The sequence below is a fragment of the Streptomyces sp. NBC_00637 genome (genome assembly GCF_045161545.1).
GTDB lineage: Bacteria > Actinomycetota > Actinomycetes > Streptomycetales > Streptomycetaceae > Streptomyces.
The window spans coordinates 1,313,884-1,428,461 of the sequence record NZ_CP109046.1 but is presented as its reverse complement, the minus strand read 5'-3'; the positions used below and the strand labels follow the sequence as shown (position 1 = coordinate 1,428,461).

Genomic DNA, 114,578 nt, shown 5'->3' with positions numbered 1-114,578 from the left:
ACGACATCGAGGCCCTGCGTGAGCATCTCGGCCTCGGCCGTATCGATCTGCTCGCGCACTCCGGCGGAGCCAACCTGGCGGTCCTCTACGCCGCCCGCCACCCCGACCGCGTCGGCCGCCTCCTGCTGATCACCCCCAGCGTCTACGCCCTCGGCCTCGAGATCACCGCGGAGGACCGTCTGGGCACGGCCCGCCTGCGTCGGGGCGAACCATGGTTCGCCCCCGCGTACGCGGCCCTGGAAGCGGTTACCGCCGGGCGGGCCACGGCCGACTCGTGGAGCGCCGTCGCCCCCTTCTGGCACGCTCGCTGGGACGAGGCGGCCCGCGCCTTCGACGAGGCCGGCGAGCGGGCGAAGAACCACGAGGCGGCGGCCGTGTACACCGCCGAGGGCGCCTTCGCCCCGGCTGCCACCCGCGAGGCACTGGCCACCTTCGCGTCCCCTGTCCTGCTCCTGGCGGGGGAGTGGGACCTCGCGGCTCCGCCACCCGTGATGAGGGAGTTCGCGGAACTGTTCCCGGAAACGGACCTCATCGTGCAGCCGGGTGCGGGGCACTTTCCCTGGCGGGACGATGCCGCACGCTTCGTGGCCACCGTGAAGGCGTTCACGGACGGCGCCGCCGGTCCTGCGTGATCCGAGTGGGGCGCTGACGCGGGGCCGGCCCTCGGCGGGCCGACCCGTGCACGGCATCCGGTCGGCCCGCCTGTCGGGGATCAGCAGTCCCGCAGTTCCGCCGACTGGTTCAGTACCTGGGCCCGGGTCGAGGTGAACCGCGCGTAGGTGGACCCGTCGCGGGCGCCCGGGCGGAAGGCCGCCACCCGGTGGCAGTTCTGGAAGGCCAGGGTCACGCCGAAGTGGCGCTCCAGGCTGCCGCGGATGGCGTCGCTGGCGAGGGCACGCAGGAGCTGGCCGCGTTCCCGCTCGGACGGGGGAGGGGTCTGGTTGTCGGTGAACTCGCCGACTCCGGCGTGCAGTTCGGTGGCGAGGCCGGCGATGAGGTCGTAGGCGTAGGGGAGGGAGACGCGGACCGTGTCCACGAAGTCCTCCTCGCGGATGGCGCCGGCTTCGGCCTCGGAGAGGAGCTTGGGGGAGACGTCGAGAGACATGGGTGTCCTGTTCTGGTGGAGGGGTGGGGGAGGGGCCGCGCCCGCCTCGACGCGCGCGGGGTCTTCTCAGGTCAGTGAAGTGAGGCCGGGCCCGGGACGAACTCCGGGTCCACCTGGGCGGCCAGGTTCTGACCGGTCGCCGCGTCCGCCCAGGCGCGGGCGTTGCGGAGGTGGAACTCCACGGCGTGGCGGTGGAGGAGGGGCCAGTTCTTCTCGCGGGAGTCGACTCTCTCGCGCAGGAGGGCGAGTGCGTGGCGGTTGGTGTCCTCCAACTCGCCCTGGGGATCGCCCCGTTCGGCCGAGCGGACCCAGGGGGAGTGGACGAGGTGGGTGAGGAGGTCGTCACCCACCTCCTCCTTCAGGAAGAGCAGGTCGTCCTCGCCGGTCACCTTGTTGCCGACCACGGCGAGGGGGATGCCGAACTCGCGGGCGTGGTCGCGGTACTGGCGGTAGACGGAGACGCCCTTGCGGGTGGGTTCGGCCACCAGGAACGTCATGTCGAAGCGGGTGAAGAGGCCGGAGGCGAAGGCGTCGGCGCCGGCCGTCATGTCCATCACCAGGTACTCGCCGGGACCGTCCACCAGATGGCTCAGGTAGAGCTCCACCGCGCCCAGTTTGGAGTGGTAGCAGGCCACACCCAGGTCGCTCTCGTCGAACTCGCCCGTCACCATCAACGGCACGCCACCGACCTCCTGGACGTGCCGCGCGTGCAGTGCGTCGTCGCCGAGCAGACGCAGCAGCCGTGAGCCGCGGCCCGGCGGGGTCGTCTTGACCATCACCTCACGGGAGGCGATCCGCGCGTTGGTGCCGCGCAGCAGGTCCTTGATGTCGCCCAGATGCGCGGCCAGGGGCGGCGCCGCGAAGGGAGCCGTGCGGGCCGCGGGGTCGAGAGCCTCCGCCAGATGCTGGTTGATGTCGCCGTCCACGGCCAGCACCGGTGCCCCGGATCGCGCCAACTGCCGGGCGAACAGGGCCGAGAGGGTCGTCTTGCCGCTGCCGCCCTTCCCCACGAACGCGACGCGCATCACAGCACCCCCTTGTTGAAAATGAATGTCATGTGGCTAGATTTAGGGGCGCGTGACGATCTCTGTCAAATCCGGGAGTGGCGGTTAAGTGATCAACCTTCTTTGCTTATTGCCTATGATGCGCAAGTGCGTCACTACTGCATCAGGCCCGCGGGCCCCGAGGACCTCGACGGCGCCCGAGCCGTCATGCTCGACACCGTCTACCGCGATTTCGGTACCGGCTACGTGCCCCGCTGGCACGGCGACATCATCGACCCGGTCGCCGCCTACCTCGTCCCGGCCCGGCACGTCCTGCTGGTCGCGCTCGACGGCGAGGACGGCGAGGTCGTCGCGACGGCGGCGCTCGACTCCCGGGGTCCCGTGCACCCGCCGAACCCGCGCGAAGTCGCCGAGCGCTACCCCTCCGGCGCGACCGCGCAGTTGCGCCGTGTCTACGTCCGCCGGGAGCACCGGCGGCGCGGCCTCGCCCGGCGGCTGGTCGCCGGACTCCTCGCCTTCGCGGCCGCGGACGGCGGCTACCGGTCCGTCTATCTGCACACGGATCCGGCGGTCGAAGGAGCCGAGGGGTTCTGGCGCTCGCTCGGCACCGTGGTGCACGACGAGCGGGAAGGCGTGACCGGCGGTCAGAGCATCGTGCACTTCGACGTCCCGCTCGATGCCCCCCTCGGCGCTCTTCCCCCCGCCTCTCCCTTCCCCTTCGCCCCTCCGGCTCCTTCCATCCCCGCCGTGCCCTTCACCCCCTCCGCACCCGTCACCCCCGTCACCCCCTTCGCCCCTTCCGCTTCTCCTGCCCCGCCCTCCTCTCGCCCTCGTCCCTCAGGCCGGTAACCCCATGCGCTTTCCCCGCCGTTCCCGCCGTCCCCGCGGCCCCCGTCCGCCCCGGCTGCTCGCCGCGGCTCTCCTCACCCCGCTGCTCGCCGGCTGCTTCGCCTCCTCAGGTGGTGACGGCGCCGCGGCCTCCGGCGCCGAAGACGGCTCCCGGCTGCGTGTCGCCCTCGCCTTCCCGCCCGCCGAGAACCTGTCCCCTTATGGCGCCGACGCGACGATCCTCAGTCGCCTCGGCGTCACCGAGGGGCTGACCGGCCTCGACGCCAACGGCGCCGCCGTCCCCGCGCTCGCCACCTCCTGGCGCCGCGAGGACGACCGCACCTGGCTGTTCACCCTGCGCGAGGCCGCCTTCCAGGACGGTACGGTCGTCACTCCCGCCGCCGTCGCCGCCTCCCTCGCGCACGCCACCGAGGCGGAGCCGGCCCCGGCCGCGCTGTCCGGCGTCACCCTCACGGCGAAGGCGGAGGGCAGTACCGGCGTACGCGTCACCACCGCCGCCCCCGACCCGGTCCTGCCCCTGCGCCTGTCCAGTCCCGCTCTCGCCGTCCTCGCTCCGAAGGCCTACGGCGAGAAGGGCGCGGTCGACCCGGTCGGCACCGCCACCGGACCCTTCGAACTCACCGAGGTCACCGGCGCCACCGCCGCCGACCTCGACCGCTTCGACGAGTACTGGGGCGGCCGGGCCCAGGCCTCCGGTCTCCAGGTGCGCTTCATCGCCGACGGCACCGCCCGCGCCAACGCCCTGCGCACCGGACAGGTCGACCTCGCCGAGGCGATACCCGTCGCCCAGGCCCCCACCCTCGACGCGGACACCCGCCGCGAGACCGCCACGACCCGCACCACCAGCCTGCTTCTCAACGCGAAGTCGGGCGTTTTCAGGGACCCGACGATGCGGGCCGCCGCGCGGGCGGCCGTCGACACCTCCGCCCTCGCCAAGGGCGTCTACGAGGGTCACGCGGACGCCGGCGCCGGCATCTACGGCCCCGCCGTCACCTGGGCCGAGGGCAAACGTGTCCAGCCTGCCGGACGGGTGCCGGCCGGCAGGCCCGGCGGCGCCTCGCTCACCCTCGCCACCTACGACAACCGACCCGAACTCCCGGAAACGGCGCAGGTGTTGAAGCAGCAGTTGGAGAACGCCGGCTTCAAGGTGAGGCTGGAGGTGCGGGAGTATTCGAGGCTGGAGAGCGACGCGCTCGCGGGGAGGTTCGACGCCTTCGTCGGTGCCCGCAACAGCCTCCTCGACACCGGCGACCCCGTCTCGCTCCTGGCCGCCGACTTCACCTGCGACGGCGGCTACAACCTCGCCCTGCTCTGCGACAAGGGCGTCGACCGGGCGGTCGCCAAGGCGCAGACGGTGGCCGACACCGACCAGCGGCAGGACGCCGTCATGGCCGCCGAGGCCGCGATCCTCGGCACGGACGCCGTCATCCCGCTCGTCCACCAGCGCGTCGTCACCGGTGTGGGCGCCGAGGTCGGCGGTGTGCTCCTCGACCCGTACGAGCGCACGCTCGTCGGCACCGGCACCCGGCGCTGACGGGCGTGCGGAACAGGCTGGGCGCGCTGCTGTGGCGTGCCGTGCTGGCCGTGCTGCTGGTGTGCGGCATCGGGCTGCTGCCCTGGCTGTCGCACACCGACCCGGCGCTGACCGTGCTCAAGGCGCGGTCCGCCGACCGGGACGCGACCCCCGAGGTGCTCGCCGAAGTCCGCGCCCAACTCGGTCTACAGGAAGGCCCGTTGCCGCTGCTCGGACAGTGGCTCGCGGAGTTGTCGCGCGGCGACGCCGGGCAGTCGTGGATCTCCGGTTCCGATGTCCTGCCCGGCGTTCTCGAGGCACTCGGCGCGTCGCTGCTGCTGATGGTGGCGGCGCTGACGGTCGCCCTGGTCACCGCCGCCGGTGTGTGCGCCCGCACCCTGCACCTCGGTGCGCGGCGGTGCCTGGAGGGGCGGCCCGCCGGGGGCTCCGGGTCCGCCGTGCTCGCCGCGCTGCCCGAGTTCCTGACCGCTTCGGTGCTCGCCACCGTCGTCGGTGTGCAGTGGGGATGGCTTCCCGCCCTCGGCTGGTACGGCCCGCAGTGGACCGTGCTGCCCGCGCTCGCCCTGGGCCTGCCCGCCGGTGCGGTGCTCGGGCGGCTCCTCGACGACCAGTTGCCGGCCGCCTTCGCCGAACCCTGGGCGCTGGCCGCCGCCGCGCGCGGACTTCCCGGCCGGAGCATCGCCCGTAAGGCGCTGCGCCGCTGTGTGCCCGGACTGCTGCCCAACCTCGGGCTGTTCGTCGTGGGCCTGACCGGCGGGTCCGTCGCCGTGGAGCAGATCTTCGACATCCCCGGGCTCGGCCGGACCACCCTGCAGGCCGCGATCGCGCAGGACCTGCCCGTCCTCCAGGCCGGCACCCTCGTCCTCGTCGCCCTCGCGGCCCTCACCACCGGCGGCGCCAAGCTCGCCGCCCGGCTGCTCATCGGTCCCGCGTTGCGCGACGGTGCTTTGCATACACTCCACCGGCCACCGCCACCGGTCCGCAGGATCCTGCCTATTGCATACGGTCTCCTGTTGTCCGTCGTCATCTCCCTCGGGCTGCCCCGCGATCCGCTCGCCCTCGACACCACGGACCGCCTTCGACCCCCCTCCGCCGCCCATCCGTTCGGCACCGACGCGCTCGGCCGCGACGTCCTCGCCCGGGTCGCGCACGGCGCCCTCGACACCCTGCTCCTCGCGCTCGCCATCAGCGCGATCGCCCTGACGGCCGGAGTGGTGCTCGGGCTCCTGCCCCGGGTGTCCGGGCCGCTCGTCGACACCGTGAACGCCGTACCGCCGGTGCTCGCCGCGCTTCTCGTCGCCGCCGTCTGGGGAAGCGGGCCCACGACGCCCGTTCTCGCCGTGGCGGTCGTGGCCTGGGCGCCGCTCGCCGCGCACACCTCCGCGCTGCTGCGGCAGGAACGGGCCACCCTCCACCTGACCGCCACCCGCTCCCTCGGTGCGGGGCCCGGCCGGCTGCTGAGGAGCGAGCTCCTGCCCGCCGTCCTCCCGCCCGTGGCCCGGCACGCCCTGCTGCGCCTGCCCGGCGTCGCCCTCGCCCTGGCCTCCCTCGGCTTCCTGGGTCTGGGCGCCCAGCCGCCGTCCCCCGAGTGGGGTCTGCTCCTCGCCGAGAACCAGCCCTACGCCGAACGCGCTCCCTGGGCCGTTCTCGCCCCCGCCACCGTCCTCGCCCTCCTCGGCGCGCTGGCGGTGACCGCGGCCGGCGGGCTGCGGCGGCCGCGGCCGCGACACGCGCGTACGGCAGTCCGGACCGCCGACGAACAGCCGTCCCCGTTGACGGAGTTGGTGGGCACCGGATGACGGCGATGCACCTCATCCCGCGCCGCGACGCGGCGGGGACACCACCTCTCTCCCCTCTGCTGCGCTTGCTGATCGCCACGCAACTCGCCTTCAACATCGGCTTTTTCGCCGTCCTGCCCTTCCTCGCCGGGCATCTGGGCGAGGCGGTCGGCATGGCGGGCTGGCTGGTCGGATTCGTGCTGGGGCTGCGGACCTTCAGCCAGCAGGGGCTGTTCGTGGTCGGCGGAGCGCTCGCCGACCGGTACGGCGTCCGGCCCGTCGTGCTCGCCGGGTGCGCGCTGCGCATCGCCGGGTTCGGCTGGCTCGGGTACGCCGAACAGACCTGGACCGTCGTCGGGGCGGTGCTGCTGATCGGGTTCGCGGCCGCGCTGTTCTCACCCGCCGTCGAGTCCGAGGTGGTGCGGCAGGCCGTCGTGCACGAGGAGTCGGGCGGTGGGCCGCGCACCCGGGTGCTCGCGCTGTTCACCGTCTCCGGGCAGGCCGGGGCGTTCGCCGGACCGCTGCTCGGGGCGCTGCTCCTCGCCGTCGACTTCCGCGCGGTGTGCCTGGCCGGAGCCGGCGTCTTCGTCCTCGTCCTGGCGGCTCACGCCCGGCTGCTGCCGCAGCACCTCCCCGGCCGCTCCCGGGTGCACCTGCGCGGCGGTGTCGGCCCGTTGCTCCGCAACCGCCGCTTCCTCGCTCTGTGCTGCGCGTACGGCACCTATCTCCTCGCCTACAACCAGCTCTACCTCGCCCTGCCCGCCGAGGTGGAGCGCGCGGCCGCCTCGCAGACGCCGCTGGCCTGGCTGTTCGCGCTGTCGTCGCTGCTCGTGGTGACCGCCCAGTTGGCGGTCACCCGGTGGGCGGGGGAGCGGCTCGACCCGCGCCGCTGCATGGCGGCCGGGCTCGCGCTGATCGCCGCGGGATTCGCCGTCGTGGCCGCAGCCCGGCCGGCGGGCCGGACCGGGGCGGCCGGGCTGCTGCCCGTCGTCGTGTTCGTCCTGCTGCTCACGCTCGGTCAGATGCTCGTCGTCCCCGCCGCCCGCGCCTGGGTGCCCGACCTCGCCGAGAAGGGCCGGCTGGGCCTGTACACCGGGGCACTGTCCTCGGTGTCCGGGCTGATCGTGCTGCTCGGCAGCGCGGCCACCGGCACCCTCCTGGACGCCGGGCTGCCACCGGCCGTTCCCTGGCTTCTGCTGGCCGCCGTACCGGCGGCGGCCGTGGCCCTCCTTCCCGGAGGGCGTGAACGCGGGCTTCCCCGCAGCGCATGACCACGGGCTGCCCCGCAAGACATGAACGCGGGAGCGGCCGCCGACGTATCAGTCGGGCGTGGGAGGATCCCTCACCATGACCGCGTCCCCGGCCGTCCGGAGTCTGCGCGCCGCGGTGTTCGCCGCGGTGTGCGTGCTGCTGGCCGCCGCCGGGCACGGGCTCGCGACGGGTGACACACCGCCGCCGTGGACGGACGCCGCAGGATTCCTGGCCGTCTTCGCCGCCGGGTGGCTGCTCGGCGCCCGGGAACGCGCGCTGCCGGGGATCGGCGCGGCCATGCTGGCCACCCAGGCCGGCCTGCACATCGCCTTCGACGCGGCCCGCGCCGGCCCGGCCGCGCGGACCATGCCCACGATGCCGATGGCGTCCCCGCACGCAATGCAGGCGCACGCAATGCAGGCACACGCGATGCAGGCGCACGCCCTGCACGCGCACGCTGTTCACCTGCACGCCCACACCGTCACGGCCCTGACCCCGCACACGACGGCGGCCCATGTTCTCGCCGCGCTGGTCGCCTCCTGGTGGCTGCGGCGCGGAGAGGCCGCCCTGTGGTCGCTGCTGCGCTGGGCGGTCGCGTTCCTGCCGGGCCTCGCGGCCTGGTGGCGGGGGACTCCCGTCCCGCTGCCCGTGCCGTCGGTCCGCCCCGCCGTCCCTGCTCCGGTCCCGCCCCGGCAGTTGATGCTGCGTCACGCGGTGAGCCGCCGCGGACCGCCTACCCCGCTCCCGTACGCGATCTGACCCCGAGCCGGCCCGTGCCGGACCCCCATCCTCATCTGTACGGAGAGCACTCACTCATGTCCACGACACACCCCGTCCTGCGCCGCGCCGGTCTCGGCACCGTGCTCGCCGCCGCCGCGGTCCTCGCCGCCGCCGGCGTCGCCTCCGCGCACGTCACCGTGCACCCCGAGAGCTACGCCAAGGGAGCCACCGACGGCGTCCTCAATTTCCGGGTCCCCAACGAGGAGGACGCCGCGAGCACCACCAAAGTCCAGGTCTTCCTGCCCACCGACCATCCCGTGCTCGGCGTGCTGGTGCACCCGCAGGACGGCTGGACCGCGAAAGTGACCACCACGAAGCTCCGGACACCGGTCAAGACCGACGACGGCACGATCACCGAGGCCGTCTCGGAGATCACCTGGACCGGCGGGAAGATCGGCGCGGGCCAGTACGAGGACTTCGACGTCGCCTTCGGTCAACTCCCCGACGACACCGGTCAGCTGGCCTTCAAGACCCTCCAGACCTACTCCGACGGCACGACCGTCCGCTGGATCGAGGAGGCCGTCGCGGGCGCGGACGAACCGGAGAACCCGGCGCCGGTGCTGAAGCTGACGGCGGCAGCGGCGGACGACGGCGACAGCGCCGCAGGCGCCGGCTCGAAGAGCGCGGACGGCACGGAACAGACCACCGTCACCGCCACCGCCACCGACGACTCCACGGCCCGGGGACTGGGCATCGTGGGCCTGGTCGTCGGGGTGCTGGGTCTCGCTGCGGCGGCCTTCGCCGTCGTACGGACGCGGTCGGCACGGCCGTAAGCACCCGGAAGGCCCATGGGGCAGGGCCCGTACCGTGGCACCCGGTCCGGGCCCTGCCCCATGGGAGAGGTGCGTTACACGAGTTCCAGGACCTGCGGCGCCGGAGCCTGCGTCGCGATCCGGGAGGTCCTCCACAGCCACAGCACGTCCCGGCCGAAGGACCACACGAGTGAGCCGAGTGCCAGGGTGACGACGGCGAAGTTGGCCGCGTACGGCAGCAGGTTCGCGCCCGCCAGCAGCAGCAGGACACCCTGGAGCGCGGCGACCGTCTTGCGGGCGGTGCTCGGCGGGAGCGGGGCGTTCAGCCAGGGGGCGACGCGGGCCGCCGCGACGAACACGTAGCGCATGCCGCCGATCAGCAGGACCCACGGGCCCAGCGCCATCGAGACGTACACGCTGAGGACCAGGATCAGGAACGCGTCGACCTCCATGTCGAAGCGCGCGCCCAGCGCCGTCGAGGTGCCGGTACGGCGGGCGACCTTGCCGTCGACGCCGTCGAGGATCAGCGCCACGGCCGTCAGGCCGACCAGCAGCGTCACCGGCGGCGTGCTCTCGAAGGAGTCCGCCACCAGCGCGGTCACCCCGCCGACCAGGGTCGCCCGGCCGAGCGTCACCCGGTTGGCCGGGCCGAACGAGCGCAGGCTGGAGCGGTGCAGCGCCCGGGAGAGCACCCCCCAGGTGGCGATGGCGAAGACGAGACCGGTCACCCAGCCCGCCGGCCCCAGGCCGATCGCCGAGCCGAGCAGAGCCAGCAACAGGATCTGAACGCCCGCTCCCACAGCGGTCTCCTGCTGGACCAGCCTTGCGTCGTAAGTGTTGTTCAGGGCCACCGCACATTCCTCCGGCCAGATGACAAAGATGATCAGTGCCGCGTACTGTGCGCGGACTGTGCACACCTCGGTACGTGGGCCGGTTGCCGATCGTTCAGGAGGATGCCGATGTCTGTCACCGCTCGCGCGTTCTGGGTCAGCTCTCCGGGTGAGGGGGAGATCCGCGAGGTGGTCGTTCCCGACCCGGCCGAGGACGAGGTGCTGGTGCGCTCGTTGTGGTCCGGCGTCAGCCGGGGCACGGAGACCCTCGTCTTCGGCGGCCGGGTGCCCGAGAGCCAGCACGCGGCGATGCGGTCGCCGTTCCAGGAGGGCGACTTCCCGGCTCCCGTGAAGTACGGCTACCTCAACGTCGGGGTGGTGGAGAAGGGTCCGGCGGCGCTGGTCGGGCGCACGGTCTTCTGCCTCTACCCGCACCAGACGCGGTACGTCGTCCCGGCGGCGGCGGTGACGGTCGTACCTGACTCGGTGCCCGCGCCGCGGGCCGTCCTCGCCGGCACGGTCGAGACGGCCGTCAACGCGCTGTGGGACGCGGCGCCGCTGGTCGGCGACCGGATCGCCGTGGTCGGCGGTGGCATGGTCGGCTGCTCGGTGGCCGCGCTGCTGGCCCGTTTCCCCGGGGTCCGGGTGCAGCTGGTGGACGCCGACCCGGCCCGCGCGAAGGTGGCCGAGGCCCTCGGTGTCGACTTCGCCCTTCCCGAGGACGCCCGTGACGGCCTCGACCTGGTCGTGCACGCCAGCGCCACCGAACAGGGCCTCACGCGTTCCCTGGAGCTGCTGTCCGCCGAGGGCACCGTCCTCGAACTGAGCTGGTACGGCGACCGGAAGGTCTCCCTCCCGCTCGGCGAGGACTTCCACTCGCGGCGGCTGGTCATCCGCAGCAGCCAGGTCGGCACCGTCTCGCCGGCCCGTCGCTCCAGCCGCTCGTACGCCGACCGGCTCGCGCTCGCCCTGGAGCTGCTGGCCGACCCGGCGCTCGACGCCCTCGTCACCGGAGACAGCGCTTTCGAGGAGCTGCCGGAGGTCATGCCGAAGCTCGCGAAGGGCGAGATTCCGGCCCTGTGTCACCGCATCGGGTACGAACAAGAGCGCCTGACCTGAGAAAAGAGTGAGATCGGGCTGAACAGGGGGAAGCGAAGAGCCGTACTACACGGCATCCCCCGGCGGCCAACTGCCGGGGGAGCAGAGGCGCCGCACCTGGAGGGTCGTCCGTTGTTCAGTGTCACCGTCCGCGATCACATCATGATCGCCCACAGCTTCCGCGGCGAGGTCTTCGGACCCGCGCAGCGTCTGCACGGAGCGACGTTCCTCGTGGACGCCACTTTCCGCCGCGAGCAGCTGGACGACGACAACATCGTCGTCGACATCGGGTTGGCCACGCAGGAGCTCGGCGCGGTGGTCAGCGAGCTGAACTACCGCAACCTCGACAACGAGCCCGAATTCGCCGGGGTCAACACCTCGACCGAGTTCCTGGCCAAGGTCGTCGCGGACCGGCTCGCGGAGCGGATCCACAAGGGCGCGCTCGGGGAGGGCGCCCGGGGCATCGCCGCCATCGCGGTCAGCCTGCACGAGTCGCACATCGCCTGGGCGAGTTACGAGCGTGCGCTGTGACCGACGTGACCCTGGAGAAGGCCGCGGTGCAGCAGGCCCCGCTCGCCTACGTGCCCGCACAGGCCCCGCTTCCCAAGATCGGCGGGATCATCCCCATGTCCCTGCGTTCGGTGCAGTTCGTGATGCCGGGTGGTGTCGACGACCTGGCGAACCCCAGCGGCGGCAACGCCTACGACCGGCGTCTGTGCCTGGATCTGCCCGGCTTCGGATGGCGGGTGCACCAGCACCGGGTGGGCGGATCCTGGCCACGCCCGGACGCGGCCGCCCGCGCTGATCTGGCGCGGACGCTGCGGGAGTTCCCCGACGGCACGGTCGTCCTCCTCGACGGCCTCGTGGCCTGCGGGGTGCCGGAGATCATCGTCCCCGAGGCGGAGCGGCTGCGGCTCGCCGTCCTCGTCCACCTTCCGCTGGGCGACGAGCGGGGCCTCGCGCCCGAGGCGGCGGCCGAGCTCGACGCCAAGGAGCGGGACGTGCTGCGGGCCGTCCCCGCGGTGATCGCCACCAGCGACTGGGCGGTCCGCCGTCTCGTCTCCCACCACGGACTCGCCCCCGACCGGGTCCATGTCGCCGCCCCCGGCGCCGACATCGCCCCCCTCGCCTCCGGCACCGACGGCGTGTCGCGCCTGCTGTGCGTGGCCGCCGTCACCCCGCGCAAGGGCCAGCACCGGCTGGTGGAGGCCCTGGCCGCGGCGAGGGACCTCCCGTGGAGCTGTGTGTGCGTGGGCGGCCTCCAGCAGGACCCGGAGTACGTCGCCCGGCTGCGCGCACTGATCGCCGGGTACGGGCTGCAGGACCGGCTGGAACTGGCGGGCCCGAAGGCCGGCGCCGAGCTCGACGCCGCCTACGCCTCCGCCGACCTGATGGTCCTCACCTCCTACGCGGAGACGTACGGCATGGCCGTCACCGAGGCGCTCGCCCGCGGCATCCCCGTCCTCGCGACGGACGTCGGCGGGCTGCCGGAGGCGGTCGGCCGTGCCCCCGACGGCGGCGTCCCCGGCATCCTCGTCCCGCCGGAGGACCCGGCCGCCCTCGCGGTCGAGCTGCGGGGTTGGTTCGGCGAGGCCGACGTACGACGTCGCCTCAAGGCCGCCGCACGCGGCCGCCGCGCGGCGCTGAACGGCTGGGCGACGACCGCCCAGAGCCTGGCCGGTGTCCTCGGCCGGCTTTCCAGCGAACCCCGGAGGGCGGCATGAGGAAGACGACGGCGACCCCGGCCGACGTGGCACGACGTGTGGGCGGCATCCCGGCGCAGCCGGTCCGGATGGAGGCTGGTTCCGTGGTGGAGTCCCTGATCCCCGACGTCGGCTCCGCGGCACGCGCGGTGGCACCGGCCGCGCAGTCCGTGTCGCAGCCGTCGGCTTCCGCGGGCGCGCCGGAGGGCGCGGGTTCCGGCGGCGACGACGCGATGTCCGGCGTGATCGCCGGCGCCGGGCCGGTGAACGCGGCCGGCGAGCGGCCCACCGTGCGGCTGCGGGACATCGGGCCGGACGAGCAGCCCCGCTACGCCCCCGAGTGGCTGGAGTTGCGCGAGCCCGCCGACGCCGCCGCCCGGTCGATGGAGCTGCTGGACCCGCTGCGGATCCGGCTCGCCAACCTGCCCGGACGCGGCGGGCTTGCCATCCACGACCTGGGGTGCGGCACCGGTTCGATGGGCCGCTGGCTGGCCCCCCGGCTGGACGGCGCCCAGCACTGGATCCTGCACGACCGTGACCCCTACCTCCTGCACTTCGCGGCCGTCGCCTCCCCGCGGGCGGCCGCCGACGGCAGCCGGGTCACCGTCGAGACCCGGCGCGGCGACGTCGCCCGGCTCACCCCGGACGCCCTGCTCGGCGCCTCGCTGGTCACCGCGTCCGCGCTGCTGGACGTCCTCACCCGCGAAGAGGTCGAGACGCTCGCCGCGGCCTGTGCGGGCGCCGGCTGCCCGGCGCTGCTGACCCTCTCGGTCGCCGGACGCGTCGAACTCAGCGCGCCGGACCCGCTGGACGACGAGATCGCCGCCGCCTTCAACGACCACCAGCGGCGCGGCGGCCTCCTCGGCCCCGACTCGGTGGCCGTGGCCTGCGAGGCGTTCGCCGCCCACGGCGCGACCGTCAAGGTGCACCCGAGCGCGTGGCGGCTCGGCCCCGAGAACATGGGCCTGACCGCCCAGTGGCTGCGCGGCTGGGTCGGCGCGGCCGTGGAGGAGCGCCCCGCACTGGCCGAGCGCGCCGAGGCCTACCTGGCCGCCCGGCTGGCGGCCTGCGCCGCGGGCGAACTCCAGGTCACCGTGCACCACAGCGACCTGCTGGCACTGGCCCGGCCGACGGGCGGAGGCCGATGAGCGCGGAGACGGTGAGCCCCCGGGTGACGGCCGCGCCGTCCGCCGGGTGGACCGAGGGAGCCAGGGTGGTCGCCCGCCGCCCCCCGCGCAGCCCCTCGGCGGCCCGCACCGGCGCCGCGGTGTCCGGGGCCCGGATCGGTGTCATCGTGACCGAGCCGCGGGCGAAGAGGCCCTCCCGGCTGCGCGCGCTGCTCGGCAGCCGTGCCCTGCGCACGCACGTCGGCACGGTCGCCGGAGTCGTCATCCTGAGTGTGCTGCTGTGGCGGCTGGGCACCGGCGTCTTCATGGACGGACTGCGCCGGATCGACGTGCCCACGCTGCTGGTGGGGCTCGGCATCGGCGCCGTCACCACGGTGTTCAGCGCCTGGCGGTGGGCGCTGGTGGCCCGCGGGCTGCGGATCCGGCTGCCGCTCGGCCCGGCCGTCGCCGACTACTACCGGGCCCTGTTCCTCAACGCGGCCCTGCCCGGCGGCGTCCTCGGCGACGTGCACCGTGCGGTACGGCACGGCCAGAGCGCCGGTGACGTCGGACGCGGCGTGCGGGCCGTGGTCCTGGAGCGCACCGCGGGACAGCTCGTGCTGGCCGTCGCAGGCGTAACGGTCCTGCTGACCCTGCCCTCCCCGGTCATGCAGGACGTACGGCACATCGCCCCGCTGGTCCTCCTGGCCGGCGTGGGCGCGCTCGCCGTCGTCCTCGCCGTCCGGATGAACTCCTCGGCACCTCGGCGTGGCGGCCGGCTGCGGGCGGGGCTGGCCGAGGCGCGCGAGGGACTGCTGTCGCGGCGCAACGGGCCCGGCGTCGCCGTGTCCTCGGCGGTCGTCCTGGCCGGGCATCTCGGGATGTTCGTCGTGGCCGCGCGGGTCGCCGGCTCCGACGCCTCCGTCCTGGAGCTGCTGCCCATCGCCGTCCTCGCCCTGCTCGCCATGGGCCTGCCGCTGAACGTCGGCGGCTGGGGCCCGCGCGAGGGAGTCACCGCCTGGGCGTTCGGCGCCGCCGGGCTCGGCGCGAGCACCGGTCTCGCGGTGGCCGTCGTGTACGGCGTGCTCAGCTTCGTCGCGGCGCTGCCGGGTGCGGTCGTGCTGGTCGCCCGCTGGTACGCGGGGCTGCGGGCCGGGACCGCCGAAGAGACGGGACCCCGGCCCGGCGAGCGGCGTCACGACGACGCCGAGGCACCCGTTCCGTCATCCTCACCGGCGTCGGACGCATCCGTCGCGGCCGTACGGGTTTCGGTTCCCGAAGCCGTCGGAGTTCCCGCGGTCAGCAAGGAGAAATACGCGCCGAAGGAATCCGTGAGGCTCGCCAGGAGTTCCTTTCCCTTTTCCGCGGACCCCAGGGAAGGACGGCCGATGACGCCCGAATCGGTATAGGCGGACATTCCCAGCGTGAGCAGATGACGGCGGTCGTCCGCGACGAAATCGGCCGACTCGTAACCGGGCCGGACGAGTTCGGGGTGGGCGTGCAGCAGGATCGAGGTCTCGATCTCCCCGGCGTGCATGTCGGTGAGCAGCGAGGTCGACACCCCGGACCGCCCCAGCGCCGCCTCCCAGTCCTCCGGGGCCGGGAAGAGCGCCATCCGCTCACCCGCGGCGGACGACTCCTGGACGACGTTGCCCAGGACGTAGTTCCCGCCGTGTCCGTTGACCAGCACCAAGGCCTCGACGCCCGAGCGGCGCAGCGACGCCGCTATGTCCCGTACCACCGCGTGAAGGGTCACGGAGGAGATGCTGACGGTTCCCGGCCAGGCCGCGTGCTCGTGCGAGCAGGCGATGGTCACCGGCGGGAGGAGGTGCACCGGGTACGCCCCGGCGATCTCCCCGGCGATGGCACAGGCGACCAGTGTGTCGGTGGCCAACGGCAGGTACGGTCCGTGCTGTTCAAAACTTCCGACCGGCAGGACCGCCACCTGCGTCGGGACGCCGGCGCCCCGGGTCCGTACGTCTTCGGTGGTGTCCGCCGGTACCAGTCCGTACGCCGCCGACCGTATTTCCGAACCACTCATTTCTTCCCGGCCCTTCGTCTCTGCTTAGGAACCAGATCATGACAGAAAAAATTGGCGTACTCGGCACGAAGACCCCGCAGCGCACCGGTGTGGAACGCGTGGTGAATGCACCCCTGCCCACCGTGTACGGGAAATTCCAGGCCGTCGGTTACATGGACCACGACCGCGGGGACGAGCAAGTCGCCCTGGTCTACGGCGAGATCGGCACCGAGGACGTACTGACCCGGCTGCACTCGGAGTGCCTGACCGGCGACGCCTTCGGCTCCCAGCACTGCGAGTGCGGCGACCAGCTGGCGTCCGCGCTGCGGGCGGTCGTCGCCGAGGGCCGCGGCATCGTCGTCTATCTGCGCGGGCACGAGGGCCGGGGCATAGGGCTGCTCGGCAAGCTGCGGGCGATGGCGTTGCAGGCGGAGGGCCTGGACACCGTCGAGGCGAACGTCGCGCTCGGCTTCCCGGTCGACGCCCGCGACTACAAGGTGGCCGCCGACATCCTGCGCGACCTGGGCGTCGACTCCGTCCGCCTGATGTCGAACAACCCGCGCAAGCGCGAGGCGCTGGTCGACAACGGCATCCGGGTCGCCGAGGAGGTCCCGCTGCTGATCGAGCCGTGCGAGAACAACATCACCTACCTGCGCACCAAGCGGGAGCGCCTGGACCACCGGCTGCCCCACCTGGACGCCGTGGCCCACTGGTCCTGAGCGCGCTTGGGACGGCCGCCCCGACGGGTAGGGATCACGGCGGCCATGGCCGTACGACAGCCCCGGTCCCGGCGTACGGGCCGGTGCCGCCGTGACAAGGAGCCGCAGGGTGAACACACATGCCTCGGTGGTCGTCATCGGCGGCGGGGTGATGGGCACGAGCATCGCCTACCACCTCGCCGCCGCCGGCGTCCGTGACGTCCTGCTGGTGGAGCGCGACGAACTCGGCGCGGGCTCGACCTCGAAAGCCGCCGGCGGGGTGCGCGCCCAGTTCTCCGACGAGCTGAACATCCAGCTCGGGGCGCGCAGCCTGGAGTCCTTCGGCCGGTTCGAGGAGGAGACGGGATACGACATCGGGCTGCGCCGCGTCGGCTACCTCTTCCTGCTGACCACGCCCGAGGAGGTCGCCTCCTTCGAGGCGGGGGTGCGGCTGCAGAACGCGCTCGGGGTGCCCAGCCGCATGATCGACCCGGCCGAGGCGCGGCGCCTCTCCCCGCTGATCCGCACCGACGGGTTACGCGCGGCCGCGTTCTCGCCCGACGACGGACACTGCACCCCGGAGGCCGTCGTCCACGGGTACGCGGCCGCCGCCCGCCGGTACGGGGCACGCATCCTGCGGCACACCGCGGTCACCGGCATCGAACGCCGGGGCGCCACGATCACCGCCGTGCGGACCACCCTCGGCCGCGTCACCACCGACACGGTGGTCTGCGCGGCCGGCGCCTGGTCCGGGGCGGTCGGCGCGATGGCCGGTGTGGAGCTGCCGGTGCGGCCGCTGCGCCGCCAGATCGCCGTCACCGAACCGGTCCCCGGTCTGCCGCCGGACCTCCCCATGACCATCGACTTCACCAGCAGCCTCTACTTCCACGGCGAGGGCCCCGGTCTGCTGGTGGGCATGTCCGACCCCGACGAACGGCCGGGTTTCGCCACCGACAGCCACGACCGGTGGATCCCCCGCCTCACCGCGGCCATGGAGCAGCGCGCCCCCGCTCTCCTCGACCTGCGCCGCACCGGTGGCTGGGCGGGGCTGTACGAGGTCACCCCGGACCACAACGCGCTGATCGGCGAGGCGTCTTCGGTATCCCGTTTTCTGTATGCGACCGGCTTCTCCGGTCACGGCTTCCTCCAGGGGCCCGCCGTCGGCGAGGTCGTCCGCGACCTGATTCTCGGCCGCGTACCCTTCGTGGACGTCACCCCCCTGAGCGCCGACCGTTTCGCGGCCGACGCCCCGCGTCCGGAGGCCAACCGCGTATGACCGAACCGCACCTGTGGCTGCGGCACGAGACCCGCACCACCGAACGGCGCACCCCGGTCGTCCCCGACGACGCCCGCCGCCTCGTCGAGGCCGGCGTGGAACTGACCGTCGAGGACTCCCCGCAGCGCGTCTTCCCGACCCGGGAGTACGAGGCCGTCGGCGCCCGGATCGTGCCCGCGGGCTCCTGGGAGTCCGCGCCGCCCGAGGCGGTCGTGCTCGGTCTGAAGGAACTCCCGGACCAGCCCGCCGAACTGGTCCACCGTCACATCTTCTTCGGGCACGCCTACAAGCGACAGCCGGGCGCCGCAGCCCTGTTGCGCCGGTTCGCCGCCGGGGGAGGGGCGCTCCTGGATCTGGAGTACCTGGTCGACGACGACGGTCGCCGTCTCGCCGCCTTCGGCTTCTGGGCGGGCTACCTGGGCGCGGCCCTGGCCGTCCTCCAGCACCAGGGCCGGCTCACCTCCCCTCTGCGCCCCACCGACAAGGACGAGTTGGACGGGAGGCTGCGCCCGGCACCCGGTGACGAGGAGTTCACCGCTCTCGTCGTCGGCGCCCTGGGCCGCAGCGGCCGGGGTGCGCGGGCCGCGTTCGCCACCGCCGGAGCCGACCCCACCTGCTGGGACGTGGCGGAGACCGGCGATCTGGACCGGGCCGCCCTGCTGGCCCACGACGTGCTGGTCAACTGCGTCCTCGCCACGACCCCCGTGCCGCCGTTCGTCCGCGAGGAGGACCTCGACCGACCGGGCCGCCGGCTGCGCACCCTCTCCGACGTCACCTGCGACGTGGGCTCGCCCCTGAACGTCCTGCCGGTGTACGACCGCACCACCGAGTGGACGGACCCCGTGCGCCGGCTGCGCAAGGAGCCCCCGCTCGACCTGATCGCCATCGACAACCTGCCGTCCCTGCTGCCGCGCGAGTCCAGTGTCGACTTCTCGGCGGACCTGACACCCCACCTGCTGGACTTCGGCGCGGACGCGGACGCGGACGTGGGCGTGGGTGTGGGCGTCGGCGGACCGTGGGGCCGCTGTCTGGAGCGCTTCCGCCGAGCCTCCCGCGAACTCGGCGTGACAGAAGCGGAGTCCGGCCGTGCCTGACCTCGTTCCGGCGACCGGCACCGTCCACTGGGTCGGCGCCGGTCTCTCCACGGGCAGCGGCCTGGCCGCCCTCTGCGCGCACACCGACGGCGTACGGCTGTGGCACCGCACGGCGGAGCGGGCGGCCGAGGCGCTCGACCGGCTGGGGCTGACCGGCCGCGCCGAACCGCTCGCCCACACCCTCGACGCGCTCACGGCCCGGCTGGCCCCCGGGGACGTCGTGGTGTCCATGCTTCCCGCGTCCGATCACGCGGCGTTGCTGGCGGCCTGCGTGACCCGGCGGGCCCACTTCGCGTGCTCCAGCTATGTCTCCGACGCGGTGCTGGAGCAGGTGCCCGCGGCCACCGGGGCCGGGCTCGTCGTGCTCACCGAGGCCGGTCTCGACCCGGGTGTCGACCACCTCTTCGCGCACAGCCTGGTGGCTCGCGCCCGGCAGGCGGTCGGCGACGACACGGCCGCCTCGTACCGACTCACCTCGTACTGCGGAGGCATCCCGGCCGTCCCCGACGACTTCAGGTACCGCTTCAGCTGGGCTCCACTCGGCGTCCTCAACGCCCTGCGCTCACCGGCGCGTTACATCGAGGACGGCACCGAGACCGTGGTCGGCCGGCCCTGGGAGGCCACGCGGGAGCACCTCGTCGACGGCGAGGCCTTCGAGGTCTATCCCAACCGCGACAGCGTGCCGTTCATCGGGCAGTACGGGCTGCCGCGGGCGTGGAAGCCGCTGACCTTCGTGCGCGGAACCCTGCGTCCGGACGGCTGGCTGCGCGCCTGGGACGCGGTGTTCGACGAGTTGAAGGCGGGCGACGACGCCAGGATCGCCGCGCTGGCCCAGGAGTTGGCGGCCGCACACCCCACCACGGAAACCGACCGCGACCGCGTGGTCCTCGCCGTGTCGCTGGAGGTGCACGTGCCTGGGGACAGGGAGGGGGACGGGGGCGGGAACGCTACGGGCGACGCGGACGGCCGGGCCGAAGGCGCCGCCGACGGCGCCGCGTGGTCCGGGAGTTACGTCCTGGACCTGGAGGGCGACGAGGAGGAGAGCGCGATGGCGCGCTGTGTCTCCAGGCCGCTGGCTCTGGGTGTCCGGCACATCCTGGACGGCGCCCTGCCACCCGGGCTGAGCCGGGCGGCCGAGACGGCGCCGCGCTCCGAGGCATGGCTTGCCGAACTCGGCGACCAGGGAATCGAGTTCACCTTGCGGGTCGAGGACTGACCACGGGCCGGTGGGTGATCGCCTCGTGGACCAGCCGCTTGAGCTCGGGGTAGAGCTTCAGGGACCTCTTCGGCCGCAGCTGGGTCAGGAACTGGACGGTCAGATCGTGGCTCGGGTCGACCCAGAACGTCGTCGTGGCGACACCGCTCCAGCCGTACGTGCCGAGCCCCGAGGGGGCCTGGGTGCGGCCGGGGTCGGTCACCACCGAGACCCCGAGACCGAAGCCGACGCCGTCGTTGCCGGGCTCGTCGTGGGCGGGCCGGCTGCCGAAGGTACGCAGGTCGGCGCCGCCGGGGAGATGGTTGCGGGTCATCAGGTCGACCGTCTCGGCCCGGAGCAGGCGTACGCCGTCGAGCTCCCCGCGCCGGCGCAGCAGCTCGCTGAAACGGTGGATGTCGTACGCGGTCGCCACCATGCCGCCGCTGCCCGACAGGAACCGGGGGCGGCCGAACAGCGGCAGGCCCGGGATCCGCTCGATACCGCCGCCCTCGGCGTCGCCGTACAGCTCGGCCAGCCGGCCGGCCTGCTCGTCCGTGACCTGGAAGCCGGCGTCCGGCATGCCCAGCGGGCGGAAGATCCGCTCGTCGACGAACTCGTCCAGCGGACGGCCGGAGACGACCTCGATGATCCGCCCGAGGACGTTGGTGGCCACCGAGTAGTTCCACTGCGTGCCCGGCTCGAACTGGAGCGGCAGCCGCGCGTACGCCTCCACCGTCGCGGCCAGGTCGGAGCCCGGCAGCACCGCCGACTCCAGACCGGCCTCGCGGTACAGGGCGTCGACCGGGTGGCAGTGGTAGAAGGCGAAGGTCAGGCCCGCGGTGTGGGTCATCAGATGTCTCACGAGCAGGGGCTGCCCGACCGGGCGGGTGGTGAGGCCGGCGCCCGAGCCGCCCGCGTACACCCGCTGGTCGGCGAAGGCCGGAAGGTGGTCGGCGACCGGGTCGTCGAGGCTCAGCCGGCCCTCCTCGACCAGTATCAGCGCGGCGACCGAGGTGACCGGCTTGGTCATCGAGTAGATCCGGTAGAGGGTGTCGGCCTCGACGGGCAGTCCGGCGGCGATGTCGCGGTGGCCGTGCGTCGTGAGGTGGGCGACCCGGCCGCCACGGGAGACGGCCAGGAGGAACCCGGGCAGGCGCCCCTCGTCGACGAAGTGGGCGACGTGCTGGTCGAGACGGTCCAGGGCCTTCGCGTCCAGTCCGACCTCGCTCGGATCGACCTCTTGCCGCAGCAGTGCCATCGTTCTCCTCCGGTGCGCTCGTTCAAGGTGCGGTCCCGGCCTACCCCGCCCGGACGCCCTCAGACCTCATGGTCGCGCAGGGAATGCGTGTGCGGACCCCTTTCGACGCCGTGACCTGTGTGCGTTGCGTCGCTCCCGCCTGCCGGGGTGCCTGTCGTGAGGGCATCCGGGACGGGACGCGGAACACCTGGCAGCGCCCGGCAGACCGGCAGCGCCGCCGCGGCCACGAGCGCCAACACGACCAGGGGCGAGCGCGCCGCGCCGAGGTCCATCAGCACGGTCGCCGAAGCCACGCCCAGCACCGGCCCGACGTTCATCGCGGTCTGCTGCAACCCGCCGGCCACCCCGGCCGACTCCGCGGGGGCCTGCCGTACGACGACATGGGTCGCCGCGACCATCACGGCGCCGAAGCCCGCGCCCACCAGCGCGAACCCGGCACAGAGACCGGCCGGCGCCGAAGCACGGGCGAGGACGAGGAGACCGGCGGCGAGGACGGCCATGGCGCCGGCGACCGTGACGCGGGCGCCGGACCGGCGCAGCAGGACCGCGGAGGCGGGAGCGGCGGCCACCAGCAGCGCGGCCAGCGGGAGGCTCAGCAGCGCGCTGCGCAGTGGGGTCAGCCCCAGGTCGTCCTGGAGGACGTAGACGCAGGTCAGCAGTCCGCCGTTGAGGGCCGCGGACGCGATGACGAGCACGCCGAGCGCGCCGCCCACCGCCCGGGAACCCACGACCTCCGGCGGCAGCAGCGGGGAACTCGTCCGGCGCTCGTGCCGTACGAAGGCGGCGCCGGCGAGGAGGGCGACCGGCGCCGACCAGGTCACGCCGGGGAGGGTGACCAGGGTGTGCACGAGGCAGGCCAGGGCGACGGCGAGCAGCAGGGCACCCGGCAGGTCGAGCGGGACGCCGGCGGCCGGGCGGGTACGGGGAGGATCCCGACGGTCCCGGGCGGTGACGGCGAGCAGGCCGAACACCACCGTCGGCACGATGTTGAGCAGGAACACGGCCCGCCAGCCGAACTCGGTGGCCAGCGCACCGCCCACCACCGGCCCGGCCGCCGCGGCCACCCCGATGGACGCGGTGCGCACGGCGATCGGCGTGCGCAGCCGCTCGGGCGGATACGCGGCCCGCAGCATCCCCAGCGTGGCCGGTTGCAGCAGCGCTCCGAACACCCCCTGCACGACCCGCAGCGCGATCACCCAGCCGACGTCGGGCGCCAGCGCGATGCCCGCCGACGCGGCGCCGAAGCCGAGCATGCCCAGGGCGAAGGTGCGCCGGTGTCCGTAGCGGTCCCCGAGCCGCCCGGCGAACACCAACAGGCCCGCCACCGCGACGAGATACCCGGTGCTGGTCCACTGGACCTGGGTGAAGGAGGCGCCCAGGTCGCGGCGCATGCTGGGCTGCGCGACGGTGAGCACGGTGCCGTCCAGGGCGACCACCATGGCACCGGCCACGCTGCCGGCCAGCGTGAGGGGCAGGGTGCGGGAGCGGCTCACCGACCGTTCTCCGGACCGAGATGCGCGTCCAGGGCGGTCCGCAGAAGGGGTACGAAGTCGTCGGTCCCCGTGGCGAGTTGGAGACTTCCCCAGCTCCAGAGCTGGGCGATGCCGTGCAGGTTCGCCCACAACGCGCCCGCGACAGAGCGGGCGTCGCTGCCGGGCCGGACCCGGCCGACCAGTTCCACCAGCACGCCGAACAGGGGAAGACTGGTGTCCCGCAACCGCAAGTGGCCGCTCTCCAGCAGATCGTGACGGAACATCAGTTCGTACATCCCCGGGTTGTCCGACGCGAACTCCAGGTAGGTGCGCGCCAGTCGGTTCAGCTGCTCACGGGGGCTCGCGGTGCCGAAGCCGGGGGTCGTCGTGACCCGGGCGCCCAATTGGGCGAAGCCGCGGTGGGCGATGGCCGACAGCAGCTCCAGATGGGTGGGGAAGTGGCGGCGGGGCGCACCGTGCGAGACGCCGGCCCGGCGCGCGATCTCCCGCAGGGTGAGCGCGCCGGCGCCCTCCCGGGAGACCAGGTCCACGCCGACGTCGACGAGCCGGGTCCGCAGATCGGGGTCCGGCTTCCCTGGATCCGGCTTCCCTGGATCCGGTTTCTCGGGGTGTGCCTTCTCGAAGTCGCTCATAGACACTGTCTACCAGGAGGGGGTAGACAGTGTCTACTGATGCACGGGCCCGGGCGAGGTGAGGTGAGGCCGGGCGAGACGGCGGACGGGTCGAGGAAGGCCGGCGGGTCGAGGCAGAGGGGAGTACGGCACACGGGGGGGGGCGGGGAATGCGGGCCGGGGCGGTGCCCGTTGTGTCGACATGACCCAGGACACGACGCAGAACGCGCTGCTCGCCCTGCTTTCCGACGACCGTGGAGGGGTGCTGGTCACCCTCAAGCGCGACGGTCGCCCCCAGTTGTCGAACGTCAGCCATCGCTACTACCCGGACGAGGGGGTCATCCGGATCTCCGTCACGGACGACCGCGCCAAGACCCGCAACCTGCGGCGCGACCCCCGGGCGTCGTACCACGTCACCGCCTCCGACCGGCGTGCCTACACGGTCGCCGAGGGCACCGCCGAGCTCTCGCCGGTCGCGAAGGACCCCTATGACGCCACCGTCGAGGAACTCGTCCGTCTCTACCGCGACCTGATGGGCGAGCATCCCGACTGGGACGACTACCGCGCCGCCATGGTCCGCGACCGCCGCCTGGTGCTGCGTCTGCGCGTCGAGCGGGCGTACGGCATTCCCCAGGGCGCCGACGCCGGTTAGCGGACAGTCCCGCGGGTGTCCGGCGAGGCTCGGCCGCCGGCCCGGGCGCCTCCGGCGCGGGCGTCGCCGTCGCTGCGGGCTTCCAGCGCGCGCAGGACGGCGATCATGTCCGCGCCCGCGTGACCCAGGGCCACGGTCTCCTCGAACAGGGCGTGGCAGGTGTCGAGGAGCGGGGAGGCGAGGCCCGAGGCCCGTGCGGCGTCGGCGATCAGGCGGTTGTTCTCCAGGACGTCCAGCGCGGCGGCCTGCACCGCGAAGTCGGCCGTCAGCAGCTTGGGCGCCTTCATCCGCGAGACCCCGCTCGCCAGCGGGCCGGCGGCCACGACGTCCAGGAACAGCCGCCGGTCCAGCCCCTGCCGCTCCGCGAAGTGGAACGCCTCGGTGAGACCGGTCACCTGCGTGATCAGGAACAGGTTCACCGCGAGCTTCATCAGCAGCGCGCCGGGCGCCGGGCCGCAGCGGAACGTCTCGTGACACATCGGGGCGAGCAACGGCCGGACGACGTCCATGGCCTCCTCCTCGCCCGCCAGCATCGCCACCAGCCGCCCCTGCTCGGCCGGGACCCGCGAGCCGGAGACGGGCGCCTCGACGTACCGGCCGCCCGCCGCGCGTACGTCGGCCTCCAGCGCGCGCGAGTACTCCGGTGAGGTCGTGCCCATGGTGACGACCACGTGCCCGGACACCCGCGCGCCGAAGTCCGGGGTGCCGCGGCCGAGGACGGCGTCGACGGCGGACCCGTCGGCCAGCATGAGGACGACCACGTCGGTGCGCGCGAACACGTCGGCGGGATCCGTCGCGACCTCGGCGCCGGCCGCGCGCAGGGTTTCGGCGGGGCCCGCCGTACGGTTCCACACCACCAGGGGCGTCCCCGCGCGGGCCAGCCGCAGGGCCATGGGGCGGCCCATCACACCCAGACCGATGAATCCGACGCTTCCGACCTGCATGGCGGCCGCCTTTCCCGGTGCTATGACAGCGGTCATAGTCAGGCATCGTAGCGAGCGCTATGACCGTTGTCATAGAATCCGGGTGGTGTCACAGCCAGGAGGAGGAAGACCATGCCGTTGCCCGAACGCGGACCCCGTGAGCGGATGGTCTTCAGCGCCGCCCAGCTCATCCGCCGCGACGGAGTCGGCGCGACCGGCATGCGGGAGGTCGCCGTCCACGCGGGGGCGCCCCGGGGCTCGCTCCAGCACTACTTCCCCGGCGGCAAGCAGCAGCTCGTGGACGAGGCCGTGGGCTGGGCCGGCCGCTACGCCGGCAAGCGCGTCACCCGTTTCCTCGATGAGCTCGCGAAGACCGGTGAGCCCACCCCCGCCGGGCTCTTCGCCGCGATGGTGCGCCAGTGGACGGACGAGTACACGGCGTCCGGCTTCGCCGCCGGCTGCCCCGTCGCCGCCGCGACCGTCGACTGCGCGGCCTCCGGCGACGCCACCCGGGCGGCCGCGGCGGCCGCGTTCGCCACCTGGACCGGTCCGGTCGCCGGGGCTCTGTCCGGCATGGGCGTACCGGCGGCCCGGGCCGGTTCACTCGCCACCCTCATGATCAGCGCCCTGGAGGGGGCGATCCTGATCGCCCGAGCGGAACAGGACGTACGGGCGCTGACGACCGTCGCGACGGAGCTGGCTCCTTTGCTGGACGCGGCCGTCGAGCAGGGCGTTTCCCGGCCGTGAGCGTCGCCCAGCCCCCTGCGCAGGCATGACCGGGCCCCCGGCGCCGAAGGGCGTCCGGGGGCCCGGGTCCGCGGGCTCGGGAGTCGTGGAAACGTCAGGCGGTAACCGTTTCCGGCTGGGAGTCCTCGGCCTCGACGCCCAGGAGAGCGTCGATGTTGCCGACCCCTACGGCCTGCTGCGCAGCCGCGCCGTCACCAACGCCGACGGCAGCGTCCGCCTTCCGCTCACCGTCGGCGCGGCACCCGGCGACGACACCGCGCACGCCCGGCACATCGCGCTGGCCACCCACGACGTGGTCACCGCGGCCCGCCGGTTCGCCGAGGCCGGCGGTCGCCTGCTGCCGATCCCGGCGAACTACTACGACGACCTCGCGGCCCGCTTCGCGTTCGCCGACGGCGAGCTGGAGACCTACCGCGACCTCGGCATCCTCTACGACCGGGACGCGCAGGGCGTCTTCCGGCACTGCTACACGCAGACCGTCGGCGGGTCTTCCTCGAGCTCGTCCAGCGCGACGGCGGCTACCAGGGGTACGGCGCCCCCAACGCCCCGGTGCGGCTGGCCGCCCAGCGCGCCGTGCGCTGACCTACTGCCGGCTGACCGTCCTGGTCACACCGGCGACGACCGTCGTCGCGAGGATCCAGCCGGTCACGATGAGGACGTACGAGAGCGTCTGGTACCAGCCGGCCGGAGCGAACGCGCTCTCCTGGCCGAAAGAGATCACGGGCAGCAGCAGGTCGAGGGTGTAGAACACCGGGTTGAACCCGGGGGCCTCGCCCGCCTTGAGCGGGGGCGGGTGGTGCCCGGCGTACGCGAGGGAGCCGGCGGCCAGCAGGGAGAGCAGCCAGACGGCCGCGCGCAGCGGGCGGAACCCGTAGCCGACGGCCGCGTCCTGGAGGTGGCCCCACACCCGGCCGTACCAGGGCAGGGTGCCGCGATGCCGGCGCTGCTCGGCCAACTGCACGACCCGGGCCGCCCCGTCGTCGCCGATGCGGCGGTAGGCGGCCGTCAACTGCTCGTAGGCGTGGGGGTCGAACGCGCCGTCGTCGCGCTCCAGCATCGGCAGCCGCCGCTCGGCGGGCTCGTGCGGGGTGAGGAAGGTGTAGGTGAGATCCAGCAGCCGCACCTGGTCGGGCAGCATCTCGGGTGCCAGCTGGAGCTGGCCCACCTCGGCCCGCCGCAGATTGAGCCGGCCCTCGATCGGGGCGCCCTCGCGCAGCCAGATCTCCCCTATGACGCAGCTGCTGGCCCGCAGCGCGGTGCCGCCCGGGTTGGACAGGGAGGTGCGCAGCAGATCCACCCGTCCCGGGATGCGGGAGCCGCGCAGATCGATCCGGCCCCGGGCGCGCATCCGGCGGCCCAGCAGGTTGGCGCCGACGTCGAGGGCCTCCGCGCTGAGCACTTGGGCGCCGGGGTTGTCCAGTTCGGCGTCCTCCAGGTCGATGGAGCCGGTGACGGAGGCGCCGTCGAGCCGGATCATGCCCTGGGTGCGCAGTCCGCGGGCGCAGAGGTCGTTGTCGAGGGAGAGCTGGTTGAGCTGGAGGACGGGCTCCGTGCGGTCCGCCGCGGTGACCACCGCCCCGTCGAGGTACAACGCGCCGGAGATCTGCGCCCGGCTGAGGTGTACCGGGCCGCCGATGCGGCAGCGGGTCAGCCGTAGCCCGCCGTCGATACGGATGTGCGACGCGTCCAGACCGGGCAGTTCGGAGTCGCGCAGGCTGACGTAGGTGAGCTGGGCGCCGACCAGGCGCGGTGCCTCGTCGAACCGGCAGTGATTCAGGCGGAACATGCTGTCGACGACCGCGTGCCGCAGGTCGAGGAGGCCGGTGACGCGTGCGCCGGCGACCTTGAGGGCGGCTATCTCGCCGGGTTCGCGGGGGCCGTTGAGGAGGAGCGCGCGCAACACGACGGCCCGCACGGTCCGTTCGGGACCCCAGTCGGGCGACGCGGCCTCGTCGGGGGCCTCACGGAAGTCCACGGCCGTCCCCGTGGCGAAGGCCCGCCAGAGTCGCTGTTCGGCCGGTGTCAGATCGTTGATCTCCATCAGCCGCGACTCTGGCGGGCCTTGCCGAGCGGTGTCAACCGGCTATGCCCGTACGTTCCATTCGGCGATCACGGGCCGCCCGTGCTCCGTCGACAGACGGCTCAGCGTGGCGGTCGCCAGCTGGAACAACCGCCCCTCGACGGGCGGCAGTCCGAGCCGACGGGCCGTCAGCACCCGCAGGAAATGCGAGTGGGCGACGAGCACGACGTCGCCGTCGTCGCGTGCGAGCGCCGTTTGCACCCGGGCCAGCACCCGGTCGGCGCGCCGGCCGATCTCCTCGGGCGACTCGCCGGGGTGACCGTCCGGTCCGGGCGGCACGCCGTCGGTCCACAGGTCCCAGGTGGGACGGGTGCGGTGTATCTCGTCGGTGGTGACGCCCTCGTAGCCCCCGTAGTCCCATTCGTGCAGGTCGGGTTCGGACCGGGCGCCGGTGAGGCCGGCGAGTTCGGCGGTGCGGGTCGCGCGGTGCAGCGGGCTGGTCAGGGCGAGCGAGACGGGCCGGCCGGAGAGGAGCGGAGCGAGCGACTTGGCCTGTTCCTCACCGTGCCCGGTGAGGGGCAGGTCGGTGAAACTGGTGTGCTGTCCCGACACGCTCCACTCCGTCTCCCCGTGGCGGACCAGCAGTAGATCCCCCACGGCCGGACCTACTTCTTCGCCGACTCGACGGCGTGGCCGCCGAACTGGTTGCGCAGCGCCGCGATCATCTTCATCTGCGGCGAGTCCTCCTGGCGGGAGGCGAACCGCGCGAAGAGGGACGCCGTGATGGCGGGCAGCGGCACGGCGTTGTCGATGGCGGCCTCGACCGTCCAGCGGCCCTCGCCCGAGTCCTCCGCGTAGCCGCGCAGCTTGTCGAGGTGCACGTCCTCGTCGAGGGCGTTGACGGCCAGGTCGAGCAGCCAGGACCGGATGACGGTCCCCTCCTGCCAGGACCGGAAGACCTCGCGCACGTTCTCCACGGAGTCCACCTTCTCGAGCAGCTCCCAGCCCTCGGCGTACGCCTGCATCATGGCGTACTCGATGCCGTTGTGGACCATCTTCGAGAAGTGCCCGGCGCCCACCTTGCCCGCGTGGACGTAGCCGTACGGGCCCTCCGGCTTGAGCGCGTCGAAGATCGGCTGCACCTTGGCGACATGCTCGGCTTCGCCGCCGACCATCAGGGCGTAGCCGTTCTGCAGGCCCCAGACACCGCCGGACACCCCTGCGTCGACGAAGCCGATGCCCTTGGCGCCGAGCTCCTCGGCGTGCTTCTCGTCGTCCGTCCAGCGGGAGTTGCCGCCGTCGACGACGGTGTCGCCGGACTGGAGCAGGCCGCCGAGCTCGTCGACGACGGACTGGGTGGCCGCGCCGGCCGGCACCATCACCCAGACGATGCGCGGCGCTTGCAGCTTGTCGACGAGTTCGGCGAGGTCGCTGACGTCGGAGACCTCGGGGTTGCGGTCGTAGCCGATGACGGTGTGGCCGGCGCGGCGGATGCGCTCGCGCATGTTGCCGCCCATCTTGCCGAGACCGATCAGGCCAAGCTGGGTCGAAGTCATGTCAGTTCACTACTTCCTGAGTTCGCGGTAGGCGGCGACGAGAGCGGCGGTGGAGGGATCGAGTCCGGGCACCTCGGCACCCTCGGTGAGAGCGGGTTCGACGCGCTTGGCGAGCACCTTGCCGAGCTCCACGCCCCACTGGTCGAAGGAGTCGATGTCCCAGATCGCGCCCTGCACGAACACCTTGTGCTCGTAGAGGGCGATGAGCTGACCCAGCACCGACGGGGTCAGCTCGGGGCTGAGGATCGTGGTGGTGGGGTGGTTGCCCTGGAAGGTGCGGTGCGCGACCTGTTCCTCGGGCACACCCTCCGCCCGGACCTCGTCGGCGGTCTTGCCGAAGGCGAGCGCCTGTCCCTGCGCGAACAGGTTGGCCATCAACAGGTCGTGCTGCGCCTTGAGTTCGCCGCTCAGTTCGTCGACCGGACGGGCGAAGCCGATCAGGTCGGCCGGGATCAGCTTCGTGCCCTGGTGGATCAACTGGTAGTAGGCGTGCTGTCCGTTGGTGCCCGGGGTGCCCCACACCACCGGCCCGGTCTGCCACCGCACGGGCCGGCCCTCGCGGTCCACCGACTTGCCGTTGGACTCCATGTCGAGCTGCTGGAGGTAGGCGGTGAACTTCGAGAGGTAGTGGCTGTAGGGGAGTACGGCGTGCGACTGCGCGTCGAAGAAGTTCCCGTACCAGACGCCCAACAGGCCGAGGATCAGCGGGGCGTTGGCTTCGGCGGGCGCGGTGCGGAAATGGTCGTCGACGATCCTGAACCCGTCGAGCAGCTCCCGGAACCGCTCCGGGCCGATGGCGAGCATCAGTGACAGGCCGATGGCCGAGTCGAAGGAGTAGCGGCCGCCCACCCAGTCCCAGAACTCGAACATGTTGGCCGTGTCGATGCCGAAGCCGGAGACCTTCTCGGCGTTCGTGGACAGGGCGACGAAGTGCTGGGCGACGGCCTTCTCCTCGCCGTCCAGCCCCGCCAGCAGCCAGGAACGGGCCGAGGTGGCGTTGGTGATCGTCTCGATCGTGGTGAAGGTCTTGGACGCGACGATGAACAGCGTCTCGGCGGGGTCCAGGCCGTGGAGCGCTTCGTGGAGATCGGCGCCGTCGACGTTGGAGACGAACCGGAAGGTCAGCGAGCGGTCCGTGAAGGCCCGCAGTGCCTCGTACGCCATCGCGGGGCCCAGGTCGGAGCCGCCGATGCCGATGTTGACGACATTGCGGATACGGCGGCCCGTGTGGCCGGTCCACTCACCGGAGCGCACCCGCTCGGCGAAGCCGCTCATCCGGCCCAGCACGGCGTGGACCCGGGGGACGACGTTCTCCCCGTCCACCTCGACGACGGCGTCCGCCGGGGCGCGCAGGGCGGTGTGCAGGACCGCGCGGTCCTCGGTGATGTTGATCCGGTCGCCGCGGAACATGGCGTCGCGCAGCCCGGACACATCGGTGGCGGCGGCGAGTTCGCGCAGCAGGGCGAGGGTCTCGTCGGTGACCAGGTTCTTGGAGTAGTCGATGCGCAGATCGCCGACGCGCACCACGTACCGCTCCGCGCGCTCCGGGTCCGCCGCGAACAGGTCCCGCAGGTGGGGCTGCCAGTGGGCGCGGTGGTCCGTCAGCGCGGCCCACTCGGGCCGCTGGTCGAGCCGGGGGGTGTCAGACATGGGAAGGGGTCTCCTTGGTGCCCTCGCCCCGCAGGGCGACGGCGTACATCTCGTCCGCGTCGAGGCGCCTGAGCTCCTCGGCGATGAGTTCGGAGGTGGCGCGGACCTTCAGCGCGAGGGTGCGCGAGGGCTGGCCGGGCAGGGTCAGGGTGGCGAGCGGGCCCTCGGGGCGGTCGATGACGATCTCGCCGCTCGCGGTGCCGAGGCGGACGGCCGTGACGACCGGTCCCGCGGTGACGACCCGGTCGACCGTCACGTCGAGCCGGGCCTCCAGCCAGCGCGCGAGCAGTTCGGCGCTGGGGTTGTCGGCCTCGCTCTCGACGGCGGCCGAGGTGATCGGCACCTGGGCTTGGTCGAGGGCCGCCGCGAGCATCGAGCGCCACGGGGTGAGCCGGGTCCAGGCCAGGTCGGTGTCGCCGGGCGCGTACGACTTCACGCGCGCCGCCAGGGCCGTCAGCGGCCGCTCGACGGCGTACATGTCGGTGATCCTGCGCTGCGCGAGGGCGCCCAGCGGGTCCTTGGCCGGGTTGACCGGCGCGTCCACCGGCCACCACACGACGACCGGGGCGTCCGGCAGCAGCAGCGGCAGGACGACGGAGTCGGCGTGGTCGGACACCTCCCCGTAGGTGCGCAGGATGACCGTCTCGCCGGTGCCCGCGTCGGCGCCCACCCGGACCTCGGCGTCGAGGCGGGCGGTGGTGCGGTCGCGCGGGCTGCGGGCGTGCCGCTTGATGACGACCAGGGTGCGCGAGGGGTGCTCGTGCGAGGCCTCCTCGGCCGCCTTGATCGAGTCGTAGGCGTTCTCCTCGTCCGTGACGATGACCATCGTCAGGACCATGCCCACGGCCGGTGTGCCGATGGCGCGGCGGCCCCGCACCAACGCTTTGTTGATCTTGCTTGCCGTGGTGTCGGTCAGGTCGATCTTCATGGCCTGCGCCAGCTCCGTCCGTCTCGTGCGAGCATCTCGTCGGCTTCCTCGGGTCCCCAGCTGCCCGAGGCGTACTGCGCCGGCTTGCCGTGCCGTGCCCAGTACTCCTCGATCGGGTCGAGGATCTTCCAGGACTCTTCCACTTCCTGGTGGCGGGGGAACAGGTTGGCGTCGCCGAGCAGCACGTCCAGGATGAGGCGCTCGTACGCCTCCGGGCTGGACTCCGTGAAGGACTCGCCGTAGGCGAAGTCCATGGTGACGTCCCGGATCTCCATCGAAGTGCCCGGCACCTTGGAGCCGAACCGCACCGTGATGCCCTCGTCCGGCTGGACGCGGATGACGATCGCGTTCTGGCCGAGCTCCTCGGTGGCCGTGGAGTCGAAGGGGGAGTGCGGCGCGCGCTGGAAGACGACCGCGATCTCGGTGACCCGGCGGCCGAGGCGCTTGCCGGTGCGCAGGTAGAACGGCACGCCCGCCCAGCGGCGGTTGTCGACGTTCAGCTTCACGGCGGCGTAGGTGTCCGTCGTGGAGGCCGGGTCGATGCCGTCCTCCTCCAGATAGCCGCTCACCCTCGCGCCGCCCTGCCAGGCGGCCGCGTACTGCCCCCGCACGGTGTGCTTGCCCAGCTCCTCGGGCACCTTCACCGCCCTGAGCACCTTGAGCTTCTCGGTGAGCAGCGCGTCGGCGTCGAAGGCGGCCGGCTCCTCCATGGCGGTGAGGGCCATGAGCTGGAGCAGGTGGTTCTGGATGACGTCACGGGCGGCTCCGATGCCGTCGTAGTAGCCGGCCCGGCCGCCGATGCCGATGTCCTCGGCCATGGTGATCTGCACGTGGTCCACGTACGACCGGTTCCAGATCGGCTCGAACATGGTGTTGGCGAAGCGCAGCGCCAGGATGTTCTGGACGGTCTCCTTGCCCAGGTAGTGGTCGATGCGGAACACCTGGTCCGGCTCGAACACGTCGTGCACGACGGCGTTCAGCTCCTGCGCGCTGGCCAGGTCGTGCCCGAAGGGCTTCTCGATGACGGCGCGCCGCCAGGACCCCTCCGGCCCCTTCGCCAGCCGGTGCTTCTTGAGCTGCTCGACCACCTTGGGGAAGAACTTCGGCGGTACGGAGAGATAGAAGGCGAAGTTGCCGCCGGTGCCGCGGGAGGAGTCCAGCTCCTCGACGGCGTCGCGCAGCTGCTTGAACGCCGTGTCGTCGTCGAAGTCGCCGGGGACGAACCGCATGCCCTCGGCGAGCTGCTGCCAGACCTCCTCGCGGAACGGCGTCCGCGAGTGCTCGCGCACGGCGTCGTGGACGACCTGCGCGAAGTCCTGGTCCTCCCAGTCGCGGCGGGCGAAACCGACGAGCGAGAAGCCCGGCGGGAGCAGACCGCGGTTGGCGAGGTCGTAGACCGCCGGCATCAGCTTCTTGCGGGACAGGTCGCCGGTCACGCCGAAGATGACGAGGCCGGACGGGCCGGCGATACGGGGCAGGCGCCGGTCGCGTGGGTCCCGCAGGGGGTTCTCCCAGGCCGCGCCCACACTGCTGGTACTCATTCCGCGTCAACTCCCTTGCTCATCAGCGACTTCGTGACCGCGTCCAGAAGGTCCTGCCACGCCACCGCGAACTTGGCGACGCCCTCGTCCTCCAACCGGGTGACGACCTCGTCGTAGGAGATGCCGAGGGCCTCGACGGCGGCGAGGTCGGCACGCGCCCGGGCGTAGCCGCCGGTGACCGTGTCACCGGTGATGTCACCGTGGTCGGCGGTGGCGTCCAGCGTGGCCTCGGGCATGGTGTTGACCGTGCCCGGGGCGACCAGATCGTCCACGTACAGCGTGTCCTTGTACGCAGGATCCTTCACCCCGGTGGATGCCCACAGCGGACGCTGCCTGTTGGCCCCCGCCCCGGCGAGCGCGTTCCAGCGGTCGCCGGCGAAGGCCTTCTCGCAGGCCTCGTACGCCAGCCGCGCGTTGGCGAGCGCCGCCCTTCCCTTCAGTCCGAGGGCCTCGTCGGTGCCGAGCGCGGTCAGCCGCTTGTCGATCTCGGAGTCGACCCGGGAGACGAAGAAGGAGGCCACCGAGTGGATCGTGGAGAGGTCCAGGCCCTTGGCGGCGGCCTTCTCCAGGCCCGCCAGATACGCGTCGACGACCTCGCGGTAGCGCTCCAGCGAGAAGATCAGCGTGACGTTGACGCTGATGCCCAGGCCGACGACCTCGGTGATCGCCGGGAGGCCGGCCCGGGTGGCCGGGATCTTGATCATGACGTTGGGGCGGTCGACGAGCCAGGCGAGCTGCTTGGCCTCGGCGACGGTGGCGGCGGTGTGATGGGCCAGACGGGGGTCGACCTCGATGGAGACCCGGCCGTCGCGACCGTCCGTAGCCGTGTATACGGTATGCAGGATATCGGCCGCGGCCCGCACATCGGCCGTCGTCATCATCCGTACGGCCTCGTCGACCGTCACACCCCGCACCGCCAGGTCGGCGAGCTGGTCCTCGTAGCCTTCGCCGGAACCGATCGCGGCCTGGAAGATGGACGGGTTGGTGGTGACGCCGACGACGTTTTTCGTCGCGACGAGTTCGGCGAGGTTGCCGGAGGCGATCCGCTTGCGCGACAGGTCGTCCAGCCAGATGGAGACGCCCTCGTTCGACAGGCGGTCCAGTGCTCCCGCGGTGGCGGTTGCTTCGGTCACTTCGATCATCTTCTTTCTGGCGGTCGGATCAACCACGCGCGGCTGCGGAGTCATCCTGTGCGTGCAGGACCGCCCTGGCCACGGCGGCGACGTTCTCGGCGGTGAAGCCGTACTCGGCGAACAGGGTCGACGCGTCGGCGGAGGCGCCGAAGTGCTCGAGGGAGACGATGCGTCCGGCGTCCCCCACGAACCGGTGCCAGGTCAGGCCGATGCCCGCCTCGACCGCGACGCGGGCCTTCACCGACGGCGGCAGGACACGGTCGCGGTACTCCCGCGGCTGCTCCTCGAACCACTCCACGGACGGCATAGACACCACCCGGACACCGATTCCCTCGGCCTCCAGCGTCTCGCGCGCGGCGACGGCCAACTGCACCTCGGAGCCGGTCGCGACGAGGACGACCTCGGGGGTCGCGGTCGTGGACTCCAGCAGGACGTAACCGCCCTTCGCCGCGTCCGGGTTCGGCGCGTACGTCGGCACTCCCTGACGGGTGAGGGCCAGACCGTGCGGGGCCGGCCGGGTGGCGTGCCGCTTCAGGATCTCGGCCCAGGCGATGGCCGTCTCGTTGGCGTCGGCCGGGCGGACGACGTTCAGGCCCGGGATGGCGCGCAGCGAGGCCAGGTGCTCGACCGGCTGGTGGGTGGGGCCGTCCTCGCCGAGACCGACGGAGTCGTGCGTCCACACGTACGTCACCGGCAGCTGCATCAGCGCCGACATCCGGACGGCGTTGCGCATGTAGTCGGAGAACACCAGGAAGGTGCCGCCGTAGATGCGGGTGTTGCCGTGCAGCGCGATGCCGTTCATCTCCGCGGCCATCGAGAACTCGCGGATGCCGAAGTGCACCGTGCGGCCGTACGGGCTCGCCTCGGGCAGCGGGTTGCCCTCGGGGAGGAAGGAGGAGGCCTTGTCGATGGTGGTGTTGTTGGAACCGGCCAGGTCGGCGGAGCCGCCCCACAGCTCGGGCAGGACCGCCCCGAGCGACTGGAGCACCTTGCCGGAGGCGGCGCGGGTGGCGACCGGCTTGCCGGGCTCGAACACCGGCAGCGCGTCCTCCCAGCCCTCGGGCAACTGACCTGCGACGACCCGGTCGAACAACTGGGCGCGCGCGGGGTCGGCGCCGCGCCACTTCTCCAGCTGCTTGTCCCAGGCCGCGTGCGCCTCGGCGCCCCGGTCCAGGGCGGCACGGGTGTGCGCGAGGACCTCGTCGGAGACCTCGAAGCTCTGCTCCGGGTCGAAGCCGAGCAGGCGCTTGGTGGCGGCGATCTCCTCGGCGCCGAGGGCCGAGCCGTGGGCGGCCTCGGTGTTCCGGGCGTTCGGAGCGGGCCAGGCGATGATCGTGCGCAGCGAGATGATCGAGGGGCGCCCGGTCTCGGCCTGTGCCGCCGTCAGGGCGGCGTACAGGGCGGGGACGTCGACGTCGCCGTCCTCGGTGGGCTCGACGCGCTGCGTGTGCCAGCCGTAGGCCTCGTACCGCTTGAGCACGTCCTCGGAGAAGGCGGTGGCGGTGTCACCCTCGATGGAGATGTGGTTGTCGTCGTAGACGAAGACCAGGTTGCCGAGCTTCTGGTGGCCGGCGAGGGAGGAGGCCTCGGCGGAGACGCCCTCCTCCAGGTCGCCATCGGAGACGATGCCCCAGATGGTGTGGTCGAACGGCGACTCGCCCCGCGGGGCGTCCGGGTCGAACAGGCCGCGCTCGTAGCGGGCGGCCATCGCCATGCCGACGGCGTTGGCGACGCCCTGGCCGAGCGGTCCCGTGGTGGTCTCGACACCGGCGGTGTGCCCGTACTCGGGATGGCCGGGCGTCTTCGAGTCGTGCGTACGGAAGCGCTTGAGGTCCGCCAGCTCCAGCTCGTATCCGGAGAGGAAGAGCTGGGTGTAGAGGGTCAGCGAGGTGTGTCCGGGGGACAGCACGAAGCGGTCGCGGCCCGTCCACTCCGGGTCCGCCGGGTCGTGTCGCATCACCTTCTGAAAGATCGTGTACGCGACGGGGGCCAGGCTCATGGCCGTTCCGGGGTGGCCGTTGCCGACCTGCTGCACGGCATCGGCCGCCAACAGGCGTGCGGTGTCGACGGCACGCCGGTCCAGTTCGGTCCACTCGAAGGTGTTCGGTGTCTGCGTGCTCATCTTCAAGAAATCCTCGATAGGAGCGGTTCGGCTGCTCTGTTGTGTTCAAACCTAAAAGTCTGACTTTTACGAAGGAAGGTCTCCCTGTGTCAGCCTGTGGTGAAAGTGGGACACCCGTCGGCGACACATGAGCGCCACAGAGCGGCAACTGGGCGGTACGAGAAGGACATGGTGGACACAAGTACCCAAGACGGCGCCGGTGAGGGCATCAGCACCTTTCCCTTTCCCGTCGAACTCAGCGTCGGCGGCGTCGGCATGCAGGTGGGCCCCATGGGCACCGGCCGCACCTGGCACACCGACGCACCGCTTGACCGTGTGCATCGCATCGACTTCCACGTGGTGATGCTCTTCGACGACGGGCCCGTCCGCCACATGATCGACTTCGCCGAGCACGAGGCGAGGGCGGGCGACGTGCTGTGGATCCGCCCGGGCCAGGTCCACCGCTTCTCGAAGTCGAGCGGGTACCGCGGAACGGTCCTGACCATGCAGCCCGGTTTTCTGCCCCGCGCCACCGTCGAGTCCACGGGGCTCTACCGCTACGACCTGCCGCCGCTGCTGCGCCCGGACGAGCCCCAGCTCGCGGGCCTGCGCGCGGCACTGACGTATCTGCGGGGGGAGTACGACGACGGAGGGCCCGGCGGCACGCTGCCCCTCAGCCTGCACACGGCGGTGCTGCAACACGCCCTCACCGCGTTCCTGCTGCGGCTGGCGCATCTCGCGGCGAGCAGCGCGGAGGCGGCGCGCGGCCGGGCCGACACCACGTTCACCCTCTTCCGGGACGCCGTGGAACGGGACTTCGCCACCAACCACAGCGTCAGCGCCTACGCCGACGCCCTCGGTTACTCCCGCCGTACCCTCGTGCGCGCGGTCCGCGCCGCCACCGGCGAGACACCCAAGGGCTTCATCGACAAGCGGGTCGTCCTGGAGGCGAAGCGGCTCCTGGCGCACACGGAACTGCCGATCGGCCGGGTCGGTGCGGCGGTGGGCTTCCCCGACCCGGCGAACTTCTCCAAGTTCTTCCAACTGCACACGGGAAACACCCCGGTGGCCTTTCGTGCGGAGCTGCGCTGAGGCGACCGGGGTGATTCCCGAACGGGACTGTCGTGCCTGGGCGGCGCCGGGAGCCGCCCTGTGGGTGAAGGCCGGCCGTCCGGCGCCGCGCGGTCGTCGGTCAGTGGCCGAAGGTGAACCAGTTGACGTTCACGAAGTCCGCCGGCTGACCGCTGGTGAAGGTCAGATAGACGTCGTGGGTGCCGGTCACGGAGCTGATGTTCGCCGGGACCGTCCGCCACGACTGCCAGCCACCGGTGTTGGCCACCGCGAAGCTGCCCACGGGGGTGGCGGTACGGCTGTCCAGGCGCACCTCGACCAGCCCGCTGACCCCACCGGCCGCGCCGCTGGCGACCCGTGCGCTGAACTGCTTCGCCGCCGAGGACCCGAAGGTGACGCCCTTGTACACCGCGTAATCGCCGTTGGCGAGGGAGCCGATGTCCTGGCCGCCGCCCGTGTCGGTGGTGGTCTCGCTCACCGTGCCGGACTGGCTGTCGTACGACTCTGCCTGGATCGTGCCGTAGGCGTCCCGGCTGCCGGTCGGCGGGGGAGTCGTGGTGCCACCGCCGCCCGCGGCCTGGAGCACCTGCACGTAGTCGACCACCATCGGGTGACCCGGCTGGGTGTCGCCGTCCAGACCGCCGCCGAAGGCGTCCGGGAAACCGCCGCCCATCGCGACGTTGAGGATCACGAAGTAGCCGTGGTTCGTCGCGTTGGTCCAGGTCGTCGCGTCGACCTGACTGGCCGTGACGGTGTGGTAGTTGACGCCGTCGACGTAGAACCGGATGGCCTCGGGGCTCACCGAGCGGTCCCACTCCATGCTGTAGGTGTGGAAGCCGGACTGGCAGGTGGTGTTGGGACACGCGACGGAGTTGCCGATGCCGGTGGTCTCGTTGCACGGGCCGCCAGGGTTGGTGCCGCAGTGCATCGTGGACCAGACCTTGTTCAGGCCCTGGACGTTCTCCATGATGTCCAGCTCGCCGACGCCCGGCCAGTTCTGGTAGTTGCCGCGGTAGGGCGAGCCGAGCGCCCAGAACGCGGGCCAGTAGCCCTCGGCGGCGGTGCCGGTCACGTTCGGCATCTGGATGCGGGCCTCCACCCGCAGCTTGCCGCCGGACGGGGGCTGGAAGTCGGTGCGCGTGGTCTCGATGCGGCCCGAGGTCCAGCGGCCCGCGGAGTCGCGCAGCGGGGTGATGCGCAGGTTGCCGGCGCCGTCGAGTGAGACGTTGCCGGTGCTGTTCGTCATCGTCTCGACCTCGCCGGTGCCCCAGTTGGCGGGCCCGCCCGGGTACGAAGTGCCGGTGCTGTACTGCCAGTTCGAGGTGTTCACCCCGGTGCCCGCGGCACCGGTGAAGTCGTCGAGGAAGACCTGCGTCCAGCCGGTCGGGGGTGTCGGCGCGGAGGCGTTCGCGGGCAGGGTGACGGCCGCCGCGGCGGCGGCCGCGAGGCCGAGGGTGCTGAGCACGGCGACGAGTGCGCGTCGCCGTCTGGGTATGCCGGAGGTTGCACTCATGGGGGTGGGCCTCTCGGGTACGAAGTGATGGGCGCGGGTGCCTTCGAGAGTGCTTGAGAGCGCTCTCAAAGTGGGCCCAATGTGCTCTCCGTCCCGGAGGCCGTCAAGACTTAAAGCAAGGAAAGTCCTTTCGTGGCAGGGAAGTTCACGGCTTGAACCACGCAAACGTGTTAAAGCGCGCTGCCCGCCGTCCAGTCCGCCCAGGAGAGATTCCAGCCGTTGAGGCCGTTGGCCGCGTCGACGGTCTTCTCGCCCGAGTTCTCGACGACGACCACGTCGCCGAGCATGGAGCTCGCGTAGAACTCGTAGCCCGCGACGGAACTGTCGTTCGCGCCCTTGGCGTCGTGCAGGCCGACACAGCCGTGACTGGTGTTCTGGCTGCCGAACATCGAGGCCGAGGCCCAGTAGTTGCCGTGGATGAAGGTGCCGGAGGTGGTCAGGCGCTGGGCGTGCGGCACGTCGGAGATGTCGTACTCGTCACCGAGGCCGACCGTGGAGGACTCCATCCGGGTCTGCTTGAACCGCTCGCTGATCACCATGATCCCGGACCAGGTCGTGTGGTCGGAGTCGCCGCCGGAGACGGGGTAGGTGGCCAGGGTCGCGCCGTCCCGCTCGACCACCATCTTCTTGCTGGACAGGTCCACGGTGCTGATCTGCGACCGGCCGATGTGGAACGTGACGTCCTTCGACTGCATACCGTATACACCATTCGTTCCCTCGACGTCCTTCAAGCGCAGACCGAGGGTGATGGTCGTCCCGGACGCCCAGTACGTCTTCGGCCGGAAGTCCAGCCGGGTGTCGCTGAACCAGTGCCCGACGATCTCCACGGCCGGCTCGGCGGTGACGGTGATCGCCTTCTCCACCGCGGTTTTGTCGGACACGGCGTGCGAGAAGTTGATCGAGACCGGCATGCCCACGCCGGAGGTGGAGTTCGCCTCGGGGGTGAAGTAGCCGACGAAGGTCTCGCCCGGGGACTTCGTGGTGAAGGTGGCCGTCCGCGCGCCGGCGCCCTCCACCTGGGCGGTGACCGTGTACTTCGTCCCGGAGTACGGGTTCGCCGTGGACTTCCACGTGGTGCCGGCGGCGTCGAGGGAGCCGGCGAGCGTGGAGCCGTCGTTGCCGGTCACCTTCACGGAGGAGAGCGTGCCGTCGGTCACGGTGACCTCGACGGGGCTGGTGAAGGCCGCCTTCGTGGTGCCGTCGGCGGGGGTGACCGAGACCACCGGCTGCCTGGCGGCCGGCGAGGCCTTCGTCGACGCGGAACCCGATGACCCGGTCCCGGCCGCCGTGTTCTCCGAGGCGTCCGCCGACCCGGAACCGCACCCGGTCAGCGCGACGGCCGGGGCGGCCCCGAGCACGCCCAGGATCCCGCGCCGGGACCAGCCTTCCGGACGCTGTTCGGACCGGTTCGATATGTGCGAGACGCCCACGGCACGCCTTCCTGAGTTGTCCACCTTTGCGCGTGCATCCTGCGCCTCCTACATGGGGCGATCCTTTGAATCCCCGGGTCGTCACCTGAGATTCCTGTGAGGACGGCCTGAGGGCGCTGCCGCCCGCCGAGGTCACGGCCCCCGGACGCCGCGTCCGGGCGCCGCCCACGGACGCCGCTTCCGGACTCCGCCCCCCGGGCCCGTCCGGCAGGGCCGGTGGCGGGCGGGCGGAGGGAGAGGCTGCGAGAGCCGGTAGTCGTGGCGGATGGTTTCCGGTGCGCGGATCGCCGCCCGGCGCATGTCCGCTCCCGTTCCCCACTCCGCTCCCGCGCCGCCGTACCCGCGCCCGCTTCCCGCGCTCCGGAGCGCCCGGCACGCTGTCCCGCTCGGCCTCGCGGGCCGGCGGCCGCAGGATGCCCGGAACTCACCCGGGCCGGCCCTCCGGCTGCCAGCCCAGGGCCCGTGAGATCCCGCGTGCCGCGAGGCGTACGGCCGGTGCCAGTACCGGTACCTGCGCGTCGGCGTGCGGGACGACGACCGAGACGGCGGCCGTCACGGCGCCGCCCGGTCCGCGTACGGGGGCGGCCACCGACAGGGCGTCCTCGGTGACCTGACGGCTGCTCACCGCGACGCCGGTGCGCCGGACTTCGGCCAGTACCCGGCGCAACCGCGCCGGATCGGTGATGGTGTGGGCGGTGTAGGACGCCAACCGCCCTGCGCAGTACGTCTCTTGGAGCGCGGAGTCGCTGTGCGCCAACAGTGCGAGCCCCACGCCGGTGACGTGCAGCGGCCAGCGGGCGCCCACCCGGATGTGCACACCGACCGCCGAACGACCCGACAGCCACTCGGTGTAGACGACCTCGGACCCGTCCCGCACCGCCAACTGCACGTTCTCGTGGGTGGCTTCGTACAGATCCTCCAGGAACGGCAGTGCCACCTGCCGCAGCGCCAGGCCGCGCGGCGCCAGCGCCGCGAGCTCCCACAGGCGCAGCCCCACGTGGTACACGCCGGCCGGGTCCCGCTCCAGGGCGCCCCACTCGGTCAGGGCGCTCACCAGCCGGTGCGCGGTGGTGAGGGCGAGGCCCGCGCGGCGGCTGATGTCGGTCAGGGACAGCGCGGGGTGCGCGTGGTCGAACGCGGCGAGCACGGCCAGCAGCCGGCCGGGCGCGGAGCGGGCGGTCACGGCGAGGACGTCCTCGTCCATCGGGGGTCTCCTCACGGCATCAGCCGAGTCCGTCCTCGGCGATCCGCCGCAGCAGCAGGTGCAGCGTCTCGCGTTCCGCCGGGTTCAGGGGGTTCAGCAGTTCGTTCGTCACGCGCAGGCCCGCCTCGTCGGTGCCGCGCAGGAACGCGCGGCCGTCCTGCGTGAGGGCGACGATCCGGCTGCGGCGGTCGTCCGGTGCCGGACGGCGCTCGGCGAAGCCCAGCTTCTCCAGATCGTCGACCAGGCCGACGATCGCGCTGGGGTCATAGCCCAGCCGTGCGCTCAGCTCCCGTTGGAGGACGCCCTCGGAGGTGGCGAGGAAGCGCAGCACCGCGTAGTGGCGCAGCCGCACTCCCGACTCCTGGAGGAACGTGTTGAACAACTGACCCGAGCGCAGTCCCAGGCGGTACAGCAGGTAACCCGTGTCCGCGTGCAGCCCTCGCATCCACGGCTCGTCCGCGTCGATCGGGGCGGGGTTGCTTGCGTTGTCCTGGCGGGCGATGGCGGACTCCCTGGGCTCGGTCCCCTTCCGGGGGTGGTTCGACGTACGGATTCCAGCATGACGCACCCATAGGATGACAACAACTATTGACGACGACAATTATTGCTCTTAGCTTCGATCTCGTAGTCAGCACCCCGCGCACCCCATGTGAAGGGACACCGTCGTGCCCAGCATCGATCTGACCGGCAAGGTCGCCGTCGTCACCGGCAGCGGCCGGGGCCTCGGCCTCGCCTACGCCCATGCCCTGGCCACCCGCGGCGCGTCCGTGGTCGTCAACGACGTCGACGAGGCCGTGGCCGAGCAGGCCGTGAAGTCCCTCGTCGAGGCCGGCGGCAGGGCGGTCGCCGAGGTGGTCCCGGTCGGTACGACGGAGGCCGCCGAGAGGCTGGTGAACCGTGCCGTGGAGGAGTTCGGCCGGCTCGACGTCCTGGTCACCAACGCGGGCATCCTGCGCGACAAGGTGCTGTGGAAGATGACCGACGACGACTTCGACGCGGTGATCGCCACTCACCTGAAGGGCACCTTCACCTGCGCCCGCGCCGCGGCCGTACGGATGCGCGAGCAGGGCGAGGGCGGCACGCTGATCCTCGTCGGTTCCCCGGCCGGCCAGCGGGGCAACTTCGGTCAGACGAACTACGCGGCCGCCAAGGCGGGCATCGCCGCCTTCGCCCGCACCTGGTCCATGGAGCTGGGCCGCGCGGGCATCACCGTCAACGCGATCGTCCCGGTCGCCGCGACCGCGATGACCGAGACCATCCCCGCCTTCGCCCCCTACGTCGAGGCCTTGAAGAACGGCGAGCCGTTCCCGGACTTCCTGCGCAAGGGCGAGGGCTTCGGCACCCCCGAGGACTGCGCGGCGCTGGTGCCCTTCCTGGCCTCCGAGGCCGCCCGGGGCATCACCGGCCAGGCCATCGGCATCGGCGGCGACAAGGTGGCACTCTGGTCGCATCCGCAGGAGATCCGCGCGGCCTACGCCGACGGCGGCTGGACGCCCGAGACCCTGGCCGACGCCTTCCCCACGTCGGTCGGCGCCGAGCTCCAGACGGTCGGCATCCCGGCCCCCAAGTTCCCGGAGGCGTGATGAGCCCCTCCGCGACCCCCGCCGCGACCCCCGCCATGAACGTCGACGAACTGGTCGCGATCGACGTCCACACCCACGCCGAGGTGTCGTCCAAGGGCCACTCCTCGCTGGACGACGACCTGCACGACGCCTCGTCCGCCTACTTCAAGGTCGAGGGCAAGCGGAAGCCCACCCTGGAGGAGACGGCCCGCTACTACCGTGAGCGGAAGATGGCGGCCGTGATCTTCACGGTGGACGCCGAGTCCGCGACCGGTACGGCACCGGTCCCCAACGAGGAGGTCGCCGAGGCCGCCGCGGCCAACGCCGACGTCCTCATCCCGTTCGCCTCCATCGACCCCTTCCGGGGGAGGGCGGGGGTGAAGCAGGCCCGGCGCCTGGTCGAGGAGTACGGGGTGAAGGGCTTCAAGTTCCACCCCAGCATCCAGGGCTTCTTCCCCAACGACCGCTCGGTGGCGTACGACCTGTACGAGGTGATCGAGGAGACGGGGACCATCGCCCTGTTCCACACCGGTCAGACGGGCATCGGCGCCGGAGTCCCGGGCGGCGGCGGGATCAGGCTCAAGTACTCCAACCCGCTGCACGTGGACGACGTGGCGGCCGACTTCCCGCACCTCAAGATCATCCTGGCGCATCCGTCGTTTCCCTGGCAGGACGAGGCCCTCGCCGTCGCCACGCACAAGCCGGGCGTGCACATCGATCTGTCCGGCTGGTCGCCCAAGTACTTCCCGCCGCAGCTCGTGCAGTACGCGAACACGCTGCTGAAGGACAAGGTCCTCTTCGGCTCCGACTTCCCCGTCCTCACCCCCGACCGCTGGCTCGCCGACTTCGACAAGCTGACGATCAAGGACGAGGTGAAGCCGAAGATCCTCAAGGAGAACGCCGCCCGTCTGCTCGGGCTGACCACACCGTAAGGGGCGTGGAAGATGCGCAACGAGGGACTGGGGTCGTGGCCCGCTCGCCGGGCCAGAAAGACCCCGCACCGCACCGCGCTGGTCCACGGTGAGCAGTCGACGGACTATCGCACACTGTATACACGCACCACGCGACTGGCCCACGCCCTGCGCGCCCGGGGCGTGCGGCGTGGCGACCGCATCGCCTACCTCGGCCCGAACCACCCCTCCTACCTGGAGACCCTGTTCGCCGCCGGGACCCTCGGCGCGGTGTTCGTCCCCCTGAACACCCGCCTCGCCGGCCCCGAGATCGCCTACCAGCTCGCCGACTCCGGCGCCAAGGCCCTCCTCTACGGGCCCTCGCACGCGGGCCTGGTCGCCGGACTGCCCGGGAACACGGACGTCCGGACCTATCTGGAGGTCGGCGCGGAGTACGAGGAGGAGCTCGCCGCCGCCTCCGACGAACCGATCGACACGCCGGTCACCCCCGACGACACCTGCATCATCATGTACACCTCGGGCACGACCGGCCGCCCCAAGGGCGCCATGCTCACGCACGGCAACCTCACCTGGAACGCGGTCAACGTCCTCGTCGACACCGATCTGATCGCCGACGAACGCGCTCTGGTCTCCGCGCCGTTGTTCCACACGGCCGGCCTCAACATGCTGACCCTGCCGGTGCTCCTCAAGGGCGGCTGCTGCGTCCTGGTCGAGGCCTTCGACCCGGCGGCCACCTTCGGCCTGATCGAACAGCACCGGATCACCTTCATGTTCGGGGTGCCGACGATGTTCGAGCAGGTCGCCCGGCACCCGCGCTGGGCGGACGCGGACCTGTCCAGCCTGCGGATCCTGACCTGCGGCGGCTCCCCGGTACCGACGCCGCTGATCGCCGCCTACCAGGCACGCGGCCTCACCTTCCTCCAGGGCTACGGGATGACCGAGGCGTCCCCCGGCACGCTGTTCCTGGACGCCGAGCACTCCGTCAGCAAGGCGGGCTCGGCCGGCGTCCCGCACTTCTTCAGCGACGTACGCGTGCTGCGACCCGACCTCACCCCCGTCGAGGTCGGCGAGACCGGCGAGGTCGTCGTCCGCGGGCCGCACGTCATGCCCGGCTACTGGGGGCTGCCCGAGGAGACGGCCGCCTGCTTCGCCGACGGCTGGTTCCGCAGCGGGGACGCGGCCCGGATCGACGAAGACGGTTACGTACACATCGTCGACCGCATCAAGGACATGATCATCTCCGGTGGGGAGAACATCTACCCCGCCGAGATCGAGGACCTGCTGCTCGCCCACCCCGACATCGTGGAGTGCGCGGTCATCGGCGTGTCCGACGACAAGTGGGGCGAGGTACCGCGCGCGGTCGTCGTGCCCCGCGACGGCGCTTCGCTCGACCCGGACGAGGTGCTGGCCTCCCTGTCCGGGCGGCTCGCCAAGTACAAGGTCCCCAAATCGGTGGTGGTGGCGGACGAACTCCCGCGCACCGCCTCCGGAAAGCTCCTGAAGTCCCGGGTGCGCTCCCGGTTCGGCACCGACTCCTGAACAACTCTCCTGTGAGGAACGGCATATGAGCATCACCGTGAACGGTCTCGACGAGCTGAAGAAGCTGGCCGGGAGCGACCTGGGCACCAGCGAGTGGATCGAGGTCACCCAGGAGCGCGTCGACACCTTCGCCGACGCGACCGGCGACCACCAGTGGATCCATGTGGATCCCGAGCGGGCGGCCACCGGGCCCTTCGGAGCGCCGATCGCCCATGGGTACCTGACCCTCTCCCTGTTCATCCCGCTCTTCACCGAGCTGCTGGACGTCCAGGGCGTCACGACGAAGGTCAACTACGGGCTGAACAAGGTGCGGTTCCCCTCGCCGGTCAAGGTCGGCTCGCGGATCCGCCTGGTGGCCAAGCTGACCGAGGTCGAGGAGGTGCCCGGCGGGGTGCAGATCACCGTCGACGGGGCGGTCGAGATCGAGGGGGGCACGAAGCCCGCGGCGGTGCTGCAGAGCCTGTCGCGCTTCTATGCGTGAGAGGACCTCCGTGGCGTCGTAACGGCTGACTTCGCAGGGGCTGACGTCATGCGTGATGACGTCATGCGAGACGCCGTCGTGGGTGACGGCGTCCTGCGTGTGGACCTCGTGCGTACGGACGCATGGGGAACCGTGGGCCGGCTGTGGCCGGTCGCGCGGTTCCCCCGCGCAACTGCGAGAGCCTTCAGCCGACGACGTCCACGAAGATCGGGTTGGAGTAGAACCAGGTGTCGGCCCACGGGTCACCGTCGCCCGGCTCGTGCGGAATCGGGCCGTGCGGGTCCACGGAAGCGCCCAGGTAACCGGTTCCGTTCCGGTTGCCGTCGCTGCCGCGCAGCCGGAGGTAGCAGGACTCGTCGCCCACCGCGACCGGGACGCGCAGCGTGTAGGTCCCCTTGCGTCCGCTCACGTCCGTCGAGCGGACGACCTTCGTGTCGGGAGCCCGCCAGGTGTCGCGGTCGGACACCGCACCGCGCACCGCGCCCCGGATCACGTCCACGTGGGCCAACCGCGGCAGAATCCCTTGCGGGTTGGGGCGGGAGGCGCTGGTGACGGTGATCTCGAGGGTGAGCTTCTCACCCTTGCGGACCCGGAGCCGGCCGCCGAGCGTGACGCCCCGCCCGTGGTCGTGCTCCCGCCGCAGCCGGACCTCCAGACCGTCGAGCAGATGCCCGTGGTCCAGCCAGATCCGGCCCTCGCGCAGACCGGTCATCACCGCGCGGTAGCCGTAGCGGGTCACACCGACGTGGGTGCGGCTGAACTGCCCCGGCCAGAAGTCGCTGCCGGGCTGCGCGGTGTCGGTGTTCACCGGGTCGGGCAGTCTGCCGGTGTTGTCGAAGTTCTGGCCGGCGGGCCAGTCGCCGTTCTTCCAGGTGTCGAAGACGGTCCGGTGGTTGTCGGAGTTGGTGGTGACCGAGAACAGCCGGCCCTCGGCCAGCATCGAGTCCCACAGGCCGCCCACGGTCGCGGTGGCCCAGTCGAAGCCGCCGTAGGTGAGGTAGGCGTCCGCCGGGTAGCCCGCCCAGGACTGGGCGGACGGCTTGTTCTCGTACTCGCCGCGGATGGACGTGCTGCCGCGCCGGCCGGGGATCGCCGCGCCCTGGGCACCCGGCGCGCCCTCCATGCCGACCACGATCTCGGGCGCCGCGTCGCGCCAGTTGCGCATCTCGTGCGGGGAGTCGATGCCGAGGCGCAGCGGATGGTTGGCGAACACGAGGACGTCGTCGACATAGCCGGTCCGGCGCTGCTCGGCCAGCCATCTGACGGCCTTGACGGCGTGCGCCTCGTTGCGGGCGGTGTCGGCCGCGCCGGCGGCGCCCTCGGTGTAGCCCAGCAGCTTGCCGTCGTAGGCGAGCTCGAACCGTGTGAGCAGGTCGGTCTCGTGCGGGCCGGGGGCGGCGAACACCGTGCAGTGCTCGGCGGCCGGGATGTACCACTCCAGGCCCTGGAAGATCAGCTGGCGCGGGTTCGCGGCGCGGGCCCTGAGGATCTCCTTGTGCTCCAGCGCGGCGCCGTAGGAGGCGTGCCCGAAGTTGGAGTGCTCGTTGAACACCATCCAGTCGAGGCCGTACCGGGCGGCGGCCCGCGCCTGCTGGGAGAACGTGTACTTCGCGTCGTGGCTGTAGACGGAGTGGACGTGGTGGTCGCCCACCAGGTAGGCGAGGCGCGGGTCCTCGCCGCCGTGGCCCCCGCCGGTGGCGGCGACGGCGGGGGAGGCCGCGGCGGAGGTGGCCGCACCGCCGAGGGCGAACGCGGCGCCGAACAGGCCGGCGCGGCGCAGGAGTCCCCGCCTCGACACGCCCTGGGCGTCGAGAACGGCGGGCGGGACGGACGGATCGGCCCAGGCGGGCAGCTGCTGCTCGGTCACGGTGATCCTCGTGCAGAAGGTCAGTGGTTCATTCGGTGGTGCAGTCAGTGGTTCATGAAGGAAGTCAGTGGTTCATGAAGGAGGTGACGGGCAGTGCCCGCGAGACGATCCGGACGTCACCGAGCCGGCCGTGCAGGATCTGATCGATCTTCCCGCCGTACTCGTAGCCGCCGAGCAGCCACGGCAGCCCGACGGAGGTGACGCCCACCGAGACGGCCTTGGGGTTGCGCACCGTCGGGCAGCCCTCGACGTACAGCGTCGTGTGCCGGCCGTCGTTGACGACCGCGAGATGCCACCAGGTCTCCAGCGGGGTCTCCTGACCCCAGTTGGTGGCGATGCCCTGCTGGTTCAGCGGACGCATGGCCCACTGCGGTTCCCGGTCGTCGGACAGGGAGAGGGTGGCGAGCGGCTCGTCGGGGTCGTCGCCGGTTTTGCCCGCCGCGCCGCCCGTCCCGGTCCGGCCGACCAGTCCCGACCAGGCGTGGTGCGACGGGTCCCAGTCGGCGGGGAGACGGTAGAACGCCTCGATGGTGTAACCGTCCTTGAAAGCAGCCGAGTTGAGTGGTGCGCCGTCGACCGTGCGCAGGTAGGCGCCCCTCAGCGGGGACTTGAAGCCCTGGAACTCCAGGCAGCCGTGGCCGGGTTGGTCCGGGTGGTGGTCGGACGACCAGGTCAGGGCGCCGCCGCCCACCGTCACCAGGGTGAGGTCGTTGCCGCGCCCGGACAGGTCACGGACCGTGCCGCCGACCGCCGTACCGTCGTCGTGGCCGTCGAACCGCCAGTAAACGACCGTGTCGCGCACCAGCATCTTCGACACGGGACGGGCGGGACGCGCGGGCACCGGGTCGAAGCCCGCGAAACGCTCGGCGAAGTCGATGTCGACCGTGAACCGGTCGGCGTCGCCGCTCAGTTCGATCTCCTGCCGCTCCAGCTCGTTGAGCCCCTTCGCGGCCCGGCCGAGGATCCACGGGGAGACCGTCTCCACGTCGATGACGTTCCGGTCGAGGTCGAAGCGGTAGAGACGGATCATCGCCGCACCGCCGTAATAACGGTTCTGGTAGTTCGTCAGGTGCAGATGGACCTCATGTCCGGCCGCGTTCCTGTGCGTCGCCCGACCGGCGGGCCAGTAGTGCCCGTTGAGGGTGAGGAAGATCTGGTCGTGGTCCTCGATCAGCCGGTCCCACAGCTGCGTGCCGTACGCCGACAGGGTGTCGTCCTCGACGACCAGCTCGTGCGTGGTCAGGACGACCGGGTTCCTCGGGTGCCGGGCGAGGACGTCGGCGGCCCAGGCGTACCCCTGCTCCGACAACCGCCAGTCCAGCGCCAGCACCATCCACTCCCGGCCGCCCGCCCGGAACAGGTGGAAGGTGTTGTAGCCGTCGGGGGAGGCACCGCCGAACGTGGATCCGCCCCGGAACCGCTGCGGACCGAATGCGTCCAGGTAAGGGGTCGTGCCCCGCTGGTCGGTCGTCGACGATTTCACGTCGTGATTGCCGGCCAGCACGCTGTAGCCGACCCCGCGCCGGTCGAGCAGCCCGAACGCCTCGCTGATCGCCGTGACTTCGTCCTTCGCCCCGTTCTGGGTGAGGTCGCCGAGGTGGGACAGGAACACGAGGTTCCCGGCACCGCCTTCGTCACCGCCCTCGATCAGATAGCGCAACGACGCCTCGACCGGTGCCTTGTCGATGCTCGGGCCGTCGAAGAGGTACTGCGTATCGGGCATGACGGCGAGCGTGAAACGGCGGCTCTCACGGTCCGGGCGCCACGTGGCGGGGGCCGCCTCGGCGGTGGCCGGCAGCGCGAGTCCCGCCGTGGCGGCCGCGCCGAGCAGCGCGGTGGCGCGGAGGAAACCGCGTCTTCCGGCACCGGCCTGCGCGGCCTCGCCCGGTTCGTGGGCATGCGAAGTACACACGTGTGCTCCGTAGGTAAGTCCCGTACTGGGGAAGGGGGTTCACAGGACGCGCAGGGTCCAGCTCCAGCGGTGGACGCCCGGTGCGACGAGATAGGAGGGGAGGGTGTCGGGGCCGCACGACGCCGTACCGAGGCCGCGGTGCGCCGCGTCGAGGTGCACCACGCAGCCGGCGCGCGGCACGAGTTCGTCGTGGTGGGTGACGGCCGTCAGGTCCTCGGCGCGATAGCGCGTGACGCAGACCTGGCGCGGCTCGTCCAGCGCGATGGCGAGGCCCGTGGAGTCCGGCGCGGAGAGCGTGAAACGCCGCACTCCGTGCCGGCCGCCGCTCTCCTGCGGACGCAGGTACGGGGTGAACAACTCGTCGACCCGGGCGCCGTGATGCCCGACCGGCGCTCCGGCGCTCCGGTCGGGGTACGACTCCCAGGGTCCCTGTCCGAACCACTCCATCCGGTCCAGCCCCGCCACGGTCTCGAAGACCGAACCGACGCGGGCCACGTCGTCGAACTCCGTCGGCAGTTCGGCCTGTTCGTCGATCCGGAGGCCGCCCTCGACCGGCGTGAAGACCTGCCGGTGCCGGACGACGCCGGTGGTGCCGGCGTACTCGGCGAGCACGCTCACCCCGTCGCCCTCCTGGCGCACGGAGACCAGACTGCGCATGAGGGCGTCCAGGCCCCAGGCCCGCCAGCGCAGCGCCGTCCCGCCCAGCTCGTCGTTGTCGGTGGGCGCCCGCCACAGCGACAGCACGGGCGCGGAGGTCAGCAGCGGGTGGACGAGGAGCCCGTCGGCGTCGATCTCGACGCGGCCGGCGCCCACCGCGTCCTCGGCCGGCGCAGCGGCCCGCAACCGCACCTGCGGCGCGCACACCGGCGTGCCCCGCGGAGCCCACGGCAGATCTTCGGCCGTGGTGACCCGCAGCGTCAGCCAGGCCTCGCCGCCGTCCCGCGGCAGCGCGAACGGCAACGGCAGCACGGCCGTCCCGCCCGGCCGCAGGTCGGGCAGCTCGGCCGGGGCGATGAGCGTGCCGCCGTGGGCGAGGGACAGTTCCCACTCGGCCGTGAGCCACTCCAGGCCACGGAAGTGCTGGTGGTTGGAGACCGTCACCCCGTCCGGCCGGACGCCCTGGAGGCGTACCGGTGCGGACAGCTCCCGGTGCTCGTACATCACCGGTTTCGGGGTGCGGTCGGGGAAGACGACGCCGTCCGCGACGAAAGCGCCGTCATGGTCCTTCTCGCCGAAGTCGCCGCCGTAAGCCCAGCGGTGTCCGGGCGCGGCGACAGCGTTGTCATAGAGCCCGGCGCCCCCACGCCCGACCGGTCTTCCGTCGTTCACACGCTGGAGAATGCCGTGGTCCCAGAACTCCCAGATGAACCCGCCCTGAAGACCCGGGGTGGCCTCGATGGCGGCCCAGTGGTCGGCCAGCGTGCCGTTGCTGTTGCCCATCGCGTGGGAGTACTCGCACTGGATGAGCGGCTTGGTCTGCCGCCCGGACAGCGCGTGCGCCACGCAGTCCTCCAAGGGCGCGTACATCGGGCAGGCGATGTCGGAGGCGACCTCCGGGTCGGCCCAGCCGAGCTTGGCGGCGCCCTCGTACTGCAACGGCCGGGTCGGATCGTGCCGGCGCACCCAGCCCGCGGCGGCGTCGTGGTTGGCGCCGTAGTCGGACTCGTTGCCCAGCGACCAGACGATGACCGACGGGTGGTTCTTGTCCCGCAGCACCATCCGCGAGACCCGGTCGACGAAGGCGTTCAGATAGCGCGGGTCGTCGGCGATCTCGTGCGCGTGGTCGTGCGACTCGATGTCGGCCTCGTCGACGACGTAGAAGCCGAGCTCGTCGGCGAGGTCGTAGAGCGTGGGGTCGTTGGGGTAGTGCGCGGTGCGGATCGCGTTGAAGCCGAAACGCTTCAGCAGCACCAGGTCCGCCCGCATGTCGTCGTACGACACCGTCCGGCCCGTCAGGGGATGGAAGTCGTGCCGGTTCACACCCCGGATGAAGATCCGCTCACCGTTGACCAGCAGATCCCGGCCGACGATCCGCACGTCGCGGAAACCGACCCGGTGCCGGGAGGTGTCGGCGACGGTGCCGTCGGCGCGGTGCAGCCGGACCGTCAGGCCGTACAGCTCGGGCGTCTCGGCCGTCCAGGGACGCACCTCGGGCACGCGTGCGCGCAGCCGCGCCTCGCCGAGGAAGGCGGACACGCGCTCCTCCTCGGCGTTGGCCAGGTCGAACGCCGCGTCCTGTGCCAGCGGTAGCCCGTCCAGGTCCCCGCTGACGTACCAGCCGGCGGGCAGCGCTCCGCCCGAGTCCCGTACCTGGCAGTCGACCCGCAGCTCACCGTCCCGCGCCGCCCGCACGCTCACGTCGGCCAGGCGCAGCGGGTCGGTGCTGTAGAGCAGCACCGAGCGGGTGATCCCCGCGTGCCACCAGTGGTCCTGGTCCTCGATGTGCGAGGCGTCCGACCACTTGACGACCGTCAGCCGCACCACGGACCGGCCGCCCGGGCGCACCGAGCCCGACAGGTCGAACTCGGCCGCCAGGTGCGAGTCCTTGGAGATGCCGACGGGATGCCCGTCCACATGCACCAGCAGGACGCTTTCGGCGGCCCCGACCTGGAGTACGACGCGGCGCCCGGCCCACTCGGCGGGGACGTCGATCTCCCGCTCGTACACACCGGTCGGATTGTCGGCGGGCGACAGTGGGGGGAATTCTGTATACGGCATACGGACGTTCAGATACCGCGGAAGGTCGTCCGTGTCCTGCATGGTCCATGCGCCGGGCACGGACGCCGTCGACCAGGGACCGCCGACCGGCGTGTCCGGAGCGGACAGCAACCGGAAACGCCAGTCGCCGTCCAGGGAGTGTGCTCCGGAGCGCCGGTCGACGGCGTTCATGGGCAGCCGTCCCCACGAGGTCACCTCGGGTGCCTCCCAGGTGCGGAGCGCCACCAGCGGATCCGTCACTTGATCGCACCCTTCGCGAGGTCGCCGATCATCTGACGGGCACCGATCGCGAACACGAGGAGCAACGGGACGAGGGCGAGCAGCGCGCCGGTCATGACCATTCCGTAGTCGGTGGTCCCGTGGGTGCCGTTGAGCTGAGACAGCGCGACCTGGAGGGTCACGTTGTCCGGGTTGGTGAGGGCGATCAGGGGCCAGGCGTAGTCGTTCCACTGGCCCATGAAGGTGAAGATGCCGAGGAAGGCCAGACCGGGTCGGACCACCGGAAGGGCCACGTGCCAGTACTGGCGCAGGAAGTTCGCGCCGTCGATGCGGGAGGCGTCGAGGAGTTCGTCGTGGATGGCGCCGTTCATGTACTGGCGCATCCAGAAGATGCCGAACGCGTTGGCGGCGGCCGGGACGATCAGCGCCGTCATGGAACCGATCCAGCCGAGTTTCGCCATGATGACGAACTGCGGTATGGCCTGGAGCTGCGCCGGCACCATGAAGATGAACATGAGCAACACGAACAGCAACCGTTTGCCGGGAAAGTCGAACTTGGCGAAGACGAAGGCGGCCAGCGAGTCGAAGAAGAGGACCAGGAAGGTCACCGAGCCCGCCACCAGCAGCGAGTTGAACATCGAGCCGAAGAAGTCGATGTTGTCGAAAAGGCTGCGCACGTTCTCCAGGAAGTGCGTGCCCGGCAGCAGCTTGGGCGGGTAGGAGAAGATCTCCGACGTGGTGTGCGTCGACATGATCACGGCCCAGTAGAACGGGAAGGCCGAGAACAGGACGCCGACGACGAGGGCGGCGTGCAGCCCGATCCCTCTGCGGCGGGACCCGTCGGTCCGCTGGATGCCGGTTCTCCTGGTGTGCCGTGTTTCTCGGGTGGATGCCATGGTGTGCGGGCCTCCCTATTCTTCGCCCCGGCGCTGCACCAGGCGCCAGTTGATGATCGAGAAGAGGACGACGACGAGGAAGATGCCCCACGCCACGGCGGCGCCGTAGCCGAAGTCGTTGTTGTCGAAGGTCTGCTGGAAGAAGTAGAGGACCATCGTCCGGCCGGCGTGACCCGGACCGCCCGAGAACGTCGAGTCGTTCGAGGTGTTCTGGAGCAGCACCTGGGGTTCGGAGAAACTCTGCAGACCGGTGACCGTGGAGACGACGAGCACGAACAGCAGCACCGGCCGCATCATCGGCAGGGTGATCCGGAAGAAGGTCTGCACCGGCCCCGCGCCGTCCATGCGCGCCGCCTCGTACAGCTCGCCCGGGACGGTCTGGAGCCCGGCGAGGAAGATGATCGCGTTGTAACCGGTCCACTGCCAGGTCATCAGTGTCGCGATGGCGATCTTGATGCCCCACGGTGTGTTCAGCCAGGCGATCTGGTCGAAACCGATTGCCTGCAGGAAGGCGTTCACCAGTCCGAAGTTGGTGGAGAAGACCGACCCGAAGATGATCGCGATCGCCACGACCGAGGTGACGTTCGGCAGGAAGTAGGCGACGCGGTACAGGTTCTTGAAACGGACCGCCGAGTTGAGCATGACGGCCGTCACCATCGCCAGGAAGATCATCGGGAAGGTGGCCAGCGCCCAGATGACGATGGTGGTCCCGATCGAGCTCCAGAACTCGGAGTCGCTCAGCAGGTACTGGTACTGCGACAGTCCCGCCCACTCCATCGGGCCGAGGCCGTCCCAGCGGTGGAAGGAGAGGTAGAGCGAGAAGCCGACCGGGATCAGCCCGAAACAGAGGAAGAGCAGGTAGAAGGGGGAGATCGCGGCGTAGAGGTGCCAGTGCTTCCGCCAGCCCGTCCGGGGCCGGGTGACGGGGGCGGGCGCCACGAGCGCCGTCGGCTTCTCCAGCGTGGGGAGGGTGGCCATCAGTAGCTCACCCCCAGGTGCTTCGCGATGCGCCGGCATTTGCTCATGGCGTCACTCCAGGCCTGCTTCGGGTCCTTGCCGAGGACGCCGACGTTCTTGATCTCGTCCTTGATGGGCTGCCCGAGTGCCACGTCGAACGGGCTGTTGTAGGCGACCACGATCTTCTGCGCGGCCGGACCGAAGACGTCCATCGTGACCTGGCCGCCGAAGAAGTCGTCCGGCTCACGCACCTGCTTCAGGTCGTAGGAGGCGGGGGTCGACGGGAAGAGCCCCGCGTCCACGAACCCCTGCGCCTGGTTGCCCGCGTCGAGCATCCAGCTGATGATCTGGAACGCCCGCTCGGGTTCCCGGCACGCCTTGGTGACCGACAGGAAGGAGCCGCCGTTGTTGGAGGGCCGCACCGGCATGTCGGCCACCCGCCAGCGGCCCCTGGTCTTCGGCACGCCGTTCTTGAGGTCGCTGGTGGCCCAGGAGGCGCCCAGCTGGCTCGGCAGCTTGCCGTCCTCGACGGCCGACAGCTGGTCCGGGGTGCCGTTGACCAGGTTCGACACGATCTTGCGCTGCTTCGCCTCCACGGAGAGCGCCCAGGCGTTGCGGACATGCTCCTGGTCGCCGATGAAGTGCCGGTCCTTGTCGACGTACCGCGCGCTGCCCTGCTGGACGACGTTCTCGAAGACGCTGTTGACGTCGGTGAGCAGGAAGGTCCCGGGAATCCGCTGTCGGAGCCGCTCGCCCGCCGCGAAGAACTTCTCCCAGGTGTCGAGCTCCTTCGAGACGTCGGCGGGCTCGTAGGGCAGGCCCGCTTTCTGGAAGACGGCGTACTGGTAGAAGTGCGCCACCGGCCCGCAGTCGATCGGGAAGCCGACCATCGTGCCGTCGTCCGCGATGCCCTGCTCCCACTTCCACGGCAGGTAGAGGGACTTGTATGTGTCCGCGCCGAGCGTGCGCAGGTCCACGAACTGGTCGGCGTTGGGCAGATAGGACGCCATGTCCTCGCCCTTCAGGCCCGCGATGTCGGGGACGTGCGCGCGGCCGGCCATCGTGGTGATCAGTTTCGACCGGTAGTAGCCGCCGATCTTGATGGCCTGGAGGTCGACCGAACTGTCATAGCGGGCCCTGGCGTTCTTGACGACCGTGTCGCCCAGGCCTCCGTCCCAGTACCACAGGACCATGTTCCGGCCGGTCGAGCCGGTCGGAACGGCACAGCCGGAAGCCAGGCCGCCGAGCGCCGTGGCGGCCGAACCGGCCAGGCCCGCACGGAGCAGGCCTCTACGTGAGAGCCGCACAGCTCCCACCGCCTTTCGGATCTGTTCGTGTCTTCGCAGACGGGGTGCGATGTCGCGGAAGGGGTGCGATTCGAGGGGTTGCGTGGGGTCGTCTTCCGGGTCCGGGTCCGGGTCCGGGTGCGGGCGTGGTCAGGGGCGCGGGGCGGGCGGGGTGACCGGCGCGTACCGCACGGGCGGGCCCACGTCCGCCGGAATGCGGTCGGCGAGGAAGGCGTAGGCCCGTTCGAGCTCGGGATCCCGCAGCGAGCGCCACCAGCGGTCGACGCCGTACCAGCCGGGGGCGGCCAGCGCCCCGCCGTGGTGCCGCACCGAGAGACCGGCGGCGAGGACGGCGAACCGCAGCCGTTCCACCAGCGGCCAGCCGCCGAGCGAGGCGGCCACGAAGCTCGCGCCGAACACGTCACCGGCGCCCGTCGCGTCCAGGACATCGATGTCGAGGGCGGGCACCTCCGCGTACTCTCCGGTCTCCTGATCGACCGCGACCGCGCCGTCGGCGCCCCGGGTGACCACCGCGACCGGCACCAGCTCCGCGAGCGTGCCGAGTGCGGCGACCGCGCTGTCGGTGCGGGTGTACGCCATCGCCTCGGTCTCGTTGGGCAGGAAGGCGTGGCACAGGGCGAGCTGGTCGAGCAGGTCGGTGGACCACTCGCCGGTGGGGTCCCAGCCGACGTCGGCGTAGATCCGGGTGCCGTTCGCGGCCGCCTTGGCGAGCCAGGCACGCGGCTCGGCCTCGAGGTGCACGAGCGCCGTGAGGGCCTCGGGCGGGTCGCCCATCAGCGTGTCCTGCGAGTACGGCGGTTCCTGGCCGTGGGTGACGAGGGCGCGGTCGTGGCCGTGCGCGAGGGCGACCGTGACGGGAGTGTGCCAGCCGGCCGCGACGCGCGACAGACCGAGGTCGACGCCCTCCTGGCCGGACAGGACCTGGTGGCAGTGGGCGCCGTAGAAGTCGTCGCCGAAGACCGTGGCCAGCGAGGTCCGCAGGCCGAAGCGGGACGTGGCCACCGCGAGGTTGGCGATGCCGCCGGGGCCGCAGCCCATGCCGGCCGTCCAGATCTCCTCGCCCGGTGTCGGCGGTCCGCCGAGCCCCGTGAGGACGAGGTCGTAGAAGAGCAGCCCGGTGAGCAGCACTTCGGGCCGGTCGTCGTCCACCGCACATCCTCCTCGTCGGGGAGAGCTCGTCCCGAGGGGAGAGCTCGTCAAAACTCTTCAATTCGGTGACCGGAATCGTGCGCCCCTCGGCGACATTGGTCAATACCCCAGCAGAAGTGAGCATGGATTTGATTGAAGATGACGAGTAGTGTTCACGTCGTGCTGGCAGAACGACGACATCAACTCATCCTGCGGGCCCTGCGCTCCGGTGGTCCCGCGGCCGTGACCGATCTCTCCGAGCAGCTGGGCGTGAGCCCGGCCACGATCCGGCGTGACCTGGTGAAACTCGAGGAGGACGGCCTGCTCACCCGGGTGCACGGCGGCGCCGTCGCGGAGGAGGGCGACCAGCCCTTCGCCGAGGTCGCCGAGATGCGGGTGAGCGAGAAGGACGCCATAGCCGCCCACGCGGCGGCCATGGTCACCGACGGTCAGTCGGTCCTCCTCGACATCGGCACAACCGCCTACCGCCTGGCCCGGCAACTGCACGGCCGCCGGCTGACGGTCATCACCAGCAATCTCGTGGTCTACGAGGAACTGGCCGACGACGAGGGCATCGAGCTGGTCCTGCTCGGCGGCATGGTCCGCCGCGAGTACCGTTCCCTGGTCGGTTTCCTCACCGAGGACAACCTGCGCCAGCTGCATGCCGACTGGCTGTTCCTCGGCACCAGTGGAGTGCGCCCGGGCGGGCAGGTGATGGACACGACGGTCGTCGAGGTGCCGGTGAAACGGGCCATGATCAAGGCCGGTGACAGGGTCGTCCTGCTCGCCGACTCGGCGAAGTTCCCGGGTACGGGCATGGCGAAGGTCTGCGGTCCCGAGGACCTGGACGTGGTGGTGACGGACACGCCGGTCGATCCGGCGACCCGGTCCTCCTTCGAGGAGGCGGGCGTCGAGGTGGTCGTGGCAGGAAAGGTGCAAGCGTGAAGCTGACGATTCTGGGCGGCGGCGGGTTCCGGGTGCCGCTCGTGTACGGGGCGCTCCTGACGGACCGCGCCGAGGGCCGGGTCACGGAAGTCGTTCTGCACGATCTGGACGACAGTCGACTGTATGCGGTCGCCCGTGTACTGAGGGAACAGGCGGCCGTCGTCCCCGACGCACCCCGGGTGACCGCCACCACCGACCTCGACGAGGCCCTGCGCGGGGCCGACTTCGTCTTCTCGGCGATCCGGGTCGGTGGCCTCGAAGGCCGCGCGAACGACGAGCGGGTGGCCCTGGCCGAGGGTGTCCTCGGCCAGGAGACGGTCGGCGCGGGAGGCATCGCCTACGGGCTGCGTACGGTGCCCGTCGCCGTCGACATCGCCCGGCGGGTGGCCCGGCTGGCCCCCGACGCCTGGGTCATCAACTTCACCAACCCGGCCGGCCTGGTCACCGAGGCCATGTCCCGCCACCTGGGCGACCGGGTGATCGGCATCTGCGACTCCCCGGTCGGGCTCGGACGCCGGATCGCCCGGGTGCTCGGCGCGGACCCGAAGGAGGCGTGGATCGACTACGTCGGTCTCAACCACCTCGGCTGGGTCCGCGGTCTGCGGGTCGCCGGCCGCGACGAACTGCCGCGCCTGCTCGCCGACGCCGACCTGCTCGGCTCCTTCGAGGAGGGCAAGCTGTTCGGCGTCGACTGGCTCCGATCCCTCGGCGCGATCCCCAACGAGTATCTGCACTACTACTACTTCAACCGGGAAACCGTCCGGGCCTACCAGCAGGTGGAGAAGACCCGCGGTGCCTTCCTGGCCGACCAGCAGGCGCGCTTCTACGAGGAGATGAAGCGCCCCGACGCCGCGGCCCTGACGGCCTGGGACCGCACCCGCGCCGAACGCGAGGCCACCTACATGGCGGAGAACCGGGAGACGGCCGGCGCCGGCGAGCGCGACGCCGACGACCTCTCCGGCGGCTACGAGAAGGTGGCCCTGGCCCTGATGCGGGCCATCGCCCGGGACGAGCGTGCCACCTTGATCCTCAACGTCCGCAACCAGGGCACCCTCTCGGTGCTGGACGCGGACGCCGTCATCGAGGTGCCCTGCCTCGTCGACGCCAACGGCGCGCATCCGGTGGCCGTGGCCCCGCTGCCCGACCACGCCACCGGGCTGGTCTGCGCGGTGAAGGGAGTCGAGCGCGAGGTGCTGGCCGCCGCCGAGTCCGCATCCCGTGCGACGGCCGTGAAGGCGTTCGCGCTGCATCCGCTGGTCGACTCGGTGAACGTGGCCCGCAAGCTGGTGGAGGGCTACACCGACGTCCATCCCGGACTGGCGTACCTTAGGTGAACCTCGGAGGGAAAGCGCTTTCCCCGCTTCCCTCCGATCAGCTCGCCCCCGGCCCCCGGGCCTCCCCGCCCCTCGTGGTCCCTCTCTGGAGATTCCCCATGCATGACGAACGCCGCCGCATCGAGGAGCGCGTCGAGCGCGTCCACAACCAGCGCGTCAAGCCCGCGATCTACGCCGCCGGCGTGCCCTTCGAGGTCGAGGCCTGGCAGGCACCGGGGGAGCCCGTCCCCTTCGCGGAGGCCGCGGCCGCCGCCTATGAGCCCTTCGCGATGGACACCCCGTGGGGTCCGCCCTGGGGCACCACCTGGTTCCGGATGCGCGGCCGGGTGCCCGCCGAGTGGGCCGGCAAGCGCGTCGAGGCGGTCATCGACCTCGGCTTCGTGGGCGACTGGCCCGGCAACCAGGCCGAGGCCCTCGTCCACCTCCCCGACGGGACGCCGCTGAAGGCGGTCAACCCGCTGAACCAGTACGTGCCGATCGGCAACCCGGCGACGGGCGGGGAGATCGTCGACTACCTGGTCGAGGCCGCCTCCAACCCGGACATCCTGGCGAACGACTTCGCGGGCCCGACCCTGCTGGGCGATGTACTGACGGCAGGCGACCGTCCACTGTATACATTCCGCCGCGCCGAGATCGCCGTCCTCGACGAGGAGGTCTGGCACCTCGACCTCGACCTCCAGGTGCTGCGCGAGCTCATGGTCCACCTCGGCGAGCACGAGCCGCGCCGGCACGAGATCATGCACGCCCTGGACCGGGCCATGGACGCCCTCGACCTCGACGACGTCTCCGGCAGCGCCGCCGCCGTCCGCGAGGTCCTCGCGCCCGTGCTCGCCAGCCCCGCGCACGCCAGCGCCCACACCATCTCCGGCGTCGGCCACGCGCACATCGACTCCGCCTGGCTGTGGCCGATCCGCGAGACGAAGCGCAAGACCTCCCGTACCTTCTCCAACGTCACCTCGCTCGCCGAGGAGTACGACGACTTCATCTTCGCCTGCTCGCAGGCCCAGCAGTACGAGTGGGTGCGCGACAACTACCCGCAGGTGTGGGCGCGCATCCAGGAGTCGGTGAAGAAGGGGCAGTGGGCGCCGGTTGGCGGCATGTGGGTCGAGTCCGACGGCAACCTGCCCGGCGGCGAGGCGATCGCCCGCCAACTGGTCCACGGCAAGCGGTTCTTCATCGAGCACTTCGGCATCGAGACCAAGGGCGTCTGGCTGCCGGACTCCTTCGGCTACAACGCCGCCTACCCGCAGCTCGCCAAGCTCGCCGGGAACGACTGGTTCCTCACCCAGAAGATCTCCTGGAACCAGACGAACAAGTTCCCCCACCACACCTTCTGGTGGGAGGGCATCGACGGCACCCGCATCTTCACGCACTTCCCGCCCGTCGACACCTACAACGCGCGGTTCAGCGGCGAGGAGATGAGCCGCGCCGTGCGCAACTACTCCGAGAAGGGCGGCGGTTCGCGCTCCCTGGCCCCGTTCGGCTGGGGCGACGGCGGTGGCGGCCCCACCCGCGAGATCATGGAACGGGCGCGTCGGCTGGCCGACCTGGAAGGCTCACCGAAGGTCGTCGTCGAGCACCCCGACACGTTCTTCGCCAACGCCCGCGCGGAGTACCCGGACGCCCCCGTCTGGGTCGGCGAGCTCTACCTGGAGCTGCACCGGGCCACGTACACCACTCAGGCCCGCACCAAGCAGGGCAACCGGCGCAGTGAACACAAGCTGCGCGAGGCGGAGTTGTGGGCGACGACGGCCGCACTGCACGCGCCGGGCTACGCCTACCCGTACGCGAAGCTCGACCGGCTCTGGAAGACGGTGCTGCTGCACCAGTTCCACGACATCCTGCCGGGTTCCTCGATCGCCTGGGTGCACCGTGAGGCGGAGGCCGAGTACGCGCGGGTCGCCGAGGAGCTGGAGGCGCTGACGGCCGAGGCCGTCGCGGCGCTGGGCGGCGGACGGCAGGACGGCGCGCTCCGGGTGTTCAACACCAGCCCCTACGCCCGCGCCGAGGTGGTCCGCACACCCGAGGGCGCACCGGCGTACGTGGAGGTGCCCGCGAGCGGCAGCGCGCCGCTGACCGGCGCGGAGTCCCCGCGGCCGGTGACGGTCTCCGGCCGGGTCCTCGACAACGGACTGGTGCGTGTACAGGTCGCGGAAGACGGCACACTGTCGTCCGTATACGATCTGCGGGCGAACCGTGAGGTCCTCGCCGACCGGGGCAACCTGCTGCGCCTGCACACCGACCTCCCGAACTACTGGGACGCCTGGGACATCGACAAGCACTACCAGAACCGGTACACCGACCTGCTGGAGCCGGACGCGGTCACCGTCGTCGAGGAGGACCCGCTCGTCGGCGCGATCCGGGTGACGCGCTCCTTCGGCAAGGGCTCGACGATCACCCAGACCATCACGCTCCGCGCCGGCAGCCCCCGCGTCGACTTCGAGACCGACATCGACTGGCACGAGGCGGAGAAGATCCTCAAGGCCGCCTTCCCGGTGGACATCCGGGCACCGCACTCCTCCGCCGAGATCCAGTTCGGCCACATCCAGCGGCCCACCCACACCAACACCAGCTGGGAGGCGGCCCGGTTCGAGGTCTCCGGCCACCGCTGGGTACACATCGGCGAGCCCGGCTACGGCGTCGCGGTCATCAACGACTCGACCTACGGCCACGACGTCTCCCGCACGGTCCGCGAGGACGGCGGTACGACCACCACCGTCCGCCTCAGCCTGGTCCGCGCCCCGCGGATCCCGGACCCCGAGGCCGACCAGGGCCGGCACCGCTTCTGCTACGCGCTGCTGCCCGGCGCGAGCATCGAGGACGCGGTCGCCGAGGGCTACTCCCTCAACCTCCCGCTCCGTGTCGCGGACGCGTCGGACGCCACCACGGGGCCGGTCGTCTCGGTGGACGGCGAGGGAGTCACCGTCGAGGCGGTGAAGCTCGCCGACGACGAGTCCGGGGACGTCGTCGTCCGGCTCTACGAGTCACGCGGCGGACGCTCCACCGGCACCCTGCGCACGGGCTTCCCGCTCGCGGGCGCCCAGGTGACCGACCTGCTGGAGCGGCCGCTGGAGCCCGCGGTCCTCGGCGAGGACGGCGCGGTCGACGTCGTACTGCGGCCCTTCCAGATCCTGACGCTCCGTCTGGCACGCGCCACCGAAGGCCGCTAGCGGCAACAGGGGCGGGCGCGACCCCGTGCGCGCCCGCCCCTCTCCCCGAAGTGCTCCGCTGCGCGAAGGAGTTCAGCCGTGCCCATGCAACCCTGGTTCACCGAGGCCAAGTTGGGGATCTTCGTCCACTGGGGCATCTACGCCGTCGACGGGGTCCAGGAGTCCTGGTCGTTCTACGACGACATCGTGCCCCACGACCGGTACATGTCCCAGCTCGACCGCTTCACGGGAGCCCACTACGATCCGCGGGCCTGGGCAGACCTGTTCGCCCGCGCCGGCGCCCGGTACGCCGTCCTGACCAGTCGCCACCACGACGGCGTCGCCCTCTGGGACACCGCCTACGGGGACCTGGGGCTGGGCCGCGACTACCTCACCGGCTACGCCGACGCCCTGCGCGAGAAGGGCCTCAAAGTCGGTCTGTACTACTCGCACTCCGACTGGAACCACCCGGACTACGCCAGCACCCGCAAGCCGGGCCGTCCGCCGGAACTGGAGGACAACCGCTACTCCGAGTGCTCCGCCGAGGACGAGGACCTCCAGGCCTGGGAGCGGTTCCTCGCCTACCGGGACGGTCAGGTCCGCGAGCTGGCCTCCCGCTACCGACCCGACCTGATGTGGTTCGACGGCGAGTGGGACCGCAGCGAGGAGCAGTGGCGCATCAAGGAACTGGCCGCGCTGATCCGCTCGTACTCCCCGGACGTCGTCTTCAACGCCCGCATGCTCGGCGAGGGCGACTACGCCACCCCCGAACAGGGCGTCCCCATCGAACCCCCGCCGGGTCCCTGGGAGTTGTGCCTCACCATCAACGACTCGTGGGGCTACCGGCACCACGACCACCACCACAAGTCGCTGACCCGGCTCGTCCGCTACTTCGCCGAGACCATCGGTGGTGGCGGCAACCTGCTGCTCGATGTCGGCCCGATGGAGGACGGCACCATTCCGCAGCCGCAGGTGGAGCGCCTCGAAGGTCTGGGGGAGTGGATCCGCAAGCACGAGCAGGCCGTGTACGGGACGGTGCGGGGGCTCCCGGCCGGGCACCACTACGGGCCCAGCACCCTGTCCGCCGACCGCCGCACCCTCTACCTCACCCTGTTCGACCTCCCGCGTTCCGAGATCGGTGTCCGGGGTCTGGTCACGCCGGTCCGCAGGGTCGGCGTGCTCGGCACCGGAACGGAACTCGCCCACCGGGTCGTCGGCGGACTGCACGAGGCGGTCGGTGTGCTGTGGATCGACCCGCCGGCGGGGTCCGACCTCGACCCGCACGCCACGGTCCTCGCGCTGGAACTGGACGGGGAGTTGGAGCTGTACCGGGGAGCGGGACGCTTCTGAGGCGCCCGGCCCGGGCTTGACCGGCATCACGTGAGCGGGGGCTGCCCGTCGACCGTACGACCGCAGGGCCTGGTGGCGGGGCGGTGCGGGTAGGGCGCGGGGCACGGCGCCGGGAACAGCGATGCGGGCCGGTCGGCCGCTCCCCGTGACAGCGGCCGACCGACCCGATCCCCCGTACCGCCGGGAATCCCCCGTCGATTCCCGGACTTCCCCCGTTGATCCCTGTGCTTCCCCCTGGAGCCCCGTGCTTCCCCCGTTGCTCCCCCGTGGGGCCCTTCACTCTTAAGAGCGAGCTCCCCGGTTCCTGATACACCCGCCGCCGAAAAAGTCCCCCGGACCGTGGCCCGGGGGACTTTTGTTCGCGTGCGAGGAGCTCAGCCGGTGAAGCCGGCCGTGATCGAAGTGAACTGCCAGGTGCTCTGGCTGATGCCGGAGCAGTTGCTCACCACGCCACCGCCGGGGCAGGGCCGGTCGCGGTTGACGGCCCAGTAGGCGAGCCGGGCGATGTGGTGACTGTTGGACCAGTCACGGATCTGCGTCCAGATCGCCGGGGTGGTGTTCTCCTGCTGGTCCGACAGTCCGTTCATGCCGGAGATGCCGATGTGGGCGTAGGCGGTCGCGTCGTCCCAGCCGAAGGTGGACTTCAGCTTGTTCTTCAGCCCTTCCGTGGCGTTCACGGTGTTGCCGTACATGTCCGAGCCGCCGCCGAAGTCGAACGGCATGATGGTGAAGACGTCGATGTCGGCGCCGAGCGACTTGGCCTGCTCGACGAGGTGGTTGCCGTAGTAGGTCGGCCCGGTCGTGGACGTTCCGAAGGTGACGATGGTCTTCAGACCGGGGTTGTTGGCCTTGACCGTCTTGAGGGCGGTCAGGATCCGCGCCTGCACGGCCTCGTTCTCGAACTCGTCCGTGTTCTCGATGTCCATGTCGATCGCCTTGAGGGAGTAGGCGTCGATCACCTTCTGGAGCGCGGCCGCCAGCGCGCTCGCCGAGGAGCAGTTGGCGCCGAGCTTGCTGCCCTGCCAGCCGCCGAAGGAGGGCACGATGTCACCGCCCGCCGAACGGACCTGGTTGATGACGCTCTGGTCGACCCCGCCGGTCAGCGGCCGGTTGCCGTCCCACATCGGGTTGCATCCGCCCCCGTCCAGCACGAACGCCATCGTGAACCACTTGATGCCGGTCGAGCTCATCACGGTGGACACGCTCGGCGGGTCGCCCCAGCCCTCGAACAGATAGGGCGCGGCCTGCTTGAACCCGGTTCCGCCACCGCCGCCCGCGTTCGTCGTGACGCTCACGGAGTTGGAGGCGCCGGAGGTGTTCCCCGCCGCGTCGCGTGCTCTCACGGTGAAGGTGTACCCGGTACTCGCGGACAGCCCGCTGACCGTGGCGGACGTGCCGGAGACGGTGAGCACCTTGGCGGATCCGCTGTACACGTCGTAACCGGTGACGCCGACGTTGTCGGAAGCGGCGTTCCAGGACAGCGAGACGCTGGAGGAGGTCTTGCCGGTCGAGGTCAGCCCGCCTGGCGTGGTCGGCGCCTGGGTGTCGGAGCCGCCCCCGCCGCCCGGTCCGTCCAGGCTGATGTCGTCGGCGTAGTAGGTGCCCTGGGCGTACCAGCCGTGGACGTAGATCGTGGCGCTGGTCTGCGAGGCCCCGGTGGTGAAGGACACCGACAACCGGCTGTACGCCGACGGTGACGACGTCCAGGTGGAGGCGCCGCCGTCGACACCGAGGTAGACGTAGGAGCCGCGTACCCAGCCGGTCAGGGCGTACGTGGTGTTCGGCTGGACCGCGACGGTCTGGCCGCACTTGGCGATGTCACTCGAACTCACCGCCCCGGCAAGGGCCTTGGAGCCGCCGTGGGTGGGCGAGGAGACGACGGAGCCGAGGTTGCCGGTACAGGACCAGGGCGAGAGGGCGCCCGACTCGAGACCGGGGTTGGTGAGGACGTTGGCCGCCTGGGCGGTGCCCGGCAGGGCCACGGCCCCGGCGAGGGCGAGACCGGCGGTGCCGAGCAGGGCGAGGAATCGACGCCAGGGGCGTCCGAGGGGTCTGGTGCGCACGCGATCTCCCTGAAGGAATGGGGGTGTTCGGGAGTGCAGGGGAGTGCAAGGGGGTGCGCAACAAAGTTGGTATGGACCAATCCGCCTGTCAAGACGAGAGACGGAATTGGTCCATACCGGTGGGTGAAATGTCCTACTTGGTCATTCTGCTGGACTGTCCCGCTGGGCCGTACTTCGCGGACGCCCTCCTCGGGCGCCCCCTCGGGGCTCCCTGCTCCGGCGTCCCGCTCGGTCGGCGGCGCGGTCGTCCCGCGCGGACTCCCTAGAGGGGCAGTGCCTGGGCGGCGCCCGCCGTGGTCACCTCGACGGAGCCGACGGGCGCGGGCACGGCCGGCAGCAGCGGCTCGGCGCTCTCCTCCACCCGCTGGTGCGGCAGCGTGACCGCGCGCAGCGGTCGCGGCCCCGACACCACCGTGTAGTCCTGCCCCAGGAACGGCGGCACGATCTCGCCCGGGTCCTCGCCGAGAGCCAACTGCACCGCCGCCCAGGGGGCGTTGACACCGCACAGCGAGAGCTGGTGGAGGCCGCCGGCCGGGCGGGTGTTGACGTCCATCAGGACCGGCCGGTCGCCGAACATCCGGAACTGGATGTTGGACAGGTAGTGCAGACCGAAGCCCTCGGCGATGAGACGCGCGGGCTCCAGCCACTGCTCGTGCAGGGTGAAGCCCCGGCGGCGGCCGTTCTTCGTCCGGCCGATCGCCATCCGCAGGACGTTGTCCGGGCCGGTGAGGCAGTCCACGGACACCTCCGGCTGCTCCAGGCGCGGCATGACCAGCCAGTCGATCTGCTCGTCGTCCTGCTCCGCGGCCCGCCGCAGCGCCTCGACCACCATGTCGAGCTGGACGTAGGGGCTCGGGAAGCCGCTGAGATGCGACAGCGAGAAGGGCGAGCGGGTGATCATCCGGAACCCCACACCGCCGGCGCCGGACGCCGGCTTGAAGCACGCCCGGTGCCCTGCTTCCTCCAACTCGTCCACCGCGGCGACGAGTTCGTCCGCCGTCCGGACCCGGAACCACGGCGGTACGGGCACCCCGATCGCCTGGACCGCCTCGTACGCGATCACCTTGTCGTGGAAGACGGCGACGGCCTCCGGCGGCGGCGCCAGCAGGGCCGTACCGATCGCGTCGAAGTCGGCCCGGTGGGCCACGACGGCCGCCTGGTGCAGCCGGGGCACGAACACGTCGATGCCGCGGCGCCTGCACTGCGCGAGGGCGTACTCGACGTAGGCCGCCGGGGAGAGGCCCTCCGGCTCCAGCTCAGCGGTGTCGGCGGCGGCCAGCACGGGAGAGTCGGCGTCACCGTGGGTGGCGTGGATCTCGACCGCGCGGTCGCTCGGATTTCGTCGCAGCTGATCCGTGAAGAACACGTTCTCCGCGTACGTGCGGTTGAGCCAGACGCGTACGCGGGAGACCATGCGGGCCGCCTTTCACGGTTCGCGGGCAGGGCGAAGCAGGCCCGGCCCGGGCAGGGGGATTGGTGGGTCACCAAACCGCCCTGCGGAAGGGACGTCCATGGCGGTGGTGTTGGGGCGATCATACGGCTTCCCGGAGGTGCGGCGTGCAACACGCGTGTTACGGAATTTCCGATCTTGTTCACGTGGGGCGCCTGTTCGGGTAGAGGGGTGCTACGGCACAGGTGGGACCGTGGACGGGTCCGGCGGGGGAGTCGGTGCGACCTTGTCCCGCAGGCGTGAATGTGTTCTCGTGGTGGCACCGGTGTATGCGGGAGAACGCGGAGAGTGGGCTCGTGAGCGGGGGCGCAAGGTGACGACGGCCGGTGGCGCCGGACAACTGCTGGCCATCAGCGATCTGCACATCGGCTATCCCGAGAACCGCGCGCTGGTCGAGGCGATGGCTCCGGAGTCCGACGAGGACTGGCTGCTGGTCGCCGGCGACGTCTCGGAGAACGTGGCCGACATCCGCTGGGCGCTGAAGACCCTCGCCGGCCGCTTCCGCAGGGTCGTCTGGGCGCCCGGCAACCACGAGCTGTGGACCCATCCCTCGGACCCGGTGGCCCTGCGCGGGGTCGCCCGCTACGAGCACCTCGTCGAGGTCTGCCGTGACCTGGGCGTCACCACACCCGAGGACCCCTACCCGGTGTGGGAGGGCCCCGGCGGCCCGGTCGTCGTCGCGCCGCTGTTCCTGCTGTACGACTACTCGTTCCTCCCGGCCGGCTGCGCCACCAAGGAGGAGGGCCTGGCCTACGCGGAGGGCACCGGCATCGTGTGCAGCGACGAGTACCTGCTGCACCCCGATCCGTATCCGACCCGCGAGGCCTGGTGCCGGGCCCGCGTCGCCGAGACCGAGCGGCGGCTCGCGGAGATCCCGGAGGGCCTGCCCGTCGTCCCCGTCAACCACTATCCGCTGCACCGGCACCCGATGGACGTGCTGTGGCACCCCGAGTTCGCCATGTGGTGCGGCACCGCTCTCACGGCGGACTGGCACCGCCGGTTCCGGATCGAGACGATGGTCTACGGCCACCTCCACATCCCGCGGACCACCTGGCACGAGGGCGTCCGCTTCGAGGAGGTGTCGGTGGGCTACCCCCGCGAATGGCGCAAACGGGCTCAGCCGCCGGGCCGGCTGCGCCGCATCCTGCCCGGGGAGGCGGGGGCTCGATGATCGGGGAGCTGTTGCCGGAGTCCGTGGTGGCGGTGGAGGCCTTCGGCGAGGAGGGCGTGCGGGAATTCGGGGACGCGCCGCTGTACCCGCAGGAGGAGGCGCTGCTGGAGCGAGCGGTCGCCAAGCGGCGACGCGAGTTCACCGTCGTACGCTCCTGTGCCCGGCGCGCCATGGAGAAGCTCGGCGTGCCCGCCCAGCCCGTGCTGCCCGGCGAGCGCGGCGCCCCGCAGTGGCCGGACGGCCTGACGGGCAGCATGACCCACTGCGAGGGCTACTGCGCGGCCGCCCTGGTCCGGTCGGCCGACCTGGCCTCCCTCGGCATCGACGCCGAACCTCACGAGGGTCTTCCCGAGGGCGTCCTGTCCGCCGTCGCCCTGCCCGCCGAGGCGGAGCGGCTCGGCGGGCTCGCCGCGGGACACCCCGAGGTGCACTGGGACCGGCTGCTGTTCAGCGCCAAGGAGTCCGTCTACAAGGCGTGGTTCCCCCTCACCCGCAGGTGGCTGGACTTCAGCGAGGCGGACATCGATCTCACCCCCGCCACCGGCCCCGACGGGAGCACGCACGGCGTCTTCCGCGCCCGGCTGCTCGTCCCCGGACCGGTGGTCGGCGGTCACCGGCTCGGGCACTTCGACGGCCGCTGGACCGTGCGGCGTGGGCTGGTGGCCACGGCGGTCACCGTGCACCAGGGCTGAGCGGCGCACGCCAGGGGGCACCGGGGCGGCTGCCGTCCCCGGTGTGCGCCGAGGTGGCAGCCGATCTCGGGGTCACCCGGGCGGCGGCCGCCGCCTCGGGGTCACCGTCCAGGACACCAGCTGTGCAGCAGCCGGAAGAACTCCTCCTCGTTGCCCGCCAGGCCCGCGGCGGCCAGGGCCTGTTCCGCCTCGGCCAGGACGGCGGGCGGGACCACCGGGGGCAGCCGGTCCTGCGGCGGACCGGCGACGCCGACGCCCTCGCCGTCCCCCTCGTCGCCGAAGGCGGCACGGACGGTGTGCAGCAGCCGCAGGTAGGCCTGTACGGCGGTGCGCTCGCGGTCGGTCAGTACGGCAGTGGGCATCGGTCGGCTCTCCCCGTGTCGGCGTCGTGTTCCCCCGCGCCCGACGGCGCGTACGCCCCTGTGCGGCGGCGCACCCCCCAGCTTGCCGCCCACCACTGACAATCGGGCCTGACCCGGCGTCGGTTCGCCCGCTTAGCGGAGACGAAACCTTCCTGAAATCCCCTGGCGGAAAGGGGTTCTACGCTGGGGTGAAGGGCTTTCGGCGGACCGTCGGCGGCCGGGGCTGGAGGAGGTGGGCGGATGGTCGAGGTCCCGCAGTGGCGTCCGTCGCGCGGCGCCCGGCTGCGCCCGGTGGGCGACAAGGAACCGGAGCTGCGCCACCGCGTGGTGCACGGTTACCGGCGGGCGTTCCGGATGGCCGGCGAGGGCCCGGCGCTGGTCCTGGTGCACGGCATCGGCGACTCCTCGCGGACCTGGGCCGACCTGATCCCCGGCCTCGCCCGCACCCACACCGTCATCGCCCCCGACCTCCTCGGCCATGGCGCCTCCGACAAGCCCCGCGCCGACTACTCGGTGGCCGCGTACGCCAACGGTCTGCGCGATCTGCTGAGCGCGCTCGGCGTCGAGTCGGCGACCCTGGTCGGGCACTCGCTGGGCGGGGGAGTGGCGATGCAGTTCGCCTACCAGTTCCCCGAGCGCACCGAGCGGCTGGTCCTCGTCAGCGCGGGCGGAGTCGGCCGGGAGGTCAACCCCGCCCTGCGGCTGGTCTCGCTGCCGGGAGCCCATCTGGCGCTGTCCGCCCTGCGGTTGCCGGGTGCGCGCTTCCAGGTCGGTCTCGCGGTCGCCCTGATGAAGCTGCTGGACACCGATCTCGGCCAGGACGCCCCCGATCTGCTCCACCTCGTCGACGCCCTGCCGGACGAGACCGCGCGCAACGCCTTCATCCGCACCCTGCGCGCCGTCGTGGACTGGCGCGGCCAGGTCGTGACCATGCTCGACCGCTGCTATCTGACGGCCGGGATGCCGACGATGCTGCTGTGGGGCGACCGGGACAGCGTGGTGCCCGTGCGGCACGCGTACGGCGCCCACGCGGCGATGCCCGGCAGCCGGCTGGAGATCTTCGAGGGGGCGGGCCACTTCCCGTTCCACAGCGACCCCGCCCGGTTCCGCGCCCTGGTCGAGGAGTTCACCCGCACCACGGCCCCGGCCGACTGGAGCCGCGACCACTGGCGCCGGCTCCTGCGCGAGGGCGGGCCCGGCGCGGAGACGGCGGGCGCGCGGGACGGCACGGAACGGGACCTGCGCGGGGCGAGCGAGCGCAGCGCGACCTGACGGTCGTACGAGGGCGGTCGGGGTGGTGGCCGGCCGGTGGCGCGGTCCTACGGCCCCAGATAGCCCAGCGACGCCTCGATGCGGCCGGCCAGGTGGTCGCGCTGGCCCCGTTCCCGGGGCGACGAACCCGAGAGCCAGGTACGGCATTTGCTGGCCAGCAGCAGGCCGAAGCTCTCGGCCTCCTTCTCGTCGGTCAGGTCGAAACGGGTGCGCGCGGCGACACTGCGCACCGTCGCCTGGAGATCCGCCCCGTCGCTGAGTAAACGTGCCGCGACCGCGGTGCCCTCGACGTGCTGGCCGCAGTGGCCCGCCTTCATGTGCCACAGCTCGTGGCCCAGGATCACCAACTGGTGCTCCGGCGCGGTGCGCTCCTCGATGACGACGAGGTCCTGGTCGGCCATGTCGAGCCACAGTCCGCTGGCCGTGTCCGCCGGGAAGGAGGCCATGCGGAAGTGCACGGGGCGGCCCCGGCGTCTGCTCATCCCGTCGCACAGGGCGGTGTACAGGTCGGTCGGCACGGCGGGGGCCGGCAGGGTCAGTTCCGCGACCAACTCGCCGCTGAGACGGCGCATTTCCCTGGCGATGTTCACAGTTCTCCCCCGGATCACGACTCGGGCCGCTTCACGCTCTCCAGGAGCATGTCCAGCCACTCGGCGACCTTGTCGCGGTGCTGGTCGGTGGGCAGCTGGGCGGCCCGCCAGGCGATCCCGCGTACGCCGTGGTCCTGAAGCAGCCGCTCCAGCGGGTCGGAGGCCGCCGCGGCCGCCTCCCGCGCGGCGAGCTTCTGGAGCAGCTCCTGCTCGATGTGCTGAAGGGCTCCCGCGAGCGCCTCCGGGTCCTCGGCCGTGAGGAAGCCGGCGTGCACACGGAAGAAGCGCTGGAGGGCGTCGCAGTGCTCCATCGTGGGCCGTCGGTCGCCGTTGATGAGGGCGCCCGCCTGCTGGCGCGACATGCCGGCGCCGTCCGCGATCTCCTGCTGGGTGTACTTACGGCCGTTCGGCTTGAGCCGGGTGCGGCGCAGCAGGTCGAGCCGTTGCAGGAAGCGGGCCTGCACATCGGGCTCACCGGCGGGCCGGCCGCTCAGCAGGGCTTTCACCACCGGCTCCGGGACACCGGAGGCGACGGACAGCCGCCCGCTGCCGAAGACCTCCGCGTGCGGCACGCCGAGCCGGTCGGCGAGCGCGGCGACACGGGCGACGACGGCGGACATCAGCACCGTCGCCGCGGCGCCCGGAACCTCGAAGTCATCCTCCGACACCGACAGGTCTCCTAGGTCTCTCACGTCCCTCTCACAGGTACACGATCACCAAACGGACGGTCGCCGTGAACTGCGTGGAGAGTAGCCGGTCTTTCGAACTCACATCCAGGTCTCGCCACAACTGTGGCCAATTTCAGCCGTCAACCAGCATGGAATGCCACGATAGTTGACACCGCTCGCGTCGGGGCACCAGGATCGGGGCGCCGCGTGAAGGCCGCATAGGCAAGAGGGGTGACCTCCCGATGGCATATCAGGCAGGAGGGCAGCGGTCCGTACCGCGGCCCGTCCCCGAGAGTCTCGAGGCCCAGGCGTACCTGCACGACTACGCCGTGTACCTGGAGGCCGTCCCCTTCCCGTCCGTCGTCCTCGACCACCGCTGGGACGTCGTTCTCTCCAACGACGCGTTCGCGTCACTTTTCCGGGAGGTGGGCCCGCATCCGACGGCCCTGCCCGGTGACAACTTCCTGCGTTTCGTCCTCTTCCATCCCGACGCCCCCTCGGTCCTCGGTGACCACGAGGCCGGCTGGTGCCTGCCGATGCTCGCCCGCTTCGCCGCGGCCGTGGAGCGGCACGGTCACGACCACGGACTCCAGGCGATCCGGCGTGACATCGCCCAGGACCCGATCATGGAGGCCGCCTACCGCCAGGGGCTGCCGCACTGGATCCGCGCGGTCGGCGAGGAGGCCGTCGAGCACGACGGGGCGGTCCGGCCCCTGCTGCACCCCGACCCCCGCTGGGGCGCCACGGAGTGCCGCATCGTCGGCGACACCCCCAGGACGCTGCACGACATGGGGTACACCCGGCTGACGATGGTGCTGCGCTCCACCCGTCCGGCCCCCGCGCCCCGCAGAGCGGGCGGCGCGCGCCGTACGGCGAGCCACCTCAGCGTGGTCCCCGCGCCCGAGGCCTGACCGGGCACCGTCGGCGTTCAGGTCGCCGACGGCGCCCTGTCGGCACCGCGCTCAGCTTCAGTGGGGCGGCGGCGCCTCCGCCTTCGTGAGGCGGTCCACGGGAGTTCCGCGCTTCGCCGCCTGGATCTGCTCGTAGACATGGGTCCGCAGTTCCGCGAAACGCGGGGCCACCCGCGTGTGCAACTGGTCGCGGTCCGGCGGGAGGTCGACCTTCAGCTGCTCCCGGACGACCGTCGGGGAGGCGGACAGGACGAGGACCCGTTCGCCGAGGTAGACGGCCTCGTCGATGTCGTGCGTGACGAACAGGATGGTGATCCCGCGCTCCCGCCACAGTCCCCGGACCAGGTCCTCCAGGTCGGCGCGGGTCTGCGCGTCCACGGCGGCGAACGGCTCGTCCATCAGCAGGACCCGCGGCTCGTAGGCGAGCGCCCGGGCGATCGCCACCCGCTGCTGCATCCCGCCCGACAGCTGCCACGGATACGCGGAGTGCGCGTCCTCCAAGCCGACCGAGCGCAGGGCGTCCGTGACCAGTTCACGCCGCCGTTCCTTGGTCAACGCCTTCTGTTTCAGGGGAAGTTCGACGTTGTCGCCGACCCGCATCCACGGGAAGAGGCTCCGCCCGTACTCCTGGAAGACGAACGCCATGTCCGGCGGCGGCCCGGTCACCCTGCGTCCTTCCAGGAACACTTCGCCGGAGGTCGGGGTGAGCAGACCGGCCATGCACTTCAGCAGGGTCGTCTTGCCGCACCCCGACGGGCCCACGAGACACACGAGTTCGCCCGCCTCGACGGTGAACGTCAGGTCGCGCACCGCCTCGACCCGGCGCCCCGACCCCTCGTACACCTTCCGCAGGCCGGACACTGCAAGACGCGGGTGCATGGAACGCCCTTTCGCGAGGTTCACGGGGACCGCCGGGTGGATGCGCGCAGACCGTGGTACCAGCCGAGCACCCGACGCTCGACGGCCTGGAAGAGCAGCGACAGCACGAAGCCCAGGAGGCCGAGCACCAGGATTCCGGTCCACATGTCGGGGATGGCGAAGCCTCGTTGGAACTGCACGATGGTGAAGCCGAGTCCGTTGCTCGCCGCGAACATCTCGCTGATGACCATCAGGATGATGCCGATCGAGAGCGCCTGGCGCAGCCCCGCGAAGATCTGCGGGCTCGCCGACGGCAGCACCACGGCGCGCAGCCGGGCGACCCCCGTGACGCCGTACGACCGTGCCGTCTCCGCCATCACCGGGTCCACCGCCCGCACGCCCTCGACCGTGTTGAGCAGGACCGGCCACACACAGCCGCTCGCGATGACGACCACCTTCATGGTGTCGCCGATGCCCGCGAACAGCATGATGACCGGCACCATGACGGGCGGGGGCACCGCCCGCAGGAACTCCAGGACCGGCTCGCACACCGCCCGCACCCGCCGGTACGAGCCGATGACCGTGCCCAGCGCGACCCCGACGACGGCCGCCGTCGCATAGCCGCCGAGGAGACGCAGCACGCTCGGCCGCATGTCGGTGCGCAGTCGCTCCGCGGTCCACACGTCGGGGAAGGCCTTCAGGATCGTGCGCAGCGGCGGCCAGTAGACGTTCGTGCTGCCGTCGGACGCCAGCCACCACGCCGTGACCAGGACGGCCGGCAGGGCGAGCGTGAAGAACAGCCTCAGCAGGACGCGCCGCCAGGTTCCCGGCCCCGTACGGCCGGGGGAGGTCCCGGTCACACCGCCACCTCCCCGCGCACCGACTGGTGCCAGGCCAGCGCGTGCCGCTCCACCGTCCGGGCGCCCACGTTGATCAGCAGCCCCAGCACCCCGGTGACCACGATCAGGGCGTACATCTCGGGGACCGCCTGCGAGGTCTGCGCGACGGCGATCCGCGCCCCCAACCCCGGTGCGCCGATGACCAGTTCGGCGGTGATGACGAGGATCAGCGCGACGGCCGCCGCGAGCCGGACGCCGGTCATGACGTACGGCAGCGCGGTCGGCCACAGGACGTGCCGGACGCGCGCCCAGGTGCCGAGCCCGTAGGAGCGGGCGGTCTCCTCGGCGACCGGGTCGACGTCCTGGACGCCGTACAGGACCTGGATCAGGATCTGCCAGAAGGAGGCGTAGACGACCAGCAGCAGGACCGAGCGCAGTTCGGTGCCGTACAGCAGCACGGCGAGGGGGATCAGGGCCACCGACGGGATCGGGCGCAGGAACTCGACGGTCGAGGCCGTCGCCTCGCGGAGGTGGGGGACGACGGAGATCAGCACGCCGGCCACGATCCCGGCGCCCACCGCGATCGCCAGACCGAGGGCCCAGCCGGTGAGGGTGTCGCCGAGCGCCGTCCAGAAGGCGGAGTCGGCGAGTTCGTCGGCCAGCGCGCCGGCGATGCGGCTGGTGGGCGGGAAGTAGGCCTCCTTGACCAGCCCGAGCCGCGGCACCGCCTCGCCGAGGGCGAGGAAGGCCGCGAGCCCGGCGGTACCGAGTGCGACGTTCGTGCCTCTCACGGCAGCAGCTTCTCCAGGTCCGGGGTCGACTTGAAGAGCTTGTCCTGTTCGCCGAGCTTCTCCAGGGCCTCGATCGACGAACGGTTCGCCTCGGCGGGCCACTTCGGCAGTGTCACCTGCGTCAGCACCGAGGCCGGGATCTTGGTGTACGTGGTGACGATCTGGCGGACCTCGTCCGGGTGCGAGTCGGCGTAGGCGAGGGACTCCGCGGTGGCCTCCTGGAACTTCTTCACCACGTCCGGGTTCTTCTGCGTGTACTGCGTGGAGGTGAAGTACATCGCGACGGTGAGGTTCGGTGCCACGTCCACCAGCGGGGAGGCGATCTCCGTGGCGCCCTGGCTCTTGACGGTCGCCAGCGCCGGTTCGACGACCATCGCGGCGTCGATCTGCCCCGAGTCCAGGGCGGCGGGCATCTGGTCGAAGGCCAGCTCGACGAACTTCACCTTGTCCGGATCGCCGCCCGCCTTGCGCACCGACTCGCGCACCGCGGTCTCGTTGATGTTCTTCAGCGTGTTGATGGCGACCTTCTTGCCCTCCAGGTCCTTGGCGGACTTGAGCGCGCTGCCCTTCTTCACCGTGATCGCCCCGAAGTCCTCGCCCTGCACGCCCGTCGAGGCGATGCCGTTCGAAACGGCCCGCACGGGAACGTTGTTGGACTGCGCGACCATCAGGGAGGTCATGTTGCTGAAGCCGAACTGGAACTGGCCGCTGACGACTCCGGGCACGATCGCCGCGCCGCCCTGCGCGGTGGTGATCGACAGCTTCAGCCCGTGCTTCTCGTAGAAACCCTGTTTCACGCCCAGATAGACGGGCGCCACGTCGACGATGGGGATGAGTCCGAGTTTGACGGTCGTGGTGCCTCCGGACGACGAACTCCCGGTGGACGTACCGGAGTCGTCGGACGAGCCACAGGCCGCCGTGGCGAGCAGGAAAGTACCGACCGCGAGACCGGCGAACAGACGACGCAAGGCTCCTCCTGTGCAGACAACGGTGTTCCGACAGGCTGTGCGCACACCGCACAGTAGTGCTCGATTGGCGTGCAGGGAACGTAGAGCCCGCCGTCCGGCGGGGTCAATGGGTTTGGCTGACGAAATTGTTGACAGTCTGGTAGGCGGCATGTCCACCGTGGTCCGAGCACCGCATTTCGTGAGGTCCTTCGAGCGGGGCCTGGCGGTGATCCGCTCCTTCGACGCCGGGCATCCCGCCCGCACCCTCAGCGAAGTCGCCCGCGCCTGCGGGCTGACGCGGGCGGCCGCCCGACGCCTGCTGCTCACCCTCGCGGACCTGGGATACGTCCACAGCGACGGCCGGCTCTTCCGGCTCACGCCGCGGGTGCTGGAACTCGGCTAGGCCTGTCTGGCCGGCCTCACGCTCCCCCAGGTCGCCGAGCCGCATCCGGAGCACCTCGTCGCACGGGTGAAGGAATCCTCGTCGCTGTGCGTCCTGGACGGCGACGACATCGTCTACGTCGCCCGGGTGCCGACCACCCGCATCATGTCGGCCGTCATCAGCGTCGGCACCCGCTTCCCGGCGCACGTCACCTCGGTGGGCCGGGTGATGCCGGCCGCCCTGGCGGACGACGAGCTCGAACTCCGCCTGAACCGGGCACAGCTGCGCCCGCTCACCGCCCGGACGCTGATCGCGCCGGAGGATTTGCGGGCGGAACCGGCGCGGGTACGGCGGCAGGAGTACGCCTTCGTGACCAGGAACTGGAGGACGGGCTGCGGTCGGTGGGCGCCCCGGTGCGCGGCCGGGACGGCACGGTGGTGGCCGGCGTGAACATCGCCGTGCCCGCCGGCCGCACCTCGGCGGCCGCGGTCCGCCGGGACCTGCTGCCACCGCTGCCGGCCGCCGTGGCACGGATCGAGGCCGACCTGCGCAACACCGGACCGGTGGGAGGAGCCGCCCCCCGGATCACAGATCCAGGACGAGTTTCCTCCCCCGGCACCGGGACACACAGATCATCATCGTCTCCCCGGCCTCCCGCTCCTGCGGACTGAGCACGGAGTCCCGGTGGTCCGGCGTGCCCTCGAGCACGTCGGTCTCACAGGTGCCGCAGGTGCCCTCCGTGCAGGAGTAGAGCACCTCGACCCCCGCCGCGCGCACGGCGTCCAGCACGGACACGCCCGCCGCGACACTCACCGTCCGGCCGCTCCGCGCCAGGTCGACCTCGAACGCGTCGTCCTGACCCGCCGGTTGCTCCCTCGCCTGGAACCGCTCGACGCGGAGCGCGTCGGCCGGACAGCGCTCCTCCACGGCGTCCAGCAGCGCACCGGGTCCGCAGCAGTAGACCAGGGTGCCCTCGGGCAGCGCGTCGAGCACGGAACCGAGGTCGAGCAGACCGGTCTCGTCCTGCGGGGCGACGGTGACCCGGTCGCCGTACCGCGCCAACTCCCCGGCGAACGCCATGGAGGCGCGGGTGCGGCCGCCGTAGAGCAGGCTCCACTCGGCGCCCGCCGCCTCGGCCGCCGCCAGCATCGGCAGGATGGGGGTGATGCCGATGCCGCCGGCGACGAAGCGGTAGCGCGTCGCGGGGCGCAGTGCGAAGTGGTTGCGCGGGCCGCGCACCCGCACCTTTTCGCCCGGCCTCAACTGCTCGTGCACATGGGCGGATCCGCCCCGTCCGGCCGGCTCACGCAGCACCGCGATCCGCCAGGCGGAACGGTCGGCGGGATCGCCGCACAGCGAGTACTGACGCTCCAGCTCCGGGCCGAGGACGAGGTCCACATGGGAGCCCGGCTCCCAGGCCGGGAGCGGCTCGCCCAGCGGGTGGCGCAGGGTGAGGGCGAGCACCCCTTCGGCGGCGAACTCCCGCCTCGCGACGACGAGTTCGGCTTCGTAGACGCTCATGAGTCGATTCCTCGGGGCCGGTGTCCTTCGGGGTGGCCGAGCATCCACTCCCACATCTCGACCGGGTCCTGCGAGGTGTGCTCGGCGCCGCAGTGACAGGTGCCGTGCAGCACGTCGGTGCCCGGCAGCCAGTCGATGCGGTAGATCTCGCCGGTGGGCCCGCCGCTCACAGGACCTTCTCCACGGGCTTGTCGCCCTCCTCCACCAGCCGGGCGAGGATCCGGCGCGCGGCCAGACCGCCGGTGTCGATGTTGATGCTCAGCTCCTGGTAGCCGGTGCGTTCCGAACCGAGCGTGCGCTGGAGGAGGTTGAGCGCGTCGACGTCCTGCATGACCACCGTGTGGTTGTTGCCCCGCAGGAACTCGGTCACCTCGGCGTCGTCCGTCGCCCAGTCCCGCGAGACCATCCAGAAGTCGTACACCTTGCCGTCGTCGGACGGTGTGATCGCGTAGGTGATCTCGGTGTGGAAGCCGTTCGGGTCACTGCCGTCCGCCTCGGGCAGGACGCCCACCGGCGCGATACGGCTGTGCAGCAGGTACAGACAGGGCGCGTGGTACTCGATGTCCTGCCAGCGGGTGATCCGGCCCTCGATGCCGGTCGAACGGGCGTAGAACGGCGGGCACTCGGCGTCGTCCATGTGCCGGCTCACCCGCACGATCCCCGCGCCCTCGTCGACCTCGGTCGTGATCGGCGTCTCGGCGACCTCGGGGGTGCCGATGTAACCGCCGTGCAGATACGTCTCGTGGGAGAGGTCGAGGAGGTTGTCGACGAGCAGCCCGTAGTCCGCGTCGATGGGCTCCATGCCCTGGACGGTGGTCCAGCCGGGCGAGTCGAGGTGGCGGGCGCGAGGGATCGCCGCCGGGTCGGCGAGCGTCGGGTCGCCGATCCACACCCACACCAGGGAGTCCTGCTCGACGACCGGATAGGCGGTGACCCGGGCGGTGCGCGGAATGCGTTTCTGCCCCGGCACGTACACGCAGGCGCCGGTCGTGTCGTACGTGAAGCCGTGGTAGCCGCACACGATACGGTCGCCGTCCAGCCGGCTCTCCGACAGCGGGAAGCGGCGGTGCACGCAGCGGTCGTGCAGGGCGACGGGCGTCCCGTCCTCCTCGGTCCGGTAGAAGACGAGCGGCTCACCGAGAATCGTCCGGCCGAGCAGTTCCTCGCGCCCGACCTCGGCGCTGTAGGCGGCGACGTACCACTGGTTCCTGGCGAATGCGGTCGTGTGCGGCATGGCGATCGGCTCCCGTCGTTGGGTGTGGCGACATCGTCGGGAAGAGCGTCACCGCATCGCAACACCTCTTCCGTCTCATGGAAGGGGATCGGCGAATGGCCTGTTCGGAGCGGCCACCGCCGTCGATCATCCGCCGGCGGCGGGCGCGCAACCCGGGCTGCCCCTTCCGGCATCATGCGGGCCGCTCCCGCAAGTTCCGGTTGCGCGGCCATTGACACGATGCCTGCGGCGGGGTCACGCTCACGCCTGCAAACACACGATTGAAACGATTCAGAACCCCGGGAAGCAACAAGCCGACCCGTCTTGGACCCCGGGCCGCCGACGCGATTGCCGCCCTCTCCGCTCTCCGCACATCTCCTAGGAGCACGCGATGCACCATGTGACGCGCCGCAACATTCTGCGCTCGGCCATAGTCGTGGCCCTGGCCCCCACTTTGGGCTCCGCGATGCTGCCCGGGCTGGCGCCGACGGCGTCCGCGGCGGTCTCGTGGACCGCGAAGTGGCTCTGGGCGCCGTCCGGTTCGGCGAACCAGTGGGTGGCGTTCCGTAGAACGTTCACCCTGGGTTCCGCGCCCTCGAAGGCCGTGACCCGGATCGCGGCCGACTCGAAGTACTGGCTGTGGGTGAACGGCGCCCTGGTGGTCTTCGACGGCGGACTCAAGCGCGGCCCGAACCGTACGGACACCTATTACGACGAGATCGACCTGGCCCCGTACCTGACCGGCGGCAGCAACACGGTGGCGCTGCTGGTGTGGTACTTCGGCAAGGAGGGCTTCTCGCACAGCAGCAGCGGCAAGGGCGGTCTGCTGTTCCAGTCCGACGTCACGACCGGCTCCACCACCACCCGCGTGGTCAGCGACACGGGATGGAGGCACAAGGTCCACCCGGGCTACTCGGACAACACCAGCGGTACCCAGGTCAACTTCCGGCTTCCGGAATCGAACGTCTACTACGACGCCCGCAACGCCACCGCCATGGCCGACTGGCAGTCCTCCGGCTTCGACGACAGCGCCTGGAGCGCACCCACCGACTTCGGCGCCGCCGGAACCGCTCCCTGGAACGGCCTCGTCCAGCGTCCGATCCCGCAGTTCCGCTACTCCGGCCTGAAGTCCTACACCAACGCCGCCTCGCTCCCGGCCACGGGCCAGGGCTCCACCGCGATATCGGCCACCCTGCCGTCCAACATCCAGGTCACCCCGTACCTGAAGGTCGACGCCCCGGCCGGCGCGGTGATCGGCATCCAGACCGACCACTACGACGACGGCAAAGGCCTGGTGGGCATCGACCAGAAGACCATCTTCAACGTCCGCGCCACCTACGTCTGCGCCGGCGGGGTCCAGGAGTTCGAGCCGCTGGCCTGGATGAGCGGTACCGCCGTGCGCTACACGATTCCCACGGGTGTGACGATCGTGGACCTCAAGTACCGGGAGTCCGGCTACGACACCGACTTCGAGGGGTCGTTCACCAGCAGCGACGCCTTCCTCGACACCGTGTGGACCAAGGCCGCCCGCACCATGTACGTCAACATGCGGGACAACTACATGGACTGCCCGACCCGCGAACGCGCCCAGTGGTGGGGCGACGTGGTCAACCAGCTGAAGGAAGGTTTCTACACCTTCGACACCAACTCCCACGCCCTCGGCAAGAAGGCCATCTCGCAGCTGGCCTCCTGGCAGAAGGACACCGGGGCGCTCTACTCCCCGATGCCCTCGACGATCTGGACCGCCGAACTGCCCAACCAGATGCTCGCCTCGGTGTGGTCGTTCTGGACGTTCCACCTCTACACCGGCGACACGAGCACGGTCACCGGCGCCTACCCGGCGGTGAAGAAGTACCTGGACCTGTGGGGCCTGGGCAGCGACGGCCTCGTGTCCCACCGCGCCGGTGACTGGGACTGGCAGGACTGGGGCAGCGACATCGACACCCGCGTCCTGAACAACTGCTGGTACTACCTGGCCCTGGACACCGCCGCCAAGCTCGCCGATCTCAGCGGCAACACCGGTGACGTCGCCGGATGGCAGGCCCAGCGCACCAGCATCAAGGCCAACTTCGACACCCTGCTGTGGAACTCCACCAAGAACGAGTACCGCTCGCCCGGCTACACCGGAGACACCGACGACCGGGCCAACGCCCTCGCCGTGGTCGCCGGCCTGGCCACGTCCAGCCACTACCCGGCGATCACCGACGTGCTGCGCAACCACCTCAACGCCAGCCCCTACACGGAGTTCTACGTCCTGGAGGCCCTCTACCTCATGGGCGCGTCCACCGTCGCCGAGGAGCGGATCCGCAACCGCTACGCCGCCCAGGTCGCCGACCCCGCCTGCCACACCCTGTGGGAGGTGTGGGTCAAGTCGGAGGGCACCGACAACCACGCCTGGAACGGCGCCCCGCTGTACGCGCTGTCCGCCTACGCCGCGGGCGTCCGTCCCACCACGGCGGGCTGGCAGACGTACGAGGTCACCCCGCAGACCGGCACCCTCACGAAGATCGACACGGTGACGCCGACCGTCAACGGCGACATCCGCTTCGGCATCACCCGCGACGGAACCCGGACGACCCTCACGCTCACCTCGCCGAGCGGAACGACCGCCCGAGTGGGCGTCCCCACCTACGGCGGCTCCCAGCCCGTCATCAAGGCGAACGGCACCACCGTCTTCACCGGTGGCTCGTCCACCGGCGCCGTCAGCGGGATGAGCTACGACGGCAAGGACTCCTCGTACGTCTACTTCAAGGTCCAGCCGGGCACCTGGACGTTCGCGGCGACGGGCACCGGCCGCCTCGACAATGTCGCCCTGAACCGTACGGTCACCAGCAACAACAGCCTGGAGAACAGCAACTGGGGCAGGAACCGGCTCACCGACGGCAAGCTCACCAGCGTGACCGGCGCCCGGGGCTACACCAGCAACGAGTTCACCTCCGCCGACGTCGGCGCGAACCCCGTCTGGGTCGAGATCGACCTCGGAGCCGACACCGACCTCGACGCCGTACGCCTCTTCCCCCGCACCGACACCCCGGCCGCCGGGGGAGGGACCGCGGGCTTCCCCGTGGACTTCACGATCCAGACCCGCCCCGACGGCTCCGGCACCTACACCACCGTCCGCACCGTCACCGGCCAGCAGAACCCCGACGGGGCGGTGCAGACGTACGGCTTCAAGGCCACCACCGCCCGCTACGTCCGCCTGCAGGCCACCAGGCTCGGAGCCGCCGCCTCCGACGAATCCACCAAGTTCCGCCTGCAACTCGCCGAACTCACCGTTCCCACCGCCGCGACCACGGTCACGGCCAACTGCACGCTGGAGAACGGCGACTGGGGCAAGACCCGGATCCTGGAGGGCACCACCACCAGCGTCACCGGCGCCAAGGGCTTCACCAGCATCGACTTCCCCGCCGCCGACGTCAGCGCCACACCCGTGTGGATCGAGGTCGACCTCGGGGCCGACCGGTCCATCGGCTCCGTCACCCTGTATCCGCGCACCGACACCAGCGGCGCCGGCGGCGGCTCGGCGAACTTCCCCGTCGACTTCACGCTCCAGACCCGCCCCGACGGATCCACCACCTACACCACAGCCCGTACCGTCACCGGCCAGGCCAACCCGAGCGGAGCCGCCCAGACCTACACCCTCACCTCCGTCACCGGCCGCTACCTGCGCCTGACGGCGACCGAACTCGGCGCTGCCGCCTCCGACGAGAGCACCAAGTTCCGTCTGCAACTGGCCGAGATCGGCATCAAGTAACACGCCACAGCCACAGTGGCCCGCCTGCCCCGGCACACGCCCACGTGCCGGGACGGGCAGCCCGTGCGCACAGCAGACCTCTCCACGGACCACCCCGCGGCCGGTGCCCGCAGCCCCGCCCGAGCCCCGGCCCGAGCCCTGGCCCGACGCCGCAAGCGCCCTGCCCGCCGGACCCGCGGTCACCGTCGAAGATCAGCTCGACGGTGACGTCGGCGCCGACGGGCGGGGCCGTCGAGTGACCCGCATGGGCGGCGTCGGAATGCCCGTACCGGAACGGCGTGCCAGGCTCGGAACCGCACCTGTCGTGTCAGGTGGCGGAGCGTTCCGGGTTCGCCGAACGCGGCCGTGAGAGCACCGACGAGGTCCGCGTCGCGAGGAGGCCATGCGCATGCCCGTCGCCGAGGCCGGACCCGGGACCCCGTCGCCGCCGGACCCGCTCGCTCTGCTGCGGAGCCGCGCGTATCTGGTGCTTCTGCTGATGTCCGCACTGATCGGCGTGCCGGTGTCCGCGGCCGCGTTCGGCTTCCTCGCGCTGGTCGGCGAACTTCAGCCCCTGATCTACACGGATCTGCCCAAGTCGCTGGGGTTCGACGGCACGCCGCCCTGGTGGCCGTTGCCGCTGCTCGCCGTCGGGGGACTGCTCGCCGGGCTGACGATCAGGCATCTGCCGGGGCACGGCGGCCATGAACCGACCGCCGGGTTCAAGGCCGCCGGCCCGCCCGCACCCGTCGAACTGCCCGGCATCTTCCTCGCCGCTCTGGTGACCCTCTGTCTCGGCGCCGTCCTCGGACCCGAGGCCCCTCTTCTGGCGCTCGGCGGCGGACTCGCCGCCGGCGCCGTGCGGATGGTCAGACGGGACCCGCCGGAGCAGGTGAGCGCCGTGCTGGGCGCCGCGGGCAGTTTCGCGGCCGTCAGCTCGCTGCTGGGCTCGCCCCTGCTCGGAGCGTTCCTCCTGATGGAAGCCTCCGGGCTGGGCGGGCCGATGATGGCAGTGGTGCTGGTGCCCGGCCTGCTGGCCGCGGGCATCGGCGCGCTCGTCTTCGTCGGGCTGGGATCCTGGACCGGGCTGGGCACCTACTCGCTGGCACTGCACGACGTCCCCGAGGCCACGCGCCCGACGGTGGCGGAATTCGGCTGGGCCCTGGTCATCGGACTGTCGGCCGCACTCGTCGGCCTGGGGATCCGCCGGCTCGCCGTCCGGCTCAAGACGCACGTCGAGAGGCGACGGGTGGCGGCCACCGTGGCCGCGGGTCTGGTCGTGGCGGGACTGGCGATCGGCTACGCGGAGGGTACCGGCCGCACGGCGACCGACGTGTTGTATTCGGGACAGACGGCGCTGGACCCGTTCCTCACGCACAGCGCCGGGTTCTCGGTGGGAGCCCTGGCGTTGCTGGTGCTGTGCAAGGGCCTGGCCTATTGCGTATCGCTCAGCGCCTTCAGAGGAGGCCCGATCTTTCCCGCGATGTTCGTGGGGGCGGCGGGCGGCATCCTGCTCTCCCACCTGCCAGGGCTGAGCCTGCTCGCGGGGTTCGCGATGGGTATCGGAGCGATGAGCGCCGCGATGCTGGGACTTCCGCTGGTCTCCGTCCTGCTCGCCACGCTGCTGATCGGCGCCCAGGGGCTCACCGTCATGCCGCTGGTGATCGTCGCGGTCGTGGTCTCGTACGTCGCGACGGCGAAGCTGACGCCTCCCCCTCCCGCGGAGCCGGGGGAGGGGCCACGGCCCCGTCGGCGCCGGCCGTGAGTTCGTCGTCAGACGTAAGGACCCCGGACGCCCGACCGCCCGCCGACTGTGAGCCCGGGGTGCCGGCCGGCCCCCCGGACCGGGACCCGGGCAGCGCTGCGCCCACCGGGCCGCCGGCGACCCGGTGGGTGGAGAGACCTCGCCGGACTAGCGGGCGAGCGACCCGTTCTGGGCGTCGGACGCGGACTGCCACGCCCGCATTCCCGCGCGGGACGCTTCCTTGGCCTGCTGCCACTTCGCGGCCGCCTGCTGGGCCGGCGGCACCTCCATGTCGCGGATCATGCGGCGGCCCGCCGTGTACACGGCCAAGGCCCCGATAGCCATGCCGGCGCTCGCCACGATGGCACCGGCCGCGGTGAGCACGGCGCCGATCCTGACGAGCCGGGTGTCGATGTCGATCGTCCGATGGGACGGGTGGTGATGGTTCATGACTCCACCATCCAACGGGGGAAACCGCCGCGCATCCCGACCCACTGCCCAGGCCCGCACCCGGACGTTCTCGTCCTGCGACTCGCCGACATCGAGCACAGCGACGAGCACGCGGTGAACAGGAGAGGGCCGGACGTCGGACCACGAAGGGCTCGGTGCACGGGGCCGGAGGCCCCCGGGGCTCGGTATGCGCGCCGGTTCCACATGCGTGGGGAGGGGATCGGGGTAATTCTCGAAGGAGGGACGCATCGTGTTCGGAAGGTCGGCGGTTCCCGGAGCGTGTCCACCGTCCGCCCAGCCCACTGTCGTATCCCGCTTCGTAACGAGACGGAGGCCGCCGCCATGGAATCGGTTGTCACTGTGGGTCTGGATGGCTCTCCCGGAAGTCTCGCCGCCGCCCGGTGGGCCGCCGACGAGGCGGACAAGCGCAGGTGCACGCTACGTCTGCTGCATGCGTGGCCCATGCTGGCGCCGGAGCCCGCGAACGCCACGTCCAAGGTCGATCAGAACTACTGGGCCAAGCGTCTCGTGCACACGGCGCGGGCCGAGTTGCAGGCCGGTCACCCCGCCCTGACCGTGGTGGGGAGTCTGGTGGCCGAAGACGCCCAGGACGCCCTGCTCCAGGCGGCACAGGAGTCGGAGATGATCGTGCTCGGCTCCCGGGGACTGGGAACCGTCGAGAGCTACTTCCTGGGTGACGTCAGCATGCCGATCGTGGCACACGCGGCACGGCCCGTGGTCCTCGTGCGCGCCGAGGGGCGGCGAGGTGTGGGGGCGCGGCCGGCGCCCGAGAGCCCGGTGGTCGTGGCGCTCAAGCTGAACGGATCGTGCGACGGTCTGCTCGATTTCGCGTTCCATTCCGCGGCGGCCAGGGAGGTTCCGCTGGTGGTCGTGCACGGCCGGAGCGTGCCGTTGCACGCGCGGGTGCCGTGGGGGCTGGATCACGGCGTGACGCAGGAGATGACGCGGGACGCGCAGCAGGAGCTGAACAGGGTGCTGCAACCCTGGAGCGAGAAGTACCCGCAGGTGGAAGTGACCGACAGCATCCTTCTGAGCAGCCCCGCCAAGGCCGTCGTCCACGCCACCGAGGGATCCGGGCTGCTGGTCGTGGGCCGGCGTGCGCACCGGCACGGTGTGGCGGCCCACCTGGGCCCGGTCGCGAATGCCGCCATCCATCACGGGCGCTGCCCCGTCGCCGTCGTCCCCTACGCCTGAGCCCGGCCGGCGAAGCCGCGCACGGGCGCCCTGCCGTAGAGCCCGCGAGGGCCGAAGGCGTACTCCGGCATCCCGTCGCCCGGAGGAGACCCCGCTCACCGGCGCGAGGCCGGACTCCTCGGCGGCGGGCGTCAGGGTTTTCTCTCCCAGGGGTATCCGGCTGTCCTGAATCGGGGTGCAATGGTGGGAGTCAGGCCCTTCCGCCCCCACACCGGTCAGAAGAGGCACGCAATGGACCCATGGCTGATCTGGTTGATCGCCGCGGCCGTGCTGGCCGCGGCGGAGATCTTCACCCTTACCGCTGCGCTCGGGATGCTGAGTGCGGCCGCGTTGGTCACGGCGGGGTCCGCCGCGGTCGGTCTGCCGCTGCCGTTCCAGTTCCTGCTGTTCACCGTCCTCGCCGTGGTCAGCGTGCTGTTCGTGCGACCCGTCGCGCTCCGCCACGTCCTCCGGCCTCCGGCGCAACGGTTCGGCGTGGACGCGCTGATCGGCAGGGCCGCCTACGTCGTCTCCGAGGTGACGGGCCGGGGCGGCAGGGTCCGTATCGACGGTGAGGAGTGGACGGCCCGCGCCTACGACGAGACGCTGGTGATTCCTCCTGGAAAGACCGTCGACGTCATGGAGATCAGCGGCGCCACCGCGATCGTCTACCCCCGGGACTGAAACCATGGAAACCACGGCGTTCCTCGTTGCCGGCCTGATCGTCGCGCTGATCGCGGTTTTCACCGTGGTGCGGGCGGTCCGTATCGTGCCCCAGGCGCGCGCTCGTAATGTGGAGCGACTGGGCCGCTACCACCGCACCCTGACTCCCGGCCTCAGTCTCGTCATCCCTTACATCGACCGCGTTCATCCGGTGATCGATCTGCGCGAACAGGTCGTCTCCTTCAAACCGCAGCCCGTCATCACCGAGGACAATCTGGTCGTCGAGATCGACACCGTTCTGTACTTTCAGGTCACCGACCCACGGGCGGCCTTCTACGAGATCGCGAATTTCCTTCAGGCGGTCGAACAGCTCACTGTCACCACCTTGCGCAATGTCGTGGGATCCATGGACCTGGAAAAGACGCTCACCTCACGCGACACCATCAACAGCCAGCTCCGCGGCGTGCTGGACGAGGCCACCGGCAAATGGGGACTGAGGGTCAACCGGGTGGAGATCAAGGCCATCGACCCTCCGCAGTCCATCAAGGACGCCATGCAGAAGCAGATGCGGGCCGAGCGGGACAAGCGGGCCGCGATTCTCGGCGCCGAGGGGCAGCGCCAGTCGCAGATCCTCACCGCCGAAGGCGACAAACAGGCGGCCGTCCTGCGGGCGGAGGGTAATCGCACCGCCGCGATCCTCCAGGCGGAGGGCCAGTCCCGGGCCATCGACGAGGTCTTCCAAGCCGTCCACCGCAACGACCCCGACCCCAAACTGCTCGCCTACCAGTACCTCCAGACGCTGCCTCAACTCGCGCAGGGCTCGGGCAACAACTTCTGGGTGATCCCCAGCGAGATCACCTCCGCTCTCCAGAGCATGTCCCGTGCCTTCACCGAGGTGCTGCCCCAGTCGCCGGCCACCCGCGAGAAGCCCGCGGACGACATGGTCGCCCAGGCCGCCAGCGACAAGGCGCAGGCGGAAGAGGCCGCCGCGGCCGCCCTGGCCGACGCGGCCGAGGCCGAGGGCGTCACGTCCGAGGGCGGCCCGTCTCACCCGTCTCACCCGCCTCGCTGACGGCGAGCGGCGGCTCGAGCGCACCGAGATCTGCGGTAATTCCGGTCTCGGTCGTGCGCAGGCCGGGTACCGCCCAGGCGGCCGCTGCCACGGCCGCGAGGGCTGCGGCGACGAGGAACGGATGCGCGACGAGCGGGTCGGAGACGCGGTCGAGCGGGTGGTCCGCGAGCAGGGCGGTGCGTTCGGCGAGCCCTGCCGCGGCCGGCACCACGCCGATCGAGTGCGCCGACGAGGACGGCGCCGGCCGACCGCGCCGCCCTGTCAGCAGGGCTTGCGCCACACGCCCAGTTCGAGTTTCTTCTGCATCGACGACAGTTTCAGCCGCCGGGCTTCGGAACAGAAGCTGCTCGTCGGCTCGGCGTACTCGACATGGAAGACCGCCTTGCCCGCCGTGATGAAGGGCGAGAGCAGCGCGCACTCGCCGAACTCGGCGCACTCCTCGTTGACGGCGAAGTCGAAGTGGGACAGGAGCTGGGGGATCTGCGGCAGGTCGTTCTTGAGGCCCACCGCGAGGCCGCGTTCGTGTGCGATGTCCGCGATCATGCGGTTGTAGCGGAGCTGGTCGCGCGCGGTCAGCGGGAAACCGGTGTCGTTGCCGTAGCCCTCCACGAGGTCGGGCTCCACCGCGTCGAAGCCTTTGTCGCGGCACATGTCGAAACGCCGTTCCATGATCGGCCGCAGGACGTCGATCCGCCGGATGTCCAGCCAGCGCTCGCCCGCCCACCCGTTCTCCTCGCCGAGCACCGAGCCGGGGAACGCTTTCCGGTCGGGCCGGAAGTTCTCCCAGGCGCCCACGTTGACGTAACAGATGACCTTGCGGCCGTCGCGGTGCAGCCGGGCCACGTCCGCGGCGGAGTTCTCGAAGCCGTCGATGTCGTAGACGGGCACGTCCACCGACGGGTCGACCTCGCTGTCGAGCTGCCACTGCCAGGCGAGTCCCGGGCGGGGCTGCCACCAGGACGCGTGCCTCGGGGGGTCCCCGCCGTCGGCGCCGCCGGTTCCGGAACAGCCGGAGAGCGCGAGCGCCGGCGCCAGCGCCAGCGCGGACACCGTCAGGATCGCTCGTACCGTATACCTCACGCCGTATACCTCACGCCATATACCTCATGCTGTATGCCCCACGCCGGGTATACCTCGGACCTGTATGCCGCATGGCGTATACCTCGGGCCGTGTACCTCGCGGTGTATGCCTCATGCTGTACATCGCATACCGGATCTCGTGTCCCGAATCCTGCATCCCACAGCCCGCATCCCACGTCCCGCATAGGCATCCGCACACCGCCCCTCAAGGCCCCGCTCACGACTCGGCTCCGGTCAGGGCCGGGGTCAACGCCGACCAGGGGTTGGGCAGTTCGCCCGTCACCGGGCCGCAGACCGCCGCGCCCCGGTCTTGCGCGGTGCGCACGGCGAGCGGTACGAGCGCCTCGGGCACCCCGTACACGAGGTGGCACAGCTTGTCGGGCGGATGCCGTGCCGTCCAGGCCGGTCTGCTGAACGCGGACACATACGTCGACCAGTGGCCCTCGAAGGTGATCGTCAGGTCGGCGAGCCGGGCGTAACCGGGCGCCGGATGGACGCCGGGGTTCAGCACGACGGTGTCCGCGCCCAGCCGGCGCAGGCCGCGGACCAGCCGGCGGCAGGCGGGCAGTCCGTCCGGTGTCGCCGTCACCCGGTCGAGGAAAAGGCCGTCGGCGGCGTACCACTCCTGGTGCCGCCGCAGGTCGTCGGCGATCGCGGCGCGGTCGCGGACCCCGTAGTCGGTGTCGACGTAGCCGAGCAGCCGCGCGCCCGCCGCCCGCAGCGCGCCGGCCGCCGCGCTGAACGCGGGGTCGGGGCCGTCGCCCGGACCGTTCGCGGGGTTGAGGACCACCGCGTACGTGTGCGCGGCGGACGTGATCAGGCGATGCCAGGCGCCCGGGTCCTCGGCCGGGTGGACGTACAGGGGAATCAGCAGGCTCACGGTGTGCCGTCGTCTTCCCACAGCGCGGCCAGCGCGTCGTCGAGGGTGTGCGCGGGACGCCAGCCCAGGGCCTGTTCGGCGGCGCCGATGTCGGAGCACTGCCAGGACACGTCCGCCGAGCGCACCGAGCGGCCGCCCGCCGCGTTCTCCTCGATCCGCCCCCGGAAGCCGGCCTTCGCGGCCAGGCCGTGCACCAGCTCGCGCACCGGCACCGCCCGGCCCCCGCCGATGTTCAGCACCGGGGGCAGCGGACCGGGGGCCGTGACCGCGTACGCCACCGCCCGGCCCACGTCGCGGGCGTCCACGAAGTCCCGGTAGGCGGACAGGTCGCCGAGCCGCAGCACCGCGTCGGGGCCGTCCGGGCCGGCCGCGCGCAGCAGCCCGGCGAGCCGGCCGGGCAGCCCGGCGGCCGGCGCCCCGGGGCCCACCGGGTTCCCCACCCGCAGCACCACCGCGTCCAGACCGGACGAGGTCACCGCGACGGTGCCGGCCAGCTTGGTCGCGCCGTAGGGGCCGACCGGACAGGTGGGCGCCGACTCCGTCACCGAGGTGTCGGGCACGCCCGGCCCGTACTCCGCGGCCGAGCCCAGATGCACCAGCCGGGCCGCGGGTGCCGCCTCGCGCAGCGCCGCGCACAGCACCGCGGGTCCGCGGGCGTTGACCTCGGCGAGGGTGACGGCGTCGCCGCCGGTCGCCCCCGCGCAGTTGACCACCGCGTCGGGCGCGGCGGCGGCGAGGGTCTTGGCCAGCTCCTCCGGGCGGGCCGTGGCGAGATCGACGCCGTACTCGGCGGCGGGGGACCGGCCGCCGCCGAGGACCAGCGCGCCCGGCAGGGCGCGCAGCCGCTCGGCGACGTGGCCGCCCAGATAGCCGGTGTGGCCCAGGACGAGAATGCGCATGCGGTGCTCAGGCTCCCTTGAGCAGATGGGACTTGCGGGTGGTGAACTCGGCGTTGGCCCGGTCGTAGTCGTCGGGCCGGCCGATGTCCAGCCAGTATCCGTCGAACTCGTAGGCGTGCGGCTGGTTGTCGGCCTTCAGCAGGTCGAGGACCAACTCGTCGAAGCCCAGGGGCAGTCCGGGCGTGTAGCCGTCGAGCGTACTGCGCGACAGGCCGTAGACGCCCATGGAGACCCGGTAGTCCATGCTCGGCTTCTCGGTGAAGGCGACGACTCTGCTGTCGTCGGTGGTCAGCACCCCGAAGTCGATGTGCACCTTGCGGCAGTAGGCGGCGATGGTGAGCGGCGCGCCCGAGTCACGGTGGGTGGTCAGGACGTCGGCGTAGTCGAGGTCGGTGAGGACGTCGCCGTTCATCACCAGGAACGTCTCGGGGAGCCGCTCGCGCAGGGTGAGCAGCGGCCCCATGGTGCCCAGGGGGCTCTCCTCGGTGGCGTAGTCGATGGACATGCCCCACTGGGAGCCGTCGCCGACGTAGGCGCGGATGATCTCGCCGAGGTGCCCGATGGCGATGGTGCAGCTGGTGAAGCCGGCCGTGGCGAGCTGGCGCAGCACGATCTCCAGGATGGCGTGCTGGTCGCCGATGGGTACGAGCGGCTTGGGCAGCGCGGTCGTGTAGGGCCGCAGCCGGACGCCCTTGCCTCCCGCCAGGATCACTGCGTGCATGGAGCTCCTCCTCGGTGGTTGTGCGTACGCGAACGTGCCGGACGGGAGTTCAGATGTTGTAGATGCCGGTCTTGTAGCGCGCCAGGTTGGCCGGGTCGCGGAAGAACTCCACGGTGTGCGCGAGCCCCTCCTCCAGGGTGTGCCCGGGCTGCCAGCCGGTGGCGGCGGTGAGCCGGCTCGCGTCCGCGACCAGCCGCATCACCTCGGAGTTCGCGGGCCGGACCCGGGCCGGGTCCTCACGGACGTCGAGCGAGGTGTCCATCACCTTGCCGATCAGCGCGACCAGGTCGCCGACCGAGATCTCGCCGCCGGTCCCGGCGTTGAAGGTGCGACCCACCACCTGCGCGGCGGGTGCGGAGCCCACCGAGAGGAACGCCTGCGCGGTGTCCTTGACGAAGGTGAAGTCCCGCGTGGGACGCAGGTCGCCGAGCGTGATCGTGCGTTCCCCGGCGGCCACCTGGCCGATGACGGTCGGGATGACGGCGCGCATCGACTGCCGTGGCCCGAAGGTGTTGAACGGCCGCAGCGTCACCACCGGGGTGTCGAAGCTGGCGTGGTAGCTGTCGGCCAGCCGGTCGCCGCCCGCCTTCGAAGCGGCGTACGGCGACTGGGTGTTGATGGGATGGTCCTCGGTGATCGGCACGGTCTGCGCGGTGCCGTACGTCTCGCTGGTGGACGTGTGCACCAGCCGGGGCGTACCCAGCGCGCGGACCGCCTCCAGCACGTTGAGGGTGCCGGTGACGTTGGTGTCCACGTAGCTGTGGGGCGCCTGGTAGGAGTACGGGATCGCGATCAGCGCGGCCAGGTGGTAGGCGACGTCGGCCCCTTCGAGCAGGCCGCGCACGGAGCCCGGGTCACGGACGTCGCCCAGGACGATCTCCACCTGGTCGAGGACGTCCGGGTGCAGGGTCTCCAGCCAGCCGTACGAGGAGAAGGAGTTGTACTGGGCCATGGCCCGCACCCGGTGTCCGGAGGCGACCAGCGCCTCGGTGAGGTGCGAGCCGATGAAACCCTCGGCTCCGGTGACGGCGGCGAGCGGTACGGAGGTCAACTCGGTTTTCCTTCCGGTCAGTTGGTCGTGGGGGTGCGCGGAGCGGGGAACCGGGCGGCGGGGCCGCCCGGGGAGGTGCGTGGTCAGGCGTGCGGTGCCGGGCGGCCGAGCAGCCGCAGCGCGCACGCCGACAGACACAGCGCGGCCGCGCCACAGCACAGGGTCAGCGCCCAGGACGGACCGGGCGGCAGGCCGAAGAGCGTGACCGCCCCGGCGCCCGCGGCGGCGGCGAGCGAGATGCCGGCCGACGGCCAGGCCGCGCCGAACGCCTGGAGCAGGAGCGCCGTCCACAGGGCGGCCGCGAGGAACAGCAGGGCGGCCGGTTCGGCGCCGGTGTACAGGGCCGCGGGCACCAGGGGCAGCAGATAGGCGAGCAGACAGAGGCCGAGGATGCCGGCCGAGCGCAGCAGGAACCCGGCCGGGGTGGCGGTGGCGCGCAGCGCGGCGACCGAGAGCCCGCGGTAGCGGTACAGCAGCCACTCCGCCGGTCCCATGCTCACCGTCAGCACGATCACCGCGTACGGCTCCCGGTCTCCCTCCAGCAGCACCAGCACCCCGGCCGCCAGCCCGAACAGGCCGTACGGCAGGGACCACAGCAGGCGCGGCCGGGTCGCGCCGGGCACCGGCGGGACGCCGAGCGCGACCAGCAGCACCCGGCCGGTGACGGCGAGGGTGGCCAGCAGCGCCAGCAGCGGCAGCCCGGCCCGCAGCAGGGAGCCCGGCTCCCACCACGGCAGTACGACCGTCCCGGCGATGAGCGGCGTCAGCGCGGCCAGCAGCAGCCGCTCCCGGGCCAGCACGAGCAGGACCCCCGCCGCCGCCAGGTACAGCGACTGCGCGGCGGCGGCCAGGGTGACCGGGCCGCCCCCGGCGGGCACCGCCGCGGCCGCCGTGGCCACCACCGCCCCCAGCGGCGCGCCGATCAGCAGCGTACGGCCGGCCTCCCGCCGACCGGTGGCCATGCGCAGGTGGGCCCGGTGGCCGAGCGCCTGCCCCCAGGCCCAGGAGACCAGGCCGGCCACGATCAGCACCGGGGCGTGCCCGCCCGCGTCCCACAGCGGGGAGGTCAGCAGGTAGGCCAGGCCCGGGAGGGCGAACAGCACCCCCCGCAGCAGACAGCGGACCGTGTCCGGACGCCAGGGGTCGGCGGCCGGCGCGGGCTCGGGGAACGTACGCGGTACCTGTTCGAACAGCGCGGCCGCCAGCGAGAAGAGGCTCGGGTGGCCGTACCGGTCCTTGATCAGAGCGGCGGAGAGCCCCTCCGCCTCCAGCAGCGCCGCCACCTCGTACGGGTGGACGGCGGGTCCCACCCGGTCGGCGAGTTCGGCGGCGAGCCGGCTGACCGCCTCCTCGTCGGGGCCGCGCAGGGGCAGCCGGATGGCGAGGGTGGCGTCGTCGAAGGCCCAGCGCGGACGGCGGCGCGGCGGGCGGGTGTCGGCCAGCCGCAGCGCCAGCGTGTCCTGTTCGGCGCCGCCGGGTTCGAGGGATATCGGGCCGCTCATCCGGCCACCGTCCCGACCGGGGCGAGCGGCTCGGACACGGCCGGTACGACCTCGGACTCCCGGTTCAGCGTGGGCAGTTCGAGATAGATGGAGCGGAACGTGTCGATCGTCTGCCGCAGGGTGAACTGTTCGATCACCCGCAGCCGGGCCGCCTCGCCCATCGCCCGCCGCCGTTCCGCGGCGCCCAGCAGCTCCAGCGCGGCGCGGGCCATCGCGGCCGGATCACGCGGCGGCACCACGAGGCCGGTGTCGCCGACGGCCTCCCGTACCCCGCCCACGTCGGTGGAGACGGTCGCCCGTCCGCACGACATGGCTTCGATCAGCGTGAACGGGAAGCCCTCGCTGATGCTGGACAGCATCACGACGTTCCCGGCCGCGTAGGCGTCCTTGATGTCGTCCACCCGGCCCTCGAAGGTCACCGCGTCCGCGTGTCCGAGCTCGGCCGCCAGCGCCTCGCACCGTTCCCGGTACGCCTCGCCGCCGCGCGGGGTGCCCCCGAACAACCGCAGCCGCGCGTCCGGGAGTTGGGCCCGGACCAGGGAGAAGGCGCGGATCAGGGTCTCCAGGTCCTTGATCGGGTCGACCCGGCCCGCCCAGGTGAGCGTGAGCACCTCCGGTTCGGGACCGGCGGGCGGGAACGCGGCCGGGTCCACACCGTTGTAGACCGTGCGGATCGACTCCGGGTCGGCACCGCCTTCCTCCTCCCACAGCCGGTTGTAGCGGTTGCCCGGCGTGATCAGGGCGGCCCGGCGGTAGCTCTCCTGCGCCAGCAGCCGGAAGAAGCCGAGCACGACCGCCTTCACCGGCCAGCGGTAGGGGGCGGTTCGGTAGCCGAGGTAACGTTCCCGCAGATAGACGCCGTGCTCGGTCAACAGCAGCGGCACACCGTGCCGTTCGAGCGCGGCGAGTCCCGGCAGGACGGCGACCCCGCCACTGACGGCGTGCGCGACCCCCGTCCGCGGTGCCGGTGCCGCCAGTGGACGCAGGGCGTGCTCCAGCAGGGCGGTCGCGGTCACCGCGTCGTGCAGGGTCGGTCCGGCCTCGCGCACGGCCAGACCCGGCCGGTTCCACACCGAGGTCAGGATCGCGATGGCCCGGTCGCCGCGCAGGAACGGGCTCAGCGCCCCGTCCGCCGCGGCCTCCGCCATCGCGTACAGGGCGGGCGCGAACCCGTCCTCGGCGCCCGGGTCGAGCAGCGCGGTCAGGAACCGTTCGTAGGCGGCGGCCAGCCGACCGCGGGCCCGGCCGCGGGGCGCCCGCCCTGGCGGCGGAGCGCCCCACATGGGGACGGACAGGACGCCCGACACATGGGCGGGCAGCTCCCAGACGACGGGCTCGCGCCCGGTGCCGGTGACGGCGATGACGTCGAAGTCGATGTCGGGCATGCCCTGGACGAGCTGGTCGCACCAGACACTCACGCCGCCGTGACTGTGGGGATAGGTGCCTTCGGTGAGCAGGGTGACACGCGTAGCGCCGAGGCGTCGCGTGTCGTCGTGAACGTGCATCGATGTGCTCCACGGCCGAGGTGTGGGGTGGTTCGTGCCCGGTGGGCCCCTGGGTCGGGGCCCACCGACGGGTCCGGCCGCGCGCCGCGGCCGGTCGGTCCTTGGGTCGGTGCGCCGCTCAGTTGTCCGCGGTGTACGGGACCTGCTCGGTGACGCCCGCGGGGATCCGGGTGTCGGGCGCCGGGGCCGTGACCGTGGCGGTGCCGGAGACGTCGGCCGCCGGGGCCGCCGCGGCCGCCGGCAGGGTCAGGCCGAGCGCGCTGCCCGTGGACGGCGTCCAGCCGGACGCCCCGCCCGCGTAGGCGGTCCCGAAGGCGGTGCCGGCCAGCGTGGTGCCGGTGGGCACGGTCGCGGTCACGTCCACCCCGGCGGGGGCCTCGACGGTGACGACGTCACCGATGCGGTAGGCGGTGACCGAGCCGGACTGGACGGCGGCCGACCAGGCGGCCCGGCGCTTCAGCTCGGTGCCGACGTCCTTCATCCGCAGGTTCACCACGGGGGTGTCGGCCGCGAACAGCGCGGCGTAGCCGTCGAGGACACCGTTCAGCACCGGGTAGGCGATGCGGTCCTCGGCCAGGTTCGACTGGTGGATGAAGTGCGGCTTGGGATCGTTGGACAGCACGTGGCCGAGGGCGATCTTCGTCTCCAGCGGCACGATGTGGTCGGCGTAGCCGGTGGTGGTGTTCAGCGGCGCCGCGAGGCAGGTGGTGGTGGCCGGGTTGTCCTCGCAGATGCCGCTGCCGCCCTGGGCACGGCTGGTGTAGATCCAGTTGTACTCGTCGACCTGCTCGGCCGCGTGGCCCGCGTTGTAGAAGACGTTCATCGGATAGCGCGGCACGGTCGTGGCGGAGCCGACCTGACGCGGGCCGGGGTCACGGGAGTTGTCCGAGCCGGTCCAGCCGATGCCGTTGTCGGTGAGCGCGAGTGCCAGGTTGGGGTTGTCCACCGGCTGCTGCGGCAGCACCTTCAGTCCCGAGTGCTCGCCGGTGACCAACTCGTCCTCGGCCAGGGGGAGTCCGGCCGTCTGCCCGAAGACGCGGTTGTTGGCGATCTCGTCGGATATCTCCGTCCGGCTGACCCACCGGGTGGAGCCGTCGGCGTTGGTGGCGCACTTCCACGGCACGACCGCGGTGTCCTGCACGCAGCCCAGGAAGGCGTGGGTGTAGGTGTGGTTGATCCAGCGGAACGCGTCGCGGTCCGCGATCAGCTTGTCGGCGAGCGCGTCGACGCCGTTGTTGTCCTCGCGCTGGTCCACGCTGCCGGCCCCGTTGTAGGCCAGGTCGAGGGTGAAATCGTGGGCGGTCTGCCAGGCGGTGGCGTGGTCGACGTCCGCGGCCGTCATACGGATCGGGTCGGGGGTGGCGTTCGGGTCGGTGCAGTCGACGTCGCCGGGGGTGCAGTTGAGGGTGGAGTTCCAGCGGTCGTCGGCGGCGAACACGTCGTCGACGTGCACGGCGAAGTAGTTGCGCGAGGCGCCGAGGTGCACACCGCCGGTCATCCACTCGACGATGCCGCGGGCCAGCAGCCGGAACTGCTGCTGGTACTGGTTGTAGACGAAGGTGACGACGAGCTCGCGCCGCCCGTCGTGCCGGTACTCGCCCACCAGCGAGCCACGGGTCGACTGCCCGGGGATCGGCGCGTCGACGTACGACGTGAAGTCCGAGCCCGCCGCGGGCGTCGAGAGGTAGGCGTAACTCTCGCCGACAGCCGGGTCGTTGTCCTCGAACGGCACCGCCCCGTCGAGGTAGCCGAACGGGCCCGAGCGGCCGGCGACGGTCACCGCCGCCTGTACGCCGTCGACACTGCCCGAGTAGCCGCCGTACACCGGGTACTGCAGACCGGCTTCCGGACGCGCGTAGGTGTAGGCGTCGACCTGGGGAACGGCGTAGGTCTGCTCGTAGGCCGCGAGCGCCGTCATCTCGGCCGAGCCGGCCGCGAACGGATTGTCGTTGGGCAGCACGACCGCCTGGAACTTGGCGCGCGGCCGGCCGTCCACCGTGTCCGCGAGGAAACCGGCGTCGATCACGGGCCGGCCGGCCTGCGTGAGGTCGACCGTCGTGAACGGCGTCCCGGCCGCGCTCAGTTCGGACGCGATGGCGTCGGTGGCCGGTCCGCCGTCGCTCACCACGAGTACCCGCAGGTCGATGCGGGGGGCGGTGTCGTCGGCCTGGGCCGCTCCGGCCGGCAGGCCCAGTGCGGCGATGAGCGCGCCCACCGTCAGCACGGTGGTGCGTGGAATCCGCTTCATGCGGTGAAGTCCCCTCCCCGGGCAGGGGTGATCACCGCTCCCATGGAGCGGACGCACCCCCTTGCGTGACGCCGGCGTCCCCCTCAGAAGCCAGTCGTCGTCGCAGCTGTCGCGTCAAATAGTGAGGCCTCTGTGTAGCTTTCGTGGTCATGTTGCGAAACATGACGGAAAAGAGCAGGTGTCCAACAGGCCGGAAACGGAACCTAATTGGGTGTTTCTCCGTCAACGGGGCTTGCGGGCTCCGACGGGCCCCCGGGCTCCGTGTGCTGGTCCGGGGGCCTGGCGGCGCACCGGCGGGCCGCTGGGGCCCGCCGGGCGTACCGTCAGTGGTCCATACCGTGGTCCGCGCCTGGTCGCAGGCCGGTTTCAGGTCACTCTCGCCACGGTCGGACTCGGCCGCGACCGGCTGTCAGGCGCAGAGCACGCGCGTCTCGGGCGTGTAGACCGGCCCGCCGCTGAGGTTCGTGCTGTCGCTGAACTCGGCGTAGAAGTACGAGTAGAAACCGATGTTGCCGTTGCAGCCGGAGTCGGTGGCGACCTGGAGCGTCAGGGTGACGGTACGGCTCTGCCCGGGCGGGACGGTCGTCCCGTAGTTGGCGCCGAGATTGGCGGGACCGGTCCCGGAGCAGGGGGTGGCGCCCGCGGCCGTGGCCAGGCTGCATCCGGTGAAGCTGTACTTCAGGTCGGGGCGCTGGGTGGTCAGCCACGTCGGGTCGATCGTCTGGTAGACGAACCAGATGTCGTAGGTGTGGTTGTTGGTGATCGTCATCGACAGGTTCACCGTGCCGCCGGGCGTGGTGCTGGCACTGTCGGTGGCGAACGTCAGCTCGGCCGTCGCGGGAGCCGCGCTCGCAGCGGGTGCCAGGCCGAAGACGGCGAGGACGAGGGCGAGGATCGCGGTGAGGCCGAGGCGTCTCATCAGAGGTGATCGCATGGCCCGGGAGGCTAGGCACGCCACGTGAACGACGTCTGCCCCGCCAAAGCCGCCCCGCACGCCGTTCGGCCGGAAGTGTGCGCCGGGTGAGGGCTCCGTGACGAACCTGTGGGTGCGTCAGGAGCCGTGCGTCAGCACACGGTAACGGCAGGGTGACGCAACGGATCGACGGCTCGTGAGGGGCCGGGCGGCCCGGTGGTGGGGCGGGCCGGTTTGGCGTGTACCGGCCGTACCGGTCCGCCGCCCGTGCCGCCCGGCGGACGCGCGTAGCGCGGGTTCCCGGCCAACCGCCGCTTTCCGGCCCGCGGTCGGCGGACCGGAGCCGCCGGGAGAGCTCTCGGCCCGTCGCGCACTCCTCGTACCGGCGACCTTCACGCCGGCGTCATCGGGGCCTTCCCTGACGTTCGACGGTCTTGGAACACTCCTTGCGCGCGCATTGCGTCCCGAACCGGCAGGCGCAGCCCTTCCGTACGAGAGGTGCCTCACCCATGCCCGAAGTCAACCGGCGCCGATTCCTCCAACTCGCGGGCGCCACCACGGCGTTCACCGCTCTCTCCGGCAGCATCGAACGAGCCGCCGCGCTGCCCGCGAACCACCGCACGGGGTCCATCGAGGATGTCGAGCACATCGTCGTCCTGATGCAGGAGAACCGCTCCTTCGACCACTACTTCGGCAGGCTGAGGGGTGTCAGAGGCTTCGGCGACCCGCGCCCGGTCACCCGGCCGAACGGCAAGTCGGTCTGGCACCAGGCGGACGCCTCCGGAAAGGACGTCCTCCCGTTCCGCCCCGACGCCGACGACCTGGGTCTCGCCTTCCTCCAGGACCTCCCGCACGGCTGGAACGACGGCCATGCCGCCTTCGGCGACGGCAGGTACGACAAGTGGGTGCCCGCCAAGAGCGCCACCACGATGGCGTATCTGACCCGCGAGGACATCCCCTTCCACTACGCGCTCGCCGACACCTTCACCGTCTGCGACGCCTACCACTGCTCCTTCATCGGCTCCACGGACCCCAACCGCTACTACCTGTGGACCGGACACACCGGTAACGACGGCAAGGGCGGCGGTCCGGTCCTCGGCAACGACGAGGCCGGCTACAGCTGGACGACGTACCCCGAACGCCTGGAGCGGGCCGGGGTCTCCTGGAAGATCTACCAGGACGTCGGCGACGGTCTGGACGCGAACGGCAGCTGGGGCTGGATCCAGGACGCCTACCGCGGCAACTACGGCGACAACTCGCTGCTCTACTTCACGCAGTACCAGAACGCGAAGCCCGGCGACGCGCTCTACGACAAGGCCCGTACCGGCACCGACGCCCGCACGGGCCAGGGGTACTTCGAGCAGCTGAAGGCGGACGTCAAGGGCGGCACGCTGCCGCAGATCTCCTGGATCGTCGCCCCCGAGGCCTTCACCGAGCATCCCAACTGGCCCGCGAACTACGGCGCCTGGTACGTCGCCCAGGTCCTGGACGCGCTCACCGGTGACCCGAAGGTGTGGGCGAAGACGGCCCTGTTCGTCACCTACGACGAGAACGACGGCTTCTTCGACCACCTGATCCCGCCGTTCCCGCCCGCCTCGGCCGCCCAGGGCCGCTCGACGGTCGACGTCGGACCGGACGTCTTCCCGGGCGACAGCGGTCACACCGCCGGCCCCTACGGGCTCGGCCAGCGCGTGCCCATGCTCGTCGTCTCGCCCTGGAGCAAGGGCGGTTACGTCTGCTCCGAGACGCTCGACCACACCTCGGTCATCCGGTTCATGGAGCGCCGCTTCGGCGTCCGCGAGCCGAACATCTCACCGTGGCGGCGCGCGGTCTGCGGCGATCTGACCTCCGCGTTCGACTTCTCCCGCCCGGACACCCGGCCGGTCGTGCTGCCGGACACCGACGGCTACGAACCCCCGGACAAGGGCCGGCACCCCGACTACGTGCCCACCCCGCCGGCCCACCCCGTGCTGCCGAAGCAGGAGCGCGGCTCGCGGCCCACCCGCCCGCTCGCGTACGCGCCCGCCGTGCACGGCTCGGCGGACCCGACCGCGGGGACCCTCACCCTCACCTTCGCCTCCGGGGCCAGGGCCGGCGCCGCCTTCCTGGTCACCGCCGGCAACCGCGCCGACGGACCGTGGAGCTACACCACCGGGGCGGGCGCGACCGTCTCCGACACCTGGAACGCCGCCTACTCGGGCGGCTCGCACGACCTGACCGTGCACGGCCCGAACGGATTCCTGCGGGCCTTCAAGGGAGCGGCCGACGCCGCGGGGCCCGAGGTGACCGCCCGGCACGTCGACGACGGTCTCGAACTGACCTTCACCCACCGCGGCTACGCCACGGTGGAGCTGACGGTGGCCGACGGCTACGGCGGCCGGCCCACGACCGTCAGGCTGCGGCCCGGCGGATCGCTCAAGCGCACCCTGGACCTGCGGGCGAGCCGCCGGTGGTACGACCTCACCGTCACGTCCGGCGCCGACCCGTCGTTCCTGCGTCGGTTCGCCGGCCACGTGGAGAACGGCCGGCCCGGCGTCAGCGACCCGGCGATCGTCACGGACTGACCCGCTTGGCCCGGCGCCACGGCAAATGCGCGGTGCACACCGCATCGTGGGGGCTGGTCAGGTCCCGGCGGGCTCGGGGTAATGTGCCCCGGTGACCACGCATTCGAACACACCTTCAGGCTGGTACCCGGACCCGCACGGGGCGGCCCAGACCTCGCGTTACTGGGACGGTACCCAGTGGACCGAGCACACGCACGCGGACGGCCAGGGCCAGGCCGCGCCGCAGGTGCCCCAGCAGGCGGGACCGGACCAGCGGGTCCAGCGCCAGGTGCAGCAGCAGGCCGGGGTCGCGGCGAGCGGCCCCGGCGGCGGCACGCTGTTCAGCGAGCCGGTGCTGGTGGTGAACCAGAAGGCCAAGCTGATCGAGCTGACCAACGAGTACAAGGTGATGGACCAGCAGGGCGGTCAGCTTGGCTCGGTCGTCCAGGTCGGCCAGAGCGCGCTGCGCAAGATCCTGCGCTTCGTCGTCAGCATCGACCAGTACCTGACGCACAGGCTGGAGATCCGCGACGCCCACGGGCAGCCGGTGCTGCTGCTGACGCGTCCGGCGAAGTTCCTCAAGTCGCGGGTGATCGTGACGCGCCCCGACGGGCAGCAGGTCGGCGAGATCGTCCAGCAGAACGTCTTCGGCAAGATCAACTTCGCCATCAACGCGGACGGCCGGCAGATCGGCGCGATCAAGGCGGAGAACTGGCGGGCCTGGAACTTCGCGATCGTCGACCACGCCGACAACGAGGTCGCCCGGATCACCAAGACCTGGGAAGGCCTCGCCAAGACGATGTTCACCACGGCGGACAACTACGTCCTCCAGATCCACTACCAGCTGCCCGAGCCGCTGCTGAGCCTGGTCGTCGCCACGGCGCTGACCGTGGACACCGCGCTCAAGCAGGACGCGCGCGGCCTGGGCTGAGCCATGCGCGCCAGGGTGACGCGCCCCGAGGGGGCGTCACCCTGGCGCGACGGGTCTACAGCGGGGTGAGGTGTTCCGGCCCGGTCGTCGGCCGGGGCAGCAGCGCCGGTTCGGCCGACGCCGTCTCCGGCCGCAGGGCCAGCACCGCCGCCACGGGGTGATCCTCGTCCTCGACGACACCGGGTTCCGGCGCGGCCCGGGACAGCAGCACCACGCCCCAGCCCGCGACGCCCGCGCCCGCCAGCGCCAGGAGCACACCGGCCGCCCCGCCCTGGAGGCGTTCGCCCAGCAGCGCGAGGCCGATCGCCGCGGCGGCCACCGGGTTCGCCAGGGTCACCATCGCCAGCGGTGCGCCGAGACCACCGCGGTAGGCGGTCTGCGACAGCAGCAGCCCGGCCGCCGCGAAGGCCGCGACCAGCAGCGCCACCCCGATCACCTGCACGCTGAGCAGCGGGCCCGAACGGTCGGTCGCGGCCACCGTCACGGTCTGGGTGAGCGCCGAGGCGACCCCCGAGGCGAAGCCGGACGCGGTCGCGTGCCGCAGTCCCGGCTTGGCGCCGCGCCGGGCCAGCAGTCCGATGAGCGTGGCCGTCGCCCCCGCCACCGCGACCGCCTCGGGCACGCTCAGGACGTCCTCGGGGGCCGGGCCCGAAGCGGTGACCAGGATCGCGGCCAGGCCGGCCAGGGTGAAGGCGGTGCCCCGCCACTCGGCGGCGCTGACCCTGCGCCCGGCGACCCGCGCCCCCATCGGCACCGCCGCGACCAGGGTGAGCGCGCCCAGCGGCTGCACCACGGTGAGCGGCCCGTACTTGAGGGCGACCACGTGCAGCAGCGCGGCGCCCGCGTTCAGCCCCACCGACCACCACCAGGCGCCGTTGCCGAGCAGCCGCACGAGGCCGGTGCCGGGGTGCCGGGAGGCCAGCCGCTCCTGGGCGACGGCGGCGGCCGCGTAGGCGACGGCCGAGAAGAGGGACAGGCCGACGGCGACCAGGGTGGCGTTCATCGGCCCGCTCCCACGAGGACCGGCTCCTCGGCCGGGACAGGGGCGGGCGTGTCGTGTCCCGCCGTCGTGACCGTCCGCCGGGGGGCGCGGATCAGCGCGAGCGCGACGCCGAGCAGGGCGCCCGCCACGATCGCGTCGAGCCAGTAGTGGTTCGCCGTGCCCACGATCACGATCAGCGTCAGCAACGGGTGCAGCAGCCACAGCCACCGCACACGCGACCGGGTCGTGACGACGAGGCCGATCGCGACCAGCAACGCCCAGCCGAAGTGCAGCGAGGGCATCGCCGCGAACTGGTTCGACAGATGGTCCGTCTGCGGCGGGCCGTACACCGACGGCCCGTACACGCGCGCGGTGTCGACGAGTCCCGTCGCCGCCAGCATCCTCGGCGGGGCGAGCGGAACGGCGAGGTGCAGGAGCAGGGCGGCGGCGGTGACCGCGGCCAGCACCCGGCGGGCCCACACGTAGTGGGCCGGGCGCCGCAGGTAGAGCCAGACCAGGAAGGCCACGGTGGCGGGGAAGTGCACGGTCGCGTAGTAGGTGTTCGCGACCTTGACCAGGGAGTCCCCGTGCAGCAGCAGAGCCTGCACGGAGCCTTCCCCGGGCAGCCGGAGCACGCGTTCGACGTGCCACACGTCGTGGGCGTTGCGGAAGGCCTCGCCGGTGTGGCCGGCGGCCAGCTGCCGGCCGAGCTTGTAGACGAGGAAGAGTCCCGCGACCAGCAGGAGCTCTCGGACTATGGGCGGCCGCGCCGGCGTGACCGGCTCCGCTTTCCCAGGCTCGGTGCGGGCATTCATCCCCCGGCCCCTTCACTGACGGTGGTGCGTGTGGTGGTGCTGCCGTGCTCGTGACTCGTGCATACACCATCGATACGATGTCGTACCGATACGTCAGTGTACCGATACGGGCGCGTACCGGTACACTGACGTATCGATTGATGTGCGCCACACCGGAGAGAGGCTCCCGAAAGGGCCGCGCGCAGGCCCCGGGAACGGAAGAGAAGCGAGGGAACGCCAGATGACGTCGCAGGCAGCGGACGGACCCGAGTCGGTCGCCGCCACGAGCCGCTCCAAGCTCACTCCCGAGCGGGAGCAGGAGTTCTTCGACGCCGTCCTCGACCAGGTCCGTGAATGCGGTTACGAAGCCGTCACCATGGAAGGCATCGCCGCCAGTACCCGGTGCAGCAAGTCCACGCTCTACCGGCAGTGGAAGACCAAGCCCCAGTTCGTCGTGGCCGCCCTGCGCTCGCGCCGTCAGGCCCGGCTCACCGGCATCGACACCGGCTCGCTCGCCGAGGACCTGCGCGAGGCCGCGCGGGCCACCGGCCGCTGGTCCACGAACGACACCAAACTGCTGCAGGCGCTCGGCCACGCCGTCACCGGTGACCAGGATCTCGCGCTGGCGCTGCGGGAGGCGATCGTCACCCCCGAGATCGAGGCGCTCAGGGAGATCCTGCGGCGCGGGGTCGAACGCGGCGAGATCGCCGGCGACCATCCGGCGCTCGAATACGTCCCGGCGCAGATGTTCGGCGTGATCCGCGCCCGTCCCGTCGTCGACGGGGAGTACGCGGATCAGGAGTACCTGGTCCGCTTCATGGAGGCCGCCGTACTGCCGGCGCTGGGCCTCACGTAGAGACCCGCACGGTGACCGGCACGAAGACCGGAACCGAGACCGACACAGAGATCAGCACATGACTCAGGCCGCCGTCCACGGGATGACTGGACGGTGACCTGTCTCGCGCCGCACCGTGGGGACGGGGGCGGCGCGCACACCCGGCCGGGTGGGGCCCCCTTGAGCGGAGGGGCGCCCCACCCGGCCGACCGTGTCAGACGTCCTGTCCGCTGCCGCCGCCCGTCGACACCTTGACGCCCTTGGTGATCGTGTCGATGATCGACACGCTCTGATCGGCGTCGACGCCGAAGCGGAGCACCACCAGCCGCTTGGTGTCCGCGGGGGCCGGGAACGCCAGCGACTCGACATAGCCGTCCGCGCCCTTGCTCGTGACCGCCTTCCAGCGCACCAGGTAGCCCTTCTGCCCGGCCACCGTCACCGCCTTCGAGGCGAGCACCTGGTGCGAGGTGATCGCACCGTACGTCGTGCCGCCGTAGGACTCCTCGGCGTTGGCCGAGATGTCCGCCTTCGCGACCGCCTCGGCGGTGTCGCCCTTGGTCTCCAGCACCTCGACGGGCGCCGAGTACACGCCCCCCTTGGTACAGGTCTTGGAGGTGTCGCCGGGGCACTTGTAGGAGGAGTCGGAGGTGATCTGGACGCCCACGCTCAGCTCCTGGCCGGTCCAGCCGTCCGGGATGGCGATGCTGATCCCGTTGAGCGCGTCGGTCACCGCACCGCTCTTGATCTTCGGCGCCTCGGACTCCCCGGGCGAGGGAGAGGCCCCGTCCGTGCCCCCGGAGCCACCCGAACCGCCTGAGCCGCCCGAACCACCGGAGTCGCCGAACGGCCCGCCCTGGCCGCCCGTGCCGCCGGGCCCGCCGCCCTGGCCGCCCGGCCCCTGGGCCGTGCCGCTGCCGCCGGAGCCGTCGTCCTTGGCCAGCGCGTACACGCCGACCCCGATGCTCGCGAGGACCGCGACAGCCGCGGCGACGGCTATCCCGGTCCGCAGCCCGCGTCGCCGGCCCGTGCCCGCCGGAGCCGCCGGATACCCCGGATAGCCGGGATACGCCGGGTACGACCCGTCCGCCGGGGTCTGCGCCGGCGGACCCCATACGGCGGCCGAGCCCGCGGCGCGGGTCTGATCCGTCCATGCCTTGCCGTCCCACCAGCGTTCGGTGGCGGGACCGTCACTTGTCTGCCCCGGATCGGGATACCACCCGGGAGGAGTCACCTGCGTCATGACCCCACCGTATGAGGCATCGGTGAAAGCCGGATGAGAGGGAGGGCACTGTGTCGAAATCGGTTCCGGGAGCGCCGCCGCCCGGCTGGCGTGATTTCGACGTCAATTCGGTGCCCGTCTCTCGCCGTTGACGCCAGGAGACCACTTCCGCAGGCCCGCCGGGGCCTGTCGGACCCCCGTGTGTCACCCGTGGAGGCGGTACCTGCACGGACCGCCCTCCGCGCGGGCCCCCGGAAGGCTACGCTCGACGTCGGTACGTCGTTCGGGCGACTTGGGGAGGTAGCGGGATGACGGAGGTCAGGCCGGCGGCGACCGCTTCGGCTTCCCTGTGGGAGCGCGAGCGGGAAGTCGCCGCCATCGCCGAGGCGGTGGAGACGCTCTGTGCCGACCGGTCCTCTTCGGGTCATCTGCTGGTGCTCCGGGGCGAGGCGGGATTCGGCAAGACCGCGTTGCTGGCCGAGACCCGCCGTATCGCCGAGAGCCGCGGCTGCGTGGTCTGGTCGGCCCGCGGCGGCGAGACCCTGAGGTCCGTCCCCTTCAACGTGGTACGGCAGTTGCTCCAGCCCGCGCTGTTGTCCCTGCACCCGGAGGAGGCCCGCGAATACCTCGGCGACTGGTACGACATCGCCGGCCCCGCCCTCGGCATATTGGAACCCGGCGAAGGCCACGCCGACCCGCAGGGCGTGTGCGACGGCCTCGTCGCCGCCGTGACCAGGCTGGCCCGGCGGGACTACCCGCTCGTCCTGCTGATCGACGACGCGCACTGGGCCGACCAGGAGACCCTGCGCTGGCTCGTCGCCTTCGTCGAACGCCTCGACGAACTCTCCGTCCTGGTCGTCGTGGCCCGCAGGCCCGGCGAGATCAAGGGCGACGCCGCCCGCCACCTCGACGTCATCGGCCAGGCAGCGGGCCGCGCCGTCACCAGCCTCAGCGCCCTGACCCCGCCCGCGGTCGCCGGCCTCACCCGGGCCACCCTCGGCCCGCACGCCGACGCCGCGTTCTGCCGCGAGGTCTGGGCCGTCACCGACGGCAACCCCTACGAGACCGTCGAACTCCTCGCCAAGGTCCGCGACAGCGAACTGGAGGCGAGCGAGTCCTCGGCCGGCGAACTGCGCGCCCTGAACCGCGCGGCCCGCGGCGGCGGCCTCGTCGACCGCCTGGAGAAACTGGGCGTGGACGCCACCAAGTTCGCCATGGCCGCCGCGATCCTCGGCGCCGACATCTCCGTCGAGGAGGCCGCCCTGCTCGCCGGGCTCGGCCGCGACGACGCGGCGCGCTGCGCCGAACTGCTGCGCAACGCCCGCATCCTCACCGAGCCCGTCCCGGCCGGCGACGGCGACCTGGAGTTCGTCCACCCGCTGATCGCCTCCGCCGTCTACGACTCCATCCCCACCGGCCTGCGCACCGCGATGCACGGCATCGCCGCCCAGGTCGTCAGCGACGCCGGCAAGGGCCTCGCGGCCGCCTCCCGGCACCTGCTCCAGGTGCACGCGGAAGGCGACGAGGAACTCGTCGAGCAGCTGCGCGAGGCCGCCCGCGAACACCTCGCCGTCGGCGCCCCCGACGCGGCCCGCCGCTGCCTGGAACGGGCCCTCCAGGAACCGCCCGCCCCCGAGGTCCACGCGCACGTGCTCTACGAACTGGGCTGCGCCACCCTCCTCACCGCTCCCGCCAAGACCATCGGCCACCTGCGCACCGCACTCGCCATGCCGGGCCTCGACGGCACCGAGCGCGTCGACGCCGTCTACCGGCTGTCCCAGGCGCTCCTGCACAACGACCAGCTGGGGGAGGCCGTCCGCACGGTCGAGGCGGAAGCCGCCCGGCACGCCCCCGGACCCGCTCGGCTGCGGCTCCAGGCGGTGCAGTTCATGTGGGAGGGCGTGTACGCCGGGGAGACGACCACCCCGCACCGCTCCGAGAGACTCGCCGAGCTCGTCGGGACCTGTACCGGCCGGGACAACGCCGAGCGTGCCCTGCTCATCCTGCGCGGCTTCGACGCCATGACCCACGGCGAGAACGCCGAGGAGGTCGCCGAGTTCTGCGACCGCGCCCTCGTCAACGGCGGCCTCGCCCCCGGACTCGGCTGGACCGACCAGGAGTGGGGCATCGAACTGCTGATGATGCTGGCCAGCTCCTACGCCTACACCGACCGCCTCGACCGCGCCGACGCCCTCTTCAACGAGGCCCTGCGCGCCTACTCGTCGGCCGGCTGGAGCGGCGGCCACCTCGCCCTGGCCCACGCCTACCTCGGGCTGGGCCTGCGCCGCCGGGGCCGTCTGAAGGAGGCGGAGGAGTCCCTCAGGGAGTCGCTGCGGGTCGCCGAACGCGTGGGACGCGGCCTGCCGCTGTACTGGTCGGCCACCTGCAACCTCGTCGACACGCTGCTCGTCCGCGGCCATGTGGCCGAGGCCTGGGAGACGGCCGAACAGTACGGTTTCGCCCCGCCGTACCCGTCGACGATCGTGCTGCCGGACCCCCGTTCGGTGCGCGGCCGGCTGCTGCTGGCCGTCGGCCGGGTCAAGGAGGGCGTCAACGAGCTGGAGGCGGCCGAGAAGGCGGCCGCGGTGCGGGGCCACCTCAACCCGGTGATGGTCCCCTGGGCCGTCGACCTCGCCCGGGCGCTGGCCACCGAGGACCCGGCCCGGGCGAACCGGCTCGTCTCCGAGGCGCGCCGTCAGGCCGAGCGCTTCGGCACCGCCACCGCGATCGGGGAGGCCCTGCGCTGTGCCGCCGCCCTGGAGACCGGCCAGCGCGCGGTCCGGCTGGCCCAGCAGGCGGTCGACCTTCTGGAGCTCTCGCCCTGCCTGTACGAACACGCGGCCGCCCGTGTCGAGTACGGCATCCTCTCCCGCTCGGTGTCCGAGCTCGGCCGGGGCCTGTCACTGGCGCGCTCCTGCGGAGCGGACGGCCTCGTGGACAAGGCCCAGCAGGCTCTGCGGGCGATGGGGGCGCCGCAGGTGGGCCTGGTACCCGGACAGACCCGGAGATAGCCGCCGCAGACAGCCGCCGGAGGTGACCCGGTGACCTTCCGCGGCGGCCCCTCGCGGGGGACGTGCGAGGGGACGCGCGGGTGAAGCCGCCGGAGCCGTCACCGGCCGGATCACCGTCGGTCATGCGTATCCGTCTCAGCCGGTCCCGTCCTCCTCCGCCAGCACCCGCTGGGCGGTCGCGAACGCCGAGTTGGCCGCCGGAACCCCGCAGTAGACGGCAGTCTGGAGCAGGACGGCGCCGATCTCCTCGGGCGTGAGCCCGTTGCGCCGGGCCGCCCGCACATGCATGGCCAGCTCGTCGTAGTGGCCGTGTGCCACCAGCGCGGTCAGCGTGATCATGCTGCGCTCGCGGCGGCTCAGCGTCGGGTCGGTCCAGATCTCGCCCCAGGCGTAGCGGGAGATGAAGCCCTGGAAGCGCGCGGTGAACGCGGTCTGCCGGGCCTGGGCCCGGTCCACGTGCGCGTCCCCGAGCACCTCCCGGCGCACCGCCATGCCCCGCTCGGCCTCGCCGTCGAGGTGGGAGCGCAGCAGCGTCAGCACGGCCTCGGGGCACTCGGCGGGCGCGAGGTGCGAGGCGCCCGGGAGCTCGGCCAGCGCGGCGCCCGGCACCGCGTCCGCGATCTCCCGCAGATGCGCCGGCGGTGTGGCCGGGTCCTGGCGCCCGGCGATCAGCAGGGTCCGTACGGAGATCTCATGCAGCCGCTCGCGCAGATCGAACGCGGCCAGCGCGTCACAGCACGCCGCGTAGGCCCGCGGGTCGGCGGCGCGGTGGTCGGCGACGAGCCCCGGCACGGTGAACCCGGGTGTGAACCAACGGGCGTTCGCGCCCTCGGCGAGCCCCGCCAGCCCCTCACGGCGCACCAGAGCGGCCCGCTCCTCCCAGGGCGCGGACCCGTTGAAGTGCGCCGACGAACAGATGACCGCCAGCGCCGACACCCGCTCCGGATGATGCAGCGCCAGGTGCAGACCCACGGCGCCGCCCAGCGACACGCCCGCGTACGCGAACCGCTCCAGGCCGAGCGCGTCGGCCAATGCCAGCACCAGGTCGGCGAGGTCACCCACGGTGGCCCCGGGGCCGATCAGGTCGGCCGCCGAGCCGCCGTGCCCCGGCAGATCCCAGCGCACCACCCGGTGCGTCGCGGACAGCTCCGGCGCGACCTTGTCCCACAGGGCGTACGAAGTACCCAGCGAGGGCCCGAGCAGCAGCGGGGGAGCCGAAGCGGGGCCCTCGGCACGATGGTTGAGCAGCTTCTCGGTCAACGTCGCTCCAGCGCACGGTCGGTGAGGATTCCGGCGGAACCGGTGTAACGAGTGGGGTCGGTGAGGTCGCCGAGATCGAAGTCCTTCAAGTCGGTTTCCGAGGCGAGGAGTTCGCCCAGCGGGCGATCCTCCGCGTAGCTGCGCCGGGCGAGCTCGGTGAGCAGTTCCTTGGCGCGGGACCGGCCGAGGACGCTCGACAGGGCGGCGGACAGCCGCTCGGAGACGATCAGTCCGTGGGTGAGTCCGAGGTGCGCCCGCATCGCGTCCGCGTCGACCCGCAGGCTCTCGGTCAGCTCGGCCGCGTCCCGGGCGGCCGCCCCGGCCAGCCGCAGCAACTCCCTGAGCGGCTCCCACTCGGCGTGCCACGCGCCGGCCGGCCGCTCGTCCTCCGCCACCAGGGACCCGTACAGCGTGGCCGCGAGCTGCGGGGCCCGCCGGGCGGCGGCCGCGATCAGCGTGGACCGCACCGGGTTGGCCTTGTGCGGCATGGCAGAGGAACCGCCACCACCGCCCTCCGCCACCTCGGCGATCTCGGTGCGGGCGAGGGTGAGGACATCCGTCGCGACCTTGCCCAGCGCGCCTGCCGTGACGGCCAGACAGCCGGCCAGGTCGGCGATCGGCGTCCGCAGGGTGTGCCACGGCAACAGAGGTGCGCGCAGCCCGAGTTCACCGGCGAAGGCGGCGGGCAGAGCGGTCGCGTCGCCGGCGCCGTACGCCGTGAAGGCGGCCAGCGTCCCGGCGGCGCCGCCGAGTTGGGCGGGCAGCGCGTCGCGCACCACCGTCACCCGGTCCCGCGCGTCCAGCACCAGCGACCGCCAGCCGGCCGCCTTCAGCCCGAAGGTCGTCGGCACGGCGTGCTGGGTGAGCGTCCGGCCCGGCATCGGCGTGTCGCGGTGCTCGGCGGCCAGTCGGGCCAACGCCCCCTGCACGCGGTCGAGGTCGGCCAGCAGAAGACCGAGGGTGCGTACCGCGACCAGCATCGTCGCCGTGTCCATGATGTCCTGGCTGGTCGCGCCCCGGTGGACGTACGGTCCGTACACCGCGCCGACCGCCTTCGTCAGATCGGCGACCAGCGGGATCACCGGATTCCCGCCGCCGCGCGCCCGCTCGGCGAGGGAGCGCAGGTCGAACCCACCGTCGTCGGCGGCCGAGGTGACCGCCGCTCCGGCGCCCCGCGGGGCCAGCCCGAGCCCCTCCTGGGCGCGGGTCAGCGCGGCCTCCGCGTCGAGCAGCGCCCGCAGATAGGCGCTGTCGCCGGTCGCGGCCGCGGCGGGCGAGCCGGTCCACCCAGGGGCGAGCAGACCGGCGTCGTGGTGGGCGGTGGTCACGGGAACCGTCACTGGAACTCCAGGAAGACCGTCTCGCCTTCGCCCTGAAGGCGGATGTCGAAACGGTAGGTCCCCCACGGGCCCCGCGTCGCGACGAGCGTGTCGCGCCGCGCCGGGTCCACCCGCTTCAGCAGCGGGTCGGCGCTCAGCGCGGCCTCGTCGTCCGGCAGATAGATCCGGGTGAACAGGTGCACGAGCAGCCCGCGGGCGAACACACAGACACTCAGATACGGGGCGCTGTGACCGCGCGCGCCCGGCCGCAGCGTCCGCGCCGACCAGTGGCCGTCGGCATCCGTCTGGACGCGGCCCCAGCCGGTGAACTCCACGCCGTTGCGGCCGAGGAAACCGCCGCTCGACGGGTCCCGCCGCATCGAGCCGTCCACCCGCGGCAGATTCCCGTCGGGGTCGGCACCCCACAGCTCCACGAACGCGTCCGGCAACGGGTCGCCCTCCCCGTCGTACACATGCCCCTGGAGCACGATCGTGTCCGGGTGGCCGAGCGGAGCGATGTCGCCGCCGCCGGGGAACGGCAGGGCATGGCCGTAGAACGGGCCGACGGTGTGCGACGGAGTGGGGAGCACGGTCTCCGGACGGCTCGTGTCGATCTTCGTCATGGCAGGTCAGCGCCCTTCTTCGATCCAGGTGGCGTGCGGCCCGTCGAGCACGATGTCCCAGTGGTAGCCCATCGAGAACTCCGGCACCGACAGGCTGTGGTCGTACGTCGCGACCAGCCGCTGCCGGGCCGCGTCGTCCGTCACCGACTGGATGATCGGGTCGTAGGGGAACAGCGGGTCGCTCGGGAAGTACATCTGCGTCACCAGCCGCTGGGTGAAGGCCGTGCCGAAGAGCGAGAAGTGGATATGGGCCGGCCGCCAGGCGTTGACGTGCTGACGCCACGGGTAGGGGCCCGGCTGCACGGTGGTGAAGCGGTAGAAACCGTTGTCGTCCGTGAGCGTGCGGCCGACACCCGTGAAGTTCGGGTCCAGCGGGGCGTCGTGCTGCTCGCGCTGGTGGGCGTAGCGGCCCGCCGAGTTGGCCTGCCAGATCTCCACCAGCTGCCCGCGGACCGGACGCCCGTCGCGGTTCAGCAACCGGCCGGAAACCGTGATCCGCTCACCGATCGGCTCGCCGTTGTGCTGCCGGGTGAGGTCGTTGTCGATCTCGGTGATGTCCCGTTCGCCGAAAGCGGGGGAGGCCAGCTCCACGAGCTCCGGGTCCTTGCTGACGTCGATGGCGACCGGCGGCTGTTTCGGGTGGCGCAGGACGGAGGAGCGGTACGGCGCGTAGTCGCGGCGCGGCTGGTGCTCGACGGGCGCGCCGTCGGCGATCCGCTTCTCGTACGCGGCGTGCTCGGCCGCGATCTCCTGGTCGATGTCGGCTTGCGTGAGAGTCATGGGAGTTCCCGGATTTCTTATCGTTCGAGGACGAGGGCGAGGCCCTGGCCCACACCGATGCAGAGGGTGGCGACCCCGACGCCGCCGCCCCGACGGGCGAGCTGGTGGGCGACCGTGCCGGCGAGACGGGCACCGGACGCACCGAGCGGATGACCGAGGGCGATCGCGCCGCCCTGCGGGTTGAGGACCGCCGGGTCGAACTCGGGCCACTCGGCCATACAGCCGAGCACCTGGGCCGCGAAGGCCTCGTTCAGTTCGAGTACCGACAGATCGGCGAAGCCCCTGCCGGCCTTGGCGAGCGCGCGGTTGACCGCCTCGACGGGGGCGAGCCCGAAGTACTGCGGGTCGATCGCGGACACCCCGGTGGCGCCGACGCGGGCGAGCGGCTCGCGTCCGGTCGCCTTCAGCCCTTCCTCGTCCACCAGCAGCAGGGCCGCGGCGCCGTCGTTCAGCGGCGAGGCGTTGCCCGCCGTCACCGTCCCGTCCTCCGTCCGGAACGACGGCCGGAGCTTCGCCATCGCCTCCCGTGAGGCGTCGGCCCGTACGCACTCGTCGGCGCCGAACACGACCGGGTCGCCTTTGCGGCGCGGGATCGACACGGGCGCGAGCTCGGCGTCGAACAGGCCCGCCGCCTGGGCCGCGGCGGCCTTGCGGTGGCTGGCGAGGGCGAATTCGTCCTGTTGCTCGCGGCCGATCTTGTGCTTGTCGGCGATCAGC

96 protein-coding genes and 4 pseudogenes (2 of these 100 only partly in view) are annotated in these 114,578 nt (G+C 71.8%); 42 read left to right on the top strand and 58 right to left on the bottom strand.

What is annotated here, in order from left to right; genetic code table 11:
• Nucleotides 1-632, top strand: the 3' portion of a protein-coding gene (locus tag OG440_RS06205; protein WP_406005820.1) for an alpha/beta fold hydrolase. It extends 226 nt beyond the left edge of the window; 632 of the gene's 858 nt are visible here — the last part of the coding sequence; its start codon lies beyond the left edge, outside the window; the stop codon is at nucleotides 630-632.
• Between the two features lie 80 nt (nucleotides 633-712).
• Here OG440_RS06205 and OG440_RS06200 read toward each other — a convergent pair whose 3' ends face one another.
• On the bottom strand, nucleotides 713-1,105 hold the full coding sequence (locus OG440_RS06200) for an SCO5389 family protein (RefSeq protein WP_406005819.1): 393 nt from the start codon (nucleotides 1,103-1,105) through the stop codon (nucleotides 713-715).
• 71 nt (nucleotides 1,106-1,176) lie between these two features.
• The gene (locus tag OG440_RS06195; RefSeq protein WP_406005818.1) at nucleotides 1,177-2,130 is read right to left on the bottom strand and encodes an ArsA-related P-loop ATPase; all 954 of its coding nucleotides are present in this window, start codon (nucleotides 2,128-2,130) and stop codon (nucleotides 1,177-1,179) included.
• Nucleotides 2,131-2,256: 126 nt separating this feature from the next.
• Here OG440_RS06195 and OG440_RS06190 point away from each other — a divergent pair.
• The 6 genes and pseudogenes from OG440_RS06190 to OG440_RS06165 form a co-directional block, all read left to right on the top strand.
• A pseudogene (locus tag OG440_RS06190) lies at nucleotides 2,257-2,784 on the top strand (GNAT family N-acetyltransferase); the annotation flags it as partial.
• Nucleotides 2,785-2,962: 178 nt separating this feature from the next.
• Complete coding sequence (locus tag OG440_RS06185) at nucleotides 2,963-4,492, top strand: ABC transporter substrate-binding protein (protein WP_406005817.1); 1,530 nt, start codon at nucleotides 2,963-2,965, stop codon at nucleotides 4,490-4,492.
• 5 nt (nucleotides 4,493-4,497) lie between these two features.
• Nucleotides 4,498-6,291: an ABC transporter permease subunit gene (locus tag OG440_RS06180; protein ID WP_406005816.1), complete on the top strand. Its 1,794-nt coding sequence runs from the start codon at nucleotides 4,498-4,500 to the stop codon at nucleotides 6,289-6,291.
• Nucleotides 6,288-7,541, top strand: a complete 1,254-nt coding sequence (locus OG440_RS06175) for an MFS transporter (protein WP_406005815.1) — start codon at nucleotides 6,288-6,290, stop codon at nucleotides 7,539-7,541. The genes OG440_RS06180 and OG440_RS06175 overlap by 4 nt, the downstream gene beginning before the upstream one ends.
• Before the next feature lie 76 nt (nucleotides 7,542-7,617).
• Nucleotides 7,618-8,280 (top strand): hypothetical protein, encoded by a 663-nt coding sequence (locus tag OG440_RS06170; protein ID WP_406005814.1) that lies wholly within the window; start codon nucleotides 7,618-7,620, stop codon nucleotides 8,278-8,280.
• A gap of 56 nt (nucleotides 8,281-8,336) precedes the next feature.
• A complete protein-coding gene (locus OG440_RS06165) occupies nucleotides 8,337-9,074 on the top strand; it encodes a YcnI family protein (protein WP_406005813.1) in 738 nt (245 codons plus the stop codon).
• A gap of 74 nt (nucleotides 9,075-9,148) precedes the next feature.
• Here the strand turns inward: OG440_RS06165 and OG440_RS06160 are convergent, their stop codons facing one another.
• Nucleotides 9,149-9,904, bottom strand: a complete 756-nt coding sequence (locus OG440_RS06160) for a CDP-alcohol phosphatidyltransferase family protein (protein ID WP_406005812.1) — start codon at nucleotides 9,902-9,904, stop codon at nucleotides 9,149-9,151.
• A gap of 108 nt (nucleotides 9,905-10,012) precedes the next feature.
• Between OG440_RS06160 and OG440_RS06155 the strand changes: the two genes are divergently transcribed.
• From OG440_RS06155 to OG440_RS06135, 5 genes and pseudogenes are all read left to right on the top strand, one after another.
• Complete coding sequence (locus tag OG440_RS06155) at nucleotides 10,013-11,002, top strand: zinc-binding alcohol dehydrogenase (protein WP_406005811.1); 990 nt, start codon at nucleotides 10,013-10,015, stop codon at nucleotides 11,000-11,002.
• A gap of 111 nt (nucleotides 11,003-11,113) precedes the next feature.
• Nucleotides 11,114-11,512: a 6-pyruvoyl trahydropterin synthase family protein gene (locus tag OG440_RS06150; protein ID WP_406005810.1), complete on the top strand. Its 399-nt coding sequence runs from the start codon at nucleotides 11,114-11,116 to the stop codon at nucleotides 11,510-11,512.
• On the top strand, nucleotides 11,509-12,705 hold the full coding sequence (locus OG440_RS06145; protein WP_406005809.1) for a glycosyltransferase family 4 protein: 1,197 nt from the start codon (nucleotides 11,509-11,511) through the stop codon (nucleotides 12,703-12,705). The genes OG440_RS06150 and OG440_RS06145 overlap by 4 nt, the downstream gene beginning before the upstream one ends.
• Before the next feature lie 212 nt (nucleotides 12,706-12,917).
• Nucleotides 12,918-13,832, top strand: coding sequence for an SAM-dependent methyltransferase (locus OG440_RS06140; protein ID WP_406011266.1), 915 nt, complete (start codon nucleotides 12,918-12,920; stop codon nucleotides 13,830-13,832).
• Nucleotides 13,829-14,842 (top strand): annotated as a pseudogene (locus OG440_RS06135) (YbhN family protein); the annotation flags it as partial. The gene OG440_RS06140 and the pseudogene OG440_RS06135, both read left to right, overlap by 4 nt.
• A 143-nt stretch (nucleotides 14,843-14,985) precedes the next feature.
• On the opposite strand, the gene OG440_RS06130 reads toward OG440_RS06135, so the two are convergent.
• Nucleotides 14,986-15,831, bottom strand: a complete 846-nt coding sequence (locus OG440_RS06130; protein WP_406005808.1) for a creatininase family protein — start codon at nucleotides 15,829-15,831, stop codon at nucleotides 14,986-14,988.
• Nucleotides 15,832-15,869: 38 nt separating this feature from the next.
• On the opposite strand from OG440_RS06130, the gene ribA reads away from it, so the two are divergent.
• From ribA to OG440_RS06110, 4 genes are all read left to right on the top strand, one after another.
• Nucleotides 15,870-16,529, top strand: a complete 660-nt coding sequence (ribA, locus tag OG440_RS06125) for a GTP cyclohydrolase II (RefSeq protein WP_171400499.1) — start codon at nucleotides 15,870-15,872, stop codon at nucleotides 16,527-16,529.
• 109 nt (nucleotides 16,530-16,638) lie between these two features.
• Nucleotides 16,639-17,784, top strand: a complete 1,146-nt coding sequence (locus tag OG440_RS06120) for an NAD(P)/FAD-dependent oxidoreductase (RefSeq protein ID WP_406005807.1) — start codon at nucleotides 16,639-16,641, stop codon at nucleotides 17,782-17,784.
• Nucleotides 17,781-18,878: a saccharopine dehydrogenase gene (locus tag OG440_RS06115; RefSeq protein ID WP_406005806.1), complete on the top strand. Its 1,098-nt coding sequence runs from the start codon at nucleotides 17,781-17,783 to the stop codon at nucleotides 18,876-18,878. Before OG440_RS06120 ends, OG440_RS06115 begins: the two co-directional genes overlap by 4 nt.
• The gene (locus OG440_RS06110; protein WP_406005805.1) at nucleotides 18,871-20,094 is read left to right on the top strand and encodes a saccharopine dehydrogenase family protein; all 1,224 of its coding nucleotides are present in this window, start codon (nucleotides 18,871-18,873) and stop codon (nucleotides 20,092-20,094) included. The genes OG440_RS06115 and OG440_RS06110 overlap by 8 nt, the downstream gene beginning before the upstream one ends.
• Here OG440_RS06110 and OG440_RS06105 read toward each other — a convergent pair.
• The 3 genes from OG440_RS06105 to OG440_RS06095 are packed head-to-tail and all read right to left on the bottom strand — an operon-like array spanning nucleotide 20,072 to nucleotide 23,456.
• Entirely contained in the window at nucleotides 20,072-21,331 is a 1,260-nt protein-coding gene (locus OG440_RS06105) for a serine hydrolase domain-containing protein (protein ID WP_406005804.1), read from the bottom strand. The two genes, OG440_RS06110 and OG440_RS06105, sit on opposite strands and share 23 nt — an antisense overlap.
• A gap of 59 nt (nucleotides 21,332-21,390) precedes the next feature.
• A complete protein-coding gene (locus OG440_RS06100) occupies nucleotides 21,391-22,770 on the bottom strand; it encodes an MFS transporter (RefSeq protein ID WP_406011265.1) in 1,380 nt (459 codons plus the stop codon).
• Between the two features lie 50 nt (nucleotides 22,771-22,820).
• Nucleotides 22,821-23,456, bottom strand: a complete 636-nt coding sequence (locus OG440_RS06095; RefSeq protein WP_406005803.1) for a TetR/AcrR family transcriptional regulator — start codon at nucleotides 23,454-23,456, stop codon at nucleotides 22,821-22,823.
• Between the two features lie 181 nt (nucleotides 23,457-23,637).
• Here OG440_RS06095 and OG440_RS06090 point away from each other — a divergent pair, with 181 nt between their 5' ends.
• Entirely contained in the window at nucleotides 23,638-24,087 is a 450-nt protein-coding gene (locus OG440_RS06090; RefSeq protein WP_406005802.1) for a TIGR03618 family F420-dependent PPOX class oxidoreductase, read from the top strand.
• Here OG440_RS06090 and OG440_RS06085 read toward each other — a convergent pair.
• The gene (locus OG440_RS06085; RefSeq protein ID WP_406005801.1) at nucleotides 24,084-25,067 is read right to left on the bottom strand and encodes an NAD(P)-dependent oxidoreductase; all 984 of its coding nucleotides are present in this window, start codon (nucleotides 25,065-25,067) and stop codon (nucleotides 24,084-24,086) included. The genes OG440_RS06090 and OG440_RS06085 overlap by 4 nt on opposite strands.
• 75 nt (nucleotides 25,068-25,142) lie before the next feature.
• Between OG440_RS06085 and OG440_RS06080 the strand changes: the two genes are divergently transcribed.
• Both OG440_RS06080 and OG440_RS06075 read left to right on the top strand, forming a co-directional pair.
• Nucleotides 25,143-25,757 carry a TetR/AcrR family transcriptional regulator gene (locus OG440_RS06080; RefSeq protein ID WP_406005800.1) on the top strand — a complete coding sequence of 205 codons (615 nt, stop codon included), beginning with the start codon at nucleotides 25,143-25,145 and terminating at the stop codon, nucleotides 25,755-25,757.
• 109 nt (nucleotides 25,758-25,866) lie between these two features.
• Nucleotides 25,867-26,339: pseudogene (locus tag OG440_RS06075) on the top strand (VOC family protein); the annotation flags it as partial.
• Between the two features lies 1 nt (nucleotide 26,340).
• Here the strand turns inward: OG440_RS06075 and OG440_RS06070 are convergent.
• From OG440_RS06070 to tkt, 8 genes are read right to left on the bottom strand one after another with little or no spacing between them, the layout of a single operon-like run.
• Nucleotides 26,341-27,798, bottom strand: a complete 1,458-nt coding sequence (locus tag OG440_RS06070) for a membrane-associated oxidoreductase (protein ID WP_406005799.1) — start codon at nucleotides 27,796-27,798, stop codon at nucleotides 26,341-26,343.
• 42 nt (nucleotides 27,799-27,840) lie between these two features.
• Nucleotides 27,841-28,434: a histidine phosphatase family protein gene (locus tag OG440_RS06065; RefSeq protein WP_406005798.1), complete on the bottom strand. Its 594-nt coding sequence runs from the start codon at nucleotides 28,432-28,434 to the stop codon at nucleotides 27,841-27,843.
• Between the two features lie 8 nt (nucleotides 28,435-28,442).
• Nucleotides 28,443-29,333, bottom strand: a complete 891-nt coding sequence (gene gnd, locus OG440_RS06060; RefSeq protein WP_406005797.1) for a phosphogluconate dehydrogenase (NAD(+)-dependent, decarboxylating) — start codon at nucleotides 29,331-29,333, stop codon at nucleotides 28,443-28,445.
• Between the two features lie 9 nt (nucleotides 29,334-29,342).
• Complete coding sequence (pgi, locus tag OG440_RS06055) at nucleotides 29,343-30,983, bottom strand: glucose-6-phosphate isomerase (RefSeq protein ID WP_406005796.1); 1,641 nt, start codon at nucleotides 30,981-30,983, stop codon at nucleotides 29,343-29,345.
• The gene (gene opcA, locus OG440_RS06050; RefSeq protein ID WP_406005795.1) at nucleotides 30,976-31,911 is read right to left on the bottom strand and encodes a glucose-6-phosphate dehydrogenase assembly protein OpcA; all 936 of its coding nucleotides are present in this window, start codon (nucleotides 31,909-31,911) and stop codon (nucleotides 30,976-30,978) included. The genes pgi and opcA overlap by 8 nt, the downstream gene beginning before the upstream one ends.
• Nucleotides 31,908-33,452 (bottom strand): glucose-6-phosphate dehydrogenase, encoded by a 1,545-nt coding sequence (gene zwf / locus OG440_RS06045; RefSeq protein WP_406005794.1) that lies wholly within the window; start codon nucleotides 33,450-33,452, stop codon nucleotides 31,908-31,910. Before zwf ends, opcA begins: the two co-directional genes overlap by 4 nt.
• Nucleotides 33,449-34,594 (bottom strand): transaldolase, encoded by a 1,146-nt coding sequence (gene tal / locus OG440_RS06040; protein ID WP_406005793.1) that lies wholly within the window; start codon nucleotides 34,592-34,594, stop codon nucleotides 33,449-33,451. Before tal ends, zwf begins: the two co-directional genes overlap by 4 nt.
• Before the next feature lie 19 nt (nucleotides 34,595-34,613).
• Complete coding sequence (gene tkt / locus OG440_RS06035; RefSeq protein ID WP_406005792.1) at nucleotides 34,614-36,707, bottom strand: transketolase; 2,094 nt, start codon at nucleotides 36,705-36,707, stop codon at nucleotides 34,614-34,616.
• A 168-nt stretch (nucleotides 36,708-36,875) separates the two neighbouring features.
• Between tkt and OG440_RS06030 the strand changes: the two genes are divergently transcribed.
• Nucleotides 36,876-37,778 (top strand): helix-turn-helix domain-containing protein, encoded by a 903-nt coding sequence (locus tag OG440_RS06030; RefSeq protein WP_406005791.1) that lies wholly within the window; start codon nucleotides 36,876-36,878, stop codon nucleotides 37,776-37,778.
• A 100-nt stretch (nucleotides 37,779-37,878) separates the two neighbouring features.
• Here the strand turns inward: OG440_RS06030 and OG440_RS06025 are convergent, their stop codons facing one another.
• From OG440_RS06025 to OG440_RS06010, 4 genes are all read right to left on the bottom strand, one after another.
• Nucleotides 37,879-39,270 (bottom strand): glycoside hydrolase family 16 protein, encoded by a 1,392-nt coding sequence (locus OG440_RS06025; protein ID WP_406005790.1) that lies wholly within the window; start codon nucleotides 39,268-39,270, stop codon nucleotides 37,879-37,881.
• 170 nt (nucleotides 39,271-39,440) lie between these two features.
• Entirely contained in the window at nucleotides 39,441-40,700 is a 1,260-nt protein-coding gene (locus tag OG440_RS06020; protein WP_406005789.1) for an Ig-like domain-containing protein, read from the bottom strand.
• A 424-nt stretch (nucleotides 40,701-41,124) separates the two neighbouring features.
• Complete coding sequence (locus tag OG440_RS06015; protein ID WP_406005788.1) at nucleotides 41,125-41,904, bottom strand: IclR family transcriptional regulator; 780 nt, start codon at nucleotides 41,902-41,904, stop codon at nucleotides 41,125-41,127.
• A 19-nt stretch (nucleotides 41,905-41,923) separates the two neighbouring features.
• Nucleotides 41,924-42,349 (bottom strand): MarR family winged helix-turn-helix transcriptional regulator, encoded by a 426-nt coding sequence (locus OG440_RS06010; RefSeq protein WP_406011264.1) that lies wholly within the window; start codon nucleotides 42,347-42,349, stop codon nucleotides 41,924-41,926.
• 220 nt (nucleotides 42,350-42,569) lie between these two features.
• On the opposite strand from OG440_RS06010, the gene OG440_RS06005 reads away from it, so the two are divergent.
• Genes OG440_RS06005 through OG440_RS05990 form a run of 4 tightly spaced genes read left to right on the top strand, consistent with a single transcriptional unit; the run spans nucleotide 42,570 to nucleotide 46,397 of the window.
• On the top strand, nucleotides 42,570-43,487 hold the full coding sequence (locus OG440_RS06005) for an SDR family NAD(P)-dependent oxidoreductase (RefSeq protein ID WP_406005787.1): 918 nt from the start codon (nucleotides 42,570-42,572) through the stop codon (nucleotides 43,485-43,487).
• Between the two features lie 35 nt (nucleotides 43,488-43,522).
• Nucleotides 43,523-44,398, top strand: a complete 876-nt coding sequence (locus tag OG440_RS06000; protein ID WP_327187805.1) for an amidohydrolase family protein — start codon at nucleotides 43,523-43,525, stop codon at nucleotides 44,396-44,398.
• A gap of 12 nt (nucleotides 44,399-44,410) precedes the next feature.
• The gene (locus OG440_RS05995; protein ID WP_406005786.1) at nucleotides 44,411-45,916 is read left to right on the top strand and encodes an acyl-CoA synthetase; all 1,506 of its coding nucleotides are present in this window, start codon (nucleotides 44,411-44,413) and stop codon (nucleotides 45,914-45,916) included.
• A 25-nt stretch (nucleotides 45,917-45,941) separates the two neighbouring features.
• Entirely contained in the window at nucleotides 45,942-46,397 is a 456-nt protein-coding gene (locus OG440_RS05990) for a MaoC family dehydratase (RefSeq protein ID WP_406005785.1), read from the top strand.
• Between the two features lie 184 nt (nucleotides 46,398-46,581).
• On the opposite strand, the gene OG440_RS05985 is transcribed toward OG440_RS05990, so the two are convergent.
• From OG440_RS05985 to OG440_RS05955, 7 genes are all read right to left on the bottom strand, one after another.
• On the bottom strand, nucleotides 46,582-48,264 hold the full coding sequence (locus tag OG440_RS05985) for a histidinol-phosphatase (RefSeq protein ID WP_406005784.1): 1,683 nt from the start codon (nucleotides 48,262-48,264) through the stop codon (nucleotides 46,582-46,584).
• 64 nt (nucleotides 48,265-48,328) lie between these two features.
• Nucleotides 48,329-50,176, bottom strand: coding sequence for a LamG-like jellyroll fold domain-containing protein (locus OG440_RS05980; protein ID WP_406005783.1), 1,848 nt, complete (start codon nucleotides 50,174-50,176; stop codon nucleotides 48,329-48,331).
• A 39-nt stretch (nucleotides 50,177-50,215) separates the two neighbouring features.
• Nucleotides 50,216-53,134: a glycoside hydrolase family 2 TIM barrel-domain containing protein gene (locus OG440_RS05975; RefSeq protein ID WP_406005782.1), complete on the bottom strand. Its 2,919-nt coding sequence runs from the start codon at nucleotides 53,132-53,134 to the stop codon at nucleotides 50,216-50,218.
• A complete protein-coding gene (locus OG440_RS05970; protein ID WP_406005781.1) occupies nucleotides 53,131-54,009 on the bottom strand; it encodes a carbohydrate ABC transporter permease in 879 nt (292 codons plus the stop codon). The genes OG440_RS05975 and OG440_RS05970 overlap by 4 nt, the downstream gene beginning before the upstream one ends.
• Nucleotides 54,010-54,024: 15 nt before the next feature.
• Nucleotides 54,025-54,987 (bottom strand): carbohydrate ABC transporter permease, encoded by a 963-nt coding sequence (locus OG440_RS05965; protein WP_406005780.1) that lies wholly within the window; start codon nucleotides 54,985-54,987, stop codon nucleotides 54,025-54,027.
• On the bottom strand, nucleotides 54,987-56,273 hold the full coding sequence (locus tag OG440_RS05960; RefSeq protein ID WP_406005779.1) for an ABC transporter substrate-binding protein: 1,287 nt from the start codon (nucleotides 56,271-56,273) through the stop codon (nucleotides 54,987-54,989). The genes OG440_RS05965 and OG440_RS05960 overlap by 1 nt, the downstream gene beginning before the upstream one ends.
• A gap of 129 nt (nucleotides 56,274-56,402) precedes the next feature.
• Nucleotides 56,403-57,422: a carbohydrate kinase family protein gene (locus tag OG440_RS05955; RefSeq protein WP_406005778.1), complete on the bottom strand. Its 1,020-nt coding sequence runs from the start codon at nucleotides 57,420-57,422 to the stop codon at nucleotides 56,403-56,405.
• 159 nt (nucleotides 57,423-57,581) lie between these two features.
• On the opposite strand from OG440_RS05955, the gene OG440_RS05950 reads away from it, so the two are divergent.
• From OG440_RS05950 to OG440_RS05935, 4 genes are all read left to right on the top strand, one after another.
• Nucleotides 57,582-58,346, top strand: coding sequence for a DeoR/GlpR family DNA-binding transcription regulator (locus OG440_RS05950; protein ID WP_406005777.1), 765 nt, complete (start codon nucleotides 57,582-57,584; stop codon nucleotides 58,344-58,346).
• Nucleotides 58,343-59,680 (top strand): 6-phospho-beta-glucosidase, encoded by a 1,338-nt coding sequence (locus OG440_RS05945; RefSeq protein WP_406005776.1) that lies wholly within the window; start codon nucleotides 58,343-58,345, stop codon nucleotides 59,678-59,680. The genes OG440_RS05950 and OG440_RS05945 overlap by 4 nt, the downstream gene beginning before the upstream one ends.
• Before the next feature lie 98 nt (nucleotides 59,681-59,778).
• Nucleotides 59,779-62,850 (top strand): alpha-mannosidase, encoded by a 3,072-nt coding sequence (locus OG440_RS05940; RefSeq protein ID WP_406005775.1) that lies wholly within the window; start codon nucleotides 59,779-59,781, stop codon nucleotides 62,848-62,850.
• Nucleotides 62,851-62,928: 78 nt separating this feature from the next.
• A complete protein-coding gene (locus OG440_RS05935; RefSeq protein ID WP_406005774.1) occupies nucleotides 62,929-64,179 on the top strand; it encodes an alpha-L-fucosidase in 1,251 nt (416 codons plus the stop codon).
• Between the two features lie 374 nt (nucleotides 64,180-64,553).
• On the opposite strand, the gene OG440_RS05930 is transcribed toward OG440_RS05935, so the two are convergent.
• Together OG440_RS05930 and OG440_RS05925 are read right to left on the bottom strand one after the other, a co-directional pair.
• A complete protein-coding gene (locus OG440_RS05930) occupies nucleotides 64,554-66,242 on the bottom strand; it encodes a fibronectin type III domain-containing protein (protein WP_406005773.1) in 1,689 nt (562 codons plus the stop codon).
• 262 nt (nucleotides 66,243-66,504) lie between these two features.
• Nucleotides 66,505-67,656, bottom strand: coding sequence for an ATP-grasp domain-containing protein (locus OG440_RS05925; RefSeq protein ID WP_406005772.1), 1,152 nt, complete (start codon nucleotides 67,654-67,656; stop codon nucleotides 66,505-66,507).
• A gap of 349 nt (nucleotides 67,657-68,005) precedes the next feature.
• On the opposite strand from OG440_RS05925, the gene OG440_RS05920 reads away from it, so the two are divergent.
• Together OG440_RS05920 and OG440_RS05915 are read left to right on the top strand one after the other, a co-directional pair.
• Nucleotides 68,006-68,863 carry a metallophosphoesterase family protein gene (locus tag OG440_RS05920; RefSeq protein WP_406005771.1) on the top strand — a complete coding sequence of 286 codons (858 nt, stop codon included), beginning with the start codon at nucleotides 68,006-68,008 and terminating at the stop codon, nucleotides 68,861-68,863.
• Nucleotides 68,860-69,555: a 4'-phosphopantetheinyl transferase gene (locus OG440_RS05915; RefSeq protein ID WP_406005770.1), complete on the top strand. Its 696-nt coding sequence runs from the start codon at nucleotides 68,860-68,862 to the stop codon at nucleotides 69,553-69,555. Before OG440_RS05920 ends, OG440_RS05915 begins: the two co-directional genes overlap by 4 nt.
• A 101-nt stretch (nucleotides 69,556-69,656) precedes the next feature.
• Here OG440_RS05915 and OG440_RS05910 read toward each other — a convergent pair whose 3' ends face one another.
• Entirely contained in the window at nucleotides 69,657-69,917 is a 261-nt protein-coding gene (locus OG440_RS05910; RefSeq protein WP_406005769.1) for a hypothetical protein, read from the bottom strand.
• 240 nt (nucleotides 69,918-70,157) lie between these two features.
• On the opposite strand from OG440_RS05910, the gene OG440_RS05905 reads away from it, so the two are divergent.
• A complete protein-coding gene (locus OG440_RS05905; protein ID WP_406005768.1) occupies nucleotides 70,158-71,189 on the top strand; it encodes an alpha/beta fold hydrolase in 1,032 nt (343 codons plus the stop codon).
• Nucleotides 71,190-71,236: 47 nt separating this feature from the next.
• Here OG440_RS05905 and OG440_RS05900 read toward each other — a convergent pair whose 3' ends face one another.
• A complete protein-coding gene (locus tag OG440_RS05900) occupies nucleotides 71,237-71,761 on the bottom strand; it encodes a toxin-antitoxin system, toxin component (RefSeq protein ID WP_406005767.1) in 525 nt (174 codons plus the stop codon).
• Nucleotides 71,762-71,793: 32 nt separating this feature from the next.
• Nucleotides 71,794-72,399 carry a helix-turn-helix domain-containing protein gene (locus tag OG440_RS05895; protein WP_406011263.1) on the bottom strand — a complete coding sequence of 202 codons (606 nt, stop codon included), beginning with the start codon at nucleotides 72,397-72,399 and terminating at the stop codon, nucleotides 71,794-71,796.
• 290 nt (nucleotides 72,400-72,689) lie between these two features.
• On the opposite strand from OG440_RS05895, the gene OG440_RS05890 reads away from it, so the two are divergent.
• Nucleotides 72,690-73,358 (top strand): hypothetical protein, encoded by a 669-nt coding sequence (locus OG440_RS05890; protein WP_406005766.1) that lies wholly within the window; start codon nucleotides 72,690-72,692, stop codon nucleotides 73,356-73,358.
• A 57-nt stretch (nucleotides 73,359-73,415) separates the two neighbouring features.
• Here the strand turns inward: OG440_RS05890 and OG440_RS05885 are convergent, their stop codons facing one another.
• From OG440_RS05885 to OG440_RS05870, 4 genes are read right to left on the bottom strand one after another with little or no spacing between them, the layout of a single operon-like run.
• Nucleotides 73,416-74,237, bottom strand: coding sequence for an ABC transporter ATP-binding protein (locus OG440_RS05885; protein WP_406005765.1), 822 nt, complete (start codon nucleotides 74,235-74,237; stop codon nucleotides 73,416-73,418).
• Nucleotides 74,238-74,257: 20 nt separating this feature from the next.
• Nucleotides 74,258-75,076: an ABC transporter permease gene (locus OG440_RS05880; RefSeq protein ID WP_406005764.1), complete on the bottom strand. Its 819-nt coding sequence runs from the start codon at nucleotides 75,074-75,076 to the stop codon at nucleotides 74,258-74,260.
• Nucleotides 75,073-75,846, bottom strand: coding sequence for an ABC transporter permease (locus OG440_RS05875; protein WP_406005763.1), 774 nt, complete (start codon nucleotides 75,844-75,846; stop codon nucleotides 75,073-75,075). The genes OG440_RS05880 and OG440_RS05875 overlap by 4 nt, the downstream gene beginning before the upstream one ends.
• The gene (locus tag OG440_RS05870) at nucleotides 75,843-76,814 is read right to left on the bottom strand and encodes an ABC transporter substrate-binding protein (RefSeq protein WP_406005762.1); all 972 of its coding nucleotides are present in this window, start codon (nucleotides 76,812-76,814) and stop codon (nucleotides 75,843-75,845) included. Before OG440_RS05870 ends, OG440_RS05875 begins: the two co-directional genes overlap by 4 nt.
• Nucleotides 76,815-76,962: 148 nt before the next feature.
• Between OG440_RS05870 and OG440_RS05865 the strand changes: the two are divergent.
• A pseudogene (locus tag OG440_RS05865) lies at nucleotides 76,963-77,846 on the top strand (IclR family transcriptional regulator C-terminal domain-containing protein).
• On the opposite strand, the gene OG440_RS05860 reads toward OG440_RS05865, so the two are convergent.
• Genes OG440_RS05860 through OG440_RS05850 form a run of 3 tightly spaced genes read right to left on the bottom strand, consistent with a single transcriptional unit; the run spans nucleotide 77,761 to nucleotide 79,930 of the window.
• The gene (locus OG440_RS05860; protein WP_406005761.1) at nucleotides 77,761-78,696 is read right to left on the bottom strand and encodes a PDR/VanB family oxidoreductase; all 936 of its coding nucleotides are present in this window, start codon (nucleotides 78,694-78,696) and stop codon (nucleotides 77,761-77,763) included. The pseudogene OG440_RS05865 and the gene OG440_RS05860 sit on opposite strands and share 86 nt — an antisense overlap.
• Nucleotides 78,693-78,866 carry a hypothetical protein gene (locus OG440_RS05855; RefSeq protein WP_406005760.1) on the bottom strand — a complete coding sequence of 58 codons (174 nt, stop codon included), beginning with the start codon at nucleotides 78,864-78,866 and terminating at the stop codon, nucleotides 78,693-78,695. Before OG440_RS05855 ends, OG440_RS05860 begins: the two co-directional genes overlap by 4 nt.
• Nucleotides 78,863-79,930, bottom strand: a complete 1,068-nt coding sequence (locus OG440_RS05850) for a Rieske 2Fe-2S domain-containing protein (protein WP_406005759.1) — start codon at nucleotides 79,928-79,930, stop codon at nucleotides 78,863-78,865. Before OG440_RS05850 ends, OG440_RS05855 begins: the two co-directional genes overlap by 4 nt.
• A gap of 370 nt (nucleotides 79,931-80,300) precedes the next feature.
• Between OG440_RS05850 and OG440_RS05845 the strand changes: the two genes are divergently transcribed.
• Together OG440_RS05845 and OG440_RS05840 are read left to right on the top strand one after the other, a co-directional pair.
• Nucleotides 80,301-83,663, top strand: a complete 3,363-nt coding sequence (locus OG440_RS05845) for a discoidin domain-containing protein (protein WP_406005758.1) — start codon at nucleotides 80,301-80,303, stop codon at nucleotides 83,661-83,663.
• A 388-nt stretch (nucleotides 83,664-84,051) separates the two neighbouring features.
• Complete coding sequence (locus OG440_RS05840) at nucleotides 84,052-85,407, top strand: chloride channel protein (RefSeq protein WP_406005757.1); 1,356 nt, start codon at nucleotides 84,052-84,054, stop codon at nucleotides 85,405-85,407.
• A 147-nt stretch (nucleotides 85,408-85,554) separates the two neighbouring features.
• Here OG440_RS05840 and OG440_RS05835 read toward each other — a convergent pair whose 3' ends face one another.
• The gene (locus OG440_RS05835) at nucleotides 85,555-85,836 is read right to left on the bottom strand and encodes a hypothetical protein (protein WP_406005756.1); all 282 of its coding nucleotides are present in this window, start codon (nucleotides 85,834-85,836) and stop codon (nucleotides 85,555-85,557) included.
• 342 nt (nucleotides 85,837-86,178) lie between these two features.
• On the opposite strand from OG440_RS05835, the gene OG440_RS05830 reads away from it, so the two are divergent.
• The 3 genes from OG440_RS05830 (at nucleotide 86,179) to OG440_RS05820 (ending at nucleotide 88,765) form a co-directional block, all read left to right on the top strand.
• A complete protein-coding gene (locus OG440_RS05830) occupies nucleotides 86,179-87,051 on the top strand; it encodes a universal stress protein (RefSeq protein ID WP_406005755.1) in 873 nt (290 codons plus the stop codon).
• Between the two features lie 231 nt (nucleotides 87,052-87,282).
• A complete protein-coding gene (locus OG440_RS05825; RefSeq protein WP_406005754.1) occupies nucleotides 87,283-87,714 on the top strand; it encodes an NfeD family protein in 432 nt (143 codons plus the stop codon).
• Nucleotides 87,715-87,718: 4 nt separating this feature from the next.
• Nucleotides 87,719-88,765 (top strand): SPFH domain-containing protein, encoded by a 1,047-nt coding sequence (locus tag OG440_RS05820; RefSeq protein WP_406005753.1) that lies wholly within the window; start codon nucleotides 87,719-87,721, stop codon nucleotides 88,763-88,765.
• Here OG440_RS05820 and OG440_RS05815 read toward each other — a convergent pair.
• The 10 genes from OG440_RS05815 to OG440_RS05770 form a co-directional block, all read right to left on the bottom strand.
• The gene (locus OG440_RS05815) at nucleotides 88,719-89,045 is read right to left on the bottom strand and encodes a hypothetical protein (RefSeq protein WP_406005752.1); all 327 of its coding nucleotides are present in this window, start codon (nucleotides 89,043-89,045) and stop codon (nucleotides 88,719-88,721) included. The genes OG440_RS05820 and OG440_RS05815 overlap by 47 nt on opposite strands.
• Nucleotides 89,027-89,845, bottom strand: coding sequence for an endo alpha-1,4 polygalactosaminidase (locus OG440_RS05810; RefSeq protein WP_406005751.1), 819 nt, complete (start codon nucleotides 89,843-89,845; stop codon nucleotides 89,027-89,029). Before OG440_RS05810 ends, OG440_RS05815 begins: the two co-directional genes overlap by 19 nt.
• A 217-nt stretch (nucleotides 89,846-90,062) precedes the next feature.
• The gene (locus OG440_RS05805; RefSeq protein WP_406005750.1) at nucleotides 90,063-90,725 is read right to left on the bottom strand and encodes a spherulation-specific family 4 protein; all 663 of its coding nucleotides are present in this window, start codon (nucleotides 90,723-90,725) and stop codon (nucleotides 90,063-90,065) included.
• On the bottom strand, nucleotides 90,722-91,624 hold the full coding sequence (locus tag OG440_RS05800; protein ID WP_406005749.1) for an NAD-dependent epimerase/dehydratase family protein: 903 nt from the start codon (nucleotides 91,622-91,624) through the stop codon (nucleotides 90,722-90,724). The genes OG440_RS05805 and OG440_RS05800 overlap by 4 nt, the downstream gene beginning before the upstream one ends.
• Before the next feature lie 7 nt (nucleotides 91,625-91,631).
• A complete protein-coding gene (locus OG440_RS05795) occupies nucleotides 91,632-92,345 on the bottom strand; it encodes an NDP-sugar synthase (RefSeq protein WP_406005748.1) in 714 nt (237 codons plus the stop codon).
• A gap of 49 nt (nucleotides 92,346-92,394) precedes the next feature.
• On the bottom strand, nucleotides 92,395-93,396 hold the full coding sequence (locus tag OG440_RS05790; protein ID WP_406005747.1) for a GDP-mannose 4,6-dehydratase: 1,002 nt from the start codon (nucleotides 93,394-93,396) through the stop codon (nucleotides 92,395-92,397).
• Between the two features lie 83 nt (nucleotides 93,397-93,479).
• Nucleotides 93,480-94,898, bottom strand: coding sequence for a hypothetical protein (locus OG440_RS05785; protein ID WP_406005746.1), 1,419 nt, complete (start codon nucleotides 94,896-94,898; stop codon nucleotides 93,480-93,482).
• Complete coding sequence (gene pelF, locus OG440_RS05780; RefSeq protein ID WP_406005745.1) at nucleotides 94,895-96,403, bottom strand: GT4 family glycosyltransferase PelF; 1,509 nt, start codon at nucleotides 96,401-96,403, stop codon at nucleotides 94,895-94,897. The genes OG440_RS05785 and pelF overlap by 4 nt, the downstream gene beginning before the upstream one ends.
• 118 nt (nucleotides 96,404-96,521) lie before the next feature.
• Nucleotides 96,522-98,651: a hypothetical protein gene (locus tag OG440_RS05775; protein ID WP_406005744.1), complete on the bottom strand. Its 2,130-nt coding sequence runs from the start codon at nucleotides 98,649-98,651 to the stop codon at nucleotides 96,522-96,524.
• 409 nt (nucleotides 98,652-99,060) lie between these two features.
• Entirely contained in the window at nucleotides 99,061-99,585 is a 525-nt protein-coding gene (locus OG440_RS05770) for a hypothetical protein (protein ID WP_406005743.1), read from the bottom strand.
• A gap of 488 nt (nucleotides 99,586-100,073) precedes the next feature.
• Here OG440_RS05770 and OG440_RS05765 point away from each other — a divergent pair, with 488 nt between their 5' ends.
• Together OG440_RS05765 and OG440_RS05760 are read left to right on the top strand one after the other, a co-directional pair.
• Nucleotides 100,074-102,128 carry a phosphocholine-specific phospholipase C gene (locus tag OG440_RS05765; protein WP_406005742.1) on the top strand — a complete coding sequence of 685 codons (2,055 nt, stop codon included), beginning with the start codon at nucleotides 100,074-100,076 and terminating at the stop codon, nucleotides 102,126-102,128.
• Between the two features lie 91 nt (nucleotides 102,129-102,219).
• Nucleotides 102,220-103,038, top strand: coding sequence for a phospholipid scramblase-related protein (locus OG440_RS05760; protein ID WP_406005741.1), 819 nt, complete (start codon nucleotides 102,220-102,222; stop codon nucleotides 103,036-103,038).
• A gap of 55 nt (nucleotides 103,039-103,093) precedes the next feature.
• Here OG440_RS05760 and OG440_RS05755 read toward each other — a convergent pair whose 3' ends face one another.
• Nucleotides 103,094-104,041, bottom strand: coding sequence for a hypothetical protein (locus tag OG440_RS05755; protein WP_406005740.1), 948 nt, complete (start codon nucleotides 104,039-104,041; stop codon nucleotides 103,094-103,096).
• Nucleotides 104,038-104,835, bottom strand: a complete 798-nt coding sequence (locus OG440_RS05750; RefSeq protein ID WP_406005739.1) for a phosphatase PAP2 family protein — start codon at nucleotides 104,833-104,835, stop codon at nucleotides 104,038-104,040. Before OG440_RS05750 ends, OG440_RS05755 begins: the two co-directional genes overlap by 4 nt.
• 220 nt (nucleotides 104,836-105,055) lie before the next feature.
• Between OG440_RS05750 and OG440_RS05745 the strand changes: the two genes are divergently transcribed.
• Entirely contained in the window at nucleotides 105,056-105,670 is a 615-nt protein-coding gene (locus OG440_RS05745) for a TetR/AcrR family transcriptional regulator C-terminal ligand-binding domain-containing protein (protein WP_406005738.1), read from the top strand.
• Nucleotides 105,671-105,863: 193 nt separating this feature from the next.
• Here OG440_RS05745 and OG440_RS05740 read toward each other — a convergent pair whose 3' ends face one another.
• The gene (locus OG440_RS05740) at nucleotides 105,864-106,889 is read right to left on the bottom strand and encodes a DUF2510 domain-containing protein (RefSeq protein ID WP_406005737.1); all 1,026 of its coding nucleotides are present in this window, start codon (nucleotides 106,887-106,889) and stop codon (nucleotides 105,864-105,866) included.
• Between the two features lie 287 nt (nucleotides 106,890-107,176).
• Here OG440_RS05740 and OG440_RS05735 point away from each other — a divergent pair, with 287 nt between their 5' ends.
• On the top strand, nucleotides 107,177-109,879 hold the full coding sequence (locus tag OG440_RS05735; protein ID WP_406005736.1) for an ATP-binding protein: 2,703 nt from the start codon (nucleotides 107,177-107,179) through the stop codon (nucleotides 109,877-109,879).
• Nucleotides 109,880-110,014: 135 nt separating this feature from the next.
• On the opposite strand, the gene pcaD is transcribed toward OG440_RS05735, so the two are convergent.
• The 5 genes in view from pcaD to OG440_RS05710 are tightly spaced (at most 17 nt apart) and all read right to left on the bottom strand, a layout consistent with a single transcriptional unit that may run on beyond the window.
• Nucleotides 110,015-111,139: a 3-oxoadipate enol-lactonase gene (pcaD, locus tag OG440_RS05730; RefSeq protein ID WP_406005735.1), complete on the bottom strand. Its 1,125-nt coding sequence runs from the start codon at nucleotides 111,137-111,139 to the stop codon at nucleotides 110,015-110,017.
• Nucleotides 111,136-112,467: a 3-carboxy-cis,cis-muconate cycloisomerase gene (gene pcaB, locus OG440_RS05725; protein WP_406011262.1), complete on the bottom strand. Its 1,332-nt coding sequence runs from the start codon at nucleotides 112,465-112,467 to the stop codon at nucleotides 111,136-111,138. The genes pcaD and pcaB overlap by 4 nt, the downstream gene beginning before the upstream one ends.
• An 8-nt stretch (nucleotides 112,468-112,475) precedes the next feature.
• Nucleotides 112,476-113,081, bottom strand: coding sequence for a protocatechuate 3,4-dioxygenase subunit alpha (pcaG, locus tag OG440_RS05720; protein WP_406005734.1), 606 nt, complete (start codon nucleotides 113,079-113,081; stop codon nucleotides 112,476-112,478).
• 6 nt (nucleotides 113,082-113,087) lie between these two features.
• Nucleotides 113,088-113,861, bottom strand: a complete 774-nt coding sequence (pcaH, locus tag OG440_RS05715) for a protocatechuate 3,4-dioxygenase subunit beta (RefSeq protein ID WP_406005733.1) — start codon at nucleotides 113,859-113,861, stop codon at nucleotides 113,088-113,090.
• Nucleotides 113,862-113,878: 17 nt separating this feature from the next.
• Nucleotides 113,879-114,578, bottom strand: partial view of a thiolase family protein gene (locus OG440_RS05710; RefSeq protein WP_406005732.1) — the 3' portion only. Its footprint extends 515 nt past the window's final position; the window shows 700 of its 1,215 coding nt (coding positions 516-1,215); the start codon falls outside the window, past its right edge; it ends in the stop codon at nucleotides 113,879-113,881.

Coding starts and splice junctions, on each gene's coding strand:
- OG440_RS06200 (WP_406005819.1), bottom strand. CDS start 1,105: ATGTCTCTCGACGTCTCCCCCAAGCTCCTCTCCGAGGCCGAAGCCGGC.
- OG440_RS06195 (WP_406005818.1), bottom strand. CDS start 2,130: ATGCGCGTCGCGTTCGTGGGGAAGGGCGGCAGCGGCAAGACGACCCTC.
- OG440_RS06185 (WP_406005817.1), top strand. CDS start 2,963: ATGCGCTTTCCCCGCCGTTCCCGCCGTCCCCGCGGCCCCCGTCCGCCC.
- OG440_RS06175 (WP_406005815.1), top strand. CDS start 6,288: ATGACGGCGATGCACCTCATCCCGCGCCGCGACGCGGCGGGGACACCA.
- OG440_RS06170 (WP_406005814.1), top strand. CDS start 7,618: ATGACCGCGTCCCCGGCCGTCCGGAGTCTGCGCGCCGCGGTGTTCGCC.
- OG440_RS06165 (WP_406005813.1), top strand. CDS start 8,337: ATGTCCACGACACACCCCGTCCTGCGCCGCGCCGGTCTCGGCACCGTG.
- OG440_RS06155 (WP_406005811.1), top strand. CDS start 10,013: ATGTCTGTCACCGCTCGCGCGTTCTGGGTCAGCTCTCCGGGTGAGGGG.
- OG440_RS06140 (WP_406011266.1), top strand. CDS start 12,918: ATGTCCGGCGTGATCGCCGGCGCCGGGCCGGTGAACGCGGCCGGCGAG.
- OG440_RS06130 (WP_406005808.1), bottom strand. CDS start 15,831: ATGAGTGGTTCGGAAATACGGTCGGCGGCGTACGGACTGGTACCGGCG.
- ribA (WP_171400499.1), top strand. CDS start 15,870: ATGACAGAAAAAATTGGCGTACTCGGCACGAAGACCCCGCAGCGCACC.
- OG440_RS06115 (WP_406005806.1), top strand. CDS start 17,781: ATGACCGAACCGCACCTGTGGCTGCGGCACGAGACCCGCACCACCGAA.
- OG440_RS06105 (WP_406005804.1), bottom strand. CDS start 21,331: ATGGCACTGCTGCGGCAAGAGGTCGATCCGAGCGAGGTCGGACTGGAC.
- OG440_RS06100 (WP_406011265.1), bottom strand. CDS start 22,770: ATGGTGGTCGCCCTGGACGGCACCGTGCTCACCGTCGCGCAGCCCAGC.
- OG440_RS06095 (WP_406005803.1), bottom strand. CDS start 23,456: ATGAGCGACTTCGAGAAGGCACACCCCGAGAAACCGGATCCAGGGAAG.
- OG440_RS06090 (WP_406005802.1), top strand. CDS start 23,638: ATGACCCAGGACACGACGCAGAACGCGCTGCTCGCCCTGCTTTCCGAC.
- OG440_RS06085 (WP_406005801.1), bottom strand. CDS start 25,067: ATGACCGCTGTCATAGCACCGGGAAAGGCGGCCGCCATGCAGGTCGGA.
- OG440_RS06080 (WP_406005800.1), top strand. CDS start 25,143: ATGCCGTTGCCCGAACGCGGACCCCGTGAGCGGATGGTCTTCAGCGCC.
- OG440_RS06070 (WP_406005799.1), bottom strand. CDS start 27,798: ATGGAGATCAACGATCTGACACCGGCCGAACAGCGACTCTGGCGGGCC.
- gnd (WP_406005797.1), bottom strand. CDS start 29,333: ATGACTTCGACCCAGCTTGGCCTGATCGGTCTCGGCAAGATGGGCGGC.
- pgi (WP_406005796.1), bottom strand. CDS start 30,983: ATGTCTGACACCCCCCGGCTCGACCAGCGGCCCGAGTGGGCCGCGCTG.
- opcA (WP_406005795.1), bottom strand. CDS start 31,911: ATGAAGATCGACCTGACCGACACCACGGCAAGCAAGATCAACAAAGCG.
- zwf (WP_406005794.1), bottom strand. CDS start 33,452: ATGAGTACCAGCAGTGTGGGCGCGGCCTGGGAGAACCCCCTGCGGGAC.
- tal (WP_406005793.1), bottom strand. CDS start 34,594: ATGATCGAAGTGACCGAAGCAACCGCCACCGCGGGAGCACTGGACCGC.
- tkt (WP_406005792.1), bottom strand. CDS start 36,707: ATGAGCACGCAGACACCGAACACCTTCGAGTGGACCGAACTGGACCGG.
- OG440_RS06030 (WP_406005791.1), top strand. CDS start 36,876: ATGGTGGACACAAGTACCCAAGACGGCGCCGGTGAGGGCATCAGCACC.
- OG440_RS06025 (WP_406005790.1), bottom strand. CDS start 39,270: ATGAGTGCAACCTCCGGCATACCCAGACGGCGACGCGCACTCGTCGCC.
- OG440_RS06015 (WP_406005788.1), bottom strand. CDS start 41,904: ATGGACGAGGACGTCCTCGCCGTGACCGCCCGCTCCGCGCCCGGCCGG.
- OG440_RS06010 (WP_406011264.1), bottom strand. CDS start 42,349: ATGCGAGGGCTGCACGCGGACACGGGTTACCTGCTGTACCGCCTGGGA.
- OG440_RS06000 (WP_327187805.1), top strand. CDS start 43,523: ATGAACGTCGACGAACTGGTCGCGATCGACGTCCACACCCACGCCGAG.
- OG440_RS05995 (WP_406005786.1), top strand. CDS start 44,411: ATGCGCAACGAGGGACTGGGGTCGTGGCCCGCTCGCCGGGCCAGAAAG.
- OG440_RS05990 (WP_406005785.1), top strand. CDS start 45,942: ATGAGCATCACCGTGAACGGTCTCGACGAGCTGAAGAAGCTGGCCGGG.
- OG440_RS05970 (WP_406005781.1), bottom strand. CDS start 54,009: ATGGCATCCACCCGAGAAACACGGCACACCAGGAGAACCGGCATCCAG.
- OG440_RS05965 (WP_406005780.1), bottom strand. CDS start 54,987: ATGGCCACCCTCCCCACGCTGGAGAAGCCGACGGCGCTCGTGGCGCCC.
- OG440_RS05940 (WP_406005775.1), top strand. CDS start 59,779: ATGCATGACGAACGCCGCCGCATCGAGGAGCGCGTCGAGCGCGTCCAC.
- OG440_RS05925 (WP_406005772.1), bottom strand. CDS start 67,656: ATGGTCTCCCGCGTACGCGTCTGGCTCAACCGCACGTACGCGGAGAAC.
- OG440_RS05915 (WP_406005770.1), top strand. CDS start 68,860: ATGATCGGGGAGCTGTTGCCGGAGTCCGTGGTGGCGGTGGAGGCCTTC.
- OG440_RS05910 (WP_406005769.1), bottom strand. CDS start 69,917: ATGCCCACTGCCGTACTGACCGACCGCGAGCGCACCGCCGTACAGGCC.
- OG440_RS05905 (WP_406005768.1), top strand. CDS start 70,158: ATGGTCGAGGTCCCGCAGTGGCGTCCGTCGCGCGGCGCCCGGCTGCGC.
- OG440_RS05900 (WP_406005767.1), bottom strand. CDS start 71,761: ATGCGCCGTCTCAGCGGCGAGTTGGTCGCGGAACTGACCCTGCCGGCC.
- OG440_RS05895 (WP_406011263.1), bottom strand. CDS start 72,399: ATGTCCGCCGTCGTCGCCCGTGTCGCCGCGCTCGCCGACCGGCTCGGC.
- OG440_RS05890 (WP_406005766.1), top strand. CDS start 72,690: ATGGCATATCAGGCAGGAGGGCAGCGGTCCGTACCGCGGCCCGTCCCC.
- OG440_RS05885 (WP_406005765.1), bottom strand. CDS start 74,237: ATGCACCCGCGTCTTGCAGTGTCCGGCCTGCGGAAGGTGTACGAGGGG.
- OG440_RS05860 (WP_406005761.1), bottom strand. CDS start 78,696: ATGAGCGTCTACGAAGCCGAACTCGTCGTCGCGAGGCGGGAGTTCGCC.
- OG440_RS05850 (WP_406005759.1), bottom strand. CDS start 79,930: ATGCCGCACACGACCGCATTCGCCAGGAACCAGTGGTACGTCGCCGCC.
- OG440_RS05845 (WP_406005758.1), top strand. CDS start 80,301: ATGCACCATGTGACGCGCCGCAACATTCTGCGCTCGGCCATAGTCGTG.
- OG440_RS05840 (WP_406005757.1), top strand. CDS start 84,052: ATGCCCGTCGCCGAGGCCGGACCCGGGACCCCGTCGCCGCCGGACCCG.
- OG440_RS05835 (WP_406005756.1), bottom strand. CDS start 85,836: ATGAACCATCACCACCCGTCCCATCGGACGATCGACATCGACACCCGG.
- OG440_RS05830 (WP_406005755.1), top strand. CDS start 86,179: ATGGAATCGGTTGTCACTGTGGGTCTGGATGGCTCTCCCGGAAGTCTC.
- OG440_RS05825 (WP_406005754.1), top strand. CDS start 87,283: ATGGACCCATGGCTGATCTGGTTGATCGCCGCGGCCGTGCTGGCCGCG.
- OG440_RS05820 (WP_406005753.1), top strand. CDS start 87,719: ATGGAAACCACGGCGTTCCTCGTTGCCGGCCTGATCGTCGCGCTGATC.
- OG440_RS05800 (WP_406005749.1), bottom strand. CDS start 91,624: ATGCGCATTCTCGTCCTGGGCCACACCGGCTATCTGGGCGGCCACGTC.
- OG440_RS05795 (WP_406005748.1), bottom strand. CDS start 92,345: ATGCACGCAGTGATCCTGGCGGGAGGCAAGGGCGTCCGGCTGCGGCCC.
- OG440_RS05785 (WP_406005746.1), bottom strand. CDS start 94,898: ATGAGCGGCCCGATATCCCTCGAACCCGGCGGCGCCGAACAGGACACG.
- pelF (WP_406005745.1), bottom strand. CDS start 96,403: ATGCACGTTCACGACGACACGCGACGCCTCGGCGCTACGCGTGTCACC.
- OG440_RS05775 (WP_406005744.1), bottom strand. CDS start 98,651: ATGAAGCGGATTCCACGCACCACCGTGCTGACGGTGGGCGCGCTCATC.
- OG440_RS05770 (WP_406005743.1), bottom strand. CDS start 99,585: ATGCGATCACCTCTGATGAGACGCCTCGGCCTCACCGCGATCCTCGCC.
- OG440_RS05765 (WP_406005742.1), top strand. CDS start 100,074: ATGCCCGAAGTCAACCGGCGCCGATTCCTCCAACTCGCGGGCGCCACC.
- OG440_RS05755 (WP_406005740.1), bottom strand. CDS start 104,041: ATGAACGCCACCCTGGTCGCCGTCGGCCTGTCCCTCTTCTCGGCCGTC.
- OG440_RS05750 (WP_406005739.1), bottom strand. CDS start 104,835: ATGAATGCCCGCACCGAGCCTGGGAAAGCGGAGCCGGTCACGCCGGCG.
- OG440_RS05745 (WP_406005738.1), top strand. CDS start 105,056: ATGACGTCGCAGGCAGCGGACGGACCCGAGTCGGTCGCCGCCACGAGC.
- OG440_RS05740 (WP_406005737.1), bottom strand. CDS start 106,889: ATGACGCAGGTGACTCCTCCCGGGTGGTATCCCGATCCGGGGCAGACA.
- OG440_RS05735 (WP_406005736.1), top strand. CDS start 107,177: ATGACGGAGGTCAGGCCGGCGGCGACCGCTTCGGCTTCCCTGTGGGAG.
- pcaG (WP_406005734.1), bottom strand. CDS start 113,081: ATGACGAAGATCGACACGAGCCGTCCGGAGACCGTGCTCCCCACTCCG.
- pcaH (WP_406005733.1), bottom strand. CDS start 113,861: ATGACTCTCACGCAAGCCGACATCGACCAGGAGATCGCGGCCGAGCAC.